A 113,785-nucleotide genomic window follows, 5' to 3' on the forward strand; every position below is an offset into this window, starting at 1 on the left:
GGGCAGGCGCCGCTGCCGCTGCGGGGGCAGCGGCCGGTGCGGCAGCCGCGGCGGGAGCAGGGGCTGCGGCAGGCGCGGCCGCGCCCTCGCCTTCCAGCACCAGCACCACCGAGCCTTCCTTGACCTTGCTGCCGACCTCGACCTTGAGTTCCTTCACGACGCCGGCCTGGCTCGACGGGATCTCCATCGAGGCCTTGTCCGACTCCACCGTGATCAGCGACTGCTCGGCCTTCACCGTGTCACCGACCTTCACCAGCACCTCGATCACCGCGACCTCGTCGAAGTCGCCGATGTCCGGCACCTTGATTTCCACTGTTGCCATATCGTGTGTCTCCCGCCCTTCGGGCGCCGTTGATTGGTTTTATGCGTAGAGCGGGTTGATCTTCTCGGCGTTGATGCCGTACTTCTTGATCGCGTCGGCCACCTTCTGCGCCGGCACCGTGCCGTCCTCGGCCAGCGCCTTCAGCGCCGCCACCACGATGAAGTGGCGGTTGACTTCGAAGTGCTCGCGCAGCTTGTTGCGGAAGTCGCTGCGGCCGAAGCCGTCGGTGCCGAGCACCTTGTAGTTGCGGCCCTTCGGGATGAACGGGCGGATCTGCTCGGCATAGGCCTTCATGTAGTCGGTCGACGCCACGACCGGGCCGGCACTGGCCGACAGCTGCTGCGCAACGAACGAGACGCGCGCCGTTTCGGTCGGATGCAGCAGGTTCCAGCGGTCGGCTTCCTGGCCGTCGCGCGTCAGCTCGTTGAAGCTCGGGCAGCTCCAGACGGCAGCCGAAACGCCCCAGTCCTTCTCGAGCAGTTCCTGGGCCGCGAAGCTCTCGCGCAGGATCGTGCCGCTGCCGAGCAGCTGCACCGACGGCGACTTGGCCTTGAGCGCCGGTGCCTGCCTGCACAGGTACATGCCCTTGATGATCTGCTCCTCGGTGCCGGGCTGCAGGCCGGGCATCGGGTAGTTCTCGTTCAGGAGCGTGATGTAGTAGTAGACGTTGTCCTGCTTCTCGACCATGCGCTTCAGGCCATGGTGCAGGATCACGCCGACCTCGTGCGCGAAGGTCGGGTCGTAGCTGACGCAGTTCGGGATCGTGTTGGCCAGGATGTGGCTGTGGCCGTCCTCGTGCTGCAGGCCTTCGCCGTTCAGCGTGGTGCGTCCCGAGGTGCCGCCGAGCAGGAAGCCGCGCGCCTGCATGTCGCCGGCCGCCCAGGCCAGGTCGCCGATGCGCTGGAACCCGAACATCGAGTAGTAGACATAGAACGGCACCATGATCCGGTTGTTGGTGCTGTACGAGGTGGCTGCCGCGATCCAGCTCGACATGCCGCCGGCCTCGTTGATGCCTTCCTGCAGGATCTGGCCGGCCTTGTCCTCGCGGTAGTACATGACCTGGTCCTTGTCGACCGGCGTGTACTGCTGCCCCGCGGGGTTGTAGATGCCGATCTGGCGGAACAGGCCTTCCATGCCGAAGGTGCGGGCTTCGTCGACCAGGATCGGCACCACGCGCGGACCCAGCGCCTGGTCGCGCAGAAGCTGCGTCAGGAAGCGCACATAGGCCTGCGTGGTCGAGATCTCGCGCCCTTCGGCGGTCGGCTCGAGCACGGCCTTGAAGGCTTCCAGCGCGGGCACCGTGAAGCTCTCGTCGGCCTTCACGCGGCGATGCGGCAGGTAGCCGCCCAACGCCTTGCGGCGCTCGTGCAGGTACTTCATCTCGGGCGTGTCGTCGGCCGGCTTGTAGAACGGCAGGTCGGCGATCTGGCTGTCCGGGATCGGGATGTTGAAGCGATCGCGAAAGGCCTTGATGTCCTCGTCGCCGAGCTTCTTGGTCTGGTGGACCGTGTTCTTGCCCTCGCCGATCTTGCCCATGCCGAAGCCCTTGACGGTCTTCACCAGCAGCACCGTGGGCTGGCCCTTGTGCTTGACGGCGGCGTCGAAGGCCGCATAGACCTTCTGCGAATCGTGGCCGCCGCGGCGCAGGTTCCAGATCTCGTCGTCGCTCATCTTGGCGACCATCTCGAGGGTGCGCGGGTCGCGGCCGAAGAAGTGCTTGCGCACATAGGCGCCGTCGTTGGCCTTGAACGACTGGTAGTCGCCGTCGTTGGTCTCCATCATGATCTTGCGCAGCGCGCCGTCCTTGTCGCGCGCCAGCAGCGGATCCCAGTTGCTGCCCCAGATCAGCTTGATCACGTTCCAGCCCGAGCCGCGGAATTCGCCCTCGAGCTCCTGGATGATCTTGCCGTTGCCGCGCACCGGGCCGTCCAGGCGCTGCAGGTTGCAATTGATCACGAACACCAGGTTGTCGAGGTTCTCGCGCGCCGCCAGGCTGATCGCGCCCAGCGATTCGACCTCGTCCATTTCGCCGTCGCCGCAGAACACCCAGACCTTGCGGTTCTCGGTGTTGGCAATGCCGCGGGCATGCAGGTACTTGAGGAAGCGCGCCTGGTAGATCGCCATCAGCGGACCCAGGCCCATGGACACGGTCGGGAACTGCCAGAACTCGGGCATCAGCTTCGGATGCGGGTAGCTCGACAGGCCCTTGCCGTCGACTTCCTGGCGGAAATTCAGCAACTGTTCTTCGGTGAGGCGGCCTTCGAGGTAGGCGCGGGCATAGATCCCGGGCGACACGTGGCCCTGGATATAGAGACAGTCGCCGCCGTGGTTCTCGCTCTCGGCATGCCAGAAGTGGTTGAAGCCGGCGCCGAACATGCTGGCCAGCGAGGCGAAGGAGCCAATGTGGCCGCCGAGGTCGCCGCCTTCGGGCGGGTGATGACGATTGGCCTTGACCACCATCGCCATGGCATTCCAGCGCATGTAGGAGCGCAGGCGCTCCTCGATCTCGGCATTGCCGGGGGAACGCTCCTCCTGGTTCGTCTCGATCGTGTTGACGTAGGCGGTATTGGCCGAGAACGGTTTGTCGATGCTGTTCTGGCGCGCGTGCTCGAGCAGTTGCTCAAGCAGGAAGTGCGCGCGCTCGGGCCCCTCGCTCTCGATGACGGCCGACAGGGCGTCCATCCATTCACGCGTCTCCTGCGCGTCCAGGTCGTTCGCGGCCGAGCCGAACAGGTTCTCGGGATTTGCCGACATGCTTGTCTCCTTTTTGAGGGGGTGTGGCTGTAATTTAGTGCCGTATCCGGCAGCGCGCGGGAGTTTCTCACAGAATTCTTGGAATTTCAAATCGTGCTCTATGATTTCTTAATATGAAATCTTCAAATCGAGTGTGGCCGCGCGCCGGTCCATGGCACTCACCCGCCGCCGTTCGTTGTCCGGGGCCTTCACCTAAACTTGGCCGATGCCCCTTTCCTCTCCGATCGCGGTCGCCCGCAGCGCCGCATCGCCGCTGTCGTGGTGGCGCCGCTGGTGGCGCCGCCAGACGCCGGTGCTGCAGGACGCCGTTGCGATGCTCGCGCCGCTGGCCGCCGTGCTGTTGTTCCTCGCGGCCATCGTGTCGGCGTTCTGGTACTTGCGTGCCGAAGAGATGGAGCGCGTCCAGGAATCGGTGAAGCGCGATGTGGAGTACGCCCAGCAACGCGTGCGCCTGCGGCTGCTGGAGCGCCAGGAGCAGTTGATGCGGCTCGCGCGCGACGCCTCCAACCGCGAGATCGACCCTGCCGAATTCACCAGCCGCGCGGAGTCGCTGGTGAGCCAGTTCCCGGAGTTGCAGTCCGTCAGCTGGATCGACGACCGCCGCCGCTTCAAGGCCAACTACGCCGCGCCGAGCGTCCATCCGGCGCTCCAGCATGCGGTCGGCGAGGTGCTGCGGCCAGGCGACATCGAGAGCAACTACGCGCTGGCGCGCGAGCTGCGCCAACCGGTCTTCTCGCAGCCGCTGGCCGGCGGCGAGCCGCCGCCGATGCTGGGGCTCTACATCCCGCTGTTCGACCAGGGCCTGTTCGCCGGCATGCTGCTCGGGGAGTTCTCGATCGATGGCCTGCTGCGCTACGGCATGCCCTCCGAGGTCTCGGCGCGCTACGCGGTCTCGCTGCTCGACGCCAAGGGCGGCCTGATCGCTGGCAACACGGTCGCCAACCCGCGCGGGGCCGGTACGCGGCTGCTGCCCTGGACGGTGCGCACCAACGAGTACGAAGTCCCGGTCTCTCCCGTGGGCAACGCGCTGGTACTGAGGGCACAGGCCTACCGCACCTCGCAGGGCGTGGTCGGCAACGGCCTGTTCTGGCTGGTCGGCGCGCTCAGCGTGCTCACCAGCTGGATGCTGATCGGCACCTGGCGCCACACGCGCAGGCGGCTGCAGGCGCAGCAGGCGCTGGTGGCCGAGACCAACTTCCGGCGCGCGATGGAGAACTCCATGCTGACCGGCATGCGCGTACTCGACCTCGAAGGCCGCATCACCTATGTCAACGCGGCGTTCTGCGCCATGACCGGCTGGAGCGAGAACGAGCTGGTCGGCCAGACCCCGCCCTTCCCTTACTGGCTCGAATCCGACCGCGAAGTCATGAACGAGCGGCTCGAGGAAGAGCTGCACGGGCGCGCCCTGCCCGGCGGCTTCCAGGTCCGGGTGAAGCGCCGCAACGGCAGCGTCTTCAACGCCCGGCTTTATGTCTCGCCGCTGATCGACGCCCGCGGCCACCAGACCGGCTGGATGACCTCGATGACCGACATCACCGAGCCGACCCGGATCCGCGAGCAGCTGTCGGCCTCCTACGAGCGCTTCACCACCGTGCTGGAAGCGCTGGACGCCTCGGTCTCGGTGGCCCCGCTGGGCAGCGAGGAGCTGCTGTTCGCCAACAAGCTGTACCGGCTCTGGTTTGGCTCGAACACCGTCGGCCACCTGGGCATGGTGGCGCAGGCCGGCGTGCCGGCGACCCAGGCGCGCGACGAAGAACTGGACGACGTCGACTCCTTCGCCGGCCTGCCGATCGACCAGCTGACCACCGCGCAGCCCGCCAACAACGAAATCTTCGTGCCCGAGCTCGGCAAGTGGCTCGAGGTGCGTTCGCGCTACCTGACCTGGGTCGACGGTCGGCTGGCCCAACTGGTGATCGCCACCGACATCACGCCGCGGCGCGATGCCGAAGACCTGGCGGCGGCCCAGGCCGACCGGGCGCACGCCGCCAGTCGGCTGATCACCATGGGCGAGATGGCCTCCAGTGTCGCGCACGAGCTCAACCAGCCGCTGACCGCGATCACCAACTACTGCAACGGCATGGTGTCGCGCATCAAGGGCCAGCAGATCGATTCGGACGCCCTGCTCGCGGCGCTCGAGAAGACGTCGAAGCAGGCCCAGCGCGCCGGCCAGATCATCCAGCGCATCCGCTCCTTCGTGAAGCGCAGCGAGCCCAACCGGACGCCGGCCGAGGTCGCGACCATGGTCAGCGAGGCGGTCGAGCTGGCCGGCATCGAGTTGCGCCGCCGCAACGTGCGGCTCAATCACTACGTGGCGGCGCGGCTGCCGATCCTGCGGGTCGATCCGATCCTGATCGAGCAGGTGATGGTCAACCTGCTGAAGAACGCGGCCGAATCGATCGACCTGGCCAACCGGCCGCTGGCGCGCCGCAGCGTCGAGCTGCGGGTGCTGCCCAAGTCCATCGACGGTCAGCCCGCGGTCGAGTTCTCGGTCCAGGACACCGGCATGGGCCTGGCCCCCGAAGTGATGGACCGGCTCTACGAGGCCTTCTTCTCCACCAAGCCCGAGGGCATGGGGATCGGCCTCAATTTGTGCCGAACCATCGTCGAATCGCACCGCGGCCGGATGCAGGCGGAGAACATCTACAATGGTCCGGATGTGGTCGGATGCCGTTTTTCCTTCTGGTTACCGGTGTTGGACGCTATCGATTCCGTAGCAAGCAACGAGGCGAAAGTACCTGCATGAGTTTGATTCCGAAGAAGGGCACGGTCTATGTCGTCGATGACGATGAAGCGGTCCGCGATTCGTTGCAATGGCTGCTCGAGGGCAAGGACTATCGCGTCCGCTGCTTCGATTCGGCCGAGTCCTTCCTGTCGCGCTACGACCCACGCGAGGTGGCCTGCCTGATCGTCGACATCCGCATGGCCGGCATGTCGGGCATCGAACTCCAGGATCGGCTGATCGAGCGCCGCTCGCCGCTGCCCATCGTGGTCATCACCGGCCACGGCGACGTGCCGATGGCGGTGGACAGCATGAAGAAGGGCGCGATGGATTTCATCCAGAAGCCGTTCAACGACGAGGCGCTGGTGACGCTGGTCGAACGCATGCTCGAACACGCGCGCGGCGCCTTCGCGCAGCACCAGCAGTCGGCCAGCCGCGATGCCCTCCTGTCCAAGCTCACCGGCCGCGAGGCCCAGGTGCTCGAGCGCATCGTCGCCGGCCGCCTCAACAAGCAGATCGCCGACGACCTCGGCATCAGCATCAAGACGGTGGAGGCGCACCGCGCCAACATCATGGAAAAGCTCAACGCCAACACCGTGGCCGACCTGCTGAAAATCGCCCTCGGGCAGGCAGCGACGCCGACCAAGGCCTAGCCCGAACGCCCCGGCGCTCCCGACCGACCCCACGCCTGCGCAAGCGGGCGTTTCCATTTCTGAAGATCGAAAAACGATGACAGCTCAACTGATCGACGGCAACGCCCTCTCCAAGACGCTCCGCACCGAGGTCGCGGCCCGCGCCGCGGCGCTCAAGGCCCGCGGCGTGGTCCCCGGCCTGGCGGTGGTGCTGGTCGGCGAGAACCCCGCCAGCCAGGTCTACGTTCGCAACAAGGTCAAGGCCTGCGAGGACAGCGGCCTGCACTCGGTGCTCGAGAAGTACCCGGCCGACCTGAGCGAGGCCGACCTGCTGGCCCGCGTCGACGCGCTCAACAACGACCCGGCTATCCACGGCATCCTGGTGCAGCTCCCGCTGCCCGCGCACATCGACGCGCAGAAGGTGATCGAGGCGATCGCGCCGTCCAAGGATGTCGACGGCTTCCACGTCGCCAGCGCCGGGGCCCTGATGACCGGCTCGCCCGGCTTCTGGCCCTGCACGCCCTACGGCTGCATGAAGATGCTCGAGTCGATCGGCTTCGAGCTGCGCGGCAAGCATGCGGTGGTCATCGGCCGCAGCAACATCGTGGGCAAGCCGATGGCGCTGATGCTGCTGGCCAAGAGCGCCACGGTCACCATCTGCCACAGCGCGACGGCCGATCTGGGGGCCATCACGCGCCAGGCCGACGTGGTGGTCGCGGCCGTGGGCAAGCGCAATGTGCTCACCGCCGACATGGTCAAGCCCGGCGCGGTCGTGATCGACGTCGGCATGAACCGCAACGACGAAGGCAAGCTCTGCGGCGACGTCGACTTCGCCGGCGTGCGCGAGGTCGCGGGCTGGATCACGCCGGTGCCAGGCGGCGTCGGCCCGATGACCATCACGATGCTGCTGGTCAACACCCTCGAGGCCGCCGAGCGCGCGGCCGCCAGCGCCACTTGAACTCGCGCCCTCCGTCCGCCATCTGAACAAGACCATGACCAATCCGCTCCTCGACTTCAACGACCTCCCGCTGTTCGACCAGATCCGGCCGGAGCATGTCGCCCCGGCGGTCGACACTCTGCTCGCCAGCGCCGAATCGGCGCTGCAGGAAGTGACCGCGCCCGGGTTCCCGGCCGACTGGACTGCGATCGCCAAGGTGCTGGACGTGGCCTCGGAGCGCTTCAGCCGCGCCTGGGGCGCGGTCGGCCACCTCAACGCGGTGGCCGATACGCCCGAGCTTCGCGCCGCCTACAACGACGCGATGCCGCGCGTCACCGCCTTCTGGACTCGCCTGGGCTCGGACGAACGGCTCTACGCCAAGTACAAGGCCATCGACCCGGCGACGCTCAATCCCGAGCAGCGCCAGGCGCACCGCAACGCGATCCGCAACTTCGTGCTCGGCGGCGCGGAACTGCAGGGCGCGGCCAAGGCGCGCTTCGCTGAAATCCAGGAGCGCCAGGCCGAGCTGAGCCAGAAGTTCAGCGAGAACGCGCTCGACGCCACCGATGCCTTCGCCTGGTACGCGGCGCAGGGCGACCTCGACGGCCTGCCGGAAGACGTCGTCAGCGCCGCCCGCTCGGCGGCCGAGGCCGAGGGCAAGGACGGCTACAAGCTCACGCTCAAGATGCCCTGCTACCTGCCGGTCATGCAGTTCGCGAAGAGCAGTGCGCTGCGCGAGCGGCTCTACCGCGCCTACGTCACGCGCGCGAGCGAATTCGGCGACCCCGCCTTCGACAACACCGCGCTGATCCGCGAGATCCTGGCGCTGCGCCAGGAAGAGGCCAAGCTGCTCGGCTACCCCAATTTCGGCGAACTCTCGATCGTGCCGAAGATGGCCGAATCGGCCGACCAGGTGATCAAGTTCCTGCGCGATCTCGGCGCCAAGGCCAGGCCCTACGGCGAGCGCGACCTGGCCGACCTTCGCAGCTTCGCGGCGGAGCACCTGGGCCTGGCCGATCCGCAGCCCTGGGACTGGAGCTACATCGGCGAGAAGCTCAAGGAGGCGCGCTACGCCTTCAGCGAGCAGGAGGTCAAGCAGTACTTCACCGCGCCCAAGGTGATGGCCGGCCTGTTCAAGATCGTCGAGACGCTGTTCGAGGTCACGATCCGGCGCGACACGGCGCCGGTCTGGCACCCGGGCGTGGAGTTCTACCGCATCGAGCGCGCCGGCCAGAAAGTCGGCCAGTTCTACCTCGACCCCTCGGCCCGCGCCGCCAAGCGCGGCGGCGCCTGGATGGACGACGTGCGCGCACGCTGGCTGCGCCCCGACACCGGCGCGCTGCAGACGCCGGTGGCGCAACTGGTCTGCAACTTCGCCGAAGGCGTCGACGGCAAGCCGCCGCTGTTGACGCACGACGACGTGACCACCCTGTTCCACGAATTCGGCCACGGCCTGCACCACATGCTGACCCGGATCAACGAGCGCGACGTCTCGGGCATCAGCGGCGTCGAATGGGACGCGGTCGAGCTGCCGAGCCAGTTCATGGAGAACTTCTGCTGGGAGTGGGACGTGCTCGCTCACATGACCTCCCATGTCGACACCGGCGCGCCGCTGCCGCGCGCGCTGTTCGACAAGATGACGGCCGCGAAGAACTTCCAGAGCGGCCTGCAGACCCTGCGCCAGATCGAGTTCTCTCTCTTCGACATGCTGCTGCACACCGGCTACGACGCAGCCACGGCACAGCCGGGCGATGTGATGACCCTGCTGGCCAAGGTGCGCGAGGAGGTCGCGGTGATGCCCTCGCCGTCCTTCAGCCGCACGCCCAACACCTTCAGCCACATCTTCTCGGGCGGCTACGCGGCCGGCTACTACAGCTACAAGTGGGCCGAGGTGCTCAGCGCCGACGCCTACGCGGCCTTCGAGGAGACCGCCGGCGCCAACGGCGAGCCGAGCATCGAGACGGGCCGCAAGTACCGCGAGGCGATCCTCGAGGCGGGCGGCAGCCGCAGCGCGATGGAATCCTTCAAGGCCTTCCGCGGCCGCGAACCGCAACTGGACGCTTTGCTTCGACACCAGGGAATGGCCGAGGCGCAACCAGCCTGAGATACTCCGCTCCATCCGATTTCGGGAATCATCGATGAAGCTCAACGCCGCCCTCGCGGGCCTCACCCTGCTGCTGGTCGCCGGCGCAACGCTGGCACAGCCGGTCTATCGCAACGTCGACAAGAACGGCAAGGTCACCTTTTCCGACCAGCCGCCGAGTGCCAGCGCTCCGGCGGTGCCGGCGCGGGCCGGCGGCAGCGCGGGCGCCGACACCGGCCTGCCCTACGAACTGCGGCAGGTGGTGCAGCGCTATCCGGTGACGCTCTACGTCAGCGAGGCTTGCGGTCCCTGCGGCGCCGGCCGCTCGCTGCTGGTCACGCGCGGCGTGCCCTTCGACGAACGGACCGTCAAATCCAACGAGGACATCGACGCGCTGCAGCGCTTGAGCGGCCAGACCTCGCTGCCGCTGCTGACCATCGGCTCGCAGCAGCTCAAGGGCTTCGGCGATTCGGAGTGGTCGCAGTACCTCGACGCCGCGGGCTATCCCAAGAGCTCGCAATTGCCGGCCAGCTATCGCCAGGCGCCGGCCCGGCCGCTGGTGGCCCTGCAACCCGCGGCCGAACCCGCGCCGGCTGCCGCCGCGCCCGCCCCCGCCGAAGTCCCGGCGCCGGCCAACGGGCCGAACCCAGGCAACCCCGCCGGCATCAAGTTCTAGGGTCTCAGGCTTCGATCAGTCGAATTGCAGCGTCCGCACGCCCGATGCGGTGCCCAGCAGGCACACATTGGCGCGCTGGCGCGCGAACACGCCCACGGTGACAACACCCGGCCACTGGTTCACTTCGTTCTCGAAACCGAGCGGATCCGTGATCCGCAGGCCGGTCACGTCGATGATGTGCTGGCCGTTGTCGGTGACCAGCGGCACGCCGTCCTTCTCGCGCACCTGCGCCAGGCCGCCGAGCCGGGCGAACTGCCGCATCACGCGCCGTGCCGCCATCGGAATCACTTCCACGGGCAACGGGAAGGCGCCGAGCGTGTTCACGAGCTTGGAGGCATCGGCGATGCAGACAAAACGCCTGGACTGCGCGGCGACGATCTTCTCGCGCGTGAGCGCGGCGCCGCCGCCCTTGATCATGTAGCCGCGGCCGTCGATCTCGTCGGCGCCGTCGATATAGACCGCCAGTTCCTCGACCTCGTTGCAGTCGAAGACCGGGATGCCCAGCGCCCGCAGGCGCTCGGTCGAGGCCACCGAGCTCGACACGGCGCCGCGGATCTCGCCCTTGAGGCTCGCCAGCGCGTCGATGAACTTGTTGACCGTCGAGCCGGTGCCGACCCCGACGATCTCGCCCTTGACCACGTAGTCCAGCGCAGCGCGGCCCACCTGGGCCTTGAGTTCGTCCTGGGTCGGGGAGGGAACGGGTGCGGTGGAGGTCATCGGGGAGAATCCTGGGCTGATTGAAGTCTGAAGCCGAGAATTATCCGATGCTCCTGCCGTTGCCCTCCTCTCTTTACGGGCTTGCCCGCCCCTTCCTGTTCGGCGTCGATGCCGAACGGGCCCACGAACTGACCCTCGACGCGCTGGCAAGGACCCAGAACACACCACTGGCCTGCGCCTATGCGGCGCCTCGCGTGGCCGACCGGGTCACGCTCGCCGGGCTCTCGTTCCCGAACCGCATCGGCCTCGCCGCGGGTCTCGACAAGAACGCCCGCTGCATCGACGCCTTCGCCGCCATGGGGTTCGGCTTCGTCGAGGTCGGAACGGTGACGCCCAAGCCGCAGCCGGGCAATCCGAAGCCGCGCATCTTCCGCCTGCCGAAACGCGACGCGCTGATCAACCGGCTCGGGTTCAACAACGAAGGCCTGGACGCCTTCCTCGCCAACGTCCGGCGAGCGCGCTTCCGGCGCGACACCTCGAAGCCGCCGATGCTGCTGGGCCTCAACATCGGCAAGAACGCGGCCACGCCCATCGAGCGTGCGGTGGACGACTACCTGATCTGCCTGGACGGCGTCTATCCGCACGCCGACTACGTCGTGGTCAACATCTCGAGCCCGAACACGGCCAACCTGCGCTCGCTGCAAAGCGACGAAGCGCTCGACGCGCTGCTCGGCGCCGTGGCGGACAAACGCGAGGCGCTGGCCGCGCGCCAGAACAGGCGGGTCCCGCTGTTCGTGAAGATCGCGCCCGATCTCGACGAGGCCCAGGTCAGGGCAATCGCCGCGACGCTGTTGCGGCATCGCATGGACGGCGTCATCGCGACCAACACCACCCTGGCGCGAGATGCGGTGGCCGGCTTGCCGCATGCCGAGGAGTCGGGGGGGCTTTCGGGCGCGCCGGTGCGCGAAGCCAGCAACCGCGTGATCGGCCAGCTGCGCGCCGCACTCGGACCGGGCTTCCCGATCATCGGCGTGGGCGGGGTGCTCAGCGCCGCCGACGCAGTGGAAAAGATCGAGGCCGGGGCCGACCTGGTGCAGATCTACACCGGCCTCATCTATCGCGGCCCGGCGCTGGTGCGCCAGGCGGCCCAGGCGCTGCGCGAGCGCAAGGCCTGAGCGGCGCAAATCACCGCATGCGCCAGAGCACCGGAGCGACCACCGCCGCCCAACGCACCAGCCGGCGCGGACCCAGCACGGCGATCACCGCGGCGGTCGCCACGCCGGTGGCGACCGGATGCTCGCGCGCGATGCGCAGCGCCGCCGCGGCGCCGGTCTCGTTCTGGACCGGTGCCTCGCCAGCGCCGCTCGAAGCCGCCTGAAGCGTCGCGATCCGCAGACGCTGGCGCTCGATGCGGGCAAGCAGCTGATCGCGGTCCAGCGAGACGGACACAGGCGGAGCCTCTTCCTCGTCGTCATGATGGCTGAAGCGGTCATGGACCCATTCGAGATCGCGCTCGAAGGTCTCGCGCGCCGGTGCGAAGGCCGACGACGCGCGCAGCGTCCCCAGGAGCGCCAGCACGGCAGCCACCCAGAGCCCGACCCAGACCAGCGCCAGTACCCAGGCCGCCGTGTTTCGATACGGCGTGTCCCAGAAATGAACCACGATCGCGACCGACAGCAGCGCGATGGCGACGGTGGTCAGCCCGATGACGGCGACCCCCAGGCCCATCATCAGCCGCAGCCGCTTCTTCTCTTCCTCCCAGGCCAGTCTCAGGAGCTGGGCACGATCCTCGGCGGCCAGTGCACCTTCACCGGCAAGGATGCGCAGGCGCCGCAGACGGGATTTCAGGCCGAACAGGGACGCCAGGCTCATGACGCAGCCTCGGCGCCGACCTCCTGCACGCCGCGGAGGCCGCGCTCAGCGGCGGCCAAGCAGCAGGCCCACCAGCACGCCCACGGCCAATGCGGCGCCGGCGATCTGCCACGGCTCGTCATGCGCATAGGCATTGGCCGAACTGGCGGCTTCGCGAGCCTTCTTGGCGGCAATGCGACTCTTCTCGGCGGCGATCTCGCGCGCGATCGCCAGCTTGCTGTCGACGCGCTGGCGCAGCGCCTTGATGTGCGGCACGGCGTCCAGATCCTTGCTGGCGAGCACGTTGCGGACGTCGCTCGCGATGTCTTCGGCCACGGCGTTCGCCGCGGCTTCGAGGTTGGTGGATGCAGTCATCGAAAAAGGTCCTCCTCAGGCAGGCCGGCACCGCGCCGGCGACACCACGCCGACAAACGGCGTGCCGTTCCATGGTACATGCCCGCGCCGGCCTACGATAGCAGCGCGGACACGTGATGGGCGATCGCAAGGCTGCTGGTCAGCCCCGGCGACTCGATCCCGAAGAGGTTGACCAGCCCCCGCACGCCGTGCGCCTCGGGGCCCTGGATCATGAAGTCGGCGGCGGCTTCCCCCGGTCCCGAAATCTTGGGGCGGATGCCTGCATAGCCCGGGACCAGCGCAGCGTCCGGCAGCGCCGGCCAGTACTTCCGCACCTCGGCGTAGAAGCCCTCGCCGCGCGCTGCGTCCACGACGAGGTCGTCGGGCGACGCCACCCACTGCACGTCCGGACCGAACTTGGCCTGGCCGCCCAGATCGAGCGTGAGGTGCACGCCCAGGCCTGCGGCCTCGGGCACCGGGTAGATCAGTCGATGAAAGGGGGCACGGCCGGCCAGCGTGAAATAGCTGCCTTTCGCGAAATGGGCCGTCGGCACCGAAGCGGCGGGCAGGCCCTCGAACCGCCGCGCGAGCAGCGGCGCGGAGAGGCCCGCCGCATTGACGACCGTGTTGCAGCGCAGGGCGGTACCGTCGCGGGACTTCAGCACGATGCCGCTGCCGCCGCACTCGGCGCCGACGACCTCGGACTTCAGCGCCACCAGGCCACCGGCGTGCTCCAGATCCCCCTGCAGGCTCAGCATCAGCGCGTGGCTGTCCACGATGCCGGTGCTCGGCGAATGGAGGGCGGCCAGGCATTCGAGCTGCGGCTCCATGGCACGCGCCTGCTCGCGCGTGAGCAGCACCAGGTCGTCCACGCCATTGGCGCGGGCCTTGGCGGCGATCGCCTCGAGCTGCCCGACCTGCGCCTCGCTGGTGGCGACGATCAGCTTGCCGCAGCGCCTATGCGGCAGGCCGCGCTCGCCCGCATAGGCGTAGAGCCGCTGCTTGCCGTCGACGCACAGCTGCGCCTTCAGGGAGCCCTGGGGGTAGTAGATGCCCGCGTGGATGACTTCGCTGTTGCGCGAACTGGTGCCGGTGCCGATCGCCCCTTCGGACTCCAGCACGATGACCTCACGGCCCTGCAACGCAAGGGCCCGGGCCACGGCCAGCCCCACCACACCGGCGCCGATGACGGCGCAATCGAATTCGTCCATCCCGCAAGCTTAGCGGGATGGACGCCGAACCCGGCGTGGCAACGAAGAGAATTGATGGTGGGCGGTGGAGGCTTCGAACCTCCGACCCCAGCAGTGTGAATGCTGTGCTCTACCCCTGAGCTAACCGCCCCCGGCGCGCGACGCCAAGGTGAAACTTGAGCCGTACGCCATCTGGATTCATTCGCACCGTGTAGTGCGAAGCCTGCGATTATGCCACAGCTTTTTCGCTCATCTGGCGAAATAGCGTGCGGCCGCTGCTGGACTTGTCGAGTTGCAGCAAAACCTCCTCGTGTGCGGCCAGCTCGTGCTCGGTCGCGACCAGCACCGGCAGCTCGAAGGCGCTCAGGTCGATCGCGACCACGGCACCGTGCGCGGGCTCGTTCGATGCGATGTCGATCAGCAGCGCATCCTGGCCGCGCGTGAGATTGATGTACACGTCGGCCAGCAGCTGCGCGTCGAGCTTGGCGCCGTGGAAGGTGCGGTTCGAGCGGTCGATGCCGAAGCGGTCGCACAGCGCATCGAGCGAGTTGCGCTTGCCCGGGTACACCGCCTTCGCCATCGCCAGCGTGTCGGTCACCTCCCCGACGAAGCTGCGCAGCGGCGGCAGCCCGGCGAGTTCGAGCTCCCGATTGAGAAAGCCGACGTCGAAGGCCGCGTTGTGGATGATCAACTCGGCATCGCGCAGGTACTCGACGACATCGCCAGCCAGCGTCGCGAACTTCGGCTTGTCGCGCAGGAAGTCGGTCGTCAGCCCGTGCACCTTGAGCGCGTCCTCGTGGCTCTCGCGCTCCGGGTTGAAATAGATGTGCAGGTCGTTGCCCGTGAGCTTGCGATTGAACAGCTCCACGCATCCGAGCTCGATGATGCGGTCGCCGTTCTCCGCCGACAGGCCCGTGGTTTCGGTGTCCAGGACGATCAGTCGGCTCATCAGTGGTTCTCTTTGGCGTGGTTGATCGAGTACTTCGGAATCTCGACCGTCAAATCGGCCTGCGCGAGGATCGCCTGGCAGCTCAGCCGCGACTGCGGCTCCAGGCCCCAGGCCCGGTCCAGCAGGTCTTCCTCGCTCTCCTCCGCCTCGTTGAGCGAATCGATGCCCCTGCGCACGACGACGTGGCAGGTGGTGCAGGCACAGCTCATCTCGCACGCATGCTCGATGTTGATGTGGTTCTCGAGCAGGGCCTCGCAGATCGAGGTGCCGGCCGGCGCGGTGATCTCGGCGCCCTGCGGGCAGTACTCGGGATGGGGAAGGATCTTGATCGTGGGCATGTTCTAGAGAGATTCGATCTGTCGGCCGGCGAGCGCGCGCGCGATGCCCGCGTTCATGCGCTCGGCGGCAAAGGCTTCGGTGCCGTCGGCCAGCGCCTTGGTGGCGGCTTCGACCACTGCGGCATCCTCGGCCGAGCGTGCGTCGCGCAGTGCCGCCATCAGCGCCTCGATCGCGGCACGCTCCGCGGCCGACAGCAGCGCGCCGTCGGCGTCGAGCGCGCTCTGCGTCGCCAGCAGCATGCGGTCGGCATCGACGCGGGCCTCGACCAGCGCGCGCGCCTGCATGTCCTGCTGCGCGGTCGCGAAGCTGTCCCGCAGCATGGTGGCGATCTGATCGTCGGAAAGGCCGTAGGACGGCTTGACCGCGACGCTCGCCTCGACGCCGCTGCCCTGCTCCTTCGCGGTGACGCTGAGCAGGCCGTCGGCGTCGACCGTGAAGGTCACGCGGATGCGCGCCGCACCCGCGGCCATCGGCGGGATGCCGCGCAGCTCGAAGCGCGCCAGGCTGCGGCAGTCGGCGACCAGGTCGCGCTCGCCCTGCACCACATGCAGCGCCAACGCGGTCTGGCCATCCTTGTAGGTCGTGAAGTCCTGCGCCATCGCGGTCGGGATGGTCTGGTTGCGCGGCACGATCCGCTCGACCAGGCCGCCCATCGTCTCGATGCCCAGCGACAGCGGAATCACGTCGAGCAGCAGCAGGTCGTCGGCGCCGCCGTTGCCGGCCAGCTGGTTGGCCTGGATCGCGGCGCCGAGGGCGACGACCTGGTCGGGGTCGAGATTGGTCAGCGGCTCGCGGCCGAAGCACTCGGCCACCGCCCGGCGGACCTGGGGCATGCGCGTGGCGCCGCCGACCAGCACGATGCCTTGCAGTTCGCCTTGCGGCAGCCGCGCATCGCGCAGTGCGCGTCGCACGGCCGCGATGGTGCGCGCGGTCAGGCTCGCGGTGGCGGCTTCGAACTGCTCGCGCCGAATCTCGACGCGGATTTCCTCGCCCGACAGCTTGGCGCTGAAGAAGGTCGTTTCGGCCTCCGTCAACGCCTCCTTGGCGGCCCGGGCCGCCACCAGCAGGGCCGCCCTGTCGGCATCGCTGCGCGCCGCAAGCCCACGCTGCGACAGCACGAAGTCGGCCAGCGCATGGTCGTAGTCGTCGCCGCCCAGCGCCGAGTCGCCGCCGGTCGCGATGACCTCGAAGACGCCCTGCGTGAGCCGCAGGATGGAGATGTCGAAGGTGCCGCCGCCGAGGTCGTAGACCGCGTAGACGCCTTCGCTCGCGTTGTCCAGGCCGTAGGCGATCGCCGCCGCGGTCGGTTCGCTGATGAGCCGCAGCACATTCAGCCCCGCGAGCTGGGCCGCGTCCTTGGTGGCCTGCCGCTGGCCCTCGTCGAAGTAGGCCGGCACCGTGATCACGACACCATGGAGCTCGTCGTCGAAGGTGTCCTCGGCGCGGTAGCGCAGGGTCGCGAGGATCTCGGCGCTGACTTCGATCGGCGACTTCTCGCCGGCCACGGTCTGCACCTTGACCATGCCGCCCTCGCCCGTGAGGCGGTAGGCCATCGCCTCGCGGTTGGCGATGTCGGACAGGCCACGGCCCATCAGCCGCTTGACCGAGGTGATGACGTTGGAAGGATCGGCGGCCCGCGCCGCCACCGCTTCGAAGCCGATCTGGCGGCGGTCGGCGTCGAGGTAGCGCACCGCCGAAGGCAGCAGCACGCGGCCCTCGGCGTCAGGCAGGCACTCGGCGACGCCGTTGCGTACCGCCGCCACGAGCGAATGCGTGGTGCCGAGGTCGATGCCGACCGCGACGCGGCGCTGGTGCGGATCGGGCGCCTGGCCCGGTTCTGAAATCTGGAGCAGTGCCATCAGGAATACGCGAAGTGATGCGCGTGGGGGAGATTCATGCCGCTATTGTCCCCACTGATCGGCCCGGGCCTCGATGTCCTCGGCAAAACGCTCTATGAACATGAGGGCTCTCACCTGCCGCACCGCTTCGGCGTAGTCGCCCTTTTCGTCGATCAGCCAGTCGAGCGAGGACAGCGCACGCGCGCGGCCGTCCTCGACTTCGCTGCGCAGCTTGTCGAGCGCGGCGGCGTCGCCGGCGTCGTCGAGCTCCTCGCGCCATTCCATCTGCTTCATCAGGAACTCGGGCGGCATCGCGGTGTTGGTCTCGGCGTTGAGGCGCGCACCATGGAGCTCGCACAGGTAGGTCGCGCGCTTGATCGGGTTCTTGAGCCGCTGGTAGGCCTCGTTGATGCGCACCGACCACTGCATCGCAATGCGCTGCGCCGCGGCGCCCTGGGCGGCAAAACGGTCGGGGTGGGCCTCGCGCTGCAGTTCCTTCCAGCGCGCATCGAGCGCGGCCCGGTCCTGGGCGAAGCGCGCCGGCACGGCGAAGAGCTCGAAATCAGTGTCGTTCAGGTTCATGGCGTTAAAAAGCCGCCAGCACATGACATGGTGGCGGCTCGGGCGCGAAGCCGGTCGGGATCAAATGCGGAAGCTCTCGCCGCAGCCGCAACGGTCGCGTTCGTTCGGGTTGTTGAACTTGAAGCCCTCGTTGAGGCCTTCGCGCACGAAGTCGAGCTGGGTGCCGTCGATGTAGGCGAGGCTCTTCGGGTCGACCAGCACCTTGATGCCATGGTCCTCGAACACCACGTCCTCGGGCGCGAACTCGTCGACGTACTCGAGCTTGTACGCAAGGCCCGAGCAGCCGGTGGTCTTGACGCCCAGCCGCACGCCCACGCCCTTGCCTCGTTTGCCGAGGTAGCGGGAGACGTGGCGCGCAGCCGATTCGGTCAGGGTCACAGCCATGTCAGTGGACGGCTTCCTGGGCCTTGGCAACAACGCCATGTTTGGCCTTGTAGTCGCTCACGGCTGCCTTGATCGCATCTTCGGCCAGGATCGAGCAGTGGATCTTGACCGGCGGCAGGGCCAGTTCTTCGGCGATCTGCGCATTCTTGAGCGCGGCCGCTTCGTCGAGCGTCTTGCCCTTGACCCATTCGGTCACGAGCGAGGAAGAGGCGATCGCGGAGCCGCAACCGTAGGTCTTGAAGCGCGCGTCTTCGATCACGCCGGTTTCGGGGTTGACCTTGATCTGCAGCTTCATGACGTCGCCGCAGGCCGGTGCGCCGACCATGCCGGTGCCTACCGAGTCGTCGCCCTTCTCGAACGAGCCGACGTTGCGGGGATTTTCGTAGTGGTCGATGACCTTGGATGAGTAAGCCATGGGGTACCTCTTTGAATTTTCAGTGAGCCGACCACTGGATCGTGCTGATGTCAATGCCGTCCTTGAACATTTCCCACAGCGGGCTCAGTTCGCGGAGCTTGGCGACGTTGTGCTTGATGGTCGAGATCGCGTAGTCGATTTCTTCTTCGGTCGTGAAGCGGCCGATCGTCATGCGAAGGCTGCTGTGGGCCAGTTCGTCGCTGCGGCCGAGCGCGCGCAGCACGTAGCTGGGCTCGAGACTGGCCGAGGTGCAGGCGGAGCCGCTGGACACGGCCAGGCCCTTGATGCCCATGATCAGCGACTCGCCTTCGACGTAGTTGAAGCTCATGTTCAGGTTGTGCGGCACGCGCTGCGCGAGATCGCCGTTGATGAAGACCTGTTCGACATCCTTCAGGCCGTCGAGCAGGCGCTTCTGCAGCGCGCTCGCCTTGGCGATGTCTTCCTTCATCTCGAGCCTGGCAAGGCGGAAAGCCTCGCCCATGCCCACGATCTGGTGCGTCGGCAAGGTGCCCGAGCGCATCCCGCGCTCGTGGCCGCCGCCGTGCATCTGGGCCTCGAGCCGCACGCGCGGCTTGCGCCGCACATACAGCGCGCCGATGCCCTTGGGGCCGTAGGTCTTGTGCGAAGCCAGGCTCATGAGGTCGATCGGCAGCGTCTTGACGTCGATCTCGACCTTGCCGGTGGCCTGTGCCGCGTCGACGTGGAAGATCACGCCCTTCTCGCGGCAGATGTTGCCGAGCGCCACCACGTCCTGGATGACGCCGATCTCGTTGTTCACGAACATCACGCTCGCGAGGATGGTGTCGGGGCGGATCGCGGCCTTGAAGGCCTCGAGGTCCAGCAGGCCGTCCTCCTGGACATCCAGGTACGTCACCTCGAAGCCCTGGCGCTCGAGCTCGCGCATGGTGTCGAGCACGGCCTTGTGCTCGGTCTTCACCGTGATGAGGTGCTTTCCCTTGCCCTTGTAGAAATGCGCCGCACCCTTGATCGCGAGGTTGTTCGACTCGGTCGCGCCGGAGGTCCAGACGATCTCGCGCGGGTCGGCGCCGATCAGGTCGGCGACGTCGGCACGCGCCTTCTCGACCGCTTCTTCGGCTTCCCAGCCCCAGGCGTGGCTGCGCGACGCCGGGTTGCCGAAATGCTCGCGCAACCAGGGAATCATCGCATCGACGACGCGAGGATCGACCGGCGTGGTGGCGCCGTAGTCGAGATAGATCGGGAAATGAGGAGTGACGTCCATGGCTGGCTCAGGCTGGCGTGGGGTTGATCTTTGGAAGGTCGAGGCGGCTGGATCGGCGCCCGAAGGCGCCGCCGGATCAGGATTTGGCGAAGGCGTTGCCCAGTGCGAACACCGAATTCGGTGCGTTGACGCGGATCGGCTTGACCACCGGCTGCGCCGAGATCGCGCGCTTGACGGCCGGCTTGTTCTCGATCTGCACACCCTTGGCGATCTGGTCGTCGACCAGCTTCTGCAGCGTGACGGAATCGAGGAACTCGACCATGCGCTGGTTCAGCGAGGCCCACAGCTCGTGCGTCATGCAGCGGCCGGCTTCGCCGAGGCAGTTTTCCTTGCCGCCGCACTGGGTGGCGTCGATCGGCTCGTCGACCGAGACGATGATGTCGGCCACCGTGATGTCGGCCGCCTTGCGGCCGAGCGAGTAGCCGCCGCCAGGGCCACGGGTCGACTCGACCAGTTCGTGGCGGCGCAGCTTGCCGAACAGCTGTTCGAGATAGGACAGCGAGATCTGCTGCCGCTGGCTGATCGCAGCCAGCGTGACCGGACCGGTGTTCTGGCGCAGCGCCAGGTCGATCATGGCCGTGACCGCAAAGCGGCCTTTGGTAGTGAGACGCATCGCAAGCTCCTTGAGTGCTTACCGTTGAAATGACACCAGGCCTGGAGGCCGCGGTGACGTCGTCTCCGCCCTGTCCGCCTCCTGCTCCATAGGTGAACCTGTGGGTTGGAGTCGGCCCTTCATCGCGAAGTTCGTTTGTTCTTGAGTATTTCGGTCAAGTATAGCAGAAGCCCCTGCGCCCTGCTGGGGTAAACCCCCGGAGTTTGGCTCGCCCCCAGGTTGGCTCACTTCGTGTAGCCGCCGCCCACCCCCTTCCGGGGGCGACACCAGCGGCCCGGCAAAGCCGGTTCCGCGGTGTTTCACGAACGGGCCTGGCTGCGCCGGCCGGGCGGCCGGGCATGCAACGGGGACGCAAACTCAAATGTTGTCGTGGCCGGGGCCGCCGAAGGCCTGTTCGCGGAGCTCCGCCAATTGGTCGCGGACCCGGGCGGCCTTCTCGAATTCGAGGTTTCGGGCGTGCTCCAGCATGAGCTTTTCGAGCCGCTTGATCTCGCGCGCGATGTCCTTTTCGGACATGTCCTCGACCTTGGCGCGCTCCAGTTCGCGCTTGGCCGCCTCCTTGCCCGATTTTTCGCTGTAGACCCCGTCGATGAGGTCGCGCACCTGCTTCACGATGCTGCGCGGCGTGATGCCGTGAGCCAGGTTGTGGGCGATCTGGCGCTCGCGCCGCCGCTGGGTTTCGCCCATGGCCTTCTTCATCGATTCGGTCATGCGGTCGGCGTAGAGGATCGCCTTGCCGTTCAGGTTGCGTGCCGCCCGCCCGATGGTCTGGATCAGCGAGCGTTCGGCGCGCAGGAAGCCTTCCTTGTCGGCATCGAGGATCGCGACCAGCGACACCTCGGGGATGTCCAGGCCCTCGCGCAGCAGGTTGATGCCGACCAGCACGTCGAAAGTGCCGAGCCGCAGGTCGCGCAGGATCTCGACCCGCTCGACCGTGTCGACGTCGCTGTGCAGGTAGCGCACCTTGACGCCGTTGTCGCCCAGGTAGTCGGTGAGCTGCTCGGCCATCCGCTTGGTCAGCGTGGTGATCAGCACCCGCTCGTTCTTGTCGACCCGCAGGCGGATCTCCTGCAGCACATCGTCGACCTGGTGGGTGGCGGGCCGAACCTCGACCTCGGGGTCGATCAGGCCGGTCGGGCGCACCAGTTGTTCGACCACGTTGCCGGCATTGTCTTTCTCGTACTGCGCGGGGGTCGCCGAGACGAAGATGCACTGGCGCATCCGCTTCTCGAACTCCTCGAACTTGAGCGGCCGGTTGTCCAGCGCCGAGGGCAGCCGGAAACCGTACTCGACCAGCGTGGTCTTGCGGGCCCGGTCGCCGTTGTACATGCCGCCGAGCTGGCCGATCATCTGGTGGCTCTCGTCGAGGAACATCAGCGCGTCCTTCGGCAGGTAGTCGGTCAGCGTGGCCGGCGGCTCGCCCGGCGCGGCACCCGACAGATGGCGCGTGTAGTTCTCGATGCCCTTGCAGTGCCCGATCTCGGCCAGCATCTCGAGGTCGAAGCGGGTGCGCTGCTCGATTCGCTGCGCCTCCACCAGCTTGCCCTCGGCGACGAAGAACTTCAGCCGTTCGTCGAGTTCGAGCTTGATCGTCTCGACCGCGCTCATCACCTTGTCGCGCGGCGTCACGTAGTGGCTCGACGGATAGACCGTGAAGCGCGGGATCTTCTGCCGGATCCGCCCGGTCAGCGGGTCGAACAGCTGCAGGGCCTCGATCTCGTCGTCGAACAGCTCGATCCGGATGGCCAGCTCGCTGTGCTCGGCCGGGAAGACGTCGATGGTGTCGCCGCGCACCCGGAAGGTGCCGCGCGAGAAGTCCTGCTCGTTGCGCGTGTACTGCATGCGGATCAGCCGGCCGATGACATCGCGCTGGCCGATCTTGTCGCCCACCCGCATGATGAAACGCATCTGCGTGTAGTCCTCGGGCGTGCCGATGCCGTAGATGGCGCTCACGGTGGCCACGATCACGGTATCGCGCCGTTCCAGCACGCTCTTGGTGGCCGACAGGCGCATCTGCTCGATGTGCTCGTTGATCGAGCTGTCCTTCTCGATGAACAGGTCGCGCTGCGGCACGTAGGCCTCGGGCTGGTAGTAGTCGTAGTAGCTGACGAAGTACTCGACCGCGTTCTTCGGGAAAAACTCGCGGAATTCGCTGTAGAGCTGGGCCGCCAGGGTCTTGTTGGGGGCGAACACGATCGCCGGGCGGCCCAGCCGGGCGATCACGTTGGCCATGGTGAAGGTCTTGCCGGAACCGGTGACGCCGAGCAGGGTCTGGAACACCTCGCCGTCCTCCACGCCTTCGACCAGCCCGGCGATGGCCGCCGGCTGGTCGCCGGCCGGCGGATAGGGCTGGTAGAGCTCGAACGGAGAACCCGGGAAAGTGACGAATTCGCCCTGCCGGGCAGGCTCCACAGGATCGGCGTGTTGCGGTTCGGGAATGACTTCAGTGGTATCTGGCATGGCGTGGACTCGGGGAGTTGGTGGCGCGACCGGTAAAATTCAAGCCAACCGGGCAGCGTAACGCAGGACCCGGCTTCACGTGAACCGATCATCCAAAGGACTTTTCCATGTCAATGTTCACCGCCGTCGAGATGGCGCCTCGCGACCCGATCCTGGGCCTCAACGAGCAATATGCGGCCGACGGCAATCCGAAAAAGGTCAACCTCGGCGTGGGCGTGTACTACGACGACAACGGCAAGCTGCCCCTGCTCGCGTGCGTGCAGGCCGCGGAAGAGGACATGATGAAGGCGCCCAGCGCCCGCGGCTACCTGCCGATCGACGGCATCGCCGCCTATGACAATGCCGTCAAGGGCCTGGTCTTCGGCGCCGACAGCGAACCGGTGAAATCCGGCCGCGTCGCCACCATCCAGGCGATCGGCGGCACCGGCGGCCTCAAGGTCGGCGCCGACTTCCTCAAGAAGCTGAGCCCGCAAGCCAAGGTCCTGATCAGCGATCCGAGCTGGGAAAACCACCGCGCGCTGTTCACCAACGCCGGTTTCGAGGTCGAGAGCTACCCCTACTACGACGCCGCCAAGCGCGGCATCGATTTCGAGGGCATGCTGGCCGCGCTGAAGGCGGCGCCCGCCGGCACCATCGTCGTGCTGCACGCCTGCTGCCACAACCCGACCGGCTACGACATCACGGCAGCCCAGTGGGACCAGGTCATTGCGGCGGTCAAGGCGCAGCAGCTGACCCCCTTCCTCGACATGGCCTACCAGGGCTTCGGCCATGGCATCCAGGAAGACGGCGCCGTGATCGGCAAGTTCGTCGAGGCGGGCCTCACGTTCTTCGTCTCGACCTCGTTCTCCAAGAGCTTCAGCCTCTACGGCGAACGCGTGGGCGCCCTCTCGGTGCTGTGCGAAAGCAAGGAAGAGGCGGCGCGCGTGCTGTCGCAGCTCAAGATCGCCATCCGCACCAACTACAGCAACCCGCCGATCCACGGCGGCGCGGTGGTCGCGGCGGTGCTCAACGACCCGGCCCGCCGCGCCGTCTGGGAAAAGGAGCTGGCCGAAATGCGCGTGCGCATCAAGGCGATGCGCCAGAAGCTGGTCGACGGCCTCAAGGCCGCCGGCGTGAAGCAGGACATGAGCTTCATCACCTCGCAGATCGGCATGTTCAGCTATTCGGGCCTGAGCAAGGACCAGATGGTGCGCCTGCGCGAAGAGTTCGGCGTCTACGGCACCGACACCGGCCGCATGTGCGTGGCTGCGCTCAACAGCAAGAACATCGACTACGTTTGCCAGAGCATCGCCAAGGTCCTCTGACGGACCTGAAGGATCGCTTCGTCCGGGACGCGCTGCGCAACCCGAACAACCGGGCGATCCTCGAGGGCCTGCCCGCGCTGGCCCTGCCCGATGCCTGGCTGGTGGCCGGCTGCCTGTTCCAGAGCGTCTGGAACCTGCGCTGCGGCCGCCCGCCGGAAGCCGGCATTCGCGACTACGACCTGTTCTACTTCGACGCCGCCGACCTGTCGGCCGACGCGGAGCAGCGGGTCGACGAACGGGTGCGGCGGCACTTCTCGGGGCTGCCCGTCACCATCGAGACCAAGAACCAGGCCCGGGTCCACACCTGGTATGCGGACTATTTCGGCGCCAGCTACGCGCCTTCGCTGTGCTCGCGCGACGGCATCGACCGCTTCCTGGTGGACTGCACCTGCGTCGGGCTGCAGCCGCAGGCGGACGGCCCGCTGCTTTACGCGCCCTTCGGCCTCCAGGGGCTGTACGAAGGGATCCTCCGGCCCAATCCGCACTGCCACCAGCCCCGCCTCTATGCCGCCAAGGCAGCGGACTACCGGTCGCGATGGCCCTGGATCCAGGTCCTGGACGCCATCTCGCCGCAGCCCTGAGCGCGGCGATGGGACGAATATCACGGCGGCACCGGCTGAATCGGGTGGGCCCTCTACTTCCGGTCAAGAGCTGCTGATATATTGCATTGCAACAAACTCCCTGGCCACCCCGATGCTCTACCAACTCTACGAAGCGCAGCGTTCCCTCATGGAGCCCTTCGCCGACTTCGCGCAGGCCGCTTCCAAACTCTACAGCCAGGGCGCGGCCTTCGGCCAGGCGCCGTTGGCACAGCGCATGGCCGCCGGCTACGACCTGCTGTACCGGCTGGGCAAGGACTACGAGAAGCCGGAGTTCGGCATCAAGACGGTCAAGGTGGATGGCCACGAGGTGGTGATCCACGAGAGCGTCGAGATCGAGAAGCCGTTCTGCCAGCTGCGCCGCTTCAAGCGCTTCACGGACGAGCCGGACACCCTGCAGACGCTCAAGAGCCAGCCGGTGGTGCTGATCGTGGCCCCGCTGTCGGGCCACTACGCCACGCTGCTGCGCGACACCGTGCGCACCATGCTGCAGGGCCACAAGGTCTACATCACCGACTGGATCAACGCGCGCCTGGTGCCGCTGTCCGAAGGCGAATTCCATCTCGACGACTATGTCAACTACGTCGAGGACTTCATCCGCTACCTGCAGGCCGAATACGGCAACTGCCACGTGATCAGCGTCTGCCAGCCCACGGTGCCGGTGCTGGCGGCGGTGTCGCTGATGGCCAGCCGCGGCGAGAAGACGCCGCTGTCGATGACCATGATGGGGGGCCCGATCGACGCCCGCAAGTCGCCCACCGCGGTCAACAACCTGGCGATGAACAAGAGTTTCGAGTGGTTCGAGAACAACGTGATCTACCGCGTCCCGGACGGCTTTCCGGGCGCAGGCCGACGCGTCTACCCGGGCTTCCTGCAGCACACGGGCTTCGTGGCGATGAACCCGGACCGCCACGCCAGCAGCCACTACGACTACTTCAAGGACCTGATCAAGGGCGACGGCGCCAGCACCGAGGCGCATCGCAAGTTCTATGACGAGTACAACGCGGTGCTCGACATGGATGCCGACTACTACCTCGAAACGATCCGCACGGTGTTCCAGAAGTTCGACCTCGTGAACGGCACCTGGGAAGTGAAGAACGCCGACGGCGTGCGCGAAACCGTGCGGCCCCAGGACATCCATTCGCTCGGGCTCCTGACGGTCGAGGGCGAACTCGACGACATCTCCGGCTCCGGCCAGACCCGCGCCGCGCACGATCTGTGCACCGGCGTGTCCGCCAAGGAACAGCGGCACTACGAGGTCAAGGGCGCAGGCCACTACGGCATCTTCAGCGGACGCCGCTGGCGCGACCAGGTCTACCCCGAGGTCCGGGACTTCATTGCGGCGCACGACAAGCCGCAGAAGCGCGCCAGCCGCGTGATCCTGGCAGCGGAAGACACGATCAAGGCCAGCCCGGCGCGCAAGAAGCCGGTGGCAGTGGCGGCGCGCAAGGTGCCGACGGCACGGCGCGCGAGCGCCGTCAAGCGCAAGTCCGCATGAGATCGTGACACCGACGGCCGCACACCTGCTGGACGCGCTGCCGCAGACGCAGTGCACGCGTTGCGGCTACCCCGATTGCGCCGGCTACGCCGAGGCCATCGCAGCCCATGAGGCCGACATCAACCAATGCCCGCCCGGCGGCGCCGAAGGCGTGCAGCGTCTCGCGCGGCTCACGGGCAGGCCCGTGCGGGCGATCGATCCGCAGTTCGGCGTCGAGGGGCCGCGCGCCCTCGCCGTGATCGACGAGGCCTGGTGCATCGGCTGCACCCTCTGCCTCGACGCTTGCCCGACCGACGCCATCGTGGGCATTCACAAGCGCATGCACACCGTGATCGACGCGCACTGCACGGGCTGCGAACTGTGCATCCCGGCCTGCCCGGTGGACTGCATCTCGCTTGAAACGGTCACGCCGGGCCGAAGCGGCTGGCAGGCCTGGTCGCAGGAACAGGCCGATCATGCGCGCGCCCGCTACGAGGCCCACGCCAGCCGACGAGCCAAGGCCGCCCCCTCGGCCGCACCGGCGAACGACGCGCAAGCGGACGCGCCCGACGCCACCGATCGCAAGCGTGCGATCGTCGAAGCAGCGCTGGCCCGTGCCCGCGCGGCAGCCAAGGACTTGCGCAAGCCATGAAGCGCCAGGTCGCCCCCGAGGCAAATGCCGGATGAGCATCGACACCCTGCTCCTCTTCGCCTTCGCTTCCATCGCGCTCGCGATCACGCCCGGCCCCACCATGCTGCTGGCGCTCTCCAACGGCATCTCGGGCGGCATGCGTGCGGCCGCCTGGGGCATCGCCGGCGCCTCGCTGGGCAGTTGCATCGTGATCACCACGGTCGCGCTGGGCCTGGGTTCGCTGCTTGCGGCCTCGGAGTGGCTCTTCAACGCGATCCGAGTCGCGGGGGTGCTCTACCTGGTCTGGCTCGGGATCAAGCTTTGGCGCACGCCGCCGGCCGACGTCGGTGCTGTGCTGGCGGCCTCCTCGGCCCGGCCGCTGCGCGGCCGGCTGGCGCTGCTGCGCAGCCTGGCCGTGGCCTTGTCGAACCCGAAATCGCTGCTGTTCTTCGCGGCCTTCCTGCCGCAGTTCGTCGATACCGCCCAGCGCCAGGCGCCGCAGTACCTGGTGCTCGGCGCGGTCTTCGTCGGCATCGACACGCTGGTGATGCTCGGCTACGCGACGGCCGGCACCCAGGCGGTGCGCTGGCTTTCGCAGGGCAGCCTGCGCGCGCTCAACCGCGGCTGCGCGGCGGGGATGTGGCTGCTGGCCGCAACACTCGCAGTCTGGCGCCGTCCAGGCGCCTGACCGCGCGGCTTCTCAGCCTGCCGCCAACGCCGCGAAGGCGCTCACCACCTCAGGCGGGGCCTGCACCAGTTCGATCAACACGCCCTCGCCCGCGATCGGGAACTCGTCGTTGCTCTTCGGGTGCAGGAAACAGATGTCGAAGCCGGCCGCGCCCTGGCGGATGCCGCCCGGCGCGAAACGCACGCCCTGCGCCGTGAGCCATTCGACGGCCGTCGGTAGATCGTCGATCCACAGCCCCACATGGTTCAGCGGCGTGGCGTGGACCGCGGGCTTCTTCTCGGGGTCCAGCGGCTGCATCAGATCGACCTCGACCTTGAAGGGGCCGCTGCCGATCGCGCAGATGTCCTCGTCGACGTTCTCGCGCTCGCTCCTGAACGTGCCCGTCACCTCGAGGCCCAGCATTTCGACCCACAGCTTCTGCAGCCGGGTCTTGTCCGGGCCGCCGATGGCGATCTGCTGGATGCCCAGCACCTTGAATGGACGCGTCATGCACATGCTCCTTGTTCAGAGGTCGAACGGGCCTGGAGACCCAGCTTGGCCAGCAGCTTCACATCGGCCTCGACATCGGGGTTGCCCGTGACCAGCAGCTTGTCACCGTAGAAGATCGAATTCGCGCCGGCCAGGAAGCACAGCGCCTGGACCGCATCGCCCAATTGCTGGCGGCCGGCCGACAGACGCACGCGCGCCTTCGGCATCGTGATGCGCGCGATCGCGATCATTCGAACGAAATCGAGCGGATCGATCGGTTCCGAATCTGCCAGCGGCGTGCCGGGCACGCGCACCAGGCTGTTGATCGGCACCGACTCCGGATAGGGGTCGAGGTTGGCGAGCTGGGCGATCAGCCCCGCGCGATGCACAGGCGCCTCGCCCATGCCCACGATGCCGCCGCAGCAGACGCTGATGCCGGCCGCGCGCACATGCGCCAGCGTGTCGAGCCGATCCTGGTAGCTGCGGGTGTCGACGATGTCGCTGTAGTACTCGGGCGCCGTGTCGAGGTTGTGGTTGTAGTAGTCCAGCCCCGCGGCCTTGAGCTGCAGCGCGTGCTGCGGCTCGAGCATGCCGAGCGTGGCGCAGGTCTGCAGGCCCAGGCCCTTCACGGCCTCGACCAGCACCGCGACCTTCTCGACGTCGCGGTCCTTGGGTGCGCGCCAGGCGGCACCCATGCAGAAACGCGTCGCGCCCGCGTCCTTGGCGGCCTGCGCAGCACGCAGCACCTCGTCGACCTCCATCAGCTTCTGCGCCTGGACGCCGGTGTCGAACTCGGCCGACTGCGGGCAATAGCCGCAGTTCTCCGGACAGCCGCCGGTCTTGACCGACAGCAGCGTGGCCAGTTCGATGTCCGCGGCGGGGAAATGCGCGCGATGCACCGTCTGCGCCTCGAACAACAGATCGTTGAAGGGCTTGTCGAGCAGGGCCTGGACGGCCTCGACGGTCCATGGGCCGGTGGGCGCGACGGGCGTCGCGGCCGGACGGCGCAGGGTGACGGCCTTCTCGACCGACAGATCGTGGGCGCCCATCTACGCAAACTCCATGATCACCTGGTCGACCGAGAGCGATTCGCCCTTGGCCGCGGAGATGCTGCCGACCACGCCGTCTTGCGTCGCGAACAGCACGTTCTCCATCTTCATCGCCTCGATGACGGCGAGCTTCTCGCCCGCCTGCACCTGTTGGCCCGGCTGCACCGAGACCTCGACCAGCAGACCTGGCATCGGCGACATCAGGAACTTGCTCAGGTCCGGCGGTGCCTTGTAGGGCATCAGCGCGAGCAGCCGCGCACCGAGCGGCGACAGCACCATCGCCTCGATCTGCGTTCCGTTGTGCACGACGCGCAGCGCCAGCGGATTCTTGCCTGCGCCGCGTTCGACCTGCGCGGTGAAGACACGGTTGTTGACCATGCCTTCGACCCGGACGCTGCCGAGCGGCGCCTTGCTGTCGATCTTGTAGTCGTGGCCACCCACCGCCACCGCGCTGGAGCCGGTGTGGCCGTGGTAGTCGGTGACCGACACGGGCTTGTGCACGTGATGGCCCTTGTCGTCCATCACGACCACCACGAACTGCTCGCCCACCTTCACGCCATGGCCCTCGAGCTGGCCGCTGATGCCCGAGGCCCGCGCCCGGTAGCGGCGATGCATGTAGGCCGCCAGCGCGACCAGAAAATCGGGATCGTCGTGCGGGACATCCTCGGCATGGAAGCCTCGGCCGTAGTGCTCGGCGATGAAGCCGGTGTTGAAGTCGCCGCTGACGAACTTCGGGTGCGCGAGCAGCGCCGCCTGGAACGGAATGTTGCTGCTGATGCCGCGGATCACGAAGCCGTTGAGGGCTTCGCGCATCAGCGCGATGGCATGCGCGCGATCCCGGCCGTGCACGATCAGCTTGGCGATCATCGAGTCGTAGAACATCGGGATCTCGCCGCCGTCGTAGACGCCGGTGTCGACCCGCACGCCGTACAGGTGCTCGGTGTCGGCCGAGAACATGGTCTCCTTCGGCGGCTGGAAACGCACCAGCCGGCCGGTCGAGGGCAGGAAGTTTCGGAACGGATCCTCGGCGTTGATGCGGCACTCGATGGCCCAGCCCTCGCGCTTCACGTCCTTCTGCGCCAGCGGCAGCTTCTCGCCGGCGGCGACGCGGATCATGAGTTCGACCAGGTCGAGGCCGGTGATCGCCTCGGTCACCGGATGCTCCACCTGCAGCCGGGTGTTCATCTCGAGGAAGTAGAAGCTCTGGTCCCTGCCGACCACGAATTCGACCGTGCCCGCGCTCTGGTAGTTCACGGCCTTGGCCAGCGCCACGGCCTGCTCACCCATCGCCTTGCGCGTCGCCTCGCTGATGAAGGGCGACGGCGCCTCCTCGATGACCTTCTGATGACGGCGCTGGATCGAGCATTCGCGCTCGTTGAGATAGATCACGTGGCCATGAGCGTCGCCCAGCACCTGGATCTCGATGTGGCGCGGCTCCTCGACGAACTTCTCGATGAACACGCGGTCGTCGCCGAAGCTGTTGCGCGCCTCGTTGCGGCAGGAGGTGAAGCCCTCGAACGCGTCCTTGTCGTTGAAGGCCACGCGCAGGCCCTTGCCGCCGCCGCCGGCCGAGGCCTTGATCATCACCGGGTAGCCGATGTCCCTGGCAATCTCCACGGCGCGCTCGGCGGTCTCGATGGCGTCGTTCCAGCCCGGAATGGTGTTGACCTTGGCCTCGTTGGCGAGCTTCTTCGAGGCGATCTTGTCGCCCATCGCCGCAATCGAGTAGTGCTTGGGGCCGATGAAGATGATGCCCTCCTCCTCGACCTTGCGCGCGAAGGCTTCGTTCTCCGACAGGAAGCCGTAGCCCGGGTGCACGGCTTCAGCCCCGGTCTTCTTGCAGGCCGCGATGATGCGGTCGGCCTGCAGATAGCTCTCGCGGCTGGCCGATGCCCCGATGTGGACGGCCTCGTCGGCGAGCTCCACATGGCGCGCGTCCTTGTCGGCATCGGAATAGACGGCGACCGTGAGGATGCCCATTTTCTTGGCGGTCTTGATGACGCGGCAAGCGATCTCGCCGCGGTTCGCAATCAGGATTTTCTTGAACATGTTCGTGTCTCCCAGCCTCAGAGCGGAATGTTGCCGTGCTTGCGCCACGGGTTCTCGAGTTTCTTCTCGCGCAGCATCACCAGGCTGCGGCAGATCCGCTTGCGCGTCTCGCTCGGCAGGATCACGTCATCGATGTAGCCCCGCGTGCCGGCCACGTACGGGTTGGCAAAGCGCGCCTTGTACTCGGCCTCGCGCGCCGCCAGCTTCTCGGGATCGTTCTTGTCCTCGCGGAAGATGATCTCGACCGCGCCCTTGGCGCCCATCACCGCGATCTCGGCCCGCGGCCAGGCCAGGTTGACGTCGCCGCGCAGGTGCTTCGAGGCCATCACGTCGTAGGCGCCGCCGTAGGCCTTGCGCGTGATCACCGTGATCTTCGGCACCGTGCACTCGGCGTACGCGTAGAGCAGCTTGGCGCCGTGCTTGATGATGCCGCCGTACTCCTGGCTGGTGCCGGGCATGAAGCCGGGCACGTCGACGAAGGTCACGACCGGGATGTTGAAGGCGTCGCAGAAGCGCACGAAGCGCGCCGCCTTGATCGACGACTTGATGTCGAGGCAACCGGCCAGCACCAGCGGCTGGTTGGCGACGATGCCCACGCTCTGGCCTTCCATGCGGGCGAAACCGATCACGATGTTCTTCGCATAGTCGGGCTGCAGTTCGAAGAAGTCGCCGTCGTCGACCACCTTCTCGATCAGCTCCTTCATGTCGTAGGGCTTGTTCGGGTTGTCGGGCACCAGCGTGTCGAGCGAGAGGTCGGCGCGCTCGGCCGGGTCGCCGCTGGGCCGCACCGGGGGCTTCTCGCGGTTGTTGAGCGGCAGGTAGTTGTAGAGCCGGCGCAGCATCATCAGCGCCTCGACGTCGTTCTCGAAGGCCATGTCGGCCACGCCGCTCTTGGTGGTGTGGGTCGAAGCGCCGCCCAACTCCTCGGCCGTCACGTCCTCGTGCGTCACCGTCTTCACGACTTCGGGGCCGGTGACGAACATGTAGCTGCTGTCCTTCACCATGAAGATGAAGTCCGTCATGGCGGGCGAGTACACCGCGCCGCCCGCGCACGGGCCCATGATCATGCTGATCTGCGGCACCACGCCCGAGGCCATCACGTTGCGCTGGAACACGTCGGCATAGCCGCCGAGCGAGGCCACCCCTTCCTGGATGCGGGCGCCGCCCGAATCGTTGAGGCCGATGACCGGCGCGCCGACCTTCATGGCCTGGTCCATCACCTTGCAGATCTTCTCGGCGTGGGCCTCGCTGAGGGCGCCGCCGAAGACGGTGAAGTCCTGGCTGAAGATGAAGACCAGGCGGCCGTTGATCATTCCGTAGCCGGTGACCACGCCATCGCCCGGGATCTTGTTGTCGGCCATGCCGAAGTCGCTCGAGCGGTGCTCGACGAACATGTCCCACTCTTCGAAGGTGTTGTCGTCGAGCAGCAGTTCAATGCGCTCGCGCGCCGTCAGCTTGCCCTTGGCATGCTGGGCGTCGATGCGCTTCTGGCCGCCGCCGAGCCGCGCCTGGGCGCGGCGTTTTTCGAGTTGTTCGAGGATTTCTTTCATGACGTTCCGTCGTAAGAGTTGATTCTTGTTGAAAGGCATTGCCGCAGGCTACGCCTGTCCGGCCTGTGCGGCGAGCAGTTGGCGCGCCGCCGTCGATGCCGGCAGCGTGCCGGCCGCCACCTGGGCCACGGCCTGCGGCAGCAATTCGCGGACTTGCGGATGCTGGCGGAAGGCCTGCTTGAGTCCGGCGTCGATGCGTTCCCACATCCAGGCCAGCGCCTGCTTCTCGCGCCGCGTGTCGAAGCGGCCGTTGGCCGCCTGCAGCGCCTTGAACTCCAGCACCGCGGCCCAGAAGCCATCGACGCCGGTGCCCAGCAGCGCACTGAGCTGGATCACCTTGGGCAGCCAGAAGCGCACTTCGGCCTCGGGCGTGCCCGGCGCGGCATGGGCCGCATGCATGACTTGCGCGTGCGCCGGATTGCCGTGGTGGCCGAACAACCGCAGCGCCGAGGTGATCTGGGCTTGCGCGCGCGTCGCCGCATCCTTGTCGATATCCGATTTGTTGATGACGACGAGGTCGGCCAGCTCCATCACGCCCTTCTTGATCGCCTGCAGGTCGTCGCCGGCATTGGGCAGCTGCAGCAGCACGAACATGTCGGTCATGCCCGAGACCGCGGTCTCGCTCTGGCCGACGCCGACGGTCTCGACGATCACGATGTCGTAGCCGGCGGCCTCGCAGACCAGCATCGCCTCGCGCGTCTTCTCGGCCACGCCGCCCAGCGTACCGCTCGAGGGGCTGGGCCGGATGTAGGCACGCTCATGCACCGACAAATGCTCCATGCGCGTCTTGTCGCCGAGGATGGAGCCGCCCGAGACGGTGGACGACGGGTCGATCGTGAGCACGGCGACGCGGTGGCCCTGCGCGATCAGGTGGAGCCCCAGGGTCTCGATGAAGGTCGACTTGCCGACCCCCGGCACACCCGAGATGCCGAGGCGGAAGGACTTGCCGGTATGCGGCAACAGGGCCGTGAGCAGCGCGTCGGCCTGCGCGCGATGGTCGGCGCGGGTCGATTCGAGCAGCGTGATCGTCTTGGCGATCGCGCGGCGCTGCGACGGGCCTTCGGTCGCCAGCAGCGCTTCCACCGTGACCGGTGCCTTGGCGGGCGGCATCTTCAGGCCGCAACCGCCGCGCGAATCTGCTCGAGCACGTCCTTGGCGCTCGCCGGGATCGGGGTGCCGGGGCCGTAGATGCCCTTGACGCCCGCCTCGTAGAGGAAATCGTAGTCCTGGCGCGGAATCACGCCGCCCACGAAGACGATGATGTCGTCGGCGCCCTGCTTCTTCAGTTCCGCGATGATCGCCGGCACCAGCGTCTTGTGGCCCGCGGCCAGCGTGCTGACGCCCACCGCGTGGACGTCGTTCTCGATCGCCTGGCGGGCGCATTCCTCGGGGGTCTGGAACAGCGGGCCCATGTCGACGTCGAAGCCGAGGTCGGCGAAGGCGGTCGCGACCACCTTGGCGCCGCGGTCGTGGCCGTCCTGGCCGAGCTTGGAGATCATCACGCGCGGGCGCCGGCCCTGCGCTTCCGCAAAGGCGGCGATCTCGTGCTGCAGCGCCTCCCAGCCTTCGGCCGAGTCGTAGGCCGCGGCATAGACGCCGGTGACCTTCTGGGTGTCGGCGCGGTGGCGGCCGTAGATCTTCTCGAGCGCGTCGCTGATCTCGCCGACCGTGGCGCGCAGGCGCACCGCCTGGATGCTGAGCTCGAGCAGATTGCCCTCGCCGCTTTCCGCTGCCGCGGTCAGCGCGTCGAGCGCGGCCTGGACGGCGGCGCTGTCGCGCTTCTCGCGGATCGCCTTGAGCTTGGCGACCTGGCCGTCGCGCACCTTCATGTTGTCGATCGACAGGCTGTCGATCGCGTCCTCGGCCTTGAGCTTGTACTTGTTGACGCCCACGATCACGTCGCGGCCCGAGTCGATGCGGGCCTGCTTGTCGGCCGCGGCGGCCTCGATCTTGAGCTTGGCCCAGCCGCTGTCGACGGCCTTGGTCATGCCGCCCATCGCCTCGACCTCCTCGATGATCGCCCAGGCCGCATCGGCCATGTCCTGGGTGAGCTTCTCCATCATGTAGCTGCCGGCCCAGGGGTCGATCACGCTCGTGATGTGGGTCTCTTCCTGGATGATGAGCTGCGTGTTGCGCGCGATGCGCGAGCTGAACTCGGTCGGCAGCGCGATGGCCTCGTCGAGCGCGTTGGTGTGCAGGCTCTGGGTGCCGCCGAACACCGCGGCCATGGCCTCGATGGTGGTGCGCACGACGTTGTTGTAGGGGTCCTGCTCGGTCAGCGACCAGCCCGAGGTCTGGCAATGCGTGCGCAGCATCAGGCTCTTGGGGTTCTTCGGCTCGAACTCCTTCATGATCCGGCACCACAGCAGGCGCGCCGCGCGCATCTTGGCGACCTCGAGGTAGAAGTTCATGCCGATGGCCCAGAAGAAACTGAGCCGGCCCGCGAAGCCGTCGACGTCGAGGCCCTTGGCCAGCGCGGTCTTCACGTATTCCTTGCCGTCGGCCAGCGTGAAGGCCAGCTCGAGCGCCTGGTTGGCGCCGGCTTCCTGCATGTGATAGCCGCTGATCGAGATCGAGTTGAACTTGGGCATCTTCTGCGCCGTGTACTCGATGATGTCGCCGATGATCCGCATGCTCGGCGCCGGCGGGAAGATATAGGTGTTGCGGACCATGAACTCCTTGAGGATGTCGTTCTGGATGGTTCCGCTCAACTGGTCTTGCGCCACGCCCTGCTCTTCCGCCGCGACCACGTAGCCCGCCAGCACCGGCAGCACCGCGCCGTTCATGGTCATCGAGACGCTGACCTTGTCGAGCGGGATCTGGTCGAACAGGATCTTCATGTCCTCCACCGAATCGATCGCCACCCCGGCCTTGCCGACGTCGCCGGTGACGCGCGGATGGTCGCTGTCGTAGCCGCGGTGGGTGGCGAGGTCGAAGGCCACGCTGACGCCCTGGCCGCCGGCCGCCAGTGCCTTGCGATAGAAGGCATTCGATTCCTCGGCGGTCGAGAAGCCCGCGTACTGGCGGATGGTCCACGGGCGCACCGCGTACATCGTGGCCTGCGGGCCGCGCAGGTAGGGCTCGAAGCCGGGCAAGGTGTCGGTGTACTCGAGCCCCTGCAGGTCGGCCGCCGTATAGAGCGGCTTGACCGTGATGCCGTCCGGCGTGATCCAGTTCAACGCTTCGAGGTTGCCGCCCGGCGCGGACTTGGCGGCCGCCTTGGTCCAGGCTTCGAGGGTCGCAGGCGAGAAGGTGTATTCGGTTTTGCTCATGGGCGCCGCTTTGGAAATCATGCGAGGTTCGAGGAGTGCCTGCACTGTTGCAGGACAGCGCCCCGGAGTCTACCTCATCCGTAATTATTAATTCAAAGAACAAACATGCGGTACATTTCAGCCATGTCCGCTGTCACCCTCACCCCGCGCGCCCTCTATGAAGAGGTGGCGGAACTGCTGCGCCAGCGCATCTTCAGCCGCGAACTCGAACCCGGCGGCTGGATCGACGAACTCAAGCTGGCCGAGGAATACGGCATCAGCCGCACGCCGCTGCGCGAGGCGCTGAAGGTGCTGGCGGCCGAGGGGCTGGTGACGATGAAGGTGCGGCGCGGCGCCTACGTGACAGAAGTGTCGGAGAAGGACCTGTCGGACGTCTACCACCTGCTGAGCCTGCTCGAGAGCGACGCCGCAAGCGTGGTCGCCGGTCACGCCACCGATGCCGAACTGGCCGATCTCGAACGCCTGCATGCGGAGCTCGAAGCTGCGGCGACGCCAGGCCATGTCGACCGCGAGCACTTCTTCGCCCTCAACGAGCGCTTCCACATGCGCCTTCTCGCGATCGCGAACAACCGCTGGCGCGACCAGATGGTGGCCGACCTGCGCAAGGTGATGAAGCTCAACCGCCACAACTCGCTGCTGAAGGCCGGGCGCATCGGCGAATCGCTGCGCGAACACCGCGCGATCATGGCGGCGATCAAGGCGCGCGATCCGCAGGCCGCGATGGCCCGGACGCAGGAGCATTTCCGCAACGGGCTCGAAGCGGCGAACTGAGCTCGCCCCCAGGTTGGGCTCACTGCGTGTAGCCCGCCCACCCCCTTCCGGGGGCAACACCAGCGGACTGGCAAAGCCAGATCCGCGGTGTTTCACGAAGGGGCCTGGCTTTGCCGGCCGGGGGAAATTCGGGTTTTCTTGATCAGGCGGGGTGGAGGTCCGTCTCGTGCGCCAGGGCCATGACCTCGTGCGGCGCGCGGGTCTTGAGCTTGTGGTCGCTCCACACCTGCCGCCAGCGGCGGGCGCCGGGCAGGCCGTTGCGCAGGCCCAGCATGTGGCGGGCGACGTTGGACCACGGGGTGCCATGCTCGGCGGCTTCGCGGGCCATGTAGTCGCACATCTGGCGCTCGACCTCTTCCCGCGTCAGGGTCGACGGCGGCTCGCCGTAGAACACCGCATCCCATTCGGCCAGCCACCAGGGGTTGTGGTAGGCCTCGCGGCCGATCATGACGCCGTCGAGCAGGCGCAGATGCGCATGCATCTGCGCGTTGTCGGCGAAGCCGCCGTTGATCGAGAACGCGAGCGCGGGAAAGTCGTGCTTGAGCCGATGCACCAGCTCGTAGCGCAGCGGTGGCACCTCGCGGTTCTGCTTGGGCGACAGGCCCTTGAGCCAGGCGTTGCGGGCATGAACGATGAAGGTCTCGCAGCCCGCCTCGCTGACCTTGCCGACGAAATCGCGCACGAAGTCGTAGCTCTCGATCTTGTCGATGCCGATGCGGTGCTTGACCGTGACCGGCACGTCGACTACGTCGACCATCGCCTTCACGCAGTCGGCCACCAGCTGCGGCTCGTTCATGAGGCAGGCACCGAAGGCGCCGCGCTGCACCCGTTCGCTGGGGCAGCCGCAATTGATGTTGATCTCGTCGTAACCCCAATCCTGGCCCAGCTTTGCGCAATGCGCGAGATCGGCGGGTTCGCTGCCGCCGAGCTGCAGCGCCACCGGATGCTCCTCGGCGTTGAAGCGCAGGTGGCGCGGCACATCGCCATGGATCAGTGCGCCGGTGGTCACCATCTCGGTGTAAAGCAGCGCATGGCGCGTGAGCAGGCGATGAAGGAAGCGACAGTGGCGGTCGGTCCAGTCCATCATCGGCGCTACGCTGAGCCGAATGCCAGGGTAAGTAGTTGATTCCATTAAGAAAATTCTAACCCTTGAGAGATTTTCCAGCGTTTCAAACGAACCGTTGAGGCGGATATTCAACGGCAACGACGTCGAGCACGCCAAGGCAGTGCGATTCATCCGCTGAAGCAAGGGCTTCTTCAGGGCTCGCTCTGGCGTGGATGTCTCGCGGCAGAAGTTTTTCCAAGCACTTTCGGACGCGTCTGATCGACGGCGACCGCATTGGCCTCGTAGCCTCTTCACCGGAAGAGCATTGCCAACATCGGCTTCGCTCGGAAGTCAGTTCAGTTCCAGTTGGCCTTGCATTGACGATGCCTGTCATCCCGTAGGTCGCGGGGCGACGGTAGGTGCGTTCAGGAATCAAGATCCGAGGAGCATCCCGTGACTCAAGCCGCCTTCAAGAGCCTGTGCGCACTCGCGCCCTGGTTGGCGTGAGAGACGCCATCACAGCGCTTCCGGAGCGCATTCTTGCTTGGCCTTCGTCCACCGAATGGGCCGGTGCGTTCCTTGCCGGCTCTGTCGTTCACATGCTGCTGCTGGTCCCGACTCTCGTCACGCTGCAGATCTACGACCGCGTGCTTTCCAGCCGCAGCACCGCAACCCTGCTCATGCTGCTTGCTGCTGCCGCCTTGTMTCTCGCGGCATGGTGGGTGGTCGATACCGCCCGGGTTCGCTGGCATGCGGCACGTGCGGTGGGGCTGGAAGACCGGCTGACGCGGGCTCTGATGCCATTGACGCTCCGTGTATCCGCCGTGCAGGCGGCATCGGTGGCGCAGCAGCTATTTCGAGACATCGGCACGCTGCGCGCGTTCGTCGGCGGTCCGGCCCTGCTCGCCCTGATCGACCTGCCTTGGTGCGCGGTCTATCTGCTGGTCCTCGCGGCCTTTCATCCGCTGCTCGGCGCGGTCGCCCTCGCGGGCATGCTCATCCTGATCGGGCTGGCGTGGCTCACCGAATGGCGACTGCGCGGCGCTGTGGCATCGGCCGAGCAGGCGCACATGCAGGCGCACCGCATGGGCAGCGAAGTCGCCGCCTTTGCCGACGTGCTGCAAGCGCACGGCCAGCAGCACCAGGTGGGCGATGCGCTGATCGCGATCAAGGGCGAAGCCTCCATCGCGCGGCTGGCCACAGATCTGCCGGGCCACGGCTTGAAGGGGCTCGGCAAGCTCGCTCGGCAGGTCCTGCAGATCGCCATGCTCGCGACGGGCGCCTGGCTGGTGCTGCAGGGACAGGCCACGGGCGGCGTGATGATCGCGGGCAGCATCCTGCTCGGCAAGGCGCTCGCGCCGCTGGAGATGCTGATCGGCGGATGGAAGCAGCAACTGGAGGCGCGCGAGGCGCTCGCCCGCCTGAGAAACGCCCTGGCGTCCGAGTCCCGCGCCGCCGGCCGGTTGCCCGAGACGACCCTGCCACCGCCCCAGGGCCAACTGAACCTGAGCCATCTTGGAGTCCGGCCCTCGCCGGGCGACGCGGCCCTCCTGCACAACGTCAGTTTCGACTTGCCGGCCGGCGCCATGCTCGCGGTACTGGGTTCCAGCGGCAGCGGCAAGAGCACCCTCGCGCGCGTGCTGGCGGGCGTGCAGCCGCCGACTCACGGCGAGGTGGCGCTCGACCGCGCCGCGCTGCATCAGTACGGCGCGCAGGCCCGGGGCCGGAGCACCGGCTTTCTTCCGCAGGACGTGCTGTTGCACTCGGGAACGGTGGCCCACAACATCGCGCGCCTGTGGCGACCGACCGGGAAGCTGACCCGGGATCAAAGCGATGCCGTGGTCCTCGCGGCGCAGCGCGCAGGCGCGCACGAATTGATCACGTCGCTGCCGAAGGGCTACGACACGCTGCTGGGCCACGAGCCCGGCGCGCACATCCTCTCCGGCGGTCAGCGCCAGCGCATCGCCCTGGCCCGCGCGATCTACGCGACGCCGGGCGTGGGCGAACCGAGCCTCATCGTGCTGGACGAACCCAACAGCCAACTCGACTCCGAAGGCGAAGCGGCGCTGGAACGCTGCCTGCATGGCCTGCGCGAGCGGGGTCGCACCGTCGTCGTCGTCACGCACCGGCCCCATCTGATCGGCCTCGCAAGCCATGTGCTGGTGCTGGCGCAGGGGGTCGTCGAGCAATTCGGCCCGCGCGAGCAGGTCCGGCAATGGATGGTCCAGCGCAATCAAGCCATGATGGCGAATCGGGCGGCCCGGGCATGAAGACCACCGCGCATGCCCCCGCTATCGTTCACGCCGCCCTGCCCTCGCCTCCGTGGCAGCAGGAAATGCGTCGCGCGCTGCGCGCCGGCCTCTGTGGCACCGTGCTGGGGGTCGTGGCCTTGAGTGCCTGGGCTGCGCTCGCACCACTGGCCGCCGCCGTCATTGCAGAGGGGACCGTCAAGTCGGTCGGCAATCGCAAGACGGTGTTGCATGCCGAGGGCGGAATTGTCGCGGCGGTCCATGTGAAGGACGGCGACCGGGTGTCGCAGGGACAGCCCCTCATCACCTTGGCCGACGCGCGCGTTGCCGCCGGCGCCCAAGCCCTGCGCGGGCAGTGGATCACGAACACCCTGAAGGCGCAGCGCTTGAGCGCCGAGACGCGGGGGATTCCCTTCACGCCCGACCTCCGGGCGCTTGAGCAGGACGACCACGCGAGCGAACCAGTCACGGATGCACAGGCGCTGGTCGCGCTGCTGGCCCAGCGCGAGCGGGAACTGTTTGCCGCGCGTGCCCGGCAGCAGGCCGAACAAGCTCGATGGTTGAGCGAGCAACTGTCGCAAATCCAGAGCGAGAGCAAGACCCAAAGCGAATTGATCGCCACCACGGCATCGGCCCTCAAGCTGGCGCAGCATGACCTTGCGATGAATGAGAAGCTCAAGGCGGATGGCTTCATCAGCGAGGCGCGGCTGGCCGAACTGCAAAGGATCGTGGCCGACTATCGCGCGCGCATGCAGACGGGGCAAAGCCAACTCTCGCAAGCCCGCCAGAAGGAAGCCGAAACGCGCCTGAAGCTCTCGGCGCAGCGGACCGAATTCGCGCGCGCGGCGGCCGACGAACTGAAGGAGGTTACAGCCCAGCTTGCGCAGACCGCGCAGGCGCTGCGCCCTGCCCTCGATGCACAGACGCGACAGCAGTTGGTGGCACCGGTGGATGGTGAAGTCGTGGGCTTGAACGTGCATACCGTGGGCGCCGCCGTCGGTCCGCGCGAGCCCCTGCTCGATATCGTGCCGACCGGCTCCGACCTGGTCATCGAGGCGCGGATCGTGCCGAGCGACATCCGGGACGCGCAGACAGCCATGGCGCACGGGGCGCTCGCGCACGTGATGCTGCCCGCCTATCGCGTGCGATCGACGCCGCAAGTGGACGGGCGCGTGACCTATGTCGGGGCCGACCGGCAGACCGATCCCCAGGCGCCCAACGCGCCGTACTACGTCGCACACGTCATCGTGAGTCCCGAAGCGCTGGAGACCGCCAGCCAGCTTGCCGGTCAGCCACTGGTGCTTTCGCCGGGGATGCAGGCCGAGGTCTTCATTCCGACTGCCGAGCGCAGTGCGTGGCGCTATCTGTTCGATCCGGTGCTGGATGGGATCCGGCATAGCTTGAGGGAGCGATGAAACACGCGCCAATCGCAAATGATCGCCATGAAAGTCAACCACAACGAAAGGAGCAACGAAGAATGAAGCGATATAGAAGCAGGCTGTTCCTGCTGAGTGTTGCCGCATGCCTTGCGGCCTGCGCGACCGCCCGGACGCCGGAGGAAAAGTCCCCGCTCGGGATGTCGGGGATACCGCCCCCGCCGCTAGTGCCGCAACCCGAGGGCACGCCGCTGCCGCCCCGCGATCCACGCATTGCGGAGCGCTGGCCGCCTGAAATCAAGCGACTGGTCGACAACATGCTGACGCTCTATGCGAAAGCTCCGGACGAGCGGCCGCCGACCGTCAAGGAGGTCGAACAGAAGATGGGGATAACGCTGACCGAAAGGCCATTGAAGCCTCAGGAAGCTCGAACGTGGCACAAGCGCTTTGTCATCAGCGGAACACCGTATATGGATCCTCCTTCGATGCCTCATGGAGGTCTCGGCGAGTTCTACGGAATTTCCCGAGCAAGACCTCCTGGAGGCATGACACAGCACTTGCAATTGGTCACGGCGCCAGCACGAAGCGGGTATTGCCTTGATCCCTATGAACTGGCCGTCTACACCGGTTCTACGTTTGTGAACAACGACACCTCTCCGCACGCAAATGTTCGATCCTGGTCGCCCGCCTATGTCTGGGGCATGTTCAAGTGGAGCAACACCAGTCGATATGGAGGCCCGTACTTCAGCATCATCCTCGGACAAGAAAGGGACCCGACGACTCGACAAATTCTCAGCACTGGCTGCGTGAGTGAAATCGCCGTCGTCGGCAAATATCAAGAAGAAGAGAAGTAGTCAGAGACAACCATCGCCGTGAATTTCAACGACAACGACGGGAGTGAAGAAGAATGAAGCGATATCGAAACAGGCTATTCCTTCTGATGAGCGTTGCAGCATGCCTAACCGCGTGCGCGACGACTCGATTGCCGACGGAAAAACCCCCATCACAAGCGACAGGGATACCGCCGCCATTGGTGCCGCAACCCGAGGGCACGCCGCTGCCCCCACGCGATCCGCGCATCGCGGAGCGCTGGCCGCCTGAGATCAAGGGACTGGTGGACAACATGCTGGCGCTCTATCCAAAGACACCCGACGAACGGCCACCCACCGTCAAGGAGATCGAACAGAAGATGCGGATAACGCTCACAGAAAGACCACTGGATGATCGAGAGGCCCGCTTCTTTAGCAAGCAATACGTGGTTGGCGGCACGCGCTATTCGGACCCCGAAGTGAACAGTCTGGGATCGTTCGGAGCGCGCTACAGCATCACGCGAGCGCGCCCCCCCGGTGGCATGAGACAACACCTCCAACTGGTCGTATCTCAAAGACAAACCGGTTTCTGTCTTGACCCCTACGAACTTGCCATCTACACCGGTCAATCGTTTGTGAATAACGACACATCGCCGCACGCAAACGTTCGGTCTTGGTCGCCTGCCTATGTCTGGGGGATGTTTAGGTGGAGCAACACCAGCCGCTATGGAGGGCCGACCTTCAGTCTCATCCTCGAACAAGAGCGGGATCCGGCGACTCGCCAAATTATCGGCGATGGCTGTGTCAGTGAAATCGCCGTCGTTGGCAACTATCAAGACGAAGGGAAATAATCAATGACAACCATCAATGCAAGTGTCTTTGCAGGCCTCACGGGTGCGAATCCGGCTCTCATCACGCGTGCTGTCGCGCTAATCAATGACCAACGGCTAACCTCGTTGGAATCCCTTCGGCAGGAGCTCAACCATGGAACATGGACGATTCGCGTCGCCACCCCCGCCGACAAGTTGACCGATCCCGCCGTCTACATCGATCCAGTGAGAGATCCTGTGACCAAGGCAATCATTGAACGCGGACAAATCTTGCTTCGGCCAGAAAACTTAACAAGATCTGATGACGCAGCCGTTCTCAAATTGATTGACAACCTAAGACACGAAGGCGCACATGGTGACATAGCAAAGGAAGCAACGCGATCAGCAGCTCGAAACGAACTGGTTGGCGCGCAACCCGACATTTCCGTGACTGAACGCGGCGATCAATACATCAATACGATCCTCGACGACGAGTCCAACGCTCGCTATGCAAGCTGGCTATTTCGCACCCAACTAGACGGTCTGGGTACGGAGTACGCTGCGTCCAATCGGGCGTCACTTGCCACCGACGAACTCTACAAGGAATTCACCCGGCTCGAAGGTGTCGCCAACGGTTTAGGCTTGACGGGAACGAACAAGTCAACCTATGTCGTTGAACACGCGCGTCATGCAATGGCGGCCTATGACGATCACTCGTACGCGACCACCTCAGCAAAGTTCGTGACCAGAGCGTTGGGCATCAACGGTACTCAAGCGGGCACTGACTACCTGAATCATGTGCAGAAGAGCTACAACGCGACGGGCTATGAGGTGACCGATCCGGTCATGCACAACGACGGTTCCTCGAGCGCCAGCGTCATCTATCAAGACGGCCGCCGTACCGAAGTGATCTTTGATTCCGACGGCAATCTCTTTCGGAGGACCGAAGGCGCTGCGAACGGCGACCGGACCAGCACCGACTACTTCGCAAACGGCAAAATCAACCGCATCACCGAAATCGATGGCGCGCATGACAACGCCGACTACGCCTCACGCACGACAGCCTATGACGCACAGGGGCGCCTGGAGCAAGTCAGCGTCACCCGCGACGACGGCAGTTTGCATGGGACAGCCTACGACGTGCGAAATAGCTACTCGGAATCCCGCTGGGAGATGGAAATTGACGCACAGGGCCGAACGGACTGGGCCATGTCCGTGGGTGACAACGGCACGTACTACGTCAGCAATTACGACCAGCTTGGCAATCAAAGCTGGAAGCAGATCGACACGGCGTACGACATCTGGGACCGGGCGGACTATTCCATCAAGATCATGGACGACGGCAGCTACGTCACCACCGACTACGACCAGTCCGGGGTGCGGTCCGACAGCGTCTGGCAAAACTACTTCGATTCGCAAGGCCGCGTCGAGCATGTGAACATCACCTACGACAATGGCAGCTTGCATGCGACAACCTACGACGTGCCGAACGCCTACTCGGCTTCCCGGTGGGAGATGATGATCGACGCGCAGGGGCGAACGGATTGGGCAAAGTCCGTCGAGGACAATGGCGTCTCGTACGTCAGCAACTACGACCAAGACGGCACTCATAGTTGGAATCAAATCCTCTCGCACTTTGACGCCTGGGGTCGCGAGGCCTGGCGCAACGTTACTTACGATGACGGCAGCCGATTGGAAGTCGATCTGGATGAGACAGGCGAGAACACATGGGTGAGTATTCAAAGTCTCTACGACCCCCAGGGCCGCCTCTTGGACGTTACATACCTCTCCGACAACGGTAGTAGCGGGTATTTAGGAAGGGAGCCTGTCGGAGGGGGAAGCATGTCTGGTTCTTCGCTCCAAAGGCTCCTCTACGGTGACCTTCCTGTGCCCGATGGCCTTTGGGACGGGATCATCGAGGTGAGAGTTCCGGAGTGCTGATTGCACGCAGGGGCTGGAACGCTCGGCGGTGCTTACGTTGACGAGCAGGCTGCTGAAGTACCAAGCGCGCCGAAGACATCCTGAGAACTGAAGAACTGCGGTTGTCGGTGAGCGTGTGTCCCATGCAGCGTAGCTCGCTGGCCCCCTTGCCCTTCCGATACCGTGGGCGCCGCCATCGGTCCGCGCGAGCCCCTGCTCGACATCGTGCCGACCGGCTCCGAACTGGTCATCGAGGCGCGGATCATGCCGAGCGACATCCGGGACGCGCAAAAGGCCATGGCGCACGGGGCGCTCGCGCATGTGATGCTGCCCGCCTATCGCGTGCGATCGACGCCGCAAGTGGATGGGCGCGTGACCTATGTCGGGGCCGACCGGCAGACCGATCCCCAATCGCCCAATGCGCCGTATTACATCGCGCACGTCAACGTGAGCTCCGAAGCGCTGGAGATCGCCAGCCAGCTGGCCGGTCAGCCACTGGTGCTTTCGCCGGGGATGCAGGCCGAAGTCTTCATTCCGACCGCCGAGCGCAGCGCGTGGCGCTATCTGTTCGATCCGGTGCTGGATGGGATCCGGCATAGCTTGAGGGAGCGGTGAGGCTCACACACCTTTCATCCAATCTATCAACAGTGTCTAAGAAGGAGAAGCCATGAAATGAAGCGACTACGACGATTGCAACTGACCACTGCGCTGCTCGCAGCGGGCATGCTGGCAACGGCTTGCGCTGGTTCGCAAAAGCTTGGGGGCAAGCCGCCCGATGCACACAACCAGCCAACAAGCGTGCCTCTACCGCGGGCCGCTCCAATCGCACCGGTAGCGACCTTCGAGGGGCGCCCGGTTGCGGCCGAACTGCCGCTCGAAATCAAGCGATTGATCGATGGAGTCCGGCGCTTGCATGAGCAGCCGGGCCTGATCCTCGATCGCGAAGCAATCTACAAGACCCTCGGCGTGAAGCCCACTTCATTGTCCGAACCGCCACGCACCGACGGACGAAGAATGACTGAAGGACTGGGCTTCGAGCGGCCACAGGAGTACTCGAATTGGAAAGCGAGCCTGAAGTACTCCGAATTTCCCCAAACCGATTCATGGTCCGTGAGGGTCGAGTTGAGCTACGGCGACGGCACGAACTGCTATCCCTCGCGCCTCGTGGAGTCGTACTGGGGCAAACCGTTTGTCTATCGGGCCATCAGCGTTCGTGCGTTTCTGGGTGAACTAGAGCGCAAGCAAGTGGACATACCACCCACCGGTCCGCACGACACCGCACCGTACGACGCGGGATTTCCCAGCGCAGCGGCAGATACCGCCAATGTGATTTTTGCCATCGGTTTCGGTGGGTGCTTGCACAGCATTTTGGCCAGCAAACTCTTCAAATTGAAGGAATACAGCGATGACCACATTTACCATCAATGACGCAATATTCAAGCCGTTGAAGGAGGCACCGGGGGTCGATCCCGCCGCCTTGCAGGCCCTCGTCAATGGGCTCAACCGAAACCCCTATGCCAATGCCACCTTCACGCAGGCTGCACAGCGCGGGGATTTCGTATTCGAATTGCTCCCGCATAGCACTTTGGCACGCAAGGGCGGCGGTGCCTTTTTCAGCAATGATCGAGGAACGGACCCGTTTATCGCGCGCGGGAATAAGTTCGCCATCCAACTCGACAAGGATTGGTTTGTGCCTCATGGCACGGATGCCGCCACCTTCACGAAGTCAATGAGCGCCAGTACGGCCCTCGGCATGGTGATCCACGAGGCGGATCATTCCAATCGTCAGGCCCTGTTCGATGACGCTTTCAAGATCAGCATCACGCCCACCTATCGCCCGGAGCTGACCGGCGCAGCGCGCGTGGCCGCTTCCGTTGACACGACAATGAAAGCCGAAGTCGCAGGTTGGTATGCCGAACTGCAGACGCTGCGCAAGGAATTGGAGCTAGGGCACCTCTCGCAGTTTCAGTTCGAATTGCGCACGAAAGAACAGAGCCCCTTCGGCAAGCTACTTGCCGTGGAGTCGCAGGGCAAGGTGCTCGGCCTCAGCGGCGACGCGCTCACGAACTACGTTTCCGATCACGGCAAGAGGGCCATCCCGAGCGACTATGTTGACAGGTACATTTCGGCCTATAGCAATGCCAGCACCAACCCACAGGACGTTCGCGGGATCTTGGCCTATGCCCAGACGAATGATCCGTTTCAGGTCAAGACCTATTCGGAAGAAGTGGGCGCCGACGGCGCCTTCGTTTCCAACGCGACGTTTAACAATGGAGATCGGATCACGACGATCGACACCGGACTGTCGTGCCGCGTCATCGAGACGGACAGCGCGCATGACAACGCCGACTACGCCTCACGCACGACAGCCTATGACGCACAGGGGCGCCTGGAGCAAGTCATCGTCACCCGTGACGACGGCAGTTTGCATGGGACAGCCTACGACGTGCGAAATAGCTATTCGGAATCCCGGTGGGAGATGGAAATTGACGCACAGGGCCGAACGGACTGGGCCATGTCCGTGGGTGACAACGGCACGTCCTACGTCAGCAACTATGACGAACTTGGCAATCAAGGATGGAGGCAGATCGACACGGCGTACGACATCTGGAACCGGGCGGACTACATCATCACGTTCATGGATGATGGCAGCCGCGTCGTACATGACTACGACCAAGCCAACACGCGCAGCGACAGTGTTTGGGTGACCAAGACGGATGCGCAAGGCCGCATCGATTGGATCAACGTCACCGGCGACGACGGCAGCCGTACCTCCATCGATTACGACCAGGCCGGCAGCCAGAACTGGAGCAGCATCGCGACTCGATACGATCCATCAGGAAAACGGACCACGCAGACGCAGTACTACGACAACGGTGACCGCGCCGAGAGAACGTTTTTTCCGAACCAGCATCCGGATGCCTATGCTCAGTCTTACGTCTACGCCGATGGGCACGGAGCAGGTGGCACACTCCAATTCGACGGATACGGGTACGCCATCCTGATCAATGGAGGGTCCATAGGTCAAGAATGGGGGCGCGAGAATTGGCGAAGGATGGTCACATACGACGATGATCCCTATCCCAACGCCCATGCCGAGGTGGGTCCCATCGAACCAATTGATCAATGGTGAATGGCGTCGTACGCGTGTGCACCACACGCCGAAAACGCAGCGAAGAGATTCCCAGCCTCATGATTGGTGCAATTTTTTCGCTGGAGGCTCTCGGGCCAGGCTCCAGGGTGGACGAGCTCTGCCCGCGCCGGTCGCCCCGGATTGGGGCGACCGGCGCAAAGGCCTTGGCAATCGGTTGGTTGGCACTCTGTGCGGCGGGCGGGGCTTCAGCCGCCTGCAGCGTTGAACGAGTCGGGACGACGGAACTGGTGGAGGCACGCGACCAATTCGAGTTGCCCGTCGTCATCAATGGGAGCCCGGCGATTCATTTCCTGGTCGATACCGGCGCCGAGAAGAGTGCGATTGATACGAGCCTTGCCCAGAAGTTGGCGTTGCCGGAGATCGGGCGTCGCGGACACCTGATCGGCTCAGACGGGCTCAAGGGGCGGACATTCTCGGATGTCACGACAGATCGATTGGCGCTGGCCGGCGTGGCGCACGTCAGCTTCCCGCTGGCCGTCGGCGACCTCCTGATCCCCGGCAAACCGACCGCCCAGGCCGTGATAGGCGCGAACCTGTTGGCGCAGTACGACGTCGAATTCGATTTTTTGGGTAAACGCCTGAATCTCTATCGGGTGCGGAACTGCCATCAGGACAGCTCGGAGTTCAAGCCTTGGGCAACGCCTCACGACGTCGTGCCCTTGAAGGCAGGCTTCAGAAACCTGCTTTCGCTGCCGATCTCGATCGATGGCAAGGTACTCGAACTGCTCCTCGACACGGGGGCCGTGCGCACCAAGATATCGATGGACGCGGCCCGCAAGCTGGGCCTTGACATCGAGAAGCTCAAGGCCTATGCGCAACGAACGACCAGCTACGCCCATAGCGGCCGGTCGATGACGAACTACTCGCAACGATTCAACAGGGTCCAGATCGGTGAGAGCTCCTACCGCAACGTCGAGATCAAGATCGCAGGAATCGAGGTCAAGACCTATGACGGATTGCTGGGCTTGGATTTTCTTCGCACGCGCAAAGTGTGGGTCTCCTACGCAACGCGGCAACTGCTGGTGGAACAGACCCCGGTAAAGCGTCGACGCCCGCCTCGCCCTGAATGACCGTGCGGGGCTTTCACCGGGATGCAGGCCGAGGTCTTCATTCCGAGCGCCGAGCGCAGCGCGCTACCTGTTCGATCCGGTGTGGGATGGCATCCGGCATAGCTTCAGAGAACGACGAGACCTCTGGCGAAGCGGCACGCCGCACCCGCCCACCTTGAACCCGCAAGTGGATCGGCGCATCATCGGGCGTCCTGTCGCCAACCAAAAAGAAGCGGGGTGCGCCATGTCCTTGCTTGCACGCTGGATATCCGTGTCGCGTCCCGGCCTGCTGCCGCTCGCCGCGCTGGCGCTGGCGCTTTCGGGCTGCGGAGGTGGTGGTGGAGGCAGCAGCAACAACGCGGGGGCCATTGGCGCAGTCACCCTCGCCGAGGCGCAGCCTCCCCCCATCGTCGCCGCGGTGCGCAACGGTGTTTCGCCCTTCATCGCCTTCGTGGACCTGAAACTGCAACCGCCCATCGCCGGGCAACCGACCCTGGTGCACTACAGCGTCGAGTCCAAGCCGGGCAGCGTCGCGCGCCCGGTCAACGTCAACTATGCGATGAGCTACCTGAAGCGCCGCGGCTATGCCTCCGCCGACGGCGCCACGGTCACGGTTCCGGTCTTCGGCCTCTATGCGAACTACGCCAACGTCGTCCACATCGATCTTCAACGCCCGACCGGATCGCAGCAAGACCTGCGCGTCGAGATCCCCACCGCCGCCTACACCGACCCGAACGGCATCTACGATCGGCCGAACATCCTGAAATCGCGCACGGCGGGCGACTCGCTGTCCTTCGACTACTTCTACATGAAGTCCGCATTGGGCAGTCCGGTGGTCGTCGACACCGACGGCCAACTGCGCTGGGTGGTGCCTGCGAAGACGGGTTCGTTCACGTCGCTGTTCCATGGCAACCGGTTCATCGTTGGCGACGGCGCGTCGCTCCGGCTTCTGCGTCTTGAACTCGACGGCACGACGAACGAGGCGTTCCTGAGTGCAGCAACAGACCTCACCAACTTTCACCACAACCTCGATCCCGGCAAGGTCGGCCTGCTCGCCGAGATGAACGCCCAGCGCAATGGCGTCGCCGCCGTCGAAAGCACGCTGGCCGAGATCGACCCGGACGCCGGCATGGTGCTGAAGCAGTGGGATCTGGCGGACATCCTGTCGCGCTTCATGCAAAGCCACGGTGATGACCCGACCTCGTTCGTGCGACCGGGCGTCGACTGGTTTCACATGAATGCCGCGACCTACGACCCCAGCGACGACACGCTGATCGTCTCCAGCCGCGAGAACTTCGTCGTGAAGATCGACTACGCCAGCGGCGACCTGGTCTGGATTCTTGGCGATCCGACGAAGTACTGGCACGGTTTTCAGTCCCTCGCAGCCCGGAGCCTGACGCTGGGGGCCGGCGGGCTGTATCCGATCGGACAGCACTCGGTGTCGATCACGCACGACGGACTGCTGCAGCTGTTCAACGACGGCCAGCGCTCGGCCAATCAACCCGCCGGCGCGCCGGCCGGCGAGATCCGCAGCTACAGCGCAGTGTCGGCCTATGCGATCGATGCCGCCAGCCGGACCGCGGTCGAAGCCCGGCGCTTCGACTACGGGCAGAGCATCTATTCCGCTGTCTGCTCCAGCGCCTACCAGGCCCCCGTGGGCGCGTCCATGCTGATCAGCTATGCGGTCGCCGACAACGCCACGCACGCACGCCTGGTCGGGCTGGACGAGAGTCAGAACGTGGCGTTCGACTTCGAGTACGCGACGTCGGAATGCAACACAAGCTGGAACGCGCAGCCGATTCCGTTCGAGGCGATGCGCTTCGACGAATAGAACAGCGGGTCAGGCAGCGCCCGGATTGAACTTCATGGCCACGCCATTCATGCAGTAGCGAAGCCCGGTGGGCTTCGGCCCGTCGTCGAAGACGTGACCGAGATGTCCTCCACATCGCCGGCAATGCACTGCGGTGCGCGTCATGCCGAGCGATCTGTCCTGGGTCTGCCCGACCGCGTTGGGCAACGGCTGCCAGAAGCTGGGCCAGCCGGTCTTGCTGTCGAACTTGGTCCTGGACGAGAAGACCTCGAGGGCACAACCGGCGCAGGCGAACCGGCCTTCCCGGTGCTCGTCGTTGAGCGGACTCGAATACGGTCGCTCGGTGCCCTCTTGCCGCAGCACCGCATATTGGCCGGGAGTGAGCAGCTTGCGCCATTCCTCATCGGTGTGAGTCACCTCGAATTTCGCGGGTTCGGCCGCTTGCGCCAACCGCCCGCCCCATCCGAAGGCACCGGCAATCGCCAGCCCCACGGTCGACATCCCGGCAACGAGAACTTCACGGCGAGCCTTCAGAGTCATGACGAACTTTCAACGTTGGGGCGGCGGTGGCTGCCCCCGCGGTTTGTAGTTCGAACCATGCGGGGCCCGGGTTACATCGCAGCGTGTCGGGCCTCGGCGGCCAGCGTTCGCGTTGTCGTCCTACGCCACCGAATTCAGGCCGAACCCCCTCGTGCCGGCCGCCAGAGGGCATCCTTCGAGATAATAGGGGTTAACCCCTATTTTTTGACATGACACCTTCGACCGGCTCCCAGCCCACCGCTTCGTCGCGCATGCCCGTGGCCCTGCTCGCACTCGCCGCCGCCGCCTTCGCGATCGGCACCAGCGAATTCGTGGTCATGGGGCTCTTGCCGGACATGGCGCTCGACCTCGGCGTCACGCTGTCGCAAGCCGGCCTGCTGGTCACCGGGTATGCGATGGGGGTGGTGGTCGGCGCACCGGTGTTCGCGGTGGCCACCGCGCGGCTCCCGCGCAAGGCCACGCTGATCGCGCTGGCCTCGCTGTTCGTGCTGGGCAACCTGCTGTGCGCGCTGGCGCCGGACTATGGCCTGCTGATGGCCGCGCGCGTGATCACCGCGCTCGCGCACGGCACCTTCTTCGGCATCGGTTCCGTGGTGGCCGCCGGGCTGGTGCCGCCCCACCGGCGCTCGCAGGCCATCGCCCTGATGTTCACGGGCCTCACGCTGGCCAATGTGCTGGGCGTGCCGATGGGCCGCATCATCGGCGAGCACTTCGGATGGCGCATGACCTTCGCCGCGATCGTGGTGATCGCGCTGGGCGCGGTGGCGGCGCTGGTCGCCCTGCTGCCACGGCAGATCGAGATGCAGAAGGGCAGCATCTTGCGCGAGTTCACCGTGCTGGCCGACCGCCGCGTCCTGCTGGCGCTCGCCACCAGCGCGCTGACCTCGGCCAGTTTGTTCTGCGTCTTCACTTTCATCGCGCCGCTGCTGACGCAGGTCAGCGGCTTCTCGAATGCGGCGGTGGCACCGATCCTGCTGCTGCTCGGCGTGGGCCTGACGATCGGCAGCACGGTCGGCGGCCGCCTCGGCGACCACCGACTGGTGCCGTCGATGCTGATGGTGCTGGGACTCAACGCGATGGTGCTGGCGCTGCTGCATTTCGCGCTGCCGCTGAAGGCACCCACGGTGCTGCTGATGCTGCTGTGGACCACGCTCTCGTTCGCACTGGTGCCGCTGCTGCAGACGCTGATCGTGCAGCACGCCGACGCCGCCCCCAATCTGGCCTCGACGCTGAACCAGGGCGCCTTCAATCTCGGCAATGCGGCCGGCGCCTGGATCGGCAGCGGCATGCTGGCCGCGGGCGCCCCGCTGGCCCGCCTGCCGTGGGCCGGCGCGGCGATCACGCTCGGCGCCCTGGTGCTCGCGGCCTGGAGCAGCCGGCTCGGCAGCGGCGCGGCACGGCTTCAGTCCGCCTGACTCACTCCCGCGCGCCCCACGTCATGCGCTCCGGCGAGGCCGGGCCCGGCCCCGCGACGGCGCCTGACCCCGCACTCGCACATCCCCAATTGCCCGAATTAGGGATGACACCGAGCGTTCAGTGCATCGAAGTATCGGAACAGGCCTAGGAAGTACCAAACCCGGAAATTGGCGTCTCCACAATCGTTGCACGGCGACCCCCGTCGTCGATCACAAGGAGACAGTCATGAAGCGTTTTCTGAAGGCGGGCCTGGTGCTCGCGATCGCCGGTGCGGGGCTGGCCCATGCCGCGACCGAACTGGTGATCGCGACCGTGAACAACGGCCACATGATCGAGATGCAGAAGCTCGGCAAGTTCTTCGAGCAGGCCCATCCGGACATCAAGCTCAAGTGGGTCACGCTCGAGGAAGGCACGCTGCGCCAGCGCGTGACGACCGACATCGCGACCAAGGGCGGCCAGTTCGACGTCATGACGATCGGCATGTACGAGACGCCGATCTGGGCCAAGAAGGGTTGGCTCAAGCCGATCGCGACCGATGCAGCCTACGACGTCGACGACCTGCTGCCGGCGATGCGCAACGGCCTCTCGGCCGACGGCAAGCTCTACGCCTCGCCCTTCTACGGCGAGAGCTCGATGCTGATGTACCGCAAGGACCTGGCCGACAAGGTCGGCTTCAAGATGCCCGAGCAGCCGACCTGGGCCCAGGTCAAGGAACTGGCCGGCAAGATCCACGACCCGAAGGCCGGCGTCTACGGCATGTGCCTGCGCGGCAAGCCGGGCTGGGGCGACAACATGGCGCTGCTGACCACCATGGTCAACACCCACGGCGGCCAGTGGTTCGACATGGCCTGGAAGCCGCAGATCGACACCAAGCCCTGGCATGACGCGATCGGCTTCTACGTCGACCTCATGAAGGCCTACGGCCCGCCCGGCGCCTCGGCAAACAGCTTCAACGAGAACCTGGCGCTGTTCAACGAAGGCAAGTGCGGCATGTGGGTCGACGCCACCATCGCGGCCTCCTTCGTGAGCGACCCGAAGCAGTCGAAGGTGGCCGACAAGGTGGCTTTCGCTCAAGCGCCAGTGGCCGTCACGCCCAAGGGCGCGAACTGGCTCTGGGCCTGGGCGCTGGCGATTCCGGCCGGCTCGCAGAAAGTCGACGCGGCGCAGGCCTTCGTCAAGTGGGCGACCTCCAAGGACTACGTCCAGCTCGTGGCCAAGGAAGAAGGCTGGGGCTCGGTGCCGACCGGTACGCGCAAATCGACCTACGCCTCGCCCGAGTTCATGAAGGCGGCGCGCTTCGCCGAGGCCGAGAAGAAGGCCATCGACACCGCCAATGCGAACGACAGCACCCTCCCCAAGTCGCCTTACGTCGGCGTGCAGTACGCGGCCATTCCGGAGTTCCAGGCGATCGGCGTCGCGGTCGGCCAGCAGATGAGCGCGGCGCTGTCGGGCAAGGTCACGGTCGACCAGGCCCTGAAGACCTCGCAGACCGCGGCCGAGCGCGAGATGACCAAGGCCGGGTACTACAAGTAGACGCCGACCCCCTCCCCCGACGGGGGAGGCGCGAGAAAAACAAAGGTCTGCCATGAACCGACTCCTGCCCCGTGCGCTGATGGCGCCGGCCGTGGTCACGCTCGTCCTCTGGATGCTGGTGCCGCTGCTGATGTCGATCTACTTCTCGTTCGTCAACTACAACCTGATGCAGCCAGGCGAACGCACCTTCGCCCGCTTCGAGAACTTCCACTACTTCATCACCGACCCGGACTTCTGGCCCGCGGTGTGGAACACGCTGCTGCTGATCGGCAGCGTGATCGTGATCACGGTGGTGCTCGGCGTGCTGCTGGCGCTGCTGGTCAACGAGCCGTTTCCGGGCCGCGGCATCGTGCGTGTGCTGCTGATCTCGCCCTTCTTCGTGATGCCCACGGTGAACGCGCTGCTGTGGAAGCACATGATGATGAATCCGATCTACGGCGTGCTGGCCGACCTCTGGCGCAGCTTCGGCATGACGCCGGTCGACTGGCTGACCGACCTGCCGCTGTTCTCGGTGATCGTCATGGTGGCCTGGCAGTGGCTGCCCTTCGCCTGCCTGATCTTCATCACCTCGCTGCAGTCGCTGGACCGCGAGCAGATGGAGGCCGCGCGCATGGACGGCGCCAGCGCAATCCAGCGCTTCGGCTACCTCACGCTGCCCCACCTGGGCCGGCCGATGGCGGTGGTGATCATGATCGAGATGATCTTCCTGCTGTCGATCTTCGCCGAGATCGCCGTCACCACCAACGGCGGGCCGGGCAACGCGAGCACCAACCTCACCTACCTGATCTTCAAGCAGTCGCTGATGAACTTCGACGTCGGCGTGGCGTCGGCGGGTGCGCTGTTCGCGGTGGTGCTGGCCAACATCGTGGCCGCCTTCCTGATCCGGATCATCGGCAAGAACCTCGACTGAGGAGCGACGCATGCAATCCGAACATTTCCTCTTCCTGACGCTGCGCACCGTCGGCGCCTGGGCCCTCGCGCTGCTGCTGTTCTTTCCGCTCGGCTGGTTGGTGCTGACCTCGTTCAAGACCGAGCTGCAGGCGATCCACGTGCCGCCGCTGTTCGTGTTCACACCGACGCTGGACAACTTCGCCGAGGTGCAGCGGCGCAGCGACTACCTGCTGTTCGCGCGCAACTCGCTGATCACCAGCGTGGGCTCGACGGTCATCGGCCTCTTGATCGCGGCGCCGGCCGCGTACTCGATGGCCTTCTTCCGGACCCGGCGCACGCGCGACATCCTGATGTGGATGCTGTCGACCAAGATGATGCCGGCGGTCGGCGCGCTGGTGCCGATCTACGTGCTGGCGCAGACCGCCGGCATGCTCGACACGCGCACCGCGCTGACGGTGGTCTTCACGCTGTCGAACCTGCCGATCATGGTCTGGATGCTCTATTCGAGCTACAAGGACATCCCGCCCGAGATCCTCGAGGCCGCGCGCATGGACGGCGCAAGCCTGTGGACCGAGTTCCGCCACGTGGTGCTGCCGCTGTCGGTCGGCGGGCTCGCATCGACCGGCCTGCTGTGCCTGGTGCTGAGCTGGAACGAGGCCTTCTGGGCCCTCAACCTGAGCTCGGCCAAGGCCGGCACGCTGGCGACGCTGATCGCCTCCTACTCGAGCCCCGAAGGCCTGTTCTGGGCCAAGCTCTCGGCCGCCTCGCTAATGGCCATCGCGCCGATCGTGGTGTTCGGCTGGTTCAGCCAGAAGCAACTGGTTCAGGGCCTCACTTTTGGCGCCGTCAAGTAAACGAAACACGAACAGGGGAACATCCCATGGCCTACCTCCAGCTCGACAACATCAAGAAGAGTTTCGGCGACGCGCACATCATCAAGGGCGTCGACCTCGAGATCGACAAGGGCGAATTCATCGTCTTCGTCGGCCCCTCGGGCTGCGGCAAGTCGACCCTGCTGCGGCTGATCGCGGGGCTCGAGCCGATCACCAGCGGCCGCCTGTCGCTCGACGGCAAGGACATCACGAGCACGCCCTCGGGCAAGCGCGACCTCGCGATGGTGTTCCAGAGCTATGCGCTCTATCCGCACATGAGCGTCTACGACAACATGTCCTTCGCGCTCAAGCTCGCGAAGGTGTCCAAGGACGTGATCAGGACCAAGGTCGAATACGCGGCCAGGACGCTGAATCTCACCGACTACCTGAACCGCACGCCGAAGGAGCTGTCGGGCGGCCAGCGGCAGCGGGTGGCGATCGGCCGTGCGATCGTGCGGGCGCCGAAGGTGTTCCTGTTCGACGAGCCGCTGTCGAACCTCGACGCGGCGCTGCGCGGCAACACCCGGGTCGAGATCCACAAGCTGCACCGCGCGCTCGGCGCCACCAGCATCTACGTCACGCACGACCAGGTCGAGGCCATGACTCTGGCCGACCGCGTGGTGGTGCTGCGCGACGGCCTGATCGAACAGGTCGGCACGCCGATGGATCTGTACGACCGGCCGGCCAACCAGTTCGTTGCCCAGTTCATCGGCATGCCGTCGATGAACATGGTCGATGCCAAGGCGATCCCGAGCTTCTCGGCGCAGACCGGAGGCCGGCTGCCGGCCGATGGCTTCCTCGGGGTGCGGCCGGAGGCGCTGCGCGTGCACCCGGGGCAAGGCCAGGGTGCGCCGGCCCGTGTCGAACTGATCGAGGCACTCGGCGCCGACACGCTGATCCACATCGACGTCGGCGGCGTGCCGCTGGTGGCGCGGCAGAACGACCGCACCGCGCTGCAGGCCGGCGATGCGGTGAACGTCGAACTCGATCCTTCGGTGCTGCATTTCTTCAACCGCGAGGGCCGTACGGTCACCGCCTGAGTTCGATGCCATGACGCCATCTCCTCCCTCCGAATTCGTGGTGCTGCACCTCGGGCTCGGCTCCTTCCATCGCGCGCACCAGGCGGTGTACCTGCAGCAGCTGATCGACGCCGGCGACACGCGCTGGTCGATCACCGGCGCCAACCTGCGGCCCGACATGGCCGAAGTGGAATCCGCCCTGCGCGCTCAGGACTGCCGCTACACGCTGGAGACCGTGTCTCCGGCCGGCGACTACCGCTACCAGCGCATCGCAGCGATCCGCGAGGTGCTGCCCTACGAGACCAGCCTGGCGGCGGTGATCGCCCGCGGTGCCGAGCCGCGCACCCGCGTGATCTCGTTCACGGTGACCGAGGCCGGCTACTACCTCGACCCGCAGGACCGGCTCGACGCCACGGCTCCCGACATCGCCGGCGACCTCGAACGGGCGCGCCGAGGCATCGCCGGCGGCACGATCTACGGCGCGGTCTGCGCCATTCTGCGGGCGCGTCGGGCCGCGGATGCGGGGCCGGTCACGCTGCTGAACTGCGACAACCTGCGCCACAACGGGGACCGCTTCCGCAAGGGCCTGATCGAGTTCATCGAACGCGCCGGCGAGAGCGGGCTGCTCGACTGGGTGCGCACCCACACGAGCAGCCCGAACGCGATGGTCGACCGCATCACGCCGCGGCCGCCGCCCGAACTGCGCCAGCGGGTGCGCGACGCCACCGGCTGGGACGACGCCGCGCCGGTCACCGGCGAGAGCTTCATCCAGTGGGTGATCGAGGACCGGTTCATCCACGGACGGCCCGACTGGGGTCGCGTCGGCGTGCAGCTGGTCGATTCGGTCTCGCCCTACGAGGAAGCCAAGATCCGCATCCTCAATGCCAGCCACAGCGCAATCGCCTGGGCCGGCACGCTGGTCGGACTGCAGTACATCCACGAAGGCACGCACACCGCCGCCATCCGGCGCATCGCCTTCGACTACGTCACGGACGACGTGATCCCCTGCCTGGACCGGCCGGGGCAACCGAGCCCGGTCGACCTGCCCGCCTACCGCGACGTGGTGCTCGATCGCTTCGGCAACCCGGCCATCCGCGACACCAACCAGCGGGTGGCGATGGACGGCTTTTCGAAGATCCCGGGATTCATCGCGCCGACGGTGCGCGAGCGCCTGGCGCGCGGCGAAGGCATCGCGAGCGTAGCGATGCTGCCGGCCCTGTTCCTGGCCTTCCTGCAGCGCTGGCACCTGGGCACCCTGCCCTACGCCTACCAGGACCAGGGCATGGATGAAGGCGTGGCGCATGCGATCTGCACCGCGGCCGACCCGGTGGCGGCGCTTTGCGCCGACCGCGGGCTGTGGGGAGACGCGGCCGGCGATGCGCGGCTGGTCGACGCGATGCGCAACGCCGCCGCACGGGTCCGGCCATTCATCCAGGGAGCCACTCCATGACCGATCGTCTTGCGCAACGCCATGTCCTGATCACCGGTGCCGGCGGCGGCATCGGGCTCGCGATCGCCGAAGCCTGCCTGGCCGAAGGCGCGCGCTGCACGCTGGCCGACCGGTCGGCAGCGCCGTCCGATGGTGTCGCACGGCTGCAGCGCAAGCATCCCGCGGACGTGGCCTACGTGGGAGTGGACGTCAGCGACACGGCCACGGTGGGCGGCATGCTCTTCGCGGCGCAGGCGGCGCACGGAGAGATCCACACGCTGGTGAACAACGCCGCGGTCTTCGAGATGGCGCCGCTGCTGGAGAGCGACGAGGCCTCCTTCGACCGGCTGTTCGCGGTCAACGTCAAGGGCCTGTTCTTCACCATGCAGCGCGTGCTGCAGCACATGGTCGACACCCGCGTCACGGGCGGCTCCGTCATCAACATGGCCTCGCAGGCCGGCCGACGCGGCGAGGCGCTGGTGTCGCACTATTGCGCGACCAAGGCCGCCGTCATCAGCTACACGCAGAGTGCCGCGCTGGCGATGGCGCCGCACGGCATCCGGGTCAATGCGATTTCGCCGGGCGTGGTCGACACGCCGATGTGGAACCACGTCGACGCGCTGTTCGCGCGCTACCAGGGCCTGCAGCCGGGCGAGAAGAAGCGCCAGGTGGGGCTCGAGGTTCCGCTGGGGCGCATGGGCACGCCCGCGGACATCGCCGGTGCGGCCGTGTTCCTGGCCAGCGACGAGGCACGCTACATCACGGCGCAGACGCTCAACGTCGACGGTGGTAACGTCATGAGCTGAAGGTTCATGGGAAAGGACCGCCTCATGTCATCCCCGCGCCAACGCCATCTGCCCCGCGACCGGAAGCCCGAACTCGAGCGCGACATCACGCGTTCGCCCTCGCTGGGCTACGAGGCGCCCGAGGACACCGGCCTCGTGCGCTGCCTCGCGCACGGCTTTCCGAGCCCGCTGGTGCGCTGGCATTTCCACGAAGAGTACGAGCTGCACCTGATCACCGAGACCTCGGGCCGGGCCTTCGTCGGCGACTGGATCGGGCCCTTCCATCCCGGCCACCTGGTGCTGTGCGGGCCGCGCCTGCCGCACAACTGGATCTCGCTCGACGTCCCCGAGGGCGGCGCCAACGGCCGCGACCGCGTGATCCAGTTCCGTCACGACCCGATCGAGCGCGCAGCCGCCGACATCCCCGAATTGCGCGAAGCGCTGCAGCTGCTCGCGCGGGCCCGCCACGGCATCGAGTTCTTCGGTTTCGGGGAGCGTGCGCTGGCGCACTGGGACGCGATCAAGGCCGCGCGCGGACTGCAGCGGCTCGCGCTCTTCCTCGAATACCTGGCCGAGCTCGCGCACTGCAGCGACTACCGCCTGCTCTCCAACGTCCAGATGCAGGGGGTCGAAGGCGACACCGAGGTCGACCAGGTCAACGTCATCGTCAACCGCATCACCGCCAACCTGGCCGAGCCGGTGGCGATGGCCGACATCGCGAGCGAACTCGGCATGAGCGAGAGCCGCTTCAGCCGCTTCTTCAAGCGCTCCACCGGCAACAGCTTCACCGATTTCGTCAACCGCGTGCGGATCAACAGCGCCTGCCACCTGCTGATGCAGACCGATCACTACGTGACCGACATCTGCTACCAGGTCGGATTCAACAACGTGGCCAACTTCAACCGCCGCTTCCTCGAGATCAAGGGCATGACGCCGACCGAGTTCCGGCGCCAGAGCGACAGCCGATTCGGCAGCCTGGCGTCATGAGCCCCCACGCTCCGTCACTTCGTGTATTCGCTGCCCCTCGAGGGGGCCACAGGCCGCCTTGGGGCGGCCCGGCGCCGGCCTGACCAGCGAGCGCGGCATGTACCTCGGCCTCGATCTCGGGACCTCGGAGCTGAAGGCGCTGCTGCTGGACCGCAACCATCGCATCGTCGCGCTGGCCCGTGCGCCCCTGGAAGTGGACCGGCCGGCGCCGCTGTGGTCCGAGCAGCCGCCTTCCCGATGGTGGGAGGCGCTGGAAGCCGCCATCGCGGATCTGCGCCGGGGCCATGCCGACGCGCTGGCCCAGGTCCGGGCGATCGGACTGTCGGGCCAGATGCACGGCGCAGTCGCGATCGACGCGGCCGGCGAGGTGCTGCGACCGGCGATCCTCTGGAACGACGGCCGCAGCGCGCCGCAGTGCGAGGCGCTGATGGCGCAAGTGCCTGACCTCGGCGCGATCGCCGGCACGCTCGCGATGCCGGGCTTTACCGCGCCCAAGCTTCTGTGGATGCGCGAGCACGAGCCTGAGCTTTTCGCGCGCACCGCCTGCGTGCTGCTGCCGAAGGACTGGCTGCGCTACCGGCTGAGCGGCACGCGGGCGAGCGACATGTCGGACGCCTCGGGCACCCTGTGGCTCGACGTCGCGGCGCGCGACTGGTCCGACGCGCTCCTGGCCGCGAGCGGGCTCAGGCGCGACCACATGCCGCGGCTGGTCGAAGGCAGCGAACCGGCGGGCGCCCTGAACCCCGGACTGGCGGCCCGCTGGGGCCTCGCGGCCGGCATTCCGATCGCCGGCGGTGGCGGCGACAACGCGGCGAGCGCGGTCGGGATGGGACTGGTCGGCGCCGGACAGGGCTTCGTGTCGCTCGGCACCTCGGGCGTCATCTTCATCGGCGGCGAGCGCTTCGAGCCCGATCCCGGGCGGGCGGTCCACGCCTTCTGCCATGCGCTGCCGGGCCGCTGGCACCAGATGTCGGTGATGCTGTCGGCGTCGAGCGCCGTCAGCTGGGCCGCGCGCAGCTTCGGCCTCGGCAACGAGGCCGCGCTGCTGGCCGCGGCGGCGAGCCTCGACGCCAAAGGCCGCCAGCGAGCCCCGCTGTTCCTGCCCTATCTCTCCGGCGAACGTTCGCCGCACAACGACCCGGGTGCGCAGGGCGTGCTGTTCGGCCTGACGCATTCGCACGGGCCGGCCGAGATCGCCTACGCGGTGGTGGAAGGCGTGAGCTTCGGGCTGCGCGACGGGCTGGACACGCTCGCCAGGCCCTCGGGCGACCTGTTGCTGGTCGGCGGCGGCGCACGCAGTCGCTGGTGGGCCCAGTTGCTGGCGGACATCCTCGACGTGCCGCTGGCTGTCTGCGCTGGCAGCGAGGCCGCGGGTGCCGTGGGCGCCGCCCGCCTCGCCTGGCTGGCGGACGGCGGATCGGAAGCCGTGGTCTGCCCGGCTCCCGCCGTGCTGCAGCGCTTCGAGCCTGCGGCGGGCGTTGACGCCACCCGCCGTACCCGCTTCAAGGCGCTGTATGAGGCGTTGGATTCCTGCTTCCCCTAGCGTTCACCCAACTGCCCATAGGAGGTGCGCAGGCCCGCATAGTCGGTCGGCCCGCTGCTTTCCGGCGGATTCCCGGTTGCCGACAGCCAGGCCGCGATGCTCGGCAGCCGCCGATCGAAATAGTGCTGCAGGCGCGGCCAGTTGCCCGCATCGGTGTGGCCCTCCGTGATTTCGAGCGCCTCGACCGCGATCGTCCGCAGGCTGGTCACCATGGCGAGCGAGCGGCCGTCCAGCAGTTGCAGCGTCACTTCGCGGCCCTGGGCCAGGATCTCGTCGAGGATGCGCCGGTGCACGGCATAGTCGGCCCAGCTGCGCTTGACGCAGGCGTCGTTCAGTTCGCGGAATACCCAGTGCATGTTGGTGGCGAACATCGCCGCCACCTGGCCGGCCTGGTCGAGGCTCAGCCTGGAAGCCCCGACCTGCAGCCGGACCGCCCAGAAGAGGGCCGCGAGCACGCCCAGGGCCTGCACCCAGGCGGCCCATTCGGCCGCGGTCGCGGGGCGGTAGAACCAGCCCACGATCCCCAACGCCACGCCGCCGGCGGCAATCGCCGCGCCAAGTTTCCGCATGGTCAGGCGCTCATCCGAACGGACCTTCCTTGCCAAACAGCTTCCGAATCGCCGCCACGCCGGCCACCAGGGCATTTGCATAGGTCGAGTGCGGATCGGTCGCCGCCTCGATCGGCAGATAGGGAAGAACTTCGTCCATCACGTAGTCGGTAGCTTCCAGCAATACCCAATAGAACTCGCCCTCTTCGAGTTCTTGCACGGTCAGCGCGATATTCCGCAATTGCGACATGGAGTTAGGAGGGTTTCGAATGGTACGAAGCGATCCTATTCAGGCCCGACTACAACACCTAGTCACAATTTCACGAATCGTTGCAAATGTGACTAGTCGTAATTAAAAGCGCAAACGTTCAATGCGCCAAACGTGGATTAGTGCCCTGTTTACAAATTCCAACAAGATTTGCCTACAACTCTTGTATCCGCATCGGCCTAAGCTCAAGGTTCCAATCCACTGCGCGGAGGAGCCATGAAGCATTTCACCCTGGACCCCCACATGACCGCTTCGGTCGGCGGCGCCTTCTATCCGACGGGCCACAGCTTCGTGATGTTTCCCGACGCCAAGGACGCCAGTGGCGTGGGCCACCGGCTGCTGGACAACGGTTTCAGCGGCGACGAGATCTATCTGATTCCGCCCGAGGTGGTGCTCGATCAGATCACGCCCACGGTGCGCGAGACGGACAGCACCTTGCCATCGGCCGGCACCGACGCCGCCACGGTCCGCGCCTACACCAAGCTGGCGCGCGAAGGACACACCGCCCTGCTGGTCAGGACCAGGGACGAGGCCGCCGCGAACCGGCTGATGGACCAGGTGCGCACCGTGCCGTTCTCGATCGCGCAGCGCTATCGCATGCTGGTGATCGAGGACCTCTAGGGGCCCCTACGCGTCGGCGGCCCGCAGCAGCACCGTGCGGGCCATCGCCTGCGCCAGTTCCTGCTCGCCGAGACACACCGTGACGGCATCCTGCTGCGTGAGCAAGCGGGCTTCATCCTCGTTGTGGCTGCGGATCACGGTCTCGATCGCCGGGTTCAGCGTGCGCGCCGCCTCGATCATCTGCCGCACGTTCATCGCGTCGGCAGTGGCGATCACCAGCACGCGGGCGCGGGCGATGTGGGCCTGGATCAGCACCGACGGATCGGCGGCGTCTCCCCACACGGCGGCCATGCCCTCTGCGCGCAGCTTCTCCACGATCGCGCGGTTCTGTTCCGCCACCACGAAGGGGATGTCGTGCGCCGACAGCGCGGCGGCGATGCGCCGGCCGACCCGGCCGTAGCCGACCAGCACCACTTGCCGGGACAGGTACCTGGCCTCGGTGTGCATCGGCAGCTCGGCCAGCGGGTCGTCCCTCGACGCCAGTCGGCGCGCGAAGGATGAATGCGCGTGCAGCCATTGCTGCAACGGCTCGATCAGGCTGAACCACAGCGGATTGGTGGCGATGGAGATCAGCGCGCCGGCCAGCAGCAGGCTCTGCCCTTCGGGCGGCAACAAGCCGAGCGAACCGCCCAGCGCCGCGAGGATGAACGAGAACTCGCCGATCTGGGCCAGGCTCGCGCTGACCGTGAGCGCGGTGCCCAGCGGATAGCGCAACAGCAACACCAGCGCACAGGCAGCGACCGACTTGCCGACCACGATCACGAGCACCACGGCCAGCACCTGCAGCGGCCGATCGATCAGCACGGACGGGTCGAACAGCATGCCGACCGAGACGAAGAACAGCACGGCGAAGGCATCGCGCAACGGCAGCGATTCCTGCGCCGCGCGGTGGCTGAACTCCGACTCGCGCATCACCACGCCGGCGAAGAAGGCGCCGAGTGCGAACGAGACGCCGAACAGCGCCGCCGAGGCGAAGGCGATGCTGACCGCCGCGGCCACCACGCAGAGCGTGAACAGCTCGCGCGAATTGGTGCGCGCCACCTGCCACAGGATCCACGGGAAGACCCGCCGTCCGACCACCAGCATCAGGAGCACGAAGCCGCCGACCTGCAGCAGCGTGAGGCCCAGCGTCTGCCAGACCGGCGGGCCGGCGGCGGCCGCGGCGGCGCCGCCCAGCGCCCCGGCCAGCGGCGGCAGCAGCACCAGGACCAGCACCATCGCCAGGTCTTCCACGACCAGCCAGCCGATCGCGATGCGTCCGGTGAACGATTCGAGGATGCCCAGGTTTTCGAGCGCGCGCAGCAGCACGACCGTGCTCGCCACCGACAGCGCCAGCCCGAACACCAGCGCACCGCCCGGACTCCAGCCCCACCAGGTCGCGAGCGCGGCACCGAACAGTGTCGCCACCGCCATCTGGACCAGCGCGCCGGGCAGCGCGACCTTGCGCACCGCGAGCAGGTCGTCCAGCGAGAAATGAAGGCCGACCCCGAACATCAGCAGCATCACGCCGATCTCCGCCAGCTGCGCGGCGATGCCCGCATCGGCGACAAAGCCCGGCGTGAACGGCCCGATGATCACGCCCGCCAGCAGGTAGCCGACCAGCGCCGGCAGCCGCAGCCGCGTCGCCAGGAAGCCGAGCACCAGCGCGAGGCCGAGGCCGGCCGCGATGGTATTGATCAGTGAAACGCTGTGGGGCATCGCCTTGCATTCTGCAAGAACGACGCCAGCGCCAGGCTCAGGTGGCCATCTTTTCGGTACGGGCGTTGATCAGTTCCTCGGGCTCCTGGGCCTCGACCCAGGTCTCGTTGTTGAGCCCGGCCTTGAGCCGCACCTCGTCGAGCTCGTCGGTCCACTTGGCGACCACGAGGGTGGCCACGCCGTTGCCGATCAGGTTGGTCAGCGCCCGGGCCTCGGACATGAAGCGGTCGATGCCGAGGATCAGCGCCAGCCCCGCCACCGGCACATGGCCCACCGCCGACAGCGTGGCCGCCAGCACGATGAAGCCGCTGCCGGTGACGCCGGCGGCACCCTTCGATGTCAGCAGCAACACGCCGAGCAGCGTGACCTGCTGCACCAGCGTCATGGGCGTGTTGGTGGCCTGGGCGATGAAAACGGCCGCCATCGTCAAGTAGATCGAGGTGCCGTCGAGATTGAACGAGTAGCCGGTCGGGATCACCAGGCCGACCACGGTTTTCTTGGCGCCGAGGTTTTCCATCTTCTCCATCATCCGCGGCAGCACCGATTCGGAGGACGAGGTGCCCAGCACGATCAGCAGCTCTTCCTTGATGTACTTGATGAATTTCCAGATGCTGAAGCCGTGCAGCCGCGCGATGGTGCCGAGCACCACGAAGATGAACAGCAGGCAGGTCAGGTAGAAGGTGCCCATGAGCTTGCCGAGCTGGAACAGCGAGCCGATGCCGTACTTGCCGATCGTGAACGCCATCGCGCCGAAGGCGCCGATCGGCGCCAGCTTCATGATGTAGTTGACGATCACGAACAGCACGTGCGAGCCCTTCTCGATGATGTCGAAGACCAGCGTGCCGCGGCCCCCGAAGCGGTGCAGCGCAAAGCCGAACAGCACCGCGATCAGCAGCACCTGCAGGATCTCGCCCTTGGCGAAGGCATCGACCAGCGTGCTGGGGATGACGTGCATCAGGAAGTCGACCGTCCCCTCCATCTTGCCCGGCCCCGTATACGCGGCCAGCGCCCGGGTGTCGAGCGACGCCGGGTCGATGTTCATGCCGGCGCCGGGCTTGAAGACGTTGACCAGCACCAGCCCGACCACCAGCGCGATGCTGCTGACCACCTCGAAATAGAGCAGCGCCAGCCCGCCGGTCTTGCCGACCTTCTTCATGTCCTCCATGCCCGCGATGCCGACCACCACGGTGCAGAAGATGATCGGCGCGATCAKCATCTTGATCAGCTTGATGAAGGCRTCGCCGAGCGGCTTCATGGTTTCGCCGACGGACGGGTAGAAATGCCCCAGCAGCACGCCGATGATCACGGCCGTGATCACCTGCGCGTAGAGGGAGCGGTAGATCGGAAGCTTCCTGGCCGGCGGGACCGGCATCGATGTGGGGGTCATGCGGGGATCTCCTGGGTGTGTTGCGTTGGAATGGGAGACAGAAGCCGTCGAAGGCACCGCGCAAATGAAAAAACCCGCCGTGGCGGGTTTTTTCGTGGGCTTTTCCGGGTGGGCGCCTCAGTGCATGTGAAGCCCACCATTGACCGAAAAGTCGGCCCCGGTGGAATAGCCGCCTTCGTCGGTCGCCAGCCAGGCGATGATCGACGCGATCTCGCTCGGCTCGCCCAGCCGCTTGACCGGGATCGTGGCGACGATCTTGTCGAGCACTTCCTGGCGGATCGCCTTCACCATGTCGGTGCCGATGTAGCCCGGGCTCACGGTGTTGACGGTCACGCCCTTGGCGGCGAGCTCCTGCGCCAGCGCCATCGTGAAGCCGTGCATGCCGGCCTTGGCGGCCGAGTAGTTGGTCTGGCCGGCCTGGCCCTTGGCGCCGTTGACGGAGCTGATGTTGATGATCCGGCCCCAGCCCTTGTCCACCATGTCGCCCACGACCTGCTTGGTCACGTTGAACATGCTGTTGAGGTTGGTCTCGATCACCGAGCTCCAGTCCTCCGGCGTCATCTTGAGGAACATGCGATCGCGCGTGATGCCCGCGTTGTTGACCAGCACGTCGATGCTGCCGTGTTCCGCCTTGGCCTTGGTGAAGGCCTCGACGGTGGACTGCCAGTCACCGACATTGCCGACCGAGGCATGGAACTCATAGCCCTCGGCCTTCTGCTCCGCCAGCCATTTGGCGTGGTCTCGGGTGGGGCCGCAGCCGGCGATGACGGTGAACCCGTCCTTGGCCAGGCGCTGGCAGATGGCTGTTCCGATGCCCCCCATGCCCCCGGTGACGTATGCGACTTTTTTGCTCATGAAGATTCCTTGATGTAAGCGAGCCTGAACAGGCATTGTTCACTTTATAGAAGTTTCTAGCCAAGGCCCGATCAGGAAAACACTGAGCCTTGATTGCAACCGGGTGTCACAAGCCGTCCATATACTGGTTCGATGTCTTCCATCGCGTTGAATCGGATCGCCAAGTCATGGGGCGAAAGCACTGCCCTGCACGCGGTGGACCTGCAGATCGAGCCGGGTTCGTTCTGCGTGCTGCTGGGTCCTTCGGGCTGCGGCAAGTCGACCACGCTGCGCATCGTCGCCGGGCTCGAGACCGCGACCGCCGGCCAGGTGCTGATCGACGGCCGCGACGTCACCGCGCTGCCGCCGGCCCAGCGCGGCATCGCGATGGTGTTCCAGAACTATGCGCTGTTCCCGCACCTGAGCGTGGCCGACAACATCAGCTTCGGCCTCTCGGTGCGCAAGACCCCGGCGGCGGAGAGCGCGCGCCGGCTGCGCGAGGCCGCGGCGCTGCTGGGCCTCGGGGCGCTGCTGGAGCGCAAGCCCTCGCAGCTTTCGGGCGGCCAGCAGCAGCGGGTGGCCCTGGGCCGCGCGCTGGTGGCGCAAGCCAAGGTCTGCCTGATGGACGAGCCGCTGTCCAACCTCGACGCCCAATTGCGCCAGGACATGCGCCGCGAGCTGCGTGACCTGCAGCGCCAGCTCGGCCTCACGGTGGTTTACGTCACGCACGACCAGACCGAGGCGATGAGCATGGCCGACCAGGTGGTGCTCCTGAACCAGGGCCGGGTCGAACAATCGGGCATGCCGCGCGAGCTCTATGCGCGGCCGGCCACCACCTTCGCGGCCCGCTTCATCGGCACGCCGCCGATGAACCTGGTGGCGCTGGAGGACGGCCGCATCGCCGGCAGCGACGTCGCCACCGGCCTGCGGGCCGCCACGCTCGGCGTCCGGCCCGAGGCCATCGCGCTCGATGCCGCAGGCATCCCGGCCACGGTGCAGAGCGTGGAGTATCTGGGCGCCGACCTGGTGCTGCGCTGCGCCGTGGGAAGCCAGGCGCTGCTGGTGCGCACCACCGGGCAGCACCGGGCGGACCCGGGCGACCGGGTCGGCCTGCGCTGGGCGCCGCAGGACGCGCACGGCTTCGACGCCGGCGGCAAGCGCATCGATTGAGATTTCATCCAAAGGAAAGAACCACCATGCAACGGAAGACCTTCATTCAGACACTGGCCCTGCCCCTGATGGCCGCCAGCGGCCTGCTCGCCGGCACCGCGAGCGTTCACGCGCAGGCGCCGGTGGAGCTCCAGTTCTACTACCCGGTGGCCGTGGGCGGCCCGATCGCGAAGACGATCGACGGCTTCGCGGCCGGCTTCATGAAGGAGAACCCCGGCGTGAAGGTGTCGCCGATCTACGCCGGCACCTACCAGGAAACCATCGTCAAGGCGCTGACCGCGCACAAGTCGGGCACGCCGCCCGTCACCTCGGTGCTGCTGTCGACCGACATGTTCACGCTGATCGACGAGGACGCGATCGTTCCCTTCGACGATTTCGTGAAGACCGCCGACGACAAGGCCTGGCTCGCCGGCTTCTACAAGGCCTTCATGATGAACAGCCAGACCGGTGGCAAGACCTGGGGCATCCCGTTCCAGCGCTCGACCGTGGTCATGTACTGGAACAAGGAGCTGTTCAAGGAAGCCGGCCTCGACCCGAACAAGCCGCCGACGACCTGGGCCGAACTCAAGGACGCAGCCGCCAAGCTCACGAAGAAGGACGCCAGCGGCAAGGTCACGCAGTGGGGCGTGCAGATCCCGTCGAGCGGCTTCCCCTACTGGCTGTTCCAGACCCTGACCACGCCGAACGATGCGATCCTCGCCAACGAGGCCGGCACCCAGGTCAAGCTCGACGACCCGAAGGTGATCGAGGCGCTGCAGTACTGGGTCGACCTCGGCAAGGCCGGCATCCACCCGCCGGGCGTGGTCGAGTGGGGCACGACGCCGAAGGACTTCTTCGAGAAGAAGGCCGCGATCATCTACACCACCACCGGCAACCTGACCAACATCAAGGCCAACGCCAAGTTCGACTTCGGCGTCGGCATGATTCCCGGCAACAAGCGCAAGGGCTCGCCCACCGGCGGCGGCAACTTCTACATCTTCAAGAAGTCGACGCCGGCGCAGCAGGACGCCGCGTTCAAGTTCGCCAAGTGGATCACCCAGCCCGAACGCGCCGCGCAGTGGAGCATGGACACCGGCTACGTCGCGGTCTCCCCGGCCGCCTACGAGACCGACACGCTGCGCAAGTACGGCCGCGACTTCCCCGCAGCGCTGGTGGCGCGCGACCAGTTGCCGGTGTCTGTCGCCGAGTTCTCCACCCACGACAACCAGCGCGTGACCAAGGCCCTGAACGACGGCCTCCAGGCCGCGCTGACCGGCAGCAAGACGCCCGCGCAGGCGATGCAGGACGCGCAGCGCGAAGCCGACCGCATCCTGCGCTCGGTCAAGTAGACCGGGGCGCCCGCCACGCCATGACGCAACACGGCAGCATCGCCTCGCGCAACGCCGTCCATGCGTGGCTGCTGCTGTTGCCGGCGCTGCTGCTGCTGGTCGCGTTCACGCACTGGCCGGCGGTATCGACGCTGGTCGACAGCTTCTTCTCGACACCCAAGGGCAAGCGCCCGGGTGTCTGGGTCGGGCTCGAGAACTACGCGGTGATGACCAGCGACCCGGTGTTCTGGAAGGCGGTGCGCAACAACCTCTGGTTCGCGGGCGCGACGATTCCGCTGTCGATCGCGCTGGCGCTGGTGATGGCGCTGTGGGTCAATGAGCGCATCGCGGGCCGCGCCTTCCTGCGCATGGCCTATTTCACGCCGACCGTGCTGCCGATGATCGCGGTGGCCAATATCTGGCTCTTCTTCTACACGCCGCAATACGGCCTGCTCGAGCAGATCACGGGCGCGCTCGGCCTGCCCTCGCACAACTGGCTCGGCAGCCCCTCGACCGCGCTGGGCGCGGTGACGCTGGTCGCGATCTGGAAGGAAGCCGGCTTTTTCATGATCTTCTACCTGGCGGCGCTGCAGACGCTCAACCCGAGCCTGCGCGAGGCCGCGGCGATCGAGGGCGCCTCGCGCTGGTACTTCTTCCGCCGGGTGCAATGGCCGCTCTTGATGCCGACCACGCTGTTCGTGCTGGTCAACGCCTTCATCAATGCCTTCCGGATGGTCGACCACCTGTTCGTGCTGACGCGCGGGGGGCCGGACAACGCCTCGATCCTGCTGCTTTATCACCTCTACGAGGTCGGATTCAGCTTCTGGGACACGGCCTACGCCTCGGCGATCACGGTGGTGCTGGTGGTGGTGCTGGCGGGCATCGCGCTGTTCCAGTTCTTCGTGCTCGACAGGAAGGTTCACTACAAATGAGCGCCGCCGCTCCGGCCCAGCGCCTCGCCTACAACGAGCCCACGCTGCTCGACACGCTGGCCGCATGGCTGCTCGCGCTGCTGTGGATCCTGCCACTCGCTTATGCGGTGTGGACCGCCTTCCATCCGGCCGAGTACTCGACCCGCTTCGCGCTGCTGGCACCGCTCACGCTCGACAACTTCCGCCGCGCCTGGGAGGCGGCGCCCTTCGCGCGCTACTTCCTCAACACCACCCTGCTCGTGACCATGGTGCTGGCGGTGCAGCTCGTGCTGGGCACGCTGGCGGCCTATGCCTTCGCGCGCTACGAATTCAGGGGCCGCGGCATCGCCTTCGCGCTGGTGCTGGTCCAGCTGATGATCATGCCGGACATCCTCCTGGTCGAGAACTACAAGACCATGGCCCGGCTCGGCCTGGTCGACACCTTGCTGGCCATCGGGCTGCCCTACTTCGCCTCGGCCTTCGCGATCTTCCTGCTGCGCCAGACCTTCCTGGGCATCCCCAAGGAGCTTGACGAGGCCGCCCGGGTCGAAGGCGCCAGCGCCCTGCAGATCCTGTGGCGCGTCTACGTGCCGCTGGCCCGCCCGGTCTACACCGCATTCGCCCTGGTGTCGGTAAGCTTTCACTGGAACAATTTCCTCTGGCCGCTGATCATCACGAACAGCGTCAATGCGCGGCCGCTGACGGTCGGGCTGCAGGTGTTCTCCTCGGTCGACCAGGGGGTCGACTGGTCGGTGATCACCGCCGCCACCCTGATGACCTCGGCGCCGTTGCTGATCGCTTTCCTGCTCTTTCAGCGTCAGTTCGTGCAGAGCTTCATGAGGGCCGGCATCAAATGAAACTCGTGACCTGGAACACCCAGTGGTGCTGCGGCCTCGACGGCGCCGTCAGTCCGCGGCGCATCATCGACGGCGCGCGCGCGATGGCCGACTTCGACGTGCTCTGCCTGCAGGAGATCGCCTCGGGCTTCGAAGGCATGCCGGGCCAGCCCGGCGACCAACCGGCCGAACTGCAGGCCCTGCTGCCGGGCTTCCAGCTGTTCTTCGGCGCCGCGGTCGACGAGTTCGATGCCGACGGCCGGCCGATGCGCTTCGGCAATCTGATCGCCACCCGGCTGCCAGTATCCCGCGTCCAGCATCACGCCCTGCCCTGGCCGGCCGACCCGACCGTGAGCAGCATGCCGCGCATGTGCACCGTGGTCACGCTGACCAGCCCCGAGTTGGGCTCGCTGCGCGTCATGACCACCCACCTCGAGTACTACTCGCCGAGCCAGCGCCTGGCCCAGGCCCGGGCCTTGCGCGCCCTGCATCTGGAGGCCTGCGAGCAGGCCGCGGCGCCGCCGGTCGACCCGCGCGAAGTCTCGCCCTTCCAGGCCAAGCCGCATACGCCGCAGGCGATCCTGTGCGGCGACTTCAACATGGCGGCGAGCGACCCGGCCTACGACGAGATCGTGCAGGCCTTCGTCGACCCGGCACTGCCGGCCGGGGGGACGCCCGCGAGACGGCTGCAGGATGCCTGGCCGCTGGCCCACCCCGAGCGGCCGCACGACCCGACCTTCCGCCTGTTCGACCGCACCTATGGGCCCGACCCGATCGCCTGCGACTTCGTCTTCGTGAGCGATTCGCTGGCGCCGCGAGTGCGAAAGGTCGAGGTCGACCTGCAGACGCAGGTCTCCGACCATCAACCGGTCATGATCGAACTCGGGGACTGATCACTCCCCCTGGATGCCGGCGGCACGGATCACCTTGCCCCATTTGGCGACCTCGGCCGTCAGATGGCTGCGCAGCGCCTCGGGCGTGACCTTGTCCATCGGCACGATCTCCGAGCTCAGATCGGCCAGGCGCTGCTTGACCACCGGGTCCTGCAGCGCCACGCGCAGCGCGGCATTGATCTTGTCGATCACCGCAGGCGGCGTGCCCTTCGGCGCATAGACGCCGTGCCACACGCGCACGTCGAAGCCCTTCAGGCCCTGCTCGTCGAGCGTCGGGATGTTCGGCATGCTGGACAGTCGCTTGGGCGTGGTGACGCCGAAGACCTTCACCCGGTTGCCTTCCTTGATGACCGGCGCGGTCTGCGTGGTCTGGTCGCACAGCAGGTCGACCTGGCCGCCCATCAGGTCGTTGAGCGCCGGGCCGGCACCCTTGTACGGCACGGACGTGAGTTCGACCCCGATCTGGCTCGTGAGCAGCAGTCCGCACAGCTGCGACACCGCGCCGATCCCGGCATTGGCCAGCGACACCTTGTCCTTGTTCGCCTTCACGTAGGCCAGCARTTCCTGGAAGTTGCCGGCCGGGAAGTCCTTGCGCGACAGCAGCGTCATCGGCACATCCAGCACCTGGCCCACGTACTCGAAGTCCTTCAGCGGGTCGTAGGGGAGCTTCTTGTAGAGCGCCGGCGCGGTCGCCATGCCCATGTGGTGGATCAGGAGGGTGTAGCCGGTCGGCGCCGCCCGCGCGACCCGCGCCGGGGCGATCGTGCCGCCGGCGCCGACGGTGTTCTCGACGATGACCGTCTGGCCCAGCGACTTGCCCATCGGTATCGCCAGCATGCGCGCCACCACGTCGGTGGGGCCGCCGGCCGAATAGGGCACGACCAGGGTCACGGGCTTGTCGGGCCATGTCGCCTGCGCGGCGGCCGGCGCCTGGAGGCCGAGCAGCCCGGTGGCCAGCGAGGCCCAGATCAAGGACTTCAGATTGCTTTGCACGTTGTCTCCCTTTGCGGCCGCAACGGCAGCCGTCCATAGGGATGGTCATCGCTGGCGCGATGACGTGCAATCGGCATTTCCGCAACCGGGCCTTCCGTTTTGCCGAACCCCGCCCGGGTGCCCGGCCCCGCGGCCCTGCCTCACGCCGAAGGTGCCTTGGCCATCGCCGCGACGAGCAGTTCGTCGCGGATGCGCCGGAACAGATCGGCGCCCTTCAAAGCCTCAGCGTTCGATCGTCAGGGCCACACCCATGCCGCCGCCGATGCACAGCGAAGCGATGCCCTTCTTGGCGTTCTGGCGCTGCATCTCGTGCAGCAGCGTCACCAGGATGCGGCAGCCCGAGGCGCCGATGGGGTGGCCGATGGCAATGGCGCCGCCGTTCACGTTGACCTTGTTGATGTCCCAGCCCATCTCGCGGTTCACCGCGCAGGCCTGGGCCGCGAAGGCCTCGTTGATCTCGAGCAGGTCGAGGTCCTGCGGCTTCCAGCCGGCGCGCTGCAGCGCCTTCTGCGAGGCCGGCACCGGGCCCATGCCCATGAAGGCCGGGTCGAGGCCGGTGCTGGCGTAGCTGGCGATGCGCCCGAGCGGCTTCAGGCCCAGGGCGGCCGCCTTCTTGGCGGTCATGACCATCACGGCGGCGGCGCCGTCGTTGAGGCCCGAGGCATTGCCCGCCGTCACCCCGCCGGCCTTGTCGAAGGCCGGACGCAGGCCCGCGAGGCCTTCGGCGCTGCTCTTGCGGTTGATGAACTCGTCCTGCGCAAAGACGATCGGGTCGCCCTTCTTCTGCGGGATGTTGACGGCGACGATCTCGTCCTTGAACTTGCCGGCATCCTGCGCCGCGGCCGCCTTGGTCTGGCTGCCCAGCGCCAGTTCGTCCTGTGCGGCACGGCTGATGTCGTACTTCTTGGCCACGTTCTCGGCCGTGATGCCCATGTGGTACTGGTTGTACACGTCCCACAGGCCGTCGACGATCATCGAGTCGATCAGCTTCCAGTCGCCCATGCGCTGGCCGTTGCGCGAGTTGGGCAGCACGTGCGGCGCCAGGCTCATGCTTTCCTGGCCACCCGCGATGACGATCTCGCTGTCGCCGGTGGCCACGGCCTGGGCCGCCAGCATCACCGCCTTCAGGCCCGAGCCGCAGACGGCGTTGATGGTCAGCGCCGGCGTCTCCTGGGTGATGCCGCTCTTCAGCAGCGCCTGCCGCGCCGGGTTCTGGCCGCTGCCCGCGGTCAGCACCTGGCCCATGATGACTTCGCCGATCTGGTCGCTGCCGACCTTGGCGCGCGCCAGCACTTCCTTGATCACGAGGGCGCCGAGTTCGGTCGCCGGGATGTTGGCCAGCGAACCGCCGAACTTGCCCACGGCGGTACGTGCGGCTGAAACGATGACGATGTCTTCCATGGTGTGCTCTCCGATGCGTGGATTGAAATGACAGAAAGGGTCGAGGGTCAGGCCTTGGCCTTGACGTAGCGGCCCGGCGCCGGCTCGCTCGCCTTGTAGGCGCTGCCTTTGCCATAGGCCTTGGGGGCAGGGATCTGCTTGCCCGCGTGGGTCTTCAGCCAGTCGGACCAGTCGGTCCACCAGCTGCCGGGATGCTCGGTGGCGCCGGCCAGCCATTCGGCCTGCGTTTTCGGCAGCTTGCCGTCGGCGCGGATCCAGTGGCTGCGCTTCTTCTTGGCCGGCGGATTGATCACGCCCGCGATGTGGCCCGAGGCCCCCATCACGAAGCGCTTCTTGCCGCTGAGCAGCTGCGTCGACGCATAGGCGCCACCGATCGGCACGATGTGGTCTTCGCGCGAGCCGTAGATGTAGACCGGCGCCTCGATGGCCCCGAGGTCGACCTGTTCGCCGGCCACGGTCAACGCGCCCGGCACCGCGAGCTTGTTCTCGTGGTAGGTGTTGCGCAGGTACCAGCAGTACATCGGCCCCGGCAGGTTGGTGGCGTCGCTGTTCCAGTAGAGCAGGTCGAACGGTGGCGGCGTCTCGCCCTTGAGGTAGTTGCCCACCACGTAGTTCCAGACCAGGTCGTTGGGCCTGAGGAAGCTGAAGGTGGAGGCCAGCTCGCCGCCCTGCAGCAAGCCGCCCTGCCCCATCTGCATCTCGCGGAACTGCACGAAGTTCTCGTCGATGAAGATGTCGAGCACCCCGGTGTCGGTGAAGTTGAGCAGGGTGGTCAGCAACGTCACCGAGGCGGCGGGTTGTTCGCCGCGTGCCGCGAGCACGGCCAGCGCGGTGCTCAGGATGGTGCCGCCGACGCAAAAACCCAGGGTGTCGATCTGTCCGCCCTTCTTGTCCTGGCCGGTGATCTCCTGGGTCACGTGGATCGCCTTGATGGCGGCGTCCTCGATGTACTGGTCCCAGGTGTATTGCGCCATCGACGAATCGGGATTGCGCCAGCTCACCACGAACACGCGATGCCCCTGCTCCACCGCGTAGCGGATCAGCGAGTTCTCGGGCTGCAGGTCGAGGATGTAGAACTTGTTGATGCACGGCGGGATCAACAACAGCGGCCGCTCGTAGACCTTGGCGGTCAGCGGCTTGTATTCGAGCAGCTGGAACAGCTCGTTCTCGAACACCACCGCACCCTCGGTGGTGCCGACATTGCGGCCGACCTCGAAGGCGCTTTCATCGGTCATGCTCACATGGCCCTGCTGCAGGTCGTGCAGCAGGTTCTGGATGCCCTTGGCGATGCTCTCTCCCTGGGTGTCGAGCGCCTTCTTCTGCGCCTCGGCATTGAAGGCGAGGTAGTTGCTCGGCGCCGAGGCCGCCATCCACTGCTCCACCGCGAAGCGAAGGCGGGAGCGGGTCTTCGCGTCGGCCTCGACCGCATCGGCCATGCCCATCAGGGTGCGGGCATTCAGCAGGTAGATCGCCGCCGAGAACGACGAGACCGGGTTGCTGCCCCAGGCCGCGCCGGCGAAGCGCTTGTCGGCGCCGGCCTGGGCCGCGAAGCCGTTGTGCCAGAGCTCGGAAGCTTCCTTGACGTATTGCTCCTGCAACAGTCGGAGCTTGTCGCCGGACATGGAGAATCTGGGCATGTTCCAGGGCGCGCCCGCCGGCCGGGTTCCCGAAGCGCCCAGCGCCTGGAAGGATTCGAGCGCTTTCTCCCATCCCTGCGTGAGTGCCTGCTGAAACGGCGCGAAAGTCTCGGCCCCGGCGGCCTGTGTGTATGTCATGGTGTCTCCTGCTGCCTCGCCTCATGGGAACGGGATTTGAGTATGCTGTATTCGCAGGGGCCCCACCAGTGCGGCCCGCCATACCTTCCTGAAAACATCGTCTATGCACCTCGTCGTGATCGCCTGGCTCTATGTTGCGCTGATGATGGCGGTCGCAGAGGCCACCAACACCACCGGAACCGTGCTCGGCGCGGTCTTCACCTTTCTACTCTATGGGCTGCTGCCGGTGGCCCTGGTGGTTTACCTGATGGCCACCCCGGCACGGCGCCGCGCGATCAAGGCACGCGAAGCGGCCGAGCGCGAGGCCGCGATACAAGCCGCCAGGACCGCTTCAGACACGCCAGAGGCAGGCGGCGAAACGGCCGCTGACCCGGTCGCGACGGTGCGAGAAAAAACGTAACGGGTTGTGCACGGTGCACCAGGCTTCGCTGCTGTCGTTGCCGTGAAGCCGGGCGATGCCGGCCGCCTGCAGGCGCTGCCGAGCGAGGCCTGCGAGGTCGGCCATCCATTTGCCCGGCGTGCCGGCCGGCCGGAAGCACGCACCGGCCGCCGGCGAGCCGGCTTCGAAGGCGGCCCGGACCTCGTCGCCGACCTCGAAGGCATCGGATCCGATGCAGGGGCCGAGCCAGGCCATGACGTTCGAAGCGCCGCCCTCGGCCTCGAAGGCCTCGACGGTGCGCTCGAGCACGCCCGCCGCCAGCCCGCGCCAACCTGCATGCGCAGCCGCCACGCGACGGCCGTTTTCATCGGTGAACAGCACCGGCAGGCAGTCGGCGACCATGATCGTGCAGGCGATGCCGCGTTCCGTCGTCGTGCAGGCGTCGGCGCTGGCGCCGTCGACGCTTTGCGCATCGAGGCTCAGCACCTGGGTGCCGTGCACCTGCTCCAGGAACACCGGCCGAGCGCCAAGGGCGTCCCGAAGGCAGGCCCGGTTGGACTGAACCTTCTCGGGGTCGTCGCCGACGTGGCCGCCAAGGTTCAGTCCCTGGAAGCTGCCGACCGAGACGCCGCCCTCCCGCGTGGTGCATACCGCACGCACACTCGCGGGCGCTGGCCAGTCCGGCACGAGCCAGTCGGGCATGTTCAGGCTTCCGCGTCGGGGCAGTTCGATGGCTCGGCGCGCTGGAAGGCGTCGAGCTGCATGCAGGCGTCGAACGCCGCCATCGTACGCGGCAGGCCGCTGAAGTCGCAGTCGAAGCGCTTGCCGTTGAAGATCTGCGGCACCAGGCAGCAGTCGGCGATGGTCGGCGTGTTGCCGTAGCAGTAGGTGCCGGCCGGATACTGGGCCAGCTGGCGCTCGAAGGACACCATGCCCTCGCGCACCCAGTGCCGGTACCAGGCGTTCTTGGCCTCGTCGTCCAGCTTCAGCTCCCGCACCAGGTACTTGAGCACGCGCAGGTTGTTGAGCGGATGGATCTCGCAGGCGATCGACTCCGCCAGCGCCCGCACATGGGCCCGGCCGACGGGATCGCCGGGCAGGAGCGCGGGCTCGGGCTGGATCTCGTCGAGGTATTCCATGATCGCCAGCGATTGCGTGAAGCGCTCGCCCTCGTCCTCGAGCAGCGGCACCAGCATGTCGGGCGAGATCGCGGCGAAGGGGCCGGTCTTGTGTTCCCCGCGGGCGATGTGTACCGGGATGTAGTCGTAGGCCAGCCCCTTCAGGTTGAGCGCGATGCGCACGCGGAAGGAGGCGGAGGAGCGGAAATAATTGTGCAGCTTCATCATCCGGCTAGCATAGCCGCGCCGCCCCGCGCAGGCCACGACCGGGCAATTCGCCCGGCCGTCTGGCACACTGCTTTTTTCGCTGAAAAGGACGTTTTTCCCCATGGCCTCCGAGTTTGTTTTCCCCCCTCACCCGGTCGTATCGATTCCCGTCGTCGGCCAGACCCCGCGCTTTCCGGTGCACCGGATCTACTGCGTCGGCCGCAACTACGAAGAACATGCCAAGGAAATGGGCTTCACCGGCCGCGAGCCGCCCTTCTTCTTCATGAAGCCGGCCGATGCGGTGGTCGTGGTCGATGCCGGCAGCACCGGCACCATGGCCTACCCGACGCTCACCAAGAACCTGCACCACGAGATCGAGCTGGTCGCCGCGATCGGCACCGGCGGCAAGAACATCGCGGCAGCCGATGCCCACAAGCACGTCTTCGGCTATGCCGTCGGCCTCGACATGACGCGCCGCGACCTGCAGAGCGACATGAAGAAGCAGGGCCGTCCCTGGGACATCGGCAAGAGCTTCGAGCAGAGCGCGCCGATCGGCCCGATCGTGCCGGCCGCTCAGGCGGGTGACATCGAGAACGCCGAGATCTCGGTCCAGGTCGGCGGCGCCGACCGCCAGCGCAGCAACGTGAGCAAGCTGATCTGGAACCTGGCCGAAACCATCGAGCACCTCTCGGCCGCCTGGGAACTCCAGCCCGGCGACCTGATCTTCACGGGGACGCCCGAGGGCGTGGCGGCGGTGGTCGCGGGCGACACGCTGGTCGGAGAAATCACCGGCCTGCCCAGCCTCACTGTCAAGATCATCTGAGCATGAGCCCCCACGCTCATCACTGCGTGTATTCGCTGCCCTCCGAGGGGGCGCAGTCCGCCCTTGGGGGCGGCCCGGCGGGCGGCCTGATGCAATGATCCTGCGCGTCCCCATCAAGCACTGCAAGAACTGCGGCACCGCCGTCGTCTACCGCGTCCCGGACGACGGCGACACCAAGGAGCGCGCGGTCTGCCCGGCCTGCAACACGATCCACTACGAGAACCCGCTGAACGTGGTGGGGACCATCCCGGTGCTCGGCGAGCGCGTGCTGCTGTGCAAGCGCAACATCGAGCCGCGCTGGGGCAAATGGACGCTGCCGGCCGGTTTCATGGAGCTCAACGAGTCCACCGAGCAGGGCGCCGCGCGCGAGACCGACGAAGAGGCCGGCGCCGAATACGAGATGGAAGGCCTGTTCGCGGTCATGAGCGTGGTGCGCGTCGGGCAGGTCCACCTGTTCTACCGTGCCCGGCTGCTGAGCGAGCGCTTCGATCCGGGCCACGAGACGATCGAGGCCCGGCTCTTCGCCGAGGACGAGATCCCGTGGGAAGAAATCGCCTTCCGCACCGTGCGGGAAGCGCTCACGCGTTACTTCGACGACCGGCGCCGCGGCAGCTTCGATCGCGTCCACACGGTGGACATCGTATGAACCGCAGGCTGCAGTGGCAGCTCGTTCTCGGCCTGGCAACGGCGGCAGCGGGCGCCGGGGCCGAACAGGTCGGCGAAGTCGACACCGCGTTCAAGCTCATCGGTCCGGACCACAAGATCGTGGTCGAGGCCTACGACGATCCGAAGGTGAACGGCGTCACCTGCTATGTCTCGCGCGCCAAGACCGGCGGCGTGTCCGGTGCGTTCGGCCTGGCCGAAGACAAGGCCGAAGCCTCGATCGCCTGTCGGCAGGTGGGACCGGTCGGCATGACCCAGCCGCTGCCCCGGCGCGAAGAGGTCTTCAGCGAACGGCAGTCGATTCTGTTCAAGCGGCTGCGCGTCGTGCGCATCGTCGATGCCAAGCGCAACACGCTGGTCTACCTGGCCTATTCCGATCTGCTCATCGACGGCTCGCCGAAGAACAGCATCACCGCCGTGCCTATCGATCGCGCCACGCCGATCCCGCAGAAGTAGCGCGGCGCCCCGGATGAGCAACTGCGCCGCAGGCGTGCCGGGTCGCGTCGATTCATCGCCCGGGCCTGCGCTGCTGCAACCCATGGTCACGCCCTCTCCTTCGACGGCATGCTAAAAATGCGGTCCGGTCGCCACGCCGGGGAACCCTTCGCAGCGATCACGTTCCAAAAATAGCCATGCAAGCCCAGAACACACTTTTTCGCGCCACCGCCATCGCAGCCGTCGCCGTCGCGGCCGCCGCCTTGACGGCCTGTACGACACCCCAGGGCTCGGGCCCGCCCTTCTACCCCTTGCCACCTTCGGGCCAGACGACCCCCCCCACCGCGACGCCGGCACCGAAGCCCCAGGCCATCTTCATCCGGCCGTCGAACGGCCGCACGCTCTCGGGTTTCGACGGCACGCGCAACAAGGGCCTGGACATCGCGGGCAACCTGGGCGATCCGGTGCTCGCGGCGGCCGACGGGCGCGTCGTCTATGTGGGCGGCGAGCTGCGCGGCTACGGCAACATGGTCATCGTCCAGCACAACGACACCTTCCTGACCGCCTATGCCCACACCAAGACCATCCTGGTCAAGGAGAAGGAGGTGGTCCGCCAAGGCCAGAAGATCGCCGAGATGGGCAACAGCGACGCCGACCGCGTGAAGCTGCACTTCGAGATCCGCAAACAGGGCGTGGCGGTCGATCCCGAGCCCTATCTGAACGGGACATTGCGCTAGCGCTGCCCTCAATCGGCGTGTTTGGCGCTGACAGTCCCTAGCCCGACGGCATCCGCTCGAATGCCTGCAACGCAGGATCGATGGTGTCCCACGCCAACCCGCGGACGCCGTAGGTGAGGACCTGCGGCGCGAAGCGGTCAGGGTCGTCCAGGCTGGCCGCGTGGACAGCGATCAGGTCTGGCATCGCGGCGAAGCTCAGGTAGACCGGCGTTCCGCAGACGGGGCAGAAGGCGTGCACCTTCAGGCTGCCGCTGTCGCCCGCGACCTGCCAGTGCGTCGCTTCGCCGGTGATCGTCATCTCGGCGCGCGCGGGAAAGGTCAGGTAGGAGCCGTGCCCGGTGCCGCTGCGCCGCTGGCAGTCGCGGCATTGGCAGTGGTTCTGGAAGACGGGCGCGTGCCTGGTTGCGTAGCGGACCGCGCCGCACGCGCATCCGCCGGTGTAGGGCTGGTTCATGGACGATCCCCGATTCAGGCCGCCTTCGGCTTGGCGAAGACATCGATGCCCTGCCCCGTTTCGAGCAGGGACTTCAGGCTGGAAAGAACGATCGGCCAGCCTTGCTGGATGCCCTTGGCCATCCCGCTGCCGGCCTCGAGTTCGTCGTGGGTGACGGTCAGCCGCACCATGTCCTCGTACGCGGCGACGTCGAAGCTCACGCGGCTGTGGCTGGCCGGATCGTCGGCCTGCGAGGGGCTCGCCCACGTGATGACCAGGCGCGTCGGCGCCGCGACCTCGACGACCTTGCCGACCAGTTGCACCGTGCGCTGCTCATCGGCGCGCACGTGCTCCCAGGTCGACCCGGGCTTCCAGTCGGAGACGTTCTCGTGCCCCCAGTAGCGCCGCGCGATCTCCGGTTTCGTGATGGCCTCGAACACCTTTTCCGGCGTCGAGCGGATGTAGGTCACATAGACGAAGCTGGTCTTCTCTTTGCTCATCGTTGCTCTCCTTCGAGTTGCTTCTTCAGGTCGTGCAGCAGACTGAGCCGCTGACGTTCGAACTTCCGCACCCACCGCTCGTAGACCTCGTGCAGCGGCACCGGGTTGATGAAATGCAGCTTCTCCCGGCCACGCCGGACCGTGCTCACCAGACTGGCCGCCTCGAGCAACCCGATGTGCTGGGTGACCGATTGCCGCGCCATGTCCAGGTGCTCGCAGAGCTCGCCCAGCGTCTGCCCGTTCCGCTCGTACAGCAGGTCGAGCAGCTTTCTGCGCGTCGGGTCGCCCAGCGCCTTGAAAACCTTGTCAGCGTCCATCCGTTGTGTGTGTGCGTGAGGAGATATTATGCAGGCAAATACCTGCATGTCAAGCGTCACTTCGGCCTGTGAGGTCGGCTACGAATCGCGCTGCACCAGGTAGTTCACGCTGGCGCGCAGCCAGTCCAGATCCGGGCTCGGTGCGGCACCGGCAAACGCGGACAGGTCGAACTCGTTCGCCGCGGCGTCGGCGAGCGCAGCGGCCGACTGGCGCGCCCACTCGATGCTGCCGGCCCCCGCCACGATGTCGTGCATCCGCAGCACTTCGCGCGGCAGGCGACGCTCGCGCGGGCGCGCCAGAAAACTGCTCATCCAGTCGCGATCGCCCCGGCCCGCGTGCGACAGCGCATGCGTCAGCACCAGGGTGCGCTTGCCCTCGTACAGGTCGCCGTCGATCTCCTTGCCGTAGCGCTCGAGGCTCCCGCTCAGGTTGAGGACGTCGTCGGTGATCTGGAAGGCCAGCCCCAACAGGTAGCCGAAGCGATCGAAGCGGCCGAGATTCGCATCCTCGGGATCGGCCACCAGCGCGCCGATCCGCAAGGGGTGGATGAAGCTGTACCACGCGGTCTTCTTCAGCGCCAGTCGCAGGTAGTCGTCGGACCCCACGGAGAGATCGTTGTCCCGCACCCAGCCCAGTTCGATGGCCTGCCCTTCCAGCGTCTCCATCAGCATGTGGTCGATCTCGTCCAGGATGCGCAACGCGCCGGCCGGCCCGAGAAACTCGCCCGTGCGGCGCAGCAGCCGCATGGCCAGCGCATTCATCGCATCGCCGGTGTTCACGGCCAGCGGAATGCCGGCCTGCCGGTGCATGGTCGGCACGCCGCGGCGGACCTCGCTGCCATCCTCGATGTCGTCGTGCACGAGAAAGGCGTTGTGCAGCATCTCGATGCCGGCCGCGGCGGGCAGCGCGTTCTCGCTCCGGCCGCCCAGTGCCCGCGTGGTGGCGATGCACAGCGCCGGCCGCAGGCCTTTGCCGGCGCGCGCCATGAAGTCCTTCACGAGCCCATACAGGTGCTTCTGCGGCTCCCAGTCGGGCACCCCGGTCGCCAGCGTGTCGACGATCATGCCGCGGTACCAGCCCAGCCGCTCGACGAAGCCGCCCGGGCCCACGATGTCGCCGATGCCGGGCACGTCGTCGGCGACGCCGAGCGCGTTGCCGAGCGGCGTGGGCACGTAGGCGGATCCGCGCCTGACGCTCTGATCGACCCCGTATCCCGCACCCAGGCCCTGCACCGCCTGGTCGACGGTGTCGAGTGCGTCGGCGACCGGCGTCAGGAAGGGGCCCATGACCTCCATCAGCGGGCCGGCCTGGTCGAGCAGCGGTGACGCGGCGCGCAGCGCCTGCGCGGCGACCTGGGTGAGCGATGCGTCCCAGGGCAGCCCGGCCCGATGGCGCGCGGCGTCGTGAAGCCGCCAGGGCGCCAACAGTTCGACTTCCTGAAGCGGCCAGACCTCACAACGCGGGCCGTCGAAGGCCGCCGCGTCCAGCAGCGCGTTCACCGCCCGCCGCGCCGCCTCGTTGGCGCCTTCCATCGTCGCCAGATCGGTATGGGTGCGCACGTAGTCGGACGCCAGGAAGAGGTTCGCAAGGCCAGTGGCCGCCGTCGGTCGCAGTTTCCAGGTGTCGACCAGGTTCACCAGCAGCGGCTCGGCGTTCGCGAGGAAGCCGGGGCGCGTCGGGTCGGCGGCGGTGTCGGAGTCCAGGAACCAGGAGTGGAGGTCTTCGTCACGCAGGATCTCCTGCTCGGTGTTGAGCGAGCGCTTGAGCTGTCGCCAGGTTTCGCGAGCGACCTCCTCGCGCGAGCACTGCATGGCCGGCCGCCCGTCAGGGCCGGGTGCGGTCCAGTCGGAGACGTCGACCGAGATGATGTCCTTCACGTGCCCGCAGGCGAGCATCGTCGGCACCACGCTGCGCCAGAAGGGGAACTGGGAGATGCTGGTCAGGGCCCACTCGGTATCGATGTGGATCACGTGGCCATGCACCTCGGGCACGTCGCGGTACAGGTAGTACTGCACGCCGTTCATCCATTCGACGTTCGGTGCCAGCGTGCGCAGGTTGGCGAGCGAGGGATCCGCGGCCAGCAGGTCGGCGTTCACCAGCGCCGCCATGCGTTCCAGCGGCACGGCGGCGACGTAGTGGTCGCCGTGGACGACGGTGCGCACGCCCCGTTCGAGCACGACCACGCCGCTCACCTTGTCGCCGGCGCACAGGATCTGCTCGATCTCGGCGTTGAAGTGGTACTGCACGCCGCGCGCCTGGAGCCAGCTCAGCCAGGGGTCGATCCAGATCAGGTTCGTCGGCCCGTCCAGCACGCGGTCGGCCGATCCGCCGGCCGGGTTGACGATCGTGAGCATGAGCTGCGTGAAGATGTCGCCGATGGTCCGCGCGCTGGCACGCCTGGCCTTGGCCGCCACCAGCGAGCGCGTGATCCCGTCGCCTAGAAACTTCTGATAGGCCGCCGAGCGCTGCTCCGCGCCGATGAACTCCCACCAGCTGATGCCCTCGTACTCGTCGAGCCGCCGCTGCTCGCACGAGGTCAGGATCTGCCAGATCCGCGAGCCGAAGAAGGCCAGGTCGTCGGGCGTGAGTCCGGTCATCGGACCGAAGGCGAGCAGGATGTCGCGCAGCACCGTTCCCGCATCGCCGGGCGTTTGCGGAAAGTTCGCGGGCACCACGAAGGTCGGCTGGTCGTACTGCGTGAAGCCCACGCGCGTGGTGGCCACCAGGTGGTCGGCCACCGGGCGCCCGTCGAACGACGGGATGCGCCGCATGGTGTCGACCACGTGCTTGTAGAAGCCCGGGAAGAAGCGGAAACCATGTTCGCCGGGCAGGCGATGCTCGATCTCCGCCACGCCCCTGTCGGCCAGCTCGTGGCCGGCCCCGCCGTCGTCGTTGTCGCTCACCGGAATGCTGCGCGCCTTGCCGCCCGCGATGTCGCGGCGTTCGAGGACGACCACCTCGAAGCCGCGCTCGATCAGCTCGTGGGCGGCACTCATGCCGGCCACGCCGCCGCCGAGGATGATGACTCTCTCGGGCCTCATTTCTTCGTTTCGTCGGGCTCTTGCTCTTTCGGTACCGGATGCTCCTGCGCATCATCGGGCGCGCCGCCTTCGTTGGGCTCCTGCTCTTCGTCGTCGCCGATCCTGATCACGCGTATCGCCTCCTTCTCCTTGATGCGCAGGACGATCTTCTCGTACACGCGGAAGACAAACTCGGGCTCGGGCGTTACCTGCAGGAAGCTCAGGGACACATCGGTGGCGACGACGAGTTCGACCGGCTCCGCACCGAGCGCCACGACGATGCCCGCGCGTTCGGGAAGCGTTGACGACCGCAGCAGCGGTCCGCCGCCGAGAAACGGAATGATGCGGTCCTGCGGCAGCACGAGAGATCCTTCGTTGGGCGTCTGCACGGCGGTGAAGAACGCATGGTCGAACACCACGGCGAAAGGACCGAAATGGCCGGCCCTCTCGAGGTCACCGATGCATTCGGACACCGCGCTCACGAGCAGTCCGCCCAGCACCTTCGGGTCCGGGTCCGGGTCCGGGGCGTCGATGTCATGGACCTCGCCGTCCGCCAGACCCTCGCTTGCCTGGCCGCCCATGATCTTCCCGACTGCCAGTTCCGGCGGCGGCGGCTCGTTCGGCCCCTGAAGGCCGTTGAACACCACGTGGTCCTCGAGCCGCGCGAGCACGTTGGCGGCCCGGCGGAACAATTGCAGCGCACTGGCCATGTCCGGGTCGGCCATCTGGGCGCCTCGCAGATAGACCCTCACCTGCAGCGTGACCAGCTGGACCGTCGTCCTGTCATCGATCGACAGCCGCGGATTGCCCACTTCGCCGTACTCGATCGTGTCGATCGACACATAGTCGGTGCTCGGTGGCAGCGGACCGACCAGGGGAAGGAAGCTCGCGCCCACCCGCGCCCGGGCCGCCTCCTCCTGGATCACCTTGCGCACCCGCGCCCACTGCTCATCGGTCCATGGCACCTGCTGGTTGTTATCTGTCATCTCAGCTCCTTGTGTATTGCCTTCAAGAATTCAGGGGCGGCTGGCTTTCGAGGCGCGGCGCATAGATGTCGCACTCGACGCGCAGTTCGTTCATCACCACGCGTCCGAAGCCGAAGCACTGCAAAAGATTGATCCATTGCCAGCGCGGGTCGGCGGTGACATAGGTCGGCGTGGCGAAGAAGGCCGGAGCGCCGGTGTAGACCCCGCGCACCACATCGGCGTAGCCCTTCTGGCCGATATCGAAGACGCCGCCCGACTGCTCGAGCAGGAGCGCGCCGTCCGGCGTCTCGTAGGTGATCTTGATGTCGACCTCGCCGACGCCGTCGGGACGGATGCACATCCAGTCGCCGCCCTCGGGGCGAACGCGTCCCTTGAGCCGTGGCCCGTGCGCTTCGCCATGGACGACGAAGAAATTGATGCGATAGCCCTGAGGCGTGTGCCCGAGCACCTCGGCGCGCAGCTGGACCGTCAGAGCGCCCAGGAATTCAAGGCCGTAGCCGAAACGCGGGGTGCCGGCGGTGCAGTACGCCGGAAACGCAGACGCCGGGGCTGGCCCGGACGCCGGCGCTGAAGGCAGGGACCGTGGCGCGGCGTCGGCAGCGGCGGCGGTCACCGACCTCCAGCCGCCGTCCTCGGGCGCTTCGGCGATCAATTGCCCCGCCCGCCGCAACTGCGCCCGATAGTCCAGGCGCTGCCCCGGCCTCAGCGCAGGCAGGTACGCGACGAAGGACTGGGTACCGGCACCCGCGATCGCGGGCGCGGCATGGACGAGTTGCACGCGCCCTGCATCGATGCGCAATTCCAGATCGACCACGTTGCTGGGGTGCCACGAGGTCGCGGTCATGACCACCATCGAACGCACGCCGGGCGCGATCTCTCCCGCCGGCGCCGGCTCGGCCGTCGTTCCCAGCCGCAACCGGCACGGCACGCGCAGGGGCGCGTCGCGAAACTCGCTCATGCCATCTCCTCCTCGCTTGCCCGCGGGCTCTTACACAAGAATGTCCCTGAGATCCCGTTCGACCCATTCCTCGAGCGAGCGCGCCTTTTGCCGGCGCGCCTTCGCCATCGCACTGCGCAGGGAGGCCTCGGCGCCCGCCGCATCGCCGCGGCGGAACTGGATGGCAGCCCGCATGCGATCGATCTCCGGCTCCCACATCCGCTCGTTGCGGGCGTTGGCTTCGGCCTGCGCCACTTCGAGCAATTGCCACGCGCGCTCGTCGTCATGCATCAGCATGAAAGCCTTGGCGCACATGGCGTTCATCGGCACCAGCGTCAGCCGGGCGCCGGTGCCCACGAACTCCTCGAGCCCGTGCTCGATCTGCGAGCGAGCCTGCGTCGCATGTCCCTGCACGGCCAATGCCGCCCCACGGTAGGTCAGCGCCACCGCGTGCCAGAGGACGAACCCCTCGTCCTTCGACAAGGTGCACAGCTCGTCCGCCACCTGGAGCTGCTCGTCGACCTCCTGGTCGTGCCAACCGAAACAGAGCCCGCTGTGCAACTGAAAGGCCAGCGCGGCAGCCCGGCTCGGCGTATGGGCGAGCTCGCGCCCCAGGCGAACCATCCGCTCGCGCTCCTCGCGCGCCTCGTCGACATGCCCCAGCATCCACAGCGCGGTGGCACGTGCCGTGCGCACCGCGACCGACGAAGACAGCTGGAATGTCGCGGCCAGGAGACGCTCCTGCTCGAGATCGAACAACGCCAGTCCGGCATCGGCCTCCTGAACCGCCTGTTCGAATTCGCCGCGGTACAGATGCGTGTAGGCGGTGGCGTGACGGCCGGTGATCCGGATCATCGGCACCGCCGTTGCCTCGGCCATGGCCAGCACCGCCTTGGCCGTGGTCGCCGCTTCGTCCATTTCGCCGCGCAGGAAATAGTAGGTCCAGAGGCCCCAGACGGGTGGATAGATCTTGTCGAAGCGGCTCAATCGCGTGGCCAGCTCGCGGGCCCGCTCGCACGCGTGGCGCACATCGTTGGCGCCCCAGCCCTGCACCGTCATAAGGACCGGCGCGATCTCGTTTTGCAGATCGAGCTCGCACTCCAGCCAGCGCGACTCCTCGGGGAGGCGCGAAACGCTGCCGATGGCGCGCTGGAAATGCACCGCGGCCTCGCGCATGGCCGTGCGCGCCAGTGCCCGCTGCCCGGCCTTCCGCCAGAACTCGATGGCCTGCTCGTCATTGCCGGCACCCGACAGATGGTGGGCGATCAGCTCCGGCTGCTCCGCAGCGATGTCCGGGAAGTGTTCCTGCAGCACGGCCGCGATACGCGCGTGGCAGGCCTGGCGCGTGCGCCGCAACAGCGATTCATAGGCCGCATCGCGAACCAGCGCATGCTTGAAGACATACAGCGCGCTGGCGCCCGAGCCCGTCTTCCACACGAGGCCCGCATCGATGATTCGTTCCAGGTCCTCGGAGAGCACTTGCTCACCGCGCCCGCTGATCAACTGGATCAGCGAGTGGGAGAACTCCCGACCGATCGTCGCGCCGAGCTGCGCCGTCGCCCGCGCGTCGCCCAGCCGATCGATGCGCGCCATCAGGGAGGCATCGATGCTCGCCGGAATGAGGCCACTGCGGAATGGGCTGGTGAGTTCCCATGACAACTCGTGCTCTTCCACCACCCTCCCCTCGATGACGGAGCGCACCATCTCCTCGACGAACAGCGGCACGCCGTCGCAGCGCTGCGCGATCTCCCGCAACACCTCGCCCGGTACCCGCTTGCCGTGGGCGACGTTGCGAACGACCGACTCCACCTCGTCGTCGTCGAGGCGCGACACATCGATGAGCGGAGCCGCATCGCCCGACGGCCACGCGGGCTGGAACTCCGGGCGGGCGGTAAACAGCCCCAGCAGCGGAAGCTCCCTCACGGAGGATACGAACAGCCGCAGGAACTCGATGGTCGAGGGATCCGCCCAGTGCAGGTCTTCGGCGATCAGGATGGTCGGATGCCTGGAAGCGAGCGCATGCAGGACGTCAACGAGGATCGCCAGGGTCCGGACACGCTGCCGCACCGGCGATATCTCCAGCGCGGGATAGCGCTCCCCCGACGGAATGGACAGCAGCGCGGCCATCAGCGGCGGCGCGTCCGGCGCATCGACGCCGAGTTCGGCCAGCCGCGCCTCCAGGCAGTCGAGGCGCTCGTCGGCCGCCAACGCGCGATCCAGTCCGAGCCGGTGCACCATCAGATTGGTCACGGGCAGGAAGGCGCTGTTCTGGGCATAGGGCGTGCAGGAGGCGGCAAGCACGACGATGTCGTCGTTCACGAACTGACGCGTGAACTCCGCCACGAGTCGCGACTTGCCGATGCCCGGCTCGCCGCGGAGGGTGACGTAACGTGCGGCACCTGCCTGTGCCGCCGCCCAGTGCGACGCCAGCAGCGCATGCTCGCGCCCTCGCCCGACGTAGGGCGTGCGCATGTCGACCCGCCCCAGGCCCGACTCGAGGCCGCCGGCCTCGGTGACGCGCCAGAGCCGCAGGGCGGTGGCGACGCCCTTGAGCTCGTGCTCGCCTCGCGGCTCGCCATGGAAGTGCTCATGGGCGATGCGCCAGGTGGCTTCCGTGACCCACAGCGTGTCGGGCTCCGCCACGGCCTGCACGCGCGCCGCGATGTTGGGCGCATCGCCCATCGCGATGTTCTCCCGACGGGCGCCCGTGCCCACCGGGCTGACCACGACGCGCCCGGTGTCTGCCCCTGCCCGAATCTGGAGCCGCGCTCCCGGGGGTCGCGCCGCGGCGTGGTTCAGCTGCTCCATCCCCTGCAGGATGTCGAGCCCGCAGGCCACGGCCCGCCGGGCATCGTCTTCGTGCGCACGGGGGAAGCCGAAATAGATCTGGACGCCGTCGCCCAGGAACTGGGAGATATAGCCACCGCCGCGCTCGGCCGCTTCCTGGCAGACGCGTTGAAAGTCGGCGAGCAACTCATGCAGGTCTTCGGGATCGAGCGTCTGGGACAGGGCGGTCGAACCGACGACGTCGCACATGAGCACCGTGATCTGCCGCCGCTCGCCGTCCGCCCGCTGGGCGAAGTCCAGAAGCATGCCGCACCCGCCGCAAAAGCGCGCGCTTTCCGAGTTGGCGAAAGCGCACGAGGGGCAGTTCAACGTCCGCTCCCCGGCAACAGGTCGGCACGCTGTCGCTCCTGCCAGGCCTCGGTCTCCTGCGCGAGCAGCGCGTACGCCCGCGCGACGAGATCGCGCGGATCGGTTTGGGGGGCATCGGGAACAGCCGCAGCGGCGCCGGCCTGTTCACGCAGATCGCGAGCCGACGCGCAGGCAGATTCATGCACGACGGGCGAGCGGGAGAACGGAGTACCGCCTCGGAAGTCCCTCCCTACGGGTCGCAGGAGGTGCATGGCCGGACTTTACCGAAGATTACCGCCTGATACCAGTTCTATGCAGAAATTAGTATTCGATCGCTATCGCTGCAATGGCGTGAGGCGGGACGGCGTTCACGCCGAGTCCGGCGGGGCGCCGCTCACTTTTGGCCTTCTCGGTAGTGCCGTTCGAGCATTCGAAGCATGTCGGTCTGATGGCGCCCAATGGCCGTCTTGTCCCACTCGCCATCTCCCTTCGTGTGAAAGATGTGGGCCAGCTTGAGCGCGTCGTACCTGGGCTTGGAATTGAAATCGGCCCACTTCTTGTCCACCGACTGGTTGCTGTAGGAAGAGTTTTCGCCCGGACTCAGCAGTACCAGGTTGCCGAACGAATGGAGGACCTCGGGCGCCAGCGTGCGGCCGTATTCCTCCCGCTGCGGATGCACATGTTCCACCGAGTTCCTAGAAATGATGCGATAGCTGGCCAGCTTGTCCGGCAGAAAGCAGGCCAGTTCGCTGCGCCGGCGCCACAGCACGTATTCCAGTTTCTGGAACCAGTAGTGCCCGAATCCGGTCCCCAGAGACTCCTGCAACCTGCCGCAGACCTGCCGGATGTCGTCGAGGCTGCCGCAGTCGCCGCTCAGCAGGGCGAAACTCGCCTCCTTCTGGGTCGCCCGCGTCAGCGACAGCTGGTTGTCGATGCGTTCCAGCAAGCGCTCGACGTCGGCACGGTGCTCCAGCGGGCGGTCGACCAGCGCCCCCAGGAACGGAGTCAGCCAGTACTGGGCGCCGCGCTCCCGCGTGAAGTAGCTGACGCTCTGCAACTGCGTCAGGTCGGACACCGCCTGCGGCAGCCCGCGGTTCAGCCGGTACACGCCCCTGGATTGGCTGCGGCTGACCGATGACAGCAGCAATTGCCTTTCGGTGCTTTCGGCCGAGCCGACCCATTTCACCACCCAACAGTCAAATTGATGGCGCACCTGCCAGAGGCACTCGATGAAGCCGATCGCGTCCTCCTCGGTCGCCTTCGAAATGAAGTCCTCGAAGCACTCGTTCAGGCGAGCGTCGCTGAGGCGCACCGAAATGTCGCCGGCCGATCTCCGATGGCCGAAGATCCGGAACGCGTGCATCAGAAGCAGCGGGAAACCGATGATGGAATCGCAATAGATTTCTTCCGTGTCGGCCTGTTCGTTGCGCAATTCCATTTCCGCACCCGACCGGCCGGGCGCCTCGGCGGCCAATTGGGCGATGCTCAATCGTTGCTCGGCAAGACCCTGGTCGTCACCCGGCAGCGGAAAACGTTCGGAGCTGAACCTGGCCAGGTCCGCGTATTCCAGAACCGACCAATTCGCAGCAGGAAAAAGCTGCCGCACATTGCGCTCGAAATAGTTCTCCATGTTTTCGCAGGCCTGCCACATGGCGTCGTAGCGCGCCTTGTGCCGAGCGATCTTCTTGAGCAGTTGCGATTTCAGGATGTCGGACTGCGCCAGTTGCACACCACTGGTGTTCATGGTGGTGAACTGGCGATTCAGGTCGGTGCCGCGCGGCATGACGTTGTTGACCCACTTCACCTTCTCGAAGAGGAAGCGCCCGAGGTCGTCCAGGCGAGCCTGCCCCTTTTCTTGCCGCAGTTCGTCCAGGCGATCATTGACCGTCTTGAACGCCCCGGCCAGGTGGGTGAGATAGGGATCGCCGCGAACCGCCTGCTCGCCGGGGTGCGCATGATCCTCCAGCCCGATCCAATGCCCGAACAGAGCCTGGACATGCGCGCGGATGGCAAAGGTCAGGCGTGGGAGCTTGTCAAGCACGGCAAACTGGGCCACTGCGCTGTGGGGCGCGAGCTTGCCGAAGGCCAGGGCGAACAGCATGAGCGTGGTCATGCGCTGCTGCCCGTCGATCAATTCGTAGGTCACTCCGGCGCTGCCCTGCAGCCTGGGCGCGCCCACCGCAGTCAGCACGGTGCCGATGTAGTAGTGCGGAGCCCTGTCCCGGTGCGCATCGATGATGTTCTGCAGCAGCTTCTCGACGTCCTCGCCGGACCACACATAGGGTCGCTGGTAGCTGGGAATCACCAATGCCGCCTGCAGCCGGTGCATCCGCCAGGCGGTCTCCACCGTGGTGGCAACCCGCCGCGTCATGCTGGCACCTCCCCGCCTGCGACATGGGCGGCGGACACTCGCCGGATCGCCGCCTGCAGCGCCTTGTCGTAGGCCCGTGCCATGTCCTGCGGTTCATCAGGCAGCGGGGACATGCCCAACTGCTCCCCGACGCTGCGCACGAAACGCGACTTCACGCCGTTGCGCTCGAGATTGCTTGCATCGACCTGGTACGAGAAGCGCTGCAGGTACTGCATCAATTCCTCGTGGCTGTGGCTGCCGGCGATGCGATCCAGCACCATCGTTTCCCTGCTGAACTTCTGAACAGTGCTTTCCCGCACCATCTTCTCGTTGCTCAGGCGCGGCGAGGAAATGACGCGGAAGAGCCAGAGACTGGCCTCGACCAGCCTGCCATGTCCGAACTGGCTGGCATACAGCAGGACGGCGCTGTCGAACAGCTTGTGCAGGAAGACGCTGGCACGGGCCTGGACCGTCAGCTTGTTGTACATGCCATAGAACCCGTGCAGCGCCGGATTGTCCTGCGCGACCATCAGTTCCTGGCGCAGCGCATGGAAATACTGGAGGTAGCGAATCGTATTGATGCCCGCGTTCAGCGGCTGACGCATGGCATATCCGCTGGCGGCCACCTCCGGGCTCCAGCCGTCGCCGCTGCTGGCAAACCACACAGGGCGGTAAGCCATGTCACGGCGGTCGCCGCCGTCGCTTCCCGCCAGCTCCGCAACGACTTCGTCGCGCACCCTCCTCGGTTCGCGATGACTCGCCAGATCCTTCCACCGGAGCATCTGCCAATGCCGCGCCTTCATGACCGCATCCACCAGCGGGTTCAGGTCGCCCATCGACTCCCACAGCCTGGCGTTGGCATCCTGGTGCGTCGGCTCCGTCGCGCGGAGGTGATGAGCCTTGATGATGGCGGGGCCATCCAGCCGAACGCCCCCGGTGTTCTGGGTTTCGAAGAATCGGTAGGCGTCGTCCTCGGAGCGCGTCACGACCAGCGTGAGGTTGACGCGCGAAAAATCCACCGCGGGCCACTGATCTTCATGCGCCCTGAGCCAGGCGAGGTTCGCGCGTATGCGGTTCTGGCTCTCGGGGGAAAACTGCAGTCCCGGCAGATTCTGCTCGATACGCAGCAGGCAGCCCAGCAGCGCCATGCTGGTCAGGCGCTGCTGACCATCGATGATGTCCAGTGCTCCGCCATCGAGGGCCGCGGGTTCCCTCTGGTGCAGGATGATGCTGCCCAGATAGAAATCGTGAAGCGGCACTGCACCTTGCGGGCCGGGCTCGAAGAAGTGGCGCAGGTCGGCCAGCAGCTTTTCCAGTTGCTGGCGGCCCCAGCGGTAGGGCCGCTGGTATTCCGGCAGGCACAGCCGGCCCCGGATGGCGCTGCCGTCGTCCGCCTCGATCGCATCGCCGCGAAACAATGCCAGCACCGAGGTACTGGCAACCACGATCCCCCCGGCCGTTGCCGCAGCAGGCGGCCAGCCGTCCTCCCTCAACCTCGCATCCATCGACCCTGATCTCCGAGTGCACAACCGAGCAAAGTGCGGCTGCCCGGCGGGGATGCTAACGCGTGCCGCGGAAGGCGACGCCAGGATCGTCGGGGCATTGGCGATCCACGGCCGCGCGAAGTCTGGAGCGCGCCTCGTCGGCCGATGGAAACAGCTCGCCATGAGGCAGGTCGGCCAGTTCAGGCGGAGCGTCGATCACTTCGAGCAATTGAAGGGCGGCCGAGTCCGGCTCGGTCTCCTCGCGGATGCTCAACTGGTATGTGACGGCGCGGTAGTGCCCCCACGCAAGGCCATGGTCGAACTGGAACCGATCGGCCAATGCCGCGCCGACATTCCCGTCGTGGCGACTGCGCGCCGTGCTCAGCAGTTCGATGACGAAGCTGTACAGCGAACGACCAAAGGACTCGAATTCGACCTCGCCCCCCCGAGCGTTGATGGCCTTCATGACGGCGTCGACGTTGTAGTCGCCTTGGGCAAGCTGCTCCTCGAACGACAGGCGCGGCCCTTCGGTTTCGTCCACTTCGACAATGGCCTTTTGAGCGATGCGGCTCGCCAGGAGCTCGATGGCGTCGAGTCGATCGATGGCCTGCCGGGCCAGCGCCTCGACGCGCTCCAGATCGTTCTGCATCGCCCACGTTCGTGTTTCCTCGGCGAACCAGCGCTCTTCGTTGAGGGAGAAGTCCAGCGCGCCTCGCCGCTCGACGTTCAAGCGTTCGATGAAACGGGTCGAACAGAAGCCCTCCAGCCGCTCGACTCGCTCGCACGCTTCTTCGGCCCCGGCGCTCGACGGATCGTCGATTCGATAGCGTCGGCAAAGCACTTCGCGTTCTGTGATGGGTGGCATTTTTTCTTCACTTTGAAAGGAGGCAGGACGACTTTGGCTCCATCGGAGAACGGCCGGGCGGCGTGATGCCTTCCGCTTCGAGACGCGCCACGAGTTCCGTCGCCGCGGCCTGTACGGCGTCGCCGAATGTGCGGGCGGCCTGGTTCAACAGCGCCGTCATCCCGGGCTCATCGGCGTAGGCGGCGAACATCGGTTCCATTCGATCGAACAGGCCGTCCTGCAATGGGTCGAGGGCGCCGGCGATCACTCCGTTCAGAAAGTGCCGGTCGGCCTCCACATGCGCCACCCGTCGTCGATCGACGTCCAGGATGCTCCGGCACAGGCAGACCATGCCCCCCTCGCCCGCGGCCAGGTACTGTTCGCCCAGCGCCTCGACCCGGGCCCTGTCGGCCGCCTGAAAAGTGTCCGGACGAGCCAGGAGCAGATCCTGCAGATAGCGCTGGTCCCGCCGAAAAACCGCAGACGGCTTGTCGGCGGCTTTCGGCTCTTGAACGTCGGCAGGGGTGAGTGGCATGGTGATGGTGTGAGGATCGAGGCCCGGCGCCAGGCCCCTTCGGGCCACAGCGCGACGCGGTCAGCCGCCCTGCAGATTCTCCTCGCAAGCGATCTGCTTCAGGCTCTCGAAGATGAGCCGGCGCGGAGCGATCTTCCGTCCCAGGACCGCATCGATGGCCGCCACGGACCGCATGGCCAGGAGCGAGTGCCCGCCCAGATCGAAGAAGTTGTCGGTGCGGCCGATCTTCTCGACCCCGAGCAATTCCGACCAGATGCCGGCGATGACCTGCTCGGCGTGCGTTGCCGGCACCACGAAGCTGCGGCCGTCGGCCAGCACGATGTCGATGACGGGGGCCGGCAGCGATGCGCGGTCGACCTTGCCGTTCGGCAGCATCGGCATCGCATCGAGCGCCACGAAATGCTGCGGAATCATGTAGTGCGGCAGGCGATTGCGCATGTGCTCGCGCAGCGCCTGGGGCGTCGGCGACACGCCGCCGCGCGCCACGCAGTAGGCCACCAGCCGCACGTCGTCTTCGCTTTGGGTTCGCGTCACGGCCACGCAATGAAGCACCTCGGGATGGTCGAGCAGCGCCGACTCGATCTCGCCCATTTCGATGCGGTGGCCGCGCAGCTTGACCTGGTGATCGGTGCGGCCCAGGTGCTCGAGCTGCCCGTCGTGGCGCCAGCGGCCGAGGTCGCCGGTGCGGTAGAGCCGCGCTCCTGCATCGTCGCTGAACGGATCGGGCACGAAGCGCTCGGCCGTCAGGGCGTCGCGCCGGAAGTAGCCGAGGGTGACGCCGGTGCCGCCGATGCAGAGCTCGCCCGGCACGCCGATCGGGCAGGCATGGCCGTGCTCGTCGAGCGCCCAGACCGTGGTGTTGTCGATCGGCCGGCCGACGGCGATGCCGGTGCGCGGCGCATCGACCTTCCAGGCCGAACTCCAGACGGTGGTCTCGGTGGGGCCGTAGATGTTCCAGAGTTCGCCGCAGCGCTCGGTCAGCCGCTGCGCCAGGTTCGGCGGCAGCGACTCGCCGCCGACCAAGGCGCGCAAGCCGGGCGATCCGCTCCAGCCGGTTTCGATGAGCGCGCGCCATGCCGACGGCGTGGCCTGCATCAGCGTCACGCCGTGCCGTTCGAGCAACGCGCGCAAGGCGTCCGGCTTGTGCACTTGATGCTGCGAGGCGATGACCACCTTCGCCCGCGCGACCAGCGGCAGCAGCAGGTCGAGCACCGAAGGGTCGAAGGACGGACTGGTCGTCGCCAGCACGCAGTCCTCCGATGCCAGCCCCGGCAGCTTCACCATGCTGGCCAGGAAATTGACCACGCTGCGGTGCGGCACGCGCACGCCCTTGGGCTGGCCGGTGGAGCCCGAGGTGTAGATCAGGTAGGCCTCGTCGGCCGGTGTGGCATCGAGCGTCGGCCGCGGCTCGAGCGCATCGCCCGGGCTGCCGGCCGTCAGCTGTTCATCGTCCACCCGCAGCATCGGCACGTTGAGCCCGTCGAGGATGGCACTCGCGCTGCGTTGCGTGAGCACGGCGGACAGGTCCGCATCGGCCGCCATGAAGCGCAGCCGCTCCGCCGGATAGTCCGGGTCGAGCGGCACGTAGGCCGCGCCGGCCTTCATCACCGCCAGCTGCGCGACGAGCATCGCAGGGCTGCGCTCGATGCACAGGCCGACGCGCTGGCCGCGCGCAATGCCGCGTGCGCGCAGCACCCGCGCCAGCATGTTCGAGCGGGTCTCGATCTCGCCGTAGCTGAGCGCTTCTTCGCTTTCGGCGTCGATGACGGCCACGCGCGCGCGGATCTCGGGCGCGCCCAGGTCCAGGTAGCGGTGCACCAGCAGCTGCCCGGGCAGCGGCGCCTTGGTGCCGTTCCAGCCGTGGCGCAGGAGGCTCATCTGCGCCGGCGACAGCATCCCGTGCGCCGAGAGGTGGCGCTCGGGCTGTGCGAGCAGCTGCTCGACCAGCGCCAGGTAGTTCTCGAGCATGCGCGCGGCACTCACCGCGCTGTAGAGATCGGTCGCGTACTCGAGGTGGATGCGCTGCGAGAACTCGGTGTCGATGTGCATCGACAGATCGAACTGCGCGGCCGTGCGCTCGAAATCGAACTCGTCGACCTGCAGGCCGAACAGCTCCGGCTTGCCGACCGGCGCGTTCAGCACGTTGAAGAGCACGCGCACGGGGCCCTCGGGACGCAGCGTGCGGTCGTGTCCCAGCGCATCGATGAGCTCGTCGAAGGGCGCCTCCTGGTGCGCATAGGCCTCGAGGGCATTCCGGCGCACCCGGTGCACGAGCTGCGTGAAACTCGGGTCGCCCGCGAGATCGGTGCGCATCACCAGCGTGTTGACCAGCGTGCCGACCAACTGCTCCGCGGCGAAGCGATGCCTGTTCGCGATCGGCACGCCGACGGCGACGTCTTCGCTCCTGGCTTGCCGCGACAGCATCAGCGCGAAGGCCGACAGGTAGACCACGAAGGGCGTGACGGCCTCGCGGCCGCCGAATTCGCGCATGGCTTCGCGCAGCCGCAGCGGCAGGTCGGCCGAGACGCGTGCGCCCTTGAAGCTGGCCTTGGCCGGACGCGGGAAATCGGTGGGCAGGTCGAGTTCAGGCAAGCCGCGCAGGCGCTCGATCCAGTACGCCAGGTGCGGGCGCCGCGCCTCGACCGATTCGGGCCGGCGCTGCCATGCGGCGTAGTCGGCATAGTCGATGGCGAGGGGCGCCGATTCCGGCTTGCGTCCGGCCGCCAGGGCACCGTACGCCGCCAGCGTCTCGCGCATGAGCAGCGCGCCGGCCCAGTTGTCGATGATGGCGTGGTGCAGCAGCCAGAAGAGCACGTGCTCGCGCTCGCCGAGTCGGACGAGCGTCGGCCGGTGCAGCGGCGCCTGCGAGAGATCGAAGGGTTGCGCAAGGCGATGCGCCAGCAGCGCGCGCGCCTGCTCGTTGCGCTCGCGGCCAGGCAGATGGCTCAGGTCGACAAAGTCGATCGGCACCGAGAGCTTCGGCACGATCCATTGCATGGGCTCGTCCTCGCCCATCACGAACGCGGTGCGCAAGCCTTCGTGCCGCTCGACCATGAGGTCGAGCGCCTGCTGGCACAGCGCCAGGTCGAGCGCGCCGCGCAGCCGGATCGCGATCGGCACGCTGTAGGCAGTCGACGCCGGATCGAAGCTCTGGATTACCCACATGCGGCGCTGCGACAGCGAAGCCGGCAGCGGGACGTCGCGCGACTGGCGCTCCATGCCAACCTCGTGCGCGGCGGCTGAGCCACCGCCCGATGCGCCCTGCCGCTGCACCTGCGCCGCCATCGCGGCGACGCTCGCATGCGCGAACAGCTCGGCGAGCGGAAGCGCCACATTGAAGTGCACCTGGATGCGGGAGAGCACCTGGGTCATCCGCAGCGAGTTGCCGCCGAGCTCGAAGAAGCTCTCGTGCACGCCGAAGGCGCGCGTGCCGAGCACCTCGCGCCAGATGTCCCAGACGGCCTGCTCGCGCTCGTCGCGCGGAAGCACGGCGCCGGGCCGCTCCCCGGGGTCGGCATGCGCATCTTTGCCGGGGGCCATCAGCTCGCCGCCGCCGGAATCGAGCGGTACCACCAGTTCCAGCGCGTTCGCGAGGAAGGCTTCGCGGCAGCGGTGCCGCTGGATCTTGCCGCTCGAAGTGCGCGGCAAGGCGCCGGCTCGCACCAGCGCCACCGCATGCACCGGCAGCCCGTGCTCCACCGCAATAGCCCGGCGCACCGCGCGGAAGACAGCCTCGGCGTCGGCATCGGTGGTGGCCGCGCGCCGTTCGACTTCGAGCGCCAGGACCACCGCTTCTCCGCTTGGCGTATCGACCGGAAAGGCCGCGCAGTGGCCCACGCGCAGGGCGGGATGGGCGCGCTCCGCGCTCCATTCCAGGTCCTGCGGATAGTGGTTCTCGCCGTGGACGATGACCAGGTCTTTCAGGCGCCCGGTGACGAACAGCTCGCCCCGGTCGAGGAAACCCAGGTCGCCGGTGCGCAGGTAAGGCCCTTCCCCGTTGGCCAGGTAGCCGCCGAAGACCGCCTCGCTGGCCTCGGGCTGCATCCAGTAGCCATCGCCGATGCTCGGCGAACGCGCCCATATCTCGCCGACCCTGCCATCGAGACAGGGGCGCCCCGCATCGACGATCAGGATCTCGGTGTCCGGCATCGCTCGTCCGCAGCCCACCAGCCGGCGCACCTCGCGCGAAGCGTCCGAGGCGGGTTCGAAGCGATGGACCAGGAGTGCGGCCGCATCCGCCGACACGATGCGAGGCGGTGCGTCGAGCATCGACGAACTCACGCCCAGCACGGCCTCGGCCAGGCCGTACGACGGCGCGAAGGCAGCCGGGCGCAGGCCCGCTGCGCCGAAGACCGACAGCACGCCCTCGACCGTCGCGGCGCGAATCGGCTCGGCACCGCAGGTCAGCGATACCAGGCTGTCGAGGCGAACGCCGAGTGCCTTGTCGCCCAGTGCCTGCAGACAGGCGGCAAGGGCCGATTCCGGGGCGCCGGTGTGCGTGATGCGGTGTGTCGCCACGGCCTCCAGCCAGCGCAGCGGCCGGCGCAGAAATGCCACGGGCGACATCAGGTAGCCCGTCGCGCCCGCGATCACGGGCGCGAGAATGCCGAACACCAGCCCATAGTCGTGGAAGTGCGGCAGCCAGCAGAGCGACCGGCTGGCGTCGTCTCCATCACTTGCAGCGGTCACTGTCCGGACGTTGGCGATCACGTTGGCATGCGTCAGCCGCACGCCGCGCGGCGACGAGGTCGAACCGGACGTGTACTGCAGGTAGGCAAGGCTGTCGGGCTCGAGCCCCGGTGGCGCGAAGGCAGGAAACTCGGATTGCGCCAGCGTCGCCGAATCGGGAAGCGCCATCCAGCGCGCCATCGCGAAGGTGGCCGGGTCGAGCGTGGCTGCCGCGGCATCGAGCAGCGATGCGTTGGTCAACACCAGCGCCGCACGCGAATCGGCAATCAGGCTGCGCAGGCGTGGCGCCGCATGGTGCAGCCGGACCGGATCGGGAGCAGGAACCGGCACGGCGACCCGGCCTGCCAGCATGCAGGCCCAGAACACGCGCACGAAGTCCAGTCCGGGAGGAAAGGCGAGCAGCACGCGATCCCCGGCTTGGGTTCGCGCCGACACCCAGGCGGCGGCGCTGCGCACGTCGGCCAGGAGCCGGCCGTAGCTGCTCTCCTGCGCGAGGCTCAGGTCATCCTTGAGAAATCCGTAGGCCAGCTTGCCCGAATGCGCTTCGCACTGAGCCTCGAACAGCGATGCGAGCGTGTCTCGAGACACGCCGGCGATGGCGACGGGCGGGGCTGCGTCGTACGAAAGCGAATGAAACATGGAATGGACTGCCCCCCGGAGTGCCGCGCAAACTAAAACTAAAGCGTGTCATTATGTTTCAGCGCCGTCCGCCGTCACGGCCCTCCGATCCGCGGCGCGCCACCCTCCTGCCGGTATTCGTGAAGAAGTTGGCGCGTGGCCGAATGAAGGGATGCCGCCTGCACGGGATCGCGACGGCCTGGCGGTGGCGGTACGCGATGGGGCTCGCGGGCCGCTACCGCGTCAGCGAGGTTTGGGTGAGCCGAATCAACGCACGGTCGACATCACGGTCGCGCGGCACCGGGGCTGCTCGGCCGGGTGCAAAAGACTGCAGTTCTGCAGGGCGCGCTGCTGCATGTCGCTCAACCTCGGCGGGTTTCGCCGCGGGGGCGGCGGCTGATGCCAGTGATTGGGCGGAGGCTGATGCCAGTGCTGGTTCGGAGGCCGCCGGTCCCAGCGTTGACCGTGGCCACGCTGCCAGCCCCTCTCCCACATGCAACGATCGAAGTTGACACCGCGCCGATCGCAAGATCGGAGGTCACGATCGAACTGGGCGCTGTTGTGCCACTGTGCCTGAGCAGGCGCGGTGCCGATCAATCCCGCGATTGCCACAAACATTGCCGAGATTTGCTTTTTCATGGGACGCATTGTCATCGCTTTGCCGTTGCCGAATGCGGCACAACGGGGATCCGCCGACATGGGCCGGCGCCGGCCGGTAGGAGCCGCCCGTGTAGATCTTGAGGAGAGCCTCTGGCCGCAAGGCCGCGGCTCCACTTCTTCGAACGTGATGGTCACAACCCTTGCAGGTGGGGGCGGTCTGACATCACTTGCCTTCCTCGGCGATGGCGTCGACCTTTCGCTTGGCGATCTGGGCAACCTTGCCGGCCCGACGGGTCAGACCGCGCGTCACATTCAGGAGGTAGCGCCGGCCGCTCCAAACCACCCAGGGCAGCGCGAAGTACAGCGCAGCCAGGACAGGGGTATCGCGAGCGTGGCAGCGGAGCGAGCTATCGCAGCCGGGGAGTCCGAAACGGAGATACCAGGAGACCACCGACAGTAGCAATCCACCCAGGAGGGACAGGAGGACGGCCCTTGCCCTGCTCGACGCCCAGGAACGCGATGACTGAAGACTCCGTGGTCTTGGCGTCCGCGGCAGCGGTCCGCCCCGTGCGGGCTTTTTCACGCCTGGCCGCGCCTTCGTAGCCCTTCCCGGAACAGCAGCGCACCAATCCCTCCGAGCACTGTCCAATCGTCCTCTGTGAGACGGCCTTCGGCCAGGTCCATCCAGGCCGCCAAGTTGGCTATGGCGTCGTCCAGCCCTTGGCCGCTCCCCTGTACGTCCAGCAAAGAGGCGCGCTGCTCGAATAGCTCGATGGTGGGGTGTTTCATCGGCCTATTGTGGCTCTGCCCGCCTCGCGCGGGGCTTTGTCACGCCCGCTCGATCTTGCTCGAAGGAGCTGGAAGATGCTGTCACGGCCAAAGAAAAACGGCCTACGCCTTGTGAGCGTAAGCCGTTGATCTATCTGACGATTTTGGTCGGTGTGAAAGGATTCGAACCTTCGACCCCTTGCACCCCATGCAAGTGCGCTACCAGGCTGCGCCACACACCGAAGCTCTCGATTATAGCCGCGCGAAATCAGTGATTCGAGCCGAGCAGTTCACGAATTTCGGTGAGTTCGCGCCGAAGATGCAGCAGTTGCGACAGATCGACCGTGCGGCGGACGGGTTCATGCGTCTCCAGGTCGTCCTGCACCGCGGCGTCGAACTCCTCCTGGTCGATCTCGATCGCCTCCATGCCCTCGAGCGGAACCTCGCCGGACTTGCGGCGTTCGCGCTCGGACTGGACGAGCTCCTGCAGCTTGTTGCGCGCGCCGCTGATCGTGAAGCCCTGGTCATAGAGCAGATCGCGGATACGGCGAATCATGAGCACCTCGTGGTGCTGGTAGTAGCGTCGGTTGCCGCGCCGCTTCATCGGGCGCAGTTGCGTGAACTCCTGCTCCCAGTAGCGCAGCACGTGCGGCTTGACGCCACACAACTCCCCCACCTCACCGATCGTGAAGTAGCGTTTGACGGGGATCGGCGGGAGGGTTTTCTCCATTGAAATCAAGACAGTGCGAGCGAAACCTCATAGGTTACTCCACCGGCGCTCCGAGTACCAACCTTATTCGGAGCCCAGGCTCCATTCGACCTCTCGCGGAGCCGTGTCGTCGATGCTCCCGTGGATTTGTTCCTTCAGCTTGGCGCTCGCGTGGAAGGTCGCGACGCGCCGCTCGCCGATCGGAATCGCCTCGCCGGTGCGCGGATTGCGCCCCGGTCGCGGCGCCTTGACGCGAATCTGGAAGTTGCCGAAGCCCGAGATCTTGACGTCCGTGCCTTCGATCAGACTGTTGACGATCAGGTCGAAAAAGGCCTCGACCATGTCCTTGGACTCGCGCTTGTTCAGGCCGATCTGCTCGAACAGCAGGTCGGCCAGATGCGCCTTGGTGAGTGCCGGCGTTTCGAGGGCCTCGAGCGTGAAATCCATGGCGTTCATACCCTCAGTCGGGCGCCGAGCCGGGCGCCGAGTTGATCGATGATCCTGCGCACCGCGGCTTCGACCTGTTCGTCGGTCAGGGCACTGTCGCTGTTGAAGCTGAGGCGCACAGCCATGCTCTTCTCGCCGACCGCGAGGCCGCCGGCGGCCACCGTGCCGTCGCGGGCGACAACTGGACGATAGATATCGAACAGCGCGAGTTCGCGCAGCAGGCTGGCGTCGGAAGCGGCGCGGATGGCCTCCATCAGCGCATCGTGCGTGACCGACTCGGCCACCACCATCGCAATGTCGCGCTCGACCGGCTGCTGCCTGGGCACCTGCTGCGCCACCGGCACCGGACGGGCGGTGACCGCGTCGAGCTCCAGCTCGAACAGGAGCGGAGCCTGCGCGAAGTCCCACTTCTGGCGCCAGCGCGGATGCAGTTCCCCGACGACGCCGATCGCGCGGCCGTCGAGCAGCACGCGCGCCGCGCGGCCCGGGTGCAACGCCGGATGTTCGATCGCTTCGAAGGTCGGCACGCGAGGTGCGAGCAGCGCCTCGACATCGCCCTTGATGTCGAAGAAGTCGACGCGTTCGGCCTTGCCTTCCCAGCGCCCGTCTTCGGCATCGCCCCAAGCCAGTCCGGCCAGCCGCATCGGCTGGTGGATGCCCTTGACGGTGCTGTCGGTGGTCGCGACCGCGGCGTCGCGCAGGAACACGCGGCCGAGCTCGAACACACGCACCTGTGTCGCCTTGCGGTCGAGGTTGAACTTGAGCACGTGCAGCAGCGAGCCGACGAGCGAGGAGCGCATCACGCTCATCTGGCTCGCGATCGGGTTCAGCAGCTTGATCGGATCGGCGTTGCCGGCGAGTTCCTGCTCCCAATGGGCCTCGACGAAGCTGAAGTTGATGGTCTCCTGGTAGCCCAGCGCGGCCATCCGGTGGCGCACCGCGAAGGGGCTGCGCTCGGCCTCGGGCCGCACGCGCGCGGTGATCGGCGCCAGCGGCGGCGTGGTCGGCAGGTTCTGGTAGCCGACCAGACGCGCCACCTCCTCGATCAGGTCTTCCTCGATCAGCAGGTCGAAGCGATGCGGCGGCGGCGTGACGACCAGCGTGCCGTCGCCCTCCTCCACCGGCAGCGACAGGCGGCGCAGTGCAGCCGCGCAGTCGGCTTGCGTGAGTGGCATGCCGATCACGCGCGCCGCGCGGGCCACGCGCAAGGTCACGGGCTTGCGCTCGGGCAAGCGCAAGGCCTGGTCATCCATCGCGCCGGCCTGGCCGCCGCAGATCTCGATCACCAGCTGCGTGATGCGCTCGATGATCTCGACGGTGCGGCTCGGATCCACGCCACGCTCGTAGCGATGCCCCGCATCGGTCGAGAAATTGAATCGGCGCGAGCGGCCCTGGATGCTCTCGGCCCACCAGAAGGCGGCCTCGATGTAGATGTTGCGCGTGTCGTCGGACACCGCGGTGGCGTCGCCACCCATGATGCCGGCCAGCGACTCGATCTCGCGCTCGTCGGCAATCACGCCGACCTTTTCGTCGACCGTGACCGTGTTGCCGTTGAGCAGCTTCAGCTGCTCGCCCGGCCGGCCCCAGCGCACCGTGAGGCCGCCATGGATCTTGTCGAGATCGAAGATGTGGGTCGGCTGGCCATACTCGAACATCACGTAGTTCGAGATGTCGACCAGCGGCGTCACGCTGCGCTGGCCGCAGCGGGCCAGCCGATCGACCATCCAGGCCGGCGTCGCGACCTTCGTATCGACGCCGCGCACGATGCGGCCCGAGAAGCGGCCGCACAGATCGGGCGCTTCGACCTTCACGGACAGCTTGTCCGCGAATGCCGCCGCCACCGGCGCGATGGCGGGTTTCTTGAGCGGAGCGCCGGTCAGCGCCGCGAGTTCGCGCGCAACGCCGTAGACGCTCAGGCCGTGCGCCAGGTTGGGCGTCAGCTTGAGGGTCAGCAGCGAGTCGTCGAGCTTCAGCACGTCGCGCACGTCGGCGCCCACGGTTGCGTCCGCGGCGAGTTCGAGCAGTCCGCCGTGGTCTTCGCTGAGCTTGAGCTCGCGCGCCGAGCACAGCATGCCCTGGCTTTCGACGCCGCGCAGCTGGCCCAGCTTGATCAGGAAGGGCTTGCCGTCCTCGCCGGGCGGCAGCTCGGCACCGACCAGCGCCAACGGCACCTTGATGCCCACGCGCGCGTTCGGCGCACCGCAAACGATGTTGAGCAAGGCCCCCTGCCCGGCATCGACCTGGCACACGCGCAGGCGATCGGCATTCGGGTGCTGGACGGCTTCCTTGATCTCGCCGACCACGACCTTGCTGAACGGCGGCGCCACCGGCCGGCGCTCCTCGACCTCGAAGCCGCCCATCGTGAGCGTCTCGGCCAGGGCTTCGCTGCTGAGCTGCGGGTCGCAGAATTCGCGCAACCAGGACTCTGGGAATTGCATCTCGTCGATCTCGTTGTTGTCGTGTTTACTGAAATTGGCTCAGGAAGCGCAGGTCGCCGTCGAAGAACAGGCGCAGGTCGTTGACGCCGTAGCGCAGCATCGTGAGCCGGTCCGGGCCCATGCCGAAGGCAAAGCCGATGTAGCGTTCGGGGTCCAGCCCCATGTTGCGCACCACGTTCGGGTGCACCTGCCCCGAACCCGCGACCTCGAGCCAGCGGCCGGCCAGCGGTCCGGTCTGGAACTGGATGTCGATCTCGGCGCTCGGTTCGGTGAACGGGAAGAAGCTCGGCCGGAAGCGCAGCACCAGGTCGTCGCTCTCGAAGAAGGTGCGGCAGAAGTCGGTGAAGACGACCTTCAGGTCCTTGAAGCTCACGTTCTCGCCCAGCCACAGGCCTTCGCACTGGTGGAACATCGGCGAGTGCGTGGCGTCGCTGTCGACGCGGTAGGTCCGGCCCGGCGCGATCACGCGGATCTCGGGCGCCTTGACCGTCCCGGTGGTGTCGGCCGCCGCGGCCTCGAACTGCGCGGCGTATTTCTTCACGTGCTGGTTCGCGTAGCGCACCTGCATCGGGCTGGTGTGCGGGCGCAGGTTGTAGGGCACGCCGTCCTCGCCGTCGATGTCGACGTAGAAGGTGTCCTGCATCGAACGCGCCGGATGGTTCGGCGGATTGTTGAGCGAGGTGAAGCTGTGCCAGTCGCTCTCGATCTCGGGGCCGTCGGCGACGTCGAAGCCCATGCTCGAGAAGATCGCCTCGATGCGCTCCAGCGTGCGGCTCACCGGATGCAGTCCGCCGGCCACGCGGCGGCGGCCCGGCAGCGTCACGTCGAGCGCCTCGGCCCGCAGCTGCACCGCGAGTTCATCGTCGGCAAGCTGCTGGCGGCGCTCGGTGAGCGCGGCCTCGATCGCCTGCTTGGCGACATTGATCTGGGCGCCGCGCGACTTCTTTTCCTCGACGCTGAGCGCCGCCATGCCCTTCATCAGCTCGGTGATGCGACCGGACTTGCCGAGGAACTGCGCCTTCGCGTTCTCGAGTTCGGCCGGGACCTTCGCTTCTGCGAAGGCGGCGCGTGCGGTGTCGACCAGGGAGTCCAACTCGTTCATGGAGAAATTCTTCGAGATGAAAAAGGAAGTGGGGCTGGAGCCACGATGAAAAAAGGGCTGGAGCCCTTTCAAGCGCCAGCCCTTGACGTGGGCGCAGGCCGCCGTCCGAAAACGGCCACCTGCTGTGCAGGATCAAGCAGCCAGCTTGGCCTTGACCTGCTCCACGATGCCGGCAAAAGCGGCCTTGTCGTGCACGGCGATGTCGGCCAGCATCTTGCGGTCGATCTCGATTCCGGCCTTGCGGATGCCGTTGGCGAACTGGCTGTAGGTCAGGCCCAGTTCACGCGAGGCGGCGTTGATACGCGCAATCCACAGTTGGCGGAACACGCGCTTCTTGGTGCGGCGGTCACGGTAGGCGTATTGGCCTGCCTTCATCACCGCCTGCTTGGCGATGCGGAAGACATTGCCGCGACGACCGCGGAAACCCTTGGCGAGTGCGAGAACCTTCTTGTGGCGGGCGCGAGCCGTTACACCACGTTTGACGCGAGGCATGTGTGTACTCCTTGTTCGTCTGGGTTAAATGCCGCTGCCGGGCAACATGGCGGCCATCGAAACCATGTTGGTCTCGTGAACTGCCGTTGCACCACGCAGGTGACGCTTGTTCTTGGTGGTCTTCTTGGTCAGGATGTGACGCTTGAAGGCTTGACCGCGCTTGACGGTGCCACCGGGACGAACGCGGAAACGTTTTTTCGCGCTGCTCTTGGTCTTCATTTTGGGCATGTGAATGCTCCTTTAGTTTGTGCTCGTGAGGCGCCGCGGAAATTCCACGGGCTTGTTGGCCCCGAGACACTTCTTTATCCCGCCCCTGCCTGCTCCCTTTCGGGAGCCCTCAAGGGCGAAATCCCTGCAAAAAACTCGACTCGCGTCGGCTCAAGCCGTTGCGGGCGCCGCAGCCGGCGTCGCCGCTGCGTCGGCAGCCGGCTTGGCCGCTGCGCCTGGCTTCTTGCGGCCCGGCGCGATCATCATGATCATCTGCCGGCCTTCGAGCTTCGGGAACTGCTCCACGAGGATCAGGTCGCCGAGTTCGTCGCGAATGCGCTGCAACAGCGCCAGTCCGAGTTCCTGGTGGGTGATTTCACGACCGCGGAACCGCAGCGTGATCTTGCACTTGTCACCCTCTTCAAGAAAACGCCGGATGTTGCGCATCTTGATGTTGTAGTCACCATCGTCGGTACCGGGCCGGAACTTGATTTCCTTGACCTCGATGACCTTCTGCTTCGACTTCGCCTCGGCCGCCTTCTTCTGCTCGTGGTACTTGAACTTGCCGTACTCGATCAGCCGGCAGACGGGCGGATTGGCCGCCGCGACGACTTCGACCAGGTCGACGTCTTGTTCACCGGCCAGGCGCAAGGCCTCGGCAAGACTCACTACACCCAATGGCTCGTTCTCGGGCCCGATCAGGCGGACTTCCGGGGCCATGATTTCCCGGTTCAGGCGGTGTTGGCGTTCCTCGCGGTGGCGGCGGTCGCGAAATGCAGTAGCGATGGTCAGAATCCTTCAAACAATTTGCTACAAAATCTGTAGCGAACGCCGGGGAGTCCGCGCCCACAAGCAGCCCGATCGACTGAATCGGCCTTTGAATCCATTCAAATTCAAAGCTTGTGTTGGATGTCGTGAGCGATCTTTTGGGAGAACGCCTCCACCGACATGGCACCGAGGTCAACATTGCCCCGGGCGCGCACTGCGACGGCACCTGCTTCCTTTTCCTTGTCGCCTACGACGAGGATGTAAGGAAGCTTTTGCAACGAATGCTTCCGTATTTTATACGTAATCTTCTCGTTGTGCAGGTCGAGCGAAACTCTAAGCCCTTGATTCTGCAGCGTTTTGGCAACTTCCGCGGCGTAATCGGCCTGGTTTTCGCTGATATTCAGCACCGCCACCTGCACCGGAGCGAGCCAGGCCGGCAGTGCGCCGGCATGGTGTTCGATCAGCATGCCGATGAAGCGCTCGAGGCTGCCGACGATCGCGCGGTGCAGCATCACCGGGTGGGCGCGGCCGCTGGATTCCGTGACGTACTCGGCGCCCAGGCGTTCGGCCATGTTGAAGTCGACCTGCATCGTGCCGCACTGCCAGTGGCGGCCGATCGCGTCGCGCAGCGTGTACTCGATCTTGGGGCCGTAGAACGCGCCCTCGCCCGGCGAGATGACGAACTCCACGCCCGAGCGGCGCAGCGCCTCCATCAGCGCATTCTCGGCCTTGTCCCACAGTTCGTCGGAGCCGATGCGGTTGTCGGGCCGCGTCGCGACCTTGTAGAGGATGTCCGTGAAGCCGAAATCGGCATACACCTTGAGCAGCTGCGCCGTGTAGGCCACGCATTCCTCGAGGATCTGGTCTTCCGTGCAGAACACGTGGCCGTCGTCCTGCGTGAAACCGCGCACCCGCATGATGCCGTGCAGGCCGCCCGACGGCTCATTGCGGTGGCACTGGCCGAACTCGCCGTAGCGCAGCGGCAGGTCGCGGTAGCTGCGCAGGTCCGACTTGAAGATCAGCACGTGGCCCGGGCAGTTCATCGGCTTGAGCGCGTAGTCGCGCTTTTCGGACTCCGTCGTGAACATGTTCTCGCGGTAGTTCTGCCAGTGGCCCGTCTTCTCCCACAGGCTCTTGTCGAGGATCTGCGGGCCCTTGACCTCCTGGTAGCCCGTCTCGCGGTAGATGCGGCGCATGTACTGCTCGACCTGCTGCCAGATCGACCAGCCCTTCGGGTGCCAGAACACCAGGCCCGGCGCGGCCTCGTCGATGTGGAACAGGTCGAGTTCCTTGCCGAGCCGGCGGTGGTCGCGCTTCTCGGCCTCCTCGATGCGGCGGATGTAGTCCTCGAGCTGCTTCTTGTCGGCCCAGGCCGTGCCGTAGATGCGCTGCAGCTGCTCGTTCTTGGCGTCGCCGCGCCAGTAGGCGCCGGCCAGCTTCGTGAGCTTGAAGACCTTCAGGAAGCGCGTGTTCGGCACGTGCGGGCCGCGGCACATGTCGACGTATTCCTGGTGGTAGTAGAGGCCCATCGCCTTCTCGTCGGGCATGTCCTCGACCAGGCGCAGCTTGTAGTCCTCGCCGCGTGACTTGAAGACGTCGATGACCTCGTCGCGCGGCGTCATCTTCTTGACCACGTCGTAGTCCTGCGCGATCAGCTCGCGCATGCGGGCCTCGATTGCGGCCATGTCCTCGGGCGTGAACGGGCGCTCGTAGGAGATGTCGTAGTAGAAGCCTTCGTCGATCACCGGGCCGATCACCATCTTGGCCGTCGGGTAGAGCTGCTTCACCGCGTGGCCGACCAGGTGGGCCGTCGAGTGGCGGATGATCTCCAGGCCCTCGTCGTCCTTGGGCGTGATGATCTGCAGCTTGGCGGAGTGCTCGATGACGTCGCTGGCATCGACCAGCCGGCCGTCGACCTTGCCGGCGACCGTCATCTTGGCCAGGCCGGGGCCGATGGAACGGGCCACCTCGGCCACCGAAACCGGGCCGGGAAACTCGCGCTGCGAGTTGTCGGGAAGCGTGATCTGGATCATGGAAGAAACCTCGGCGAGAAACAAAAAAGCGCGGTCAGGGGACCGCGCTTGGCTTGGTGATGCGCTGGAAGATTTCCAGCATGCGCGGCCTACCGGCCTTTTCCTTCGGGGAAAAGACCGCTCGTTGCGTGCGGTGTAGTTCGCGGTGTCATAACCAGGGTGCCTTTCTCGCTCTTGTTGGTACTGGGACTGAGCCGGCGATTCTATCCGCTGCGGCGTCAGCTCGCCGCGGCGGCGTTCTTCAGGCCCAGCACCTCGATCGGCTCGATCGACGGCGGCTTGGCGAACAGCTCCGGTGCCTTCGCCATCAGGGCCTGGGCGATCGGCCCGGACAGGTGGGCCTGGCGGCCGGCCTCGTCCTCGAAGGCATCGAAGATGCCGAAGGTGCTCGGCGACAGGCGCAGCGCGAACCAGATCGGCGTGGTCTTCTCGTCGCGCGCCATGGCCAGGCCCGCTTCGAGGAACTGCTGGACCTCGGCTTCCTTGCCCGGCTTGGCTTCGAGGCGGGCGAACAGTGCGTACTTGAGCATGCGAATCTCCTTGGGAAACGCGGCAGCGCGCGATTGCGCTGGGCAAACCCACTCTAGGCTTCCCCCGGGCATCGGACTATTGGCATTTTTGACATCTTTGCTACCGTTGTTGACATGAGAGACGCACCGGCAGCGCGGCCATCCGGCGGACGAAAAAAATCCCCGCGTGAAACGATCACGCGGGGATATGAACCAGAGACCCTCGGGTCTTAGTGGAACTGTTCTTCCTCGGTCGAACCGGTCAGCGCCTTGACGCTCGACGAGCCGCCCTGGATCACGGTGGTGACGTCGTCGAAGTAGCCGGCACCGACTTCCTGCTGGTGCGACACGAAGGTGTAGCCCTTGTCGCGCGCAGCGAACTCGGGTTCCTGCACCATGTTGACGTAGTGCTTCATGCCTTCGCCGTTGGCATAGGCGTGGGCGAACTGGAAGGTGTTGTACCAGTTGATGTGGATGCCCGCGAGCGTGATGAACTGGAACTTGTAGCCCAGCGCCGAGAGGTCTTCCTGGAACGAAGCGATCTGCTTGTCGTCGAGGTTCTTCTTCCAGTTGAACGACGGCGAGCAGTTGTACGACAGCAGCTTGCCGGGGCAGGCCGCATGCACGGCTTGCGCGAATTCGCGGGCGAAGCCGATGTCCGGCACGCCGGTCTCGCACCACACGAGGTCGGCATAGGGCGCGTAGGCGACGCCGCGGCTGATGGACTGCTCGAGGCCGTTCTTGACGCGGTAGAAGCCTTCCTGCGTGCGCTCGCCGGTCAGGAAGGGCTTGTCGTTCGCGTCATGGTCGGAGGTGATCAGGTTCGCGGCTTCGGCATCGGTGCGCGCCAGCACGATGGTCGACACGCCCATCACGTCGGCAGCGAAACGCGCGGAGATCAGCTTCTCGCAAGCCTCTTGCGTGGGCACCAGCACCTTGCCGCCCATGTGGCCGCACTTCTTCACCGCGGCGAGCTGGTCTTCGAAATGCACGCCTGCGGCGCCCGCGGCGATCATGTTCTTCATCAGCTCGAAGGCGTTGAGCACGCCGCCGAAGCCGGCTTCCGCGTCGGCCACGATCGGCAGGAAGTAGTCGATGAATTCCTTGTCGCCGGGGTTGACGCCGCGGCCCCACTGGATCTCGTCGGCGCGCTTGAAGGTATTGTTGATGCGGCGGACCATCGTCGGCACCGAGTCGTAGGCATAGAGCGACTGGTCCGGGTACATGGTTTCGGAGGTGTTGCCGTCGGCGGCGACCTGCCAGCCCGACAGGTACACGGCTTCGAGGCCGGCCTTGGCCTGCTGCATCGCCTGGCCGGCGCTGATGGCGCCGAAGGCATTCACGTAGCCCTTCTTGGCGTCGCCGTTGATCTTCTCCCACAGCTTCTCGGCACCGCGACGGGCCAGCGTGTGCTCGATCGGCAGCGAGCCGCGCAGGCGCACGACGTCAGCGGCGCTGTAGCCGCGCTTGACGCCCTTCCAGCGCGGATTGGTCGCCCAATCCTTTTCGAGGGCGGCAATCTGCTGTTCGCGGCTCAGTTGTTCTGTGAGGGTCTGGGGCATGGTCACTCCGAGGGTTGATTGAGAGGTGGCGCTGTCGCGTCGTGGGAGTTACTGTAAGTCAGGCATCGACTCTTATGTCTTATAGAAGACATATTTTTGAGCCAATGAAATCAATGACTTACGCTTGTTTTTCTCAATGCGGAATTATTTTTCTTGTATTGAGAAAAATTATTGCGGCGCAGCAGTTGTCGATTTCACAATGCGAAGCGAGTTTTTCGCGCGTGAAAACCCACCTGCCCCGGGCAGCTCAACCGCGGCGAAACCAGTCGCCGCTGGCGATCGGCGCACGACCGGCGATGCGATCGGGATGAATCTCGTAGACCAGGCAGGCAAGCTGCGCCCCGGCCACGCGCACCCGCACTTCGCGCTTGATGTATTCGCCCGTGCCGTCGGGCTTCACCTCTTCCAGCAGGTCCAGCTGCGCTTCGAGCGCCGGCGTGATCCGGTAGATCTCGCCGCGCACCCTGCCCTCGCCGCCCAGCACCGCGCCCGGATAGGCGCCGAGGTCGTACAGCGTGCCGGCGATCTCGCCATCGGCGACCCGCTCGGGCGGCGGCGCGAAGCGGGCGATGTCGTTGCTGCCGCCGGCGCGCAGGGTCCCGTAGACGAAGACATGGCGGGGCGCCGCGGAGGCGGCAGCATGGGAATCGGGCATCATCGAATCAATCCTCGGAACGGCGCCAGTCTATTGAACACCGCATCCCACGCACCCGGCCGCCTCGTGGCCTATGGCTGCCTCGCCCTGAGCATGTCGCTGGTCGGCAGCTATGTCGCCCTCTCCAAACCGCTGGTGGCCGCCTTTCCGGTGCTGCTGCTCGCCTGGCTGCGCTTCGGCATCGCGGCGCTGGCGATGCCGCACTGGCTGCGCCGCCCGGCCGGAGAACCGCCGATGACCAGGCGCACGCGCGGGCTCGTGTTCCTCGAGTCCTTCCTCGGAAACTTCCTGTTCTCGATCTGCATGCTCTTCGGCGTCAGCCTGACGAGCGCCGTGTCGGCCGGCGTCATCATGGCCTCGATCCCGGCCGTGGTCGCGATCGGCAGCAGGGTCTTCCTGCGCGAGAGCATCACGCCGCGCGTGGGCCTGGCGATCGCCTGTGCCGCCCTGGGGATCGGCCTGCTCGCGCTCGCACCCGCGCAGGCCGGCGCGCATGCCGGTGCCGCAAGCGGCTCCTCGATGCCCTGGCTGGGCAACCTGCTGGTGTTCTGCG

102 protein-coding genes and 2 tRNA genes (1 of these 104 cut by a window edge) are annotated in these 113,785 nt (G+C 66.6%); 44 read left to right on the forward strand and 60 right to left on the reverse strand.

All coding sequences use genetic code 11. The annotated features are described in order from the left end of the window. A partial coding sequence (locus AB4Z46_RS04290) for a biotin/lipoyl-containing protein (protein ID WP_442282248.1) occupies positions 1–322 on the reverse strand: 322 nt, incomplete at its 3' end. Between the two features lie 39 nt (positions 323–361). Further along, positions 362–3,076, reverse strand: coding sequence for a pyruvate dehydrogenase (acetyl-transferring), homodimeric type (aceE, locus tag AB4Z46_RS04295; RefSeq protein ID WP_442282249.1), 2,715 nt, complete (start codon positions 3,074–3,076; stop codon positions 362–364). Between the two features lie 205 nt (positions 3,077–3,281). Here aceE and AB4Z46_RS04300 point away from each other — a divergent pair, with 205 nt between their 5' ends. From AB4Z46_RS04300 to AB4Z46_RS04320, 5 genes are all read left to right on the forward strand, one after another. Next, positions 3,282–5,819, forward strand: a complete 2,538-nt coding sequence (locus AB4Z46_RS04300) for a PAS domain-containing sensor histidine kinase (RefSeq protein WP_442282250.1) — start codon at positions 3,282–3,284, stop codon at positions 5,817–5,819. Further along, positions 5,816–6,448: a response regulator transcription factor gene (locus AB4Z46_RS04305; protein WP_442282251.1), complete on the forward strand. Its 633-nt coding sequence runs from the start codon at positions 5,816–5,818 to the stop codon at positions 6,446–6,448. The genes AB4Z46_RS04300 and AB4Z46_RS04305 overlap by 4 nt, the downstream gene beginning before the upstream one ends. A gap of 76 nt (positions 6,449–6,524) precedes the next feature. Then, entirely contained in the window at positions 6,525–7,385 is an 861-nt protein-coding gene (gene folD / locus AB4Z46_RS04310) for a bifunctional methylenetetrahydrofolate dehydrogenase/methenyltetrahydrofolate cyclohydrolase FolD (RefSeq protein ID WP_442282252.1), read from the forward strand. A gap of 34 nt (positions 7,386–7,419) precedes the next feature. Beyond that, a complete protein-coding gene (locus tag AB4Z46_RS04315) occupies positions 7,420–9,468 on the forward strand; it encodes a M3 family metallopeptidase (protein WP_442282253.1) in 2,049 nt (682 codons plus the stop codon). Between the two features lie 34 nt (positions 9,469–9,502). Further along, complete coding sequence (locus AB4Z46_RS04320; RefSeq protein WP_442282254.1) at positions 9,503–10,123, forward strand: DUF4124 domain-containing protein; 621 nt, start codon at positions 9,503–9,505, stop codon at positions 10,121–10,123. A gap of 15 nt (positions 10,124–10,138) precedes the next feature. On the opposite strand, the gene rpiA is transcribed toward AB4Z46_RS04320, so the two are convergent. Then, positions 10,139–10,840, reverse strand: coding sequence for a ribose-5-phosphate isomerase RpiA (gene rpiA, locus AB4Z46_RS04325; RefSeq protein ID WP_442282255.1), 702 nt, complete (start codon positions 10,838–10,840; stop codon positions 10,139–10,141). Between the two features lie 47 nt (positions 10,841–10,887). Here rpiA and AB4Z46_RS04330 point away from each other — a divergent pair, with 47 nt between their 5' ends. After that, complete coding sequence (locus AB4Z46_RS04330) at positions 10,888–11,955, forward strand: quinone-dependent dihydroorotate dehydrogenase (RefSeq protein WP_442282256.1); 1,068 nt, start codon at positions 10,888–10,890, stop codon at positions 11,953–11,955. 10 nt (positions 11,956–11,965) lie between these two features. Here AB4Z46_RS04330 and AB4Z46_RS04335 read toward each other — a convergent pair whose 3' ends face one another. From AB4Z46_RS04335 to uvrB, 13 genes are all read right to left on the reverse strand, one after another. After that, complete coding sequence (locus tag AB4Z46_RS04335) at positions 11,966–12,652, reverse strand: phage holin family protein (RefSeq protein ID WP_442282257.1); 687 nt, start codon at positions 12,650–12,652, stop codon at positions 11,966–11,968. Between the two features lie 45 nt (positions 12,653–12,697). Further along, positions 12,698–13,006: a glycine zipper domain-containing protein gene (locus AB4Z46_RS04340; protein ID WP_442282258.1), complete on the reverse strand. Its 309-nt coding sequence runs from the start codon at positions 13,004–13,006 to the stop codon at positions 12,698–12,700. Between the two features lie 92 nt (positions 13,007–13,098). Next, positions 13,099–14,196 (reverse strand): NAD(P)/FAD-dependent oxidoreductase, encoded by a 1,098-nt coding sequence (locus AB4Z46_RS04345; RefSeq protein ID WP_442282259.1) that lies wholly within the window; start codon positions 14,194–14,196, stop codon positions 13,099–13,101. Between the two features lie 55 nt (positions 14,197–14,251). Continuing rightward, positions 14,252–14,326 (reverse strand) — tRNA-Val (locus AB4Z46_RS04350). 78 nt (positions 14,327–14,404) lie between these two features. Continuing rightward, entirely contained in the window at positions 14,405–15,124 is a 720-nt protein-coding gene (gene dnaQ, locus AB4Z46_RS04355) for a DNA polymerase III subunit epsilon (protein ID WP_442282260.1), read from the reverse strand. Further along, positions 15,124–15,462, reverse strand: coding sequence for an ISC system 2Fe-2S type ferredoxin (gene fdx / locus AB4Z46_RS04360; RefSeq protein WP_442282261.1), 339 nt, complete (start codon positions 15,460–15,462; stop codon positions 15,124–15,126). Before fdx ends, dnaQ begins: the two co-directional genes overlap by 1 nt. 3 nt (positions 15,463–15,465) lie before the next feature. Next, positions 15,466–17,322 (reverse strand): Fe-S protein assembly chaperone HscA, encoded by a 1,857-nt coding sequence (gene hscA / locus AB4Z46_RS04365; protein WP_442282262.1) that lies wholly within the window; start codon positions 17,320–17,322, stop codon positions 15,466–15,468. Positions 17,323–17,364: 42 nt separating this feature from the next. Next, positions 17,365–17,883, reverse strand: coding sequence for a Fe-S protein assembly co-chaperone HscB (hscB, locus tag AB4Z46_RS04370; RefSeq protein WP_442282263.1), 519 nt, complete (start codon positions 17,881–17,883; stop codon positions 17,365–17,367). A 60-nt stretch (positions 17,884–17,943) separates the two neighbouring features. Further along, positions 17,944–18,267, reverse strand: a complete 324-nt coding sequence (gene iscA, locus AB4Z46_RS04375; RefSeq protein ID WP_286507593.1) for an iron-sulfur cluster assembly protein IscA — start codon at positions 18,265–18,267, stop codon at positions 17,944–17,946. Between the two features lies 1 nt (position 18,268). Beyond that, complete coding sequence (gene iscU / locus AB4Z46_RS04380; RefSeq protein ID WP_442282264.1) at positions 18,269–18,682, reverse strand: Fe-S cluster assembly scaffold IscU; 414 nt, start codon at positions 18,680–18,682, stop codon at positions 18,269–18,271. Positions 18,683–18,701: 19 nt separating this feature from the next. Then, positions 18,702–19,922 carry an IscS subfamily cysteine desulfurase gene (locus tag AB4Z46_RS04385; protein ID WP_442282265.1) on the reverse strand — a complete coding sequence of 407 codons (1,221 nt, stop codon included), beginning with the start codon at positions 19,920–19,922 and terminating at the stop codon, positions 18,702–18,704. Between the two features lie 76 nt (positions 19,923–19,998). Continuing rightward, positions 19,999–20,535 carry a Fe-S cluster assembly transcriptional regulator IscR gene (gene iscR, locus AB4Z46_RS04390; RefSeq protein ID WP_158720462.1) on the reverse strand — a complete coding sequence of 179 codons (537 nt, stop codon included), beginning with the start codon at positions 20,533–20,535 and terminating at the stop codon, positions 19,999–20,001. Between the two features lie 357 nt (positions 20,536–20,892). After that, the gene (uvrB, locus tag AB4Z46_RS04395; RefSeq protein ID WP_442282266.1) at positions 20,893–22,995 is read right to left on the reverse strand and encodes an excinuclease ABC subunit UvrB; all 2,103 of its coding nucleotides are present in this window, start codon (positions 22,993–22,995) and stop codon (positions 20,893–20,895) included. 107 nt (positions 22,996–23,102) lie between these two features. Between uvrB and AB4Z46_RS04400 the strand changes: the two genes are divergently transcribed. From AB4Z46_RS04400 to AB4Z46_RS04420, 5 genes are all read left to right on the forward strand, one after another. Further along, the gene (locus AB4Z46_RS04400; protein ID WP_442282267.1) at positions 23,103–24,299 is read left to right on the forward strand and encodes an amino acid aminotransferase; all 1,197 of its coding nucleotides are present in this window, start codon (positions 23,103–23,105) and stop codon (positions 24,297–24,299) included. Beyond that, positions 24,272–24,880 (forward strand): nucleotidyltransferase family protein, encoded by a 609-nt coding sequence (locus AB4Z46_RS04405; RefSeq protein ID WP_442282268.1) that lies wholly within the window; start codon positions 24,272–24,274, stop codon positions 24,878–24,880. Before AB4Z46_RS04400 ends, AB4Z46_RS04405 begins: the two co-directional genes overlap by 28 nt. 112 nt (positions 24,881–24,992) lie before the next feature. Next, entirely contained in the window at positions 24,993–26,396 is a 1,404-nt protein-coding gene (locus tag AB4Z46_RS04410; protein WP_442282269.1) for a polyhydroxyalkanoate depolymerase, read from the forward strand. Positions 26,397–26,400: 4 nt separating this feature from the next. Then, a complete protein-coding gene (locus tag AB4Z46_RS04415) occupies positions 26,401–27,027 on the forward strand; it encodes an RnfABCDGE type electron transport complex subunit B (protein ID WP_442282270.1) in 627 nt (208 codons plus the stop codon). Between the two features lie 31 nt (positions 27,028–27,058). Beyond that, positions 27,059–27,694 (forward strand): LysE family translocator, encoded by a 636-nt coding sequence (locus AB4Z46_RS04420; protein WP_442282271.1) that lies wholly within the window; start codon positions 27,059–27,061, stop codon positions 27,692–27,694. 12 nt (positions 27,695–27,706) lie between these two features. Here AB4Z46_RS04420 and AB4Z46_RS04425 read toward each other — a convergent pair whose 3' ends face one another. The 6 genes from AB4Z46_RS04425 to scpA are packed head-to-tail and all read right to left on the reverse strand — an operon-like array spanning position 27,707 to position 36,082. Further along, the gene (locus tag AB4Z46_RS04425; protein ID WP_442282272.1) at positions 27,707–28,183 is read right to left on the reverse strand and encodes a VOC family protein; all 477 of its coding nucleotides are present in this window, start codon (positions 28,181–28,183) and stop codon (positions 27,707–27,709) included. Further along, positions 28,180–29,211, reverse strand: coding sequence for a biotin synthase BioB (gene bioB / locus AB4Z46_RS04430; RefSeq protein WP_442282273.1), 1,032 nt, complete (start codon positions 29,209–29,211; stop codon positions 28,180–28,182). Before bioB ends, AB4Z46_RS04425 begins: the two co-directional genes overlap by 4 nt. Further along, entirely contained in the window at positions 29,212–31,260 is a 2,049-nt protein-coding gene (locus tag AB4Z46_RS04435) for an acetyl-CoA carboxylase biotin carboxylase subunit (protein ID WP_442282274.1), read from the reverse strand. 17 nt (positions 31,261–31,277) lie between these two features. After that, complete coding sequence (locus AB4Z46_RS04440; RefSeq protein WP_442282275.1) at positions 31,278–32,810, reverse strand: acyl-CoA carboxylase subunit beta; 1,533 nt, start codon at positions 32,808–32,810, stop codon at positions 31,278–31,280. A 48-nt stretch (positions 32,811–32,858) separates the two neighbouring features. Then, a complete protein-coding gene (gene meaB, locus AB4Z46_RS04445; RefSeq protein WP_442282276.1) occupies positions 32,859–33,920 on the reverse strand; it encodes a methylmalonyl Co-A mutase-associated GTPase MeaB in 1,062 nt (353 codons plus the stop codon). A 2-nt stretch (positions 33,921–33,922) separates the two neighbouring features. After that, the gene (scpA, locus tag AB4Z46_RS04450) at positions 33,923–36,082 is read right to left on the reverse strand and encodes a methylmalonyl-CoA mutase (protein ID WP_442282277.1); all 2,160 of its coding nucleotides are present in this window, start codon (positions 36,080–36,082) and stop codon (positions 33,923–33,925) included. A gap of 123 nt (positions 36,083–36,205) precedes the next feature. Between scpA and AB4Z46_RS04455 the strand changes: the two genes are divergently transcribed. Next, a complete protein-coding gene (locus AB4Z46_RS04455; RefSeq protein ID WP_442282278.1) occupies positions 36,206–36,853 on the forward strand; it encodes a GntR family transcriptional regulator in 648 nt (215 codons plus the stop codon). Between the two features lie 142 nt (positions 36,854–36,995). Here AB4Z46_RS04455 and dusA read toward each other — a convergent pair whose 3' ends face one another. Next, the gene (gene dusA, locus AB4Z46_RS04460; RefSeq protein WP_442282279.1) at positions 36,996–37,985 is read right to left on the reverse strand and encodes a tRNA dihydrouridine(20/20a) synthase DusA; all 990 of its coding nucleotides are present in this window, start codon (positions 37,983–37,985) and stop codon (positions 36,996–36,998) included. A gap of 512 nt (positions 37,986–38,497) precedes the next feature. Here dusA and AB4Z46_RS04465 point away from each other — a divergent pair. From AB4Z46_RS04465 to AB4Z46_RS04510, 10 genes are all read left to right on the forward strand, one after another. After that, a complete protein-coding gene (locus AB4Z46_RS04465; protein ID WP_442282280.1) occupies positions 38,498–40,168 on the forward strand; it encodes a type I secretion system permease/ATPase in 1,671 nt (556 codons plus the stop codon). Then, positions 40,165–41,562: an HlyD family type I secretion periplasmic adaptor subunit gene (locus tag AB4Z46_RS04470; protein WP_442282281.1), complete on the forward strand. Its 1,398-nt coding sequence runs from the start codon at positions 40,165–40,167 to the stop codon at positions 41,560–41,562. The genes AB4Z46_RS04465 and AB4Z46_RS04470 overlap by 4 nt, the downstream gene beginning before the upstream one ends. 62 nt (positions 41,563–41,624) lie before the next feature. Further along, entirely contained in the window at positions 41,625–42,377 is a 753-nt protein-coding gene (locus tag AB4Z46_RS04475) for a hypothetical protein (protein WP_442282282.1), read from the forward strand. An 86-nt stretch (positions 42,378–42,463) separates the two neighbouring features. Then, positions 42,464–43,183 (forward strand): hypothetical protein, encoded by a 720-nt coding sequence (locus tag AB4Z46_RS04480; RefSeq protein ID WP_442282283.1) that lies wholly within the window; start codon positions 42,464–42,466, stop codon positions 43,181–43,183. A 3-nt stretch (positions 43,184–43,186) separates the two neighbouring features. After that, positions 43,187–45,082 carry a hypothetical protein gene (locus tag AB4Z46_RS04485; protein ID WP_442282284.1) on the forward strand — a complete coding sequence of 632 codons (1,896 nt, stop codon included), beginning with the start codon at positions 43,187–43,189 and terminating at the stop codon, positions 45,080–45,082. A 162-nt stretch (positions 45,083–45,244) separates the two neighbouring features. Next, on the forward strand, positions 45,245–45,676 hold the full coding sequence (locus AB4Z46_RS04490) for a hypothetical protein (RefSeq protein WP_442282545.1): 432 nt from the start codon (positions 45,245–45,247) through the stop codon (positions 45,674–45,676). Between the two features lie 57 nt (positions 45,677–45,733). Then, a complete protein-coding gene (locus AB4Z46_RS04495; RefSeq protein WP_442282285.1) occupies positions 45,734–46,489 on the forward strand; it encodes a hypothetical protein in 756 nt (251 codons plus the stop codon). Beyond that, complete coding sequence (locus AB4Z46_RS04500) at positions 46,467–48,194, forward strand: hypothetical protein (protein ID WP_442282286.1); 1,728 nt, start codon at positions 46,467–46,469, stop codon at positions 48,192–48,194. Before AB4Z46_RS04495 ends, AB4Z46_RS04500 begins: the two co-directional genes overlap by 23 nt. After that, entirely contained in the window at positions 48,188–49,285 is a 1,098-nt protein-coding gene (locus AB4Z46_RS04505) for a retropepsin-like aspartic protease (protein ID WP_442282287.1), read from the forward strand. Before AB4Z46_RS04500 ends, AB4Z46_RS04505 begins: the two co-directional genes overlap by 7 nt. Before the next feature lie 223 nt (positions 49,286–49,508). After that, entirely contained in the window at positions 49,509–51,095 is a 1,587-nt protein-coding gene (locus tag AB4Z46_RS04510) for an aryl-sulfate sulfotransferase (RefSeq protein WP_442282288.1), read from the forward strand. Positions 51,096–51,104: 9 nt separating this feature from the next. Here AB4Z46_RS04510 and msrB read toward each other — a convergent pair whose 3' ends face one another. After that, positions 51,105–51,608: a peptide-methionine (R)-S-oxide reductase MsrB gene (msrB, locus tag AB4Z46_RS04515; protein ID WP_442282530.1), complete on the reverse strand. Its 504-nt coding sequence runs from the start codon at positions 51,606–51,608 to the stop codon at positions 51,105–51,107. Positions 51,609–51,865: 257 nt separating this feature from the next. Here msrB and AB4Z46_RS04520 point away from each other — a divergent pair, with 257 nt between their 5' ends. From AB4Z46_RS04520 to xylB, 9 genes are all read left to right on the forward strand, one after another. Continuing rightward, positions 51,866–53,029 carry an MFS transporter gene (locus tag AB4Z46_RS04520; RefSeq protein ID WP_442282531.1) on the forward strand — a complete coding sequence of 388 codons (1,164 nt, stop codon included), beginning with the start codon at positions 51,866–51,868 and terminating at the stop codon, positions 53,027–53,029. A 226-nt stretch (positions 53,030–53,255) separates the two neighbouring features. Continuing rightward, positions 53,256–54,563, forward strand: coding sequence for an ABC transporter substrate-binding protein (locus AB4Z46_RS04525; RefSeq protein ID WP_442282289.1), 1,308 nt, complete (start codon positions 53,256–53,258; stop codon positions 54,561–54,563). Between the two features lie 52 nt (positions 54,564–54,615). Then, positions 54,616–55,473, forward strand: coding sequence for a carbohydrate ABC transporter permease (locus AB4Z46_RS04530; RefSeq protein ID WP_442282290.1), 858 nt, complete (start codon positions 54,616–54,618; stop codon positions 55,471–55,473). Between the two features lie 10 nt (positions 55,474–55,483). Further along, the gene (locus tag AB4Z46_RS04535; RefSeq protein ID WP_442282291.1) at positions 55,484–56,308 is read left to right on the forward strand and encodes a carbohydrate ABC transporter permease; all 825 of its coding nucleotides are present in this window, start codon (positions 55,484–55,486) and stop codon (positions 56,306–56,308) included. A 26-nt stretch (positions 56,309–56,334) separates the two neighbouring features. After that, complete coding sequence (locus tag AB4Z46_RS04540; protein WP_442282292.1) at positions 56,335–57,366, forward strand: ABC transporter ATP-binding protein; 1,032 nt, start codon at positions 56,335–56,337, stop codon at positions 57,364–57,366. Between the two features lie 10 nt (positions 57,367–57,376). Then, complete coding sequence (dalD, locus tag AB4Z46_RS04545) at positions 57,377–58,795, forward strand: D-arabinitol 4-dehydrogenase (protein WP_442282293.1); 1,419 nt, start codon at positions 57,377–57,379, stop codon at positions 58,793–58,795. After that, on the forward strand, positions 58,792–59,580 hold the full coding sequence (locus tag AB4Z46_RS04550) for an L-iditol 2-dehydrogenase (RefSeq protein ID WP_442282294.1): 789 nt from the start codon (positions 58,792–58,794) through the stop codon (positions 59,578–59,580). Before dalD ends, AB4Z46_RS04550 begins: the two co-directional genes overlap by 4 nt. 24 nt (positions 59,581–59,604) lie before the next feature. Next, positions 59,605–60,546, forward strand: a complete 942-nt coding sequence (locus AB4Z46_RS04555) for an AraC family transcriptional regulator (RefSeq protein WP_442282295.1) — start codon at positions 59,605–59,607, stop codon at positions 60,544–60,546. A 97-nt stretch (positions 60,547–60,643) separates the two neighbouring features. After that, positions 60,644–62,089: a xylulokinase gene (xylB, locus tag AB4Z46_RS04560; protein ID WP_442282296.1), complete on the forward strand. Its 1,446-nt coding sequence runs from the start codon at positions 60,644–60,646 to the stop codon at positions 62,087–62,089. Here the strand turns inward: xylB and AB4Z46_RS04565 are convergent. Further along, positions 62,086–62,658, reverse strand: coding sequence for a hypothetical protein (locus AB4Z46_RS04565; RefSeq protein ID WP_442282297.1), 573 nt, complete (start codon positions 62,656–62,658; stop codon positions 62,086–62,088). The genes xylB and AB4Z46_RS04565 overlap by 4 nt on opposite strands. A gap of 10 nt (positions 62,659–62,668) precedes the next feature. Next, positions 62,669–62,887, reverse strand: a complete 219-nt coding sequence (locus tag AB4Z46_RS04570) for a hypothetical protein (RefSeq protein ID WP_442282298.1) — start codon at positions 62,885–62,887, stop codon at positions 62,669–62,671. A gap of 234 nt (positions 62,888–63,121) precedes the next feature. On the opposite strand from AB4Z46_RS04570, the gene AB4Z46_RS04575 reads away from it, so the two are divergent. Beyond that, positions 63,122–63,526 (forward strand): hypothetical protein, encoded by a 405-nt coding sequence (locus tag AB4Z46_RS04575; protein WP_442282299.1) that lies wholly within the window; start codon positions 63,122–63,124, stop codon positions 63,524–63,526. A gap of 6 nt (positions 63,527–63,532) precedes the next feature. Here the strand turns inward: AB4Z46_RS04575 and ybaL are convergent, their stop codons facing one another. The 3 genes from ybaL to phbB all read right to left on the reverse strand — a co-directional run bounded on the left by ybaL (position 63,533) and on the right by phbB (position 67,466). After that, a complete protein-coding gene (gene ybaL, locus AB4Z46_RS04580) occupies positions 63,533–65,224 on the reverse strand; it encodes a YbaL family putative K(+) efflux transporter (RefSeq protein WP_442282300.1) in 1,692 nt (563 codons plus the stop codon). Positions 65,225–65,261: 37 nt separating this feature from the next. After that, positions 65,262–66,611 carry a dicarboxylate/amino acid:cation symporter gene (locus AB4Z46_RS04585; RefSeq protein ID WP_442282301.1) on the reverse strand — a complete coding sequence of 450 codons (1,350 nt, stop codon included), beginning with the start codon at positions 66,609–66,611 and terminating at the stop codon, positions 65,262–65,264. A gap of 117 nt (positions 66,612–66,728) precedes the next feature. After that, on the reverse strand, positions 66,729–67,466 hold the full coding sequence (phbB, locus tag AB4Z46_RS04590; protein WP_442282302.1) for an acetoacetyl-CoA reductase: 738 nt from the start codon (positions 67,464–67,466) through the stop codon (positions 66,729–66,731). Between the two features lie 132 nt (positions 67,467–67,598). Between phbB and AB4Z46_RS04595 the strand changes: the two genes are divergently transcribed. Genes AB4Z46_RS04595 through AB4Z46_RS04615 form a run of 5 tightly spaced genes read left to right on the forward strand, consistent with a single transcriptional unit; the run spans position 67,599 to position 72,562 of the window. After that, the gene (locus AB4Z46_RS04595) at positions 67,599–68,615 is read left to right on the forward strand and encodes an ABC transporter ATP-binding protein (RefSeq protein ID WP_442282303.1); all 1,017 of its coding nucleotides are present in this window, start codon (positions 67,599–67,601) and stop codon (positions 68,613–68,615) included. Between the two features lie 26 nt (positions 68,616–68,641). Next, entirely contained in the window at positions 68,642–69,943 is a 1,302-nt protein-coding gene (locus AB4Z46_RS04600; RefSeq protein WP_442282304.1) for an ABC transporter substrate-binding protein, read from the forward strand. 20 nt (positions 69,944–69,963) lie between these two features. Then, the gene (locus tag AB4Z46_RS04605; protein ID WP_442282305.1) at positions 69,964–70,854 is read left to right on the forward strand and encodes a carbohydrate ABC transporter permease; all 891 of its coding nucleotides are present in this window, start codon (positions 69,964–69,966) and stop codon (positions 70,852–70,854) included. Continuing rightward, positions 70,851–71,690, forward strand: coding sequence for a carbohydrate ABC transporter permease (locus tag AB4Z46_RS04610; protein WP_442282306.1), 840 nt, complete (start codon positions 70,851–70,853; stop codon positions 71,688–71,690). Before AB4Z46_RS04605 ends, AB4Z46_RS04610 begins: the two co-directional genes overlap by 4 nt. Further along, complete coding sequence (locus tag AB4Z46_RS04615) at positions 71,687–72,562, forward strand: endonuclease/exonuclease/phosphatase family protein (protein WP_442282307.1); 876 nt, start codon at positions 71,687–71,689, stop codon at positions 72,560–72,562. Before AB4Z46_RS04610 ends, AB4Z46_RS04615 begins: the two co-directional genes overlap by 4 nt. Here the strand turns inward: AB4Z46_RS04615 and AB4Z46_RS04620 are convergent, their stop codons facing one another. From AB4Z46_RS04620 to phaC, 3 genes are all read right to left on the reverse strand, one after another. Further along, positions 72,563–73,531, reverse strand: coding sequence for a tripartite tricarboxylate transporter substrate-binding protein (locus AB4Z46_RS04620; protein ID WP_442282532.1), 969 nt, complete (start codon positions 73,529–73,531; stop codon positions 72,563–72,565). It lies immediately after the preceding gene. A gap of 246 nt (positions 73,532–73,777) precedes the next feature. Further along, complete coding sequence (locus AB4Z46_RS04625; protein ID WP_442282308.1) at positions 73,778–74,956, reverse strand: acetyl-CoA C-acetyltransferase; 1,179 nt, start codon at positions 74,954–74,956, stop codon at positions 73,778–73,780. Between the two features lie 47 nt (positions 74,957–75,003). Further along, on the reverse strand, positions 75,004–76,731 hold the full coding sequence (gene phaC / locus AB4Z46_RS04630) for a class I poly(R)-hydroxyalkanoic acid synthase (protein ID WP_442282309.1): 1,728 nt from the start codon (positions 76,729–76,731) through the stop codon (positions 75,004–75,006). A gap of 103 nt (positions 76,732–76,834) precedes the next feature. Between phaC and AB4Z46_RS04635 the strand changes: the two genes are divergently transcribed. Beyond that, positions 76,835–77,131, forward strand: a complete 297-nt coding sequence (locus tag AB4Z46_RS04635) for a hypothetical protein (protein ID WP_442282310.1) — start codon at positions 76,835–76,837, stop codon at positions 77,129–77,131. Here AB4Z46_RS04635 and pgeF read toward each other — a convergent pair. Together pgeF and maiA are read right to left on the reverse strand one after the other, a co-directional pair. Continuing rightward, positions 77,063–77,812 (reverse strand): peptidoglycan editing factor PgeF, encoded by a 750-nt coding sequence (gene pgeF, locus AB4Z46_RS04640; protein ID WP_442282311.1) that lies wholly within the window; start codon positions 77,810–77,812, stop codon positions 77,063–77,065. The two genes, AB4Z46_RS04635 and pgeF, sit on opposite strands and share 69 nt — an antisense overlap. Positions 77,813–77,814: 2 nt before the next feature. Further along, positions 77,815–78,453, reverse strand: a complete 639-nt coding sequence (maiA, locus tag AB4Z46_RS04645; RefSeq protein ID WP_442282312.1) for a maleylacetoacetate isomerase — start codon at positions 78,451–78,453, stop codon at positions 77,815–77,817. A gap of 103 nt (positions 78,454–78,556) precedes the next feature. Between maiA and AB4Z46_RS04650 the strand changes: the two genes are divergently transcribed. The 4 genes from AB4Z46_RS04650 to AB4Z46_RS04665 all read left to right on the forward strand — a co-directional run bounded on the left by AB4Z46_RS04650 (position 78,557) and on the right by AB4Z46_RS04665 (position 81,093). Next, the gene (locus AB4Z46_RS04650) at positions 78,557–79,258 is read left to right on the forward strand and encodes a fumarylacetoacetate hydrolase family protein (RefSeq protein ID WP_442282313.1); all 702 of its coding nucleotides are present in this window, start codon (positions 78,557–78,559) and stop codon (positions 79,256–79,258) included. A 94-nt stretch (positions 79,259–79,352) separates the two neighbouring features. After that, positions 79,353–79,904, forward strand: a complete 552-nt coding sequence (locus AB4Z46_RS04655) for an NUDIX hydrolase (RefSeq protein ID WP_442282314.1) — start codon at positions 79,353–79,355, stop codon at positions 79,902–79,904. Beyond that, positions 79,901–80,377 carry a CreA family protein gene (locus tag AB4Z46_RS04660; RefSeq protein ID WP_442282315.1) on the forward strand — a complete coding sequence of 159 codons (477 nt, stop codon included), beginning with the start codon at positions 79,901–79,903 and terminating at the stop codon, positions 80,375–80,377. The genes AB4Z46_RS04655 and AB4Z46_RS04660 overlap by 4 nt, the downstream gene beginning before the upstream one ends. Before the next feature lie 176 nt (positions 80,378–80,553). Then, the gene (locus AB4Z46_RS04665) at positions 80,554–81,093 is read left to right on the forward strand and encodes a murein hydrolase activator EnvC family protein (protein ID WP_442282316.1); all 540 of its coding nucleotides are present in this window, start codon (positions 80,554–80,556) and stop codon (positions 81,091–81,093) included. Between the two features lie 37 nt (positions 81,094–81,130). Here the strand turns inward: AB4Z46_RS04665 and AB4Z46_RS04670 are convergent, their stop codons facing one another. From AB4Z46_RS04670 to AB4Z46_RS04730, 13 genes are all read right to left on the reverse strand, one after another. Next, positions 81,131–81,547, reverse strand: a complete 417-nt coding sequence (locus AB4Z46_RS04670; protein ID WP_442282317.1) for a GFA family protein — start codon at positions 81,545–81,547, stop codon at positions 81,131–81,133. 14 nt (positions 81,548–81,561) lie between these two features. Beyond that, positions 81,562–82,026 carry an SRPBCC family protein gene (locus AB4Z46_RS04675; protein ID WP_442282318.1) on the reverse strand — a complete coding sequence of 155 codons (465 nt, stop codon included), beginning with the start codon at positions 82,024–82,026 and terminating at the stop codon, positions 81,562–81,564. Continuing rightward, entirely contained in the window at positions 82,023–82,343 is a 321-nt protein-coding gene (locus AB4Z46_RS04680) for an ArsR/SmtB family transcription factor (RefSeq protein WP_442282319.1), read from the reverse strand. The genes AB4Z46_RS04675 and AB4Z46_RS04680 overlap by 4 nt, the downstream gene beginning before the upstream one ends. Positions 82,344–82,421: 78 nt before the next feature. Then, a complete protein-coding gene (locus AB4Z46_RS04685; protein WP_442282320.1) occupies positions 82,422–85,385 on the reverse strand; it encodes an FAD-dependent oxidoreductase in 2,964 nt (987 codons plus the stop codon). After that, the gene (locus AB4Z46_RS04690; RefSeq protein ID WP_442282321.1) at positions 85,382–86,350 is read right to left on the reverse strand and encodes an encapsulin; all 969 of its coding nucleotides are present in this window, start codon (positions 86,348–86,350) and stop codon (positions 85,382–85,384) included. Before AB4Z46_RS04690 ends, AB4Z46_RS04685 begins: the two co-directional genes overlap by 4 nt. A gap of 22 nt (positions 86,351–86,372) precedes the next feature. Then, the gene (locus AB4Z46_RS04695; RefSeq protein WP_442282322.1) at positions 86,373–87,308 is read right to left on the reverse strand and encodes a DUF3237 domain-containing protein; all 936 of its coding nucleotides are present in this window, start codon (positions 87,306–87,308) and stop codon (positions 86,373–86,375) included. A 30-nt stretch (positions 87,309–87,338) separates the two neighbouring features. Beyond that, positions 87,339–90,380: an AAA family ATPase gene (locus AB4Z46_RS04700; protein ID WP_442282323.1), complete on the reverse strand. Its 3,042-nt coding sequence runs from the start codon at positions 90,378–90,380 to the stop codon at positions 87,339–87,341. Positions 90,381–90,439: 59 nt separating this feature from the next. Further along, the gene (locus AB4Z46_RS04705) at positions 90,440–90,628 is read right to left on the reverse strand and encodes a hypothetical protein (protein ID WP_442282324.1); all 189 of its coding nucleotides are present in this window, start codon (positions 90,626–90,628) and stop codon (positions 90,440–90,442) included. A 188-nt stretch (positions 90,629–90,816) separates the two neighbouring features. Then, positions 90,817–92,793 (reverse strand): DUF262 domain-containing protein, encoded by a 1,977-nt coding sequence (locus AB4Z46_RS04710; protein WP_442282325.1) that lies wholly within the window; start codon positions 92,791–92,793, stop codon positions 90,817–90,819. Next, the gene (locus AB4Z46_RS04715; RefSeq protein ID WP_442282326.1) at positions 92,790–94,277 is read right to left on the reverse strand and encodes a DUF7834 domain-containing protein; all 1,488 of its coding nucleotides are present in this window, start codon (positions 94,275–94,277) and stop codon (positions 92,790–92,792) included. Before AB4Z46_RS04715 ends, AB4Z46_RS04710 begins: the two co-directional genes overlap by 4 nt. Before the next feature lie 55 nt (positions 94,278–94,332). Continuing rightward, complete coding sequence (locus AB4Z46_RS04720) at positions 94,333–95,121, reverse strand: hypothetical protein (protein ID WP_442282327.1); 789 nt, start codon at positions 95,119–95,121, stop codon at positions 94,333–94,335. 7 nt (positions 95,122–95,128) lie between these two features. After that, positions 95,129–95,635 carry a hypothetical protein gene (locus AB4Z46_RS04725; protein WP_442282328.1) on the reverse strand — a complete coding sequence of 169 codons (507 nt, stop codon included), beginning with the start codon at positions 95,633–95,635 and terminating at the stop codon, positions 95,129–95,131. A gap of 60 nt (positions 95,636–95,695) precedes the next feature. Beyond that, the gene (locus tag AB4Z46_RS04730; RefSeq protein WP_442282329.1) at positions 95,696–100,963 is read right to left on the reverse strand and encodes an amino acid adenylation domain-containing protein; all 5,268 of its coding nucleotides are present in this window, start codon (positions 100,961–100,963) and stop codon (positions 95,696–95,698) included. A 565-nt stretch (positions 100,964–101,528) separates the two neighbouring features. Here AB4Z46_RS04730 and AB4Z46_RS04735 point away from each other — a divergent pair. Beyond that, on the forward strand, positions 101,529–102,002 hold the full coding sequence (locus AB4Z46_RS04735) for a hypothetical protein (protein ID WP_442282330.1): 474 nt from the start codon (positions 101,529–101,531) through the stop codon (positions 102,000–102,002). 119 nt (positions 102,003–102,121) lie between these two features. Here AB4Z46_RS04735 and AB4Z46_RS04740 read toward each other — a convergent pair whose 3' ends face one another. From AB4Z46_RS04740 to AB4Z46_RS04800, 13 genes are all read right to left on the reverse strand, one after another. Next, a complete protein-coding gene (locus AB4Z46_RS04740) occupies positions 102,122–102,331 on the reverse strand; it encodes a hypothetical protein (RefSeq protein ID WP_442282331.1) in 210 nt (69 codons plus the stop codon). 144 nt (positions 102,332–102,475) lie between these two features. Continuing rightward, a tRNA-Pro gene (locus AB4Z46_RS04745) sits at positions 102,476–102,552 on the reverse strand. A gap of 26 nt (positions 102,553–102,578) precedes the next feature. Beyond that, positions 102,579–103,040 (reverse strand): MerR family transcriptional regulator, encoded by a 462-nt coding sequence (locus AB4Z46_RS04750; RefSeq protein ID WP_442282332.1) that lies wholly within the window; start codon positions 103,038–103,040, stop codon positions 102,579–102,581. Between the two features lie 63 nt (positions 103,041–103,103). Beyond that, entirely contained in the window at positions 103,104–103,475 is a 372-nt protein-coding gene (locus AB4Z46_RS04755; RefSeq protein WP_442282333.1) for an integration host factor subunit alpha, read from the reverse strand. After that, a complete protein-coding gene (gene pheT, locus AB4Z46_RS04760; protein ID WP_442282334.1) occupies positions 103,472–105,904 on the reverse strand; it encodes a phenylalanine--tRNA ligase subunit beta in 2,433 nt (810 codons plus the stop codon). Before pheT ends, AB4Z46_RS04755 begins: the two co-directional genes overlap by 4 nt. Before the next feature lie 25 nt (positions 105,905–105,929). Then, entirely contained in the window at positions 105,930–107,006 is a 1,077-nt protein-coding gene (gene pheS / locus AB4Z46_RS04765) for a phenylalanine--tRNA ligase subunit alpha (protein ID WP_442282335.1), read from the reverse strand. A gap of 132 nt (positions 107,007–107,138) precedes the next feature. Next, positions 107,139–107,498 carry a 50S ribosomal protein L20 gene (gene rplT / locus AB4Z46_RS04770; RefSeq protein WP_012747009.1) on the reverse strand — a complete coding sequence of 120 codons (360 nt, stop codon included), beginning with the start codon at positions 107,496–107,498 and terminating at the stop codon, positions 107,139–107,141. A gap of 24 nt (positions 107,499–107,522) precedes the next feature. Beyond that, positions 107,523–107,726, reverse strand: coding sequence for a 50S ribosomal protein L35 (gene rpmI / locus AB4Z46_RS04775; protein ID WP_028253491.1), 204 nt, complete (start codon positions 107,724–107,726; stop codon positions 107,523–107,525). A gap of 150 nt (positions 107,727–107,876) precedes the next feature. Next, entirely contained in the window at positions 107,877–108,500 is a 624-nt protein-coding gene (gene infC, locus AB4Z46_RS04780) for a translation initiation factor IF-3 (protein ID WP_442282533.1), read from the reverse strand. Positions 108,501–108,598: 98 nt separating this feature from the next. Further along, on the reverse strand, positions 108,599–110,506 hold the full coding sequence (gene thrS, locus AB4Z46_RS04785; protein ID WP_442282336.1) for a threonine--tRNA ligase: 1,908 nt from the start codon (positions 110,504–110,506) through the stop codon (positions 108,599–108,601). A 218-nt stretch (positions 110,507–110,724) separates the two neighbouring features. Further along, complete coding sequence (locus AB4Z46_RS04790) at positions 110,725–111,036, reverse strand: putative quinol monooxygenase (RefSeq protein ID WP_442282337.1); 312 nt, start codon at positions 111,034–111,036, stop codon at positions 110,725–110,727. 209 nt (positions 111,037–111,245) lie between these two features. Continuing rightward, a complete protein-coding gene (aceA, locus tag AB4Z46_RS04795) occupies positions 111,246–112,577 on the reverse strand; it encodes an isocitrate lyase (protein WP_442282338.1) in 1,332 nt (443 codons plus the stop codon). Positions 112,578–112,824: 247 nt separating this feature from the next. Then, a complete protein-coding gene (locus AB4Z46_RS04800) occupies positions 112,825–113,232 on the reverse strand; it encodes a gamma-glutamylcyclotransferase family protein (RefSeq protein ID WP_442282534.1) in 408 nt (135 codons plus the stop codon). 33 nt (positions 113,233–113,265) lie between these two features. Between AB4Z46_RS04800 and AB4Z46_RS04805 the strand changes: the two genes are divergently transcribed. Continuing rightward, positions 113,266–113,785: the 5' portion of a DMT family transporter gene (locus AB4Z46_RS04805; RefSeq protein ID WP_442282339.1), read on the forward strand. The gene runs 407 nt beyond the window's last position; 520 of the gene's 927 nt are visible here — the first part of the coding sequence; the start codon lies at positions 113,266–113,268; its stop codon lies beyond the right edge, outside the window.

The organism is Variovorax sp. M-6 (genome assembly GCF_052114385.1).
Lineage (GTDB): Bacteria > Pseudomonadota > Gammaproteobacteria > Burkholderiales > Burkholderiaceae_C > Variovorax.

What these genes read in the sequence shown, in the direction of transcription:
- aceE (WP_442282249.1), bottom strand. Translation starts at nt 3,076, where the DNA reads ATGTCGGCAAATCCCGAGAACCTGTTCGGCTCGGCCGCGAACGACCTG.
- AB4Z46_RS04300 (WP_442282250.1), top strand. Translation starts at nt 3,282, where the DNA reads ATGCCCCTTTCCTCTCCGATCGCGGTCGCCCGCAGCGCCGCATCGCCG.
- AB4Z46_RS04305 (WP_442282251.1), top strand. Translation starts at nt 5,816, where the DNA reads ATGAGTTTGATTCCGAAGAAGGGCACGGTCTATGTCGTCGATGACGAT.
- folD (WP_442282252.1), top strand. Translation starts at nt 6,525, where the DNA reads ATGACAGCTCAACTGATCGACGGCAACGCCCTCTCCAAGACGCTCCGC.
- AB4Z46_RS04315 (WP_442282253.1), top strand. Translation starts at nt 7,420, where the DNA reads ATGACCAATCCGCTCCTCGACTTCAACGACCTCCCGCTGTTCGACCAG.
- AB4Z46_RS04320 (WP_442282254.1), top strand. Translation starts at nt 9,503, where the DNA reads ATGAAGCTCAACGCCGCCCTCGCGGGCCTCACCCTGCTGCTGGTCGCC.
- rpiA (WP_442282255.1), bottom strand. Translation starts at nt 10,840, where the DNA reads ATGACCTCCACCGCACCCGTTCCCTCCCCGACCCAGGACGAACTCAAG.
- AB4Z46_RS04330 (WP_442282256.1), top strand. Translation starts at nt 10,888, where the DNA reads ATGCTCCTGCCGTTGCCCTCCTCTCTTTACGGGCTTGCCCGCCCCTTC.
- AB4Z46_RS04335 (WP_442282257.1), bottom strand. Translation starts at nt 12,652, where the DNA reads ATGAGCCTGGCGTCCCTGTTCGGCCTGAAATCCCGTCTGCGGCGCCTG.
- AB4Z46_RS04340 (WP_442282258.1), bottom strand. Translation starts at nt 13,006, where the DNA reads ATGACTGCATCCACCAACCTCGAAGCCGCGGCGAACGCCGTGGCCGAA.
- AB4Z46_RS04345 (WP_442282259.1), bottom strand. Translation starts at nt 14,196, where the DNA reads ATGGACGAATTCGATTGCGCCGTCATCGGCGCCGGTGTGGTGGGGCTG.
- dnaQ (WP_442282260.1), bottom strand. Translation starts at nt 15,124, where the DNA reads ATGAGCCGACTGATCGTCCTGGACACCGAAACCACGGGCCTGTCGGCG.
- fdx (WP_442282261.1), bottom strand. Translation starts at nt 15,462, where the DNA reads ATGCCCACGATCAAGATCCTTCCCCATCCCGAGTACTGCCCGCAGGGC.
- hscA (WP_442282262.1), bottom strand. Translation starts at nt 17,322, where the DNA reads ATGGCACTGCTCCAGATTTCAGAACCGGGCCAGGCGCCCGATCCGCAC.
- hscB (WP_442282263.1), bottom strand. Translation starts at nt 17,883, where the DNA reads ATGAACCTGAACGACACTGATTTCGAGCTCTTCGCCGTGCCGGCGCGC.
- iscA (WP_286507593.1), bottom strand. Translation starts at nt 18,267, where the DNA reads ATGGCTGTGACCCTGACCGAATCGGCTGCGCGCCACGTCTCCCGCTAC.
- iscU (WP_442282264.1), bottom strand. Translation starts at nt 18,682, where the DNA reads ATGGCTTACTCATCCAAGGTCATCGACCACTACGAAAATCCCCGCAAC.
- AB4Z46_RS04385 (WP_442282265.1), bottom strand. Translation starts at nt 19,922, where the DNA reads ATGGACGTCACTCCTCATTTCCCGATCTATCTCGACTACGGCGCCACC.
- iscR (WP_158720462.1), bottom strand. Translation starts at nt 20,535, where the DNA reads ATGCGTCTCACTACCAAAGGCCGCTTTGCGGTCACGGCCATGATCGAC.
- uvrB (WP_442282266.1), bottom strand. Translation starts at nt 22,995, where the DNA reads ATGCCAGATACCACTGAAGTCATTCCCGAACCGCAACACGCCGATCCT.
- AB4Z46_RS04400 (WP_442282267.1), top strand. Translation starts at nt 23,103, where the DNA reads ATGTCAATGTTCACCGCCGTCGAGATGGCGCCTCGCGACCCGATCCTG.
- AB4Z46_RS04410 (WP_442282269.1), top strand. Translation starts at nt 24,993, where the DNA reads ATGCTCTACCAACTCTACGAAGCGCAGCGTTCCCTCATGGAGCCCTTC.
- AB4Z46_RS04420 (WP_442282271.1), top strand. Translation starts at nt 27,059, where the DNA reads ATGAGCATCGACACCCTGCTCCTCTTCGCCTTCGCTTCCATCGCGCTC.
- AB4Z46_RS04425 (WP_442282272.1), bottom strand. Translation starts at nt 28,183, where the DNA reads ATGACGCGTCCATTCAAGGTGCTGGGCATCCAGCAGATCGCCATCGGC.
- bioB (WP_442282273.1), bottom strand. Translation starts at nt 29,211, where the DNA reads ATGGGCGCCCACGATCTGTCGGTCGAGAAGGCCGTCACCCTGCGCCGT.
- AB4Z46_RS04435 (WP_442282274.1), bottom strand. Translation starts at nt 31,260, where the DNA reads ATGTTCAAGAAAATCCTGATTGCGAACCGCGGCGAGATCGCTTGCCGC.
- AB4Z46_RS04440 (WP_442282275.1), bottom strand. Translation starts at nt 32,810, where the DNA reads ATGAAAGAAATCCTCGAACAACTCGAAAAACGCCGCGCCCAGGCGCGG.
- meaB (WP_442282276.1), bottom strand. Translation starts at nt 33,920, where the DNA reads ATGCCGCCCGCCAAGGCACCGGTCACGGTGGAAGCGCTGCTGGCGACC.
- scpA (WP_442282277.1), bottom strand. Translation starts at nt 36,082, where the DNA reads ATGAGCAAAACCGAATACACCTTCTCGCCTGCGACCCTCGAAGCCTGG.
- AB4Z46_RS04455 (WP_442282278.1), top strand. Translation starts at nt 36,206, where the DNA reads ATGTCCGCTGTCACCCTCACCCCGCGCGCCCTCTATGAAGAGGTGGCG.
- dusA (WP_442282279.1), bottom strand. Translation starts at nt 37,985, where the DNA reads ATGGAATCAACTACTTACCCTGGCATTCGGCTCAGCGTAGCGCCGATG.
- AB4Z46_RS04470 (WP_442282281.1), top strand. Translation starts at nt 40,165, where the DNA reads ATGAAGACCACCGCGCATGCCCCCGCTATCGTTCACGCCGCCCTGCCC.
- AB4Z46_RS04475 (WP_442282282.1), top strand. Translation starts at nt 41,625, where the DNA reads ATGAAGCGATATAGAAGCAGGCTGTTCCTGCTGAGTGTTGCCGCATGC.
- AB4Z46_RS04480 (WP_442282283.1), top strand. Translation starts at nt 42,464, where the DNA reads ATGAGCGTTGCAGCATGCCTAACCGCGTGCGCGACGACTCGATTGCCG.
- AB4Z46_RS04485 (WP_442282284.1), top strand. Translation starts at nt 43,187, where the DNA reads ATGACAACCATCAATGCAAGTGTCTTTGCAGGCCTCACGGGTGCGAAT.
- AB4Z46_RS04495 (WP_442282285.1), top strand. Translation starts at nt 45,734, where the DNA reads ATGAAGCGACTACGACGATTGCAACTGACCACTGCGCTGCTCGCAGCG.
- AB4Z46_RS04500 (WP_442282286.1), top strand. Translation starts at nt 46,467, where the DNA reads ATGACCACATTTACCATCAATGACGCAATATTCAAGCCGTTGAAGGAG.
- AB4Z46_RS04505 (WP_442282287.1), top strand. Translation starts at nt 48,188, where the DNA reads ATGGTGAATGGCGTCGTACGCGTGTGCACCACACGCCGAAAACGCAGC.
- AB4Z46_RS04510 (WP_442282288.1), top strand. Translation starts at nt 49,509, where the DNA reads ATGTCCTTGCTTGCACGCTGGATATCCGTGTCGCGTCCCGGCCTGCTG.
- AB4Z46_RS04520 (WP_442282531.1), top strand. Translation starts at nt 51,866, where the DNA reads ATGCCCGTGGCCCTGCTCGCACTCGCCGCCGCCGCCTTCGCGATCGGC.
- AB4Z46_RS04525 (WP_442282289.1), top strand. Translation starts at nt 53,256, where the DNA reads ATGAAGCGTTTTCTGAAGGCGGGCCTGGTGCTCGCGATCGCCGGTGCG.
- AB4Z46_RS04530 (WP_442282290.1), top strand. Translation starts at nt 54,616, where the DNA reads ATGAACCGACTCCTGCCCCGTGCGCTGATGGCGCCGGCCGTGGTCACG.
- AB4Z46_RS04535 (WP_442282291.1), top strand. Translation starts at nt 55,484, where the DNA reads ATGCAATCCGAACATTTCCTCTTCCTGACGCTGCGCACCGTCGGCGCC.
- AB4Z46_RS04540 (WP_442282292.1), top strand. Translation starts at nt 56,335, where the DNA reads ATGGCCTACCTCCAGCTCGACAACATCAAGAAGAGTTTCGGCGACGCG.
- dalD (WP_442282293.1), top strand. Translation starts at nt 57,377, where the DNA reads ATGACGCCATCTCCTCCCTCCGAATTCGTGGTGCTGCACCTCGGGCTC.
- AB4Z46_RS04550 (WP_442282294.1), top strand. Translation starts at nt 58,792, where the DNA reads ATGACCGATCGTCTTGCGCAACGCCATGTCCTGATCACCGGTGCCGGC.
- AB4Z46_RS04555 (WP_442282295.1), top strand. Translation starts at nt 59,605, where the DNA reads ATGTCATCCCCGCGCCAACGCCATCTGCCCCGCGACCGGAAGCCCGAA.
- xylB (WP_442282296.1), top strand. Translation starts at nt 60,644, where the DNA reads ATGTACCTCGGCCTCGATCTCGGGACCTCGGAGCTGAAGGCGCTGCTG.
- AB4Z46_RS04565 (WP_442282297.1), bottom strand. Translation starts at nt 62,658, where the DNA reads ATGCGGAAACTTGGCGCGGCGATTGCCGCCGGCGGCGTGGCGTTGGGG.
- AB4Z46_RS04570 (WP_442282298.1), bottom strand. Translation starts at nt 62,887, where the DNA reads ATGTCGCAATTGCGGAATATCGCGCTGACCGTGCAAGAACTCGAAGAG.
- AB4Z46_RS04575 (WP_442282299.1), top strand. Translation starts at nt 63,122, where the DNA reads ATGAAGCATTTCACCCTGGACCCCCACATGACCGCTTCGGTCGGCGGC.
- ybaL (WP_442282300.1), bottom strand. Translation starts at nt 65,224, where the DNA reads ATGCCCCACAGCGTTTCACTGATCAATACCATCGCGGCCGGCCTCGGC.
- phbB (WP_442282302.1), bottom strand. Translation starts at nt 67,466, where the DNA reads ATGAGCAAAAAAGTCGCATACGTCACCGGGGGCATGGGGGGCATCGGA.
- AB4Z46_RS04595 (WP_442282303.1), top strand. Translation starts at nt 67,599, where the DNA reads ATGTCTTCCATCGCGTTGAATCGGATCGCCAAGTCATGGGGCGAAAGC.
- AB4Z46_RS04600 (WP_442282304.1), top strand. Translation starts at nt 68,642, where the DNA reads ATGCAACGGAAGACCTTCATTCAGACACTGGCCCTGCCCCTGATGGCC.
- AB4Z46_RS04605 (WP_442282305.1), top strand. Translation starts at nt 69,964, where the DNA reads ATGACGCAACACGGCAGCATCGCCTCGCGCAACGCCGTCCATGCGTGG.
- AB4Z46_RS04610 (WP_442282306.1), top strand. Translation starts at nt 70,851, where the DNA reads ATGAGCGCCGCCGCTCCGGCCCAGCGCCTCGCCTACAACGAGCCCACG.
- AB4Z46_RS04615 (WP_442282307.1), top strand. Translation starts at nt 71,687, where the DNA reads ATGAAACTCGTGACCTGGAACACCCAGTGGTGCTGCGGCCTCGACGGC.
- AB4Z46_RS04625 (WP_442282308.1), bottom strand. Translation starts at nt 74,956, where the DNA reads ATGGAAGACATCGTCATCGTTTCAGCCGCACGTACCGCCGTGGGCAAG.
- phaC (WP_442282309.1), bottom strand. Translation starts at nt 76,731, where the DNA reads ATGACATACACACAGGCCGCCGGGGCCGAGACTTTCGCGCCGTTTCAG.
- AB4Z46_RS04635 (WP_442282310.1), top strand. Translation starts at nt 76,835, where the DNA reads ATGCACCTCGTCGTGATCGCCTGGCTCTATGTTGCGCTGATGATGGCG.
- pgeF (WP_442282311.1), bottom strand. Translation starts at nt 77,812, where the DNA reads ATGCCCGACTGGCTCGTGCCGGACTGGCCAGCGCCCGCGAGTGTGCGT.
- maiA (WP_442282312.1), bottom strand. Translation starts at nt 78,453, where the DNA reads ATGAAGCTGCACAATTATTTCCGCTCCTCCGCCTCCTTCCGCGTGCGC.
- AB4Z46_RS04650 (WP_442282313.1), top strand. Translation starts at nt 78,557, where the DNA reads ATGGCCTCCGAGTTTGTTTTCCCCCCTCACCCGGTCGTATCGATTCCC.
- AB4Z46_RS04655 (WP_442282314.1), top strand. Translation starts at nt 79,353, where the DNA reads ATGATCCTGCGCGTCCCCATCAAGCACTGCAAGAACTGCGGCACCGCC.
- AB4Z46_RS04660 (WP_442282315.1), top strand. Translation starts at nt 79,901, where the DNA reads ATGAACCGCAGGCTGCAGTGGCAGCTCGTTCTCGGCCTGGCAACGGCG.
- AB4Z46_RS04665 (WP_442282316.1), top strand. Translation starts at nt 80,554, where the DNA reads ATGCAAGCCCAGAACACACTTTTTCGCGCCACCGCCATCGCAGCCGTC.
- AB4Z46_RS04670 (WP_442282317.1), bottom strand. Translation starts at nt 81,547, where the DNA reads ATGAACCAGCCCTACACCGGCGGATGCGCGTGCGGCGCGGTCCGCTAC.
- AB4Z46_RS04675 (WP_442282318.1), bottom strand. Translation starts at nt 82,026, where the DNA reads ATGAGCAAAGAGAAGACCAGCTTCGTCTATGTGACCTACATCCGCTCG.
- AB4Z46_RS04680 (WP_442282319.1), bottom strand. Translation starts at nt 82,343, where the DNA reads ATGGACGCTGACAAGGTTTTCAAGGCGCTGGGCGACCCGACGCGCAGA.
- AB4Z46_RS04685 (WP_442282320.1), bottom strand. Translation starts at nt 85,385, where the DNA reads ATGAGGCCCGAGAGAGTCATCATCCTCGGCGGCGGCGTGGCCGGCATG.
- AB4Z46_RS04690 (WP_442282321.1), bottom strand. Translation starts at nt 86,350, where the DNA reads ATGACAGATAACAACCAGCAGGTGCCATGGACCGATGAGCAGTGGGCG.
- AB4Z46_RS04695 (WP_442282322.1), bottom strand. Translation starts at nt 87,308, where the DNA reads ATGAGCGAGTTTCGCGACGCGCCCCTGCGCGTGCCGTGCCGGTTGCGG.
- AB4Z46_RS04700 (WP_442282323.1), bottom strand. Translation starts at nt 90,380, where the DNA reads ATGCTTCTGGACTTCGCCCAGCGGGCGGACGGCGAGCGGCGGCAGATC.
- AB4Z46_RS04710 (WP_442282325.1), bottom strand. Translation starts at nt 92,793, where the DNA reads ATGACGCGGCGGGTTGCCACCACGGTGGAGACCGCCTGGCGGATGCAC.
- AB4Z46_RS04715 (WP_442282326.1), bottom strand. Translation starts at nt 94,277, where the DNA reads ATGGATGCGAGGTTGAGGGAGGACGGCTGGCCGCCTGCTGCGGCAACG.
- AB4Z46_RS04720 (WP_442282327.1), bottom strand. Translation starts at nt 95,121, where the DNA reads ATGCCACCCATCACAGAACGCGAAGTGCTTTGCCGACGCTATCGAATC.
- AB4Z46_RS04725 (WP_442282328.1), bottom strand. Translation starts at nt 95,635, where the DNA reads ATGCCACTCACCCCTGCCGACGTTCAAGAGCCGAAAGCCGCCGACAAG.
- AB4Z46_RS04730 (WP_442282329.1), bottom strand. Translation starts at nt 100,963, where the DNA reads ATGTTTCATTCGCTTTCGTACGACGCAGCCCCGCCCGTCGCCATCGCC.
- AB4Z46_RS04740 (WP_442282331.1), bottom strand. Translation starts at nt 102,331, where the DNA reads ATGAAACACCCCACCATCGAGCTATTCGAGCAGCGCGCCTCTTTGCTG.
- AB4Z46_RS04750 (WP_442282332.1), bottom strand. Translation starts at nt 103,040, where the DNA reads ATGGAGAAAACCCTCCCGCCGATCCCCGTCAAACGCTACTTCACGATC.
- AB4Z46_RS04755 (WP_442282333.1), bottom strand. Translation starts at nt 103,475, where the DNA reads ATGAACGCCATGGATTTCACGCTCGAGGCCCTCGAAACGCCGGCACTC.
- pheT (WP_442282334.1), bottom strand. Translation starts at nt 105,904, where the DNA reads ATGCAATTCCCAGAGTCCTGGTTGCGCGAATTCTGCGACCCGCAGCTC.
- pheS (WP_442282335.1), bottom strand. Translation starts at nt 107,006, where the DNA reads ATGAACGAGTTGGACTCCCTGGTCGACACCGCACGCGCCGCCTTCGCA.
- rplT (WP_012747009.1), bottom strand. Translation starts at nt 107,498, where the DNA reads ATGCCTCGCGTCAAACGTGGTGTAACGGCTCGCGCCCGCCACAAGAAG.
- rpmI (WP_028253491.1), bottom strand. Translation starts at nt 107,726, where the DNA reads ATGCCCAAAATGAAGACCAAGAGCAGCGCGAAAAAACGTTTCCGCGTT.
- thrS (WP_442282336.1), bottom strand. Translation starts at nt 110,506, where the DNA reads ATGATCCAGATCACGCTTCCCGACAACTCGCAGCGCGAGTTTCCCGGC.
- AB4Z46_RS04790 (WP_442282337.1), bottom strand. Translation starts at nt 111,036, where the DNA reads ATGCTCAAGTACGCACTGTTCGCCCGCCTCGAAGCCAAGCCGGGCAAG.
- aceA (WP_442282338.1), bottom strand. Translation starts at nt 112,577, where the DNA reads ATGCCCCAGACCCTCACAGAACAACTGAGCCGCGAACAGCAGATTGCC.
- AB4Z46_RS04800 (WP_442282534.1), bottom strand. Translation starts at nt 113,232, where the DNA reads ATGCCCGATTCCCATGCTGCCGCCTCCGCGGCGCCCCGCCATGTCTTC.